Source organism: Aeromonas sp. S41-2, from assembly GCF_027705845.1.
GTDB classification, from domain to species: Bacteria; Pseudomonadota; Gammaproteobacteria; order Enterobacterales; family Aeromonadaceae; genus Aeromonas; species Aeromonas hydrophila.
The window spans coordinates 57,672-172,248 of sequence record NZ_JAPDCG010000008.1 but is presented as its reverse complement, the minus strand read 5'-3'; the positions used below and the strand labels follow the sequence as shown (position 1 = coordinate 172,248).

103 protein-coding genes, 5 tRNA genes, 1 other RNA gene, 2 pseudogenes and 1 riboswitch (1 of these 112 running past the window's edge) are annotated in these 114,577 nt (G+C 58.7%); of the genes and pseudogenes, 73 read left to right on the top strand and 38 right to left on the bottom strand.

Annotated features, from left to right (window positions below):
• Positions 1–1,037, bottom strand: partial view of a CHASE domain-containing protein gene (locus OKC44_RS17805; RefSeq protein ID WP_201950592.1) — the 5' portion only. Its footprint begins 928 nt before the window's first position; only the first 1,037 of its 1,965 coding nucleotides appear in the window; the start codon lies at positions 1,035–1,037; the stop codon falls past the left edge of the window.
• Between the two features lie 240 nt (positions 1,038–1,277).
• On the opposite strand from OKC44_RS17805, the pseudogene OKC44_RS17800 reads away from it, so the two are divergent.
• The 4 genes and pseudogenes from OKC44_RS17800 to OKC44_RS17785 all read left to right on the top strand — a co-directional run.
• Positions 1,278–1,538, top strand: a pseudogene (locus OKC44_RS17800) (transposase); the annotation flags it as partial.
• Positions 1,539–1,771: 233 nt separating this feature from the next.
• A protein-coding gene (locus tag OKC44_RS17795) for an IS3-like element ISAeme20 family transposase (RefSeq protein WP_085943968.1) occupies positions 1,772–2,940 on the top strand; the annotation gives its coding sequence in 2 pieces (ribosomal slippage) (positions 1,772–2,027 and positions 2,027–2,940; 1,170 coding nt in all).
• Positions 2,941–2,972: 32 nt separating this feature from the next.
• A protein-coding gene (locus tag OKC44_RS17790) for an IS3-like element ISAs9 family transposase (RefSeq protein ID WP_270814395.1) occupies positions 2,973–4,459 on the top strand; the annotation gives its coding sequence in 2 pieces (ribosomal slippage) (positions 2,973–3,384 and positions 3,384–4,459; 1,488 coding nt in all).
• Positions 4,460–4,536: 77 nt separating this feature from the next.
• Positions 4,537–5,094: pseudogene (locus OKC44_RS17785) on the top strand (IS5 family transposase); the annotation flags it as partial.
• 167 nt (positions 5,095–5,261) lie between these two features.
• Here the strand turns inward: OKC44_RS17785 and OKC44_RS17780 are convergent.
• The 11 genes from OKC44_RS17780 to mepA form a co-directional block, all read right to left on the bottom strand.
• Entirely contained in the window at positions 5,262–5,909 is a 648-nt protein-coding gene (locus OKC44_RS17780; RefSeq protein ID WP_139444232.1) for a hypothetical protein, read from the bottom strand.
• Between the two features lie 928 nt (positions 5,910–6,837).
• The gene (locus tag OKC44_RS17775) at positions 6,838–7,830 is read right to left on the bottom strand and encodes an AAA family ATPase (RefSeq protein WP_270814392.1); all 993 of its coding nucleotides are present in this window, start codon (positions 7,828–7,830) and stop codon (positions 6,838–6,840) included.
• Between the two features lie 220 nt (positions 7,831–8,050).
• The gene (locus OKC44_RS17770; protein ID WP_016351021.1) at positions 8,051–8,308 is read right to left on the bottom strand and encodes a hypothetical protein; all 258 of its coding nucleotides are present in this window, start codon (positions 8,306–8,308) and stop codon (positions 8,051–8,053) included.
• Positions 8,309–8,845: 537 nt separating this feature from the next.
• The gene (locus OKC44_RS17765; protein WP_042057300.1) at positions 8,846–9,808 is read right to left on the bottom strand and encodes a site-specific integrase; all 963 of its coding nucleotides are present in this window, start codon (positions 9,806–9,808) and stop codon (positions 8,846–8,848) included.
• A 137-nt stretch (positions 9,809–9,945) separates the two neighbouring features.
• Complete coding sequence (locus OKC44_RS17760; protein WP_270814389.1) at positions 9,946–11,142, bottom strand: tyrosine-type recombinase/integrase; 1,197 nt, start codon at positions 11,140–11,142, stop codon at positions 9,946–9,948.
• A gap of 712 nt (positions 11,143–11,854) precedes the next feature.
• The gene (locus OKC44_RS17755; RefSeq protein WP_270814387.1) at positions 11,855–13,162 is read right to left on the bottom strand and encodes a tyrosine-type recombinase/integrase; all 1,308 of its coding nucleotides are present in this window, start codon (positions 13,160–13,162) and stop codon (positions 11,855–11,857) included.
• A gap of 83 nt (positions 13,163–13,245) precedes the next feature.
• Positions 13,246–13,333, bottom strand: a tRNA-Ser gene (locus OKC44_RS17750).
• A gap of 145 nt (positions 13,334–13,478) precedes the next feature.
• Entirely contained in the window at positions 13,479–14,096 is a 618-nt protein-coding gene (locus OKC44_RS17745; RefSeq protein ID WP_042064353.1) for a TPM domain-containing protein, read from the bottom strand.
• A 20-nt stretch (positions 14,097–14,116) separates the two neighbouring features.
• The gene (locus OKC44_RS17740; protein ID WP_085735188.1) at positions 14,117–14,851 is read right to left on the bottom strand and encodes a TPM domain-containing protein; all 735 of its coding nucleotides are present in this window, start codon (positions 14,849–14,851) and stop codon (positions 14,117–14,119) included.
• The gene (locus OKC44_RS17735; RefSeq protein WP_065477938.1) at positions 14,848–15,453 is read right to left on the bottom strand and encodes a LemA family protein; all 606 of its coding nucleotides are present in this window, start codon (positions 15,451–15,453) and stop codon (positions 14,848–14,850) included. Before OKC44_RS17735 ends, OKC44_RS17740 begins: the two co-directional genes overlap by 4 nt.
• 42 nt (positions 15,454–15,495) lie before the next feature.
• Positions 15,496–16,260 (bottom strand): penicillin-insensitive murein endopeptidase, encoded by a 765-nt coding sequence (mepA, locus tag OKC44_RS17730; RefSeq protein ID WP_270814385.1) that lies wholly within the window; start codon positions 16,258–16,260, stop codon positions 15,496–15,498.
• Positions 16,261–16,435: 175 nt separating this feature from the next.
• Here mepA and OKC44_RS17725 point away from each other — a divergent pair, with 175 nt between their 5' ends.
• Positions 16,436–16,978, top strand: coding sequence for a hypothetical protein (locus tag OKC44_RS17725; RefSeq protein WP_270814383.1), 543 nt, complete (start codon positions 16,436–16,438; stop codon positions 16,976–16,978).
• 219 nt (positions 16,979–17,197) lie between these two features.
• Positions 17,198–17,476 (top strand): RNA recognition motif domain-containing protein, encoded by a 279-nt coding sequence (locus OKC44_RS17720; RefSeq protein WP_026080382.1) that lies wholly within the window; start codon positions 17,198–17,200, stop codon positions 17,474–17,476.
• Positions 17,477–17,547: 71 nt separating this feature from the next.
• Here the strand turns inward: OKC44_RS17720 and OKC44_RS17715 are convergent, their stop codons facing one another.
• The gene (locus OKC44_RS17715) at positions 17,548–18,447 is read right to left on the bottom strand and encodes an aldo/keto reductase (protein WP_270814381.1); all 900 of its coding nucleotides are present in this window, start codon (positions 18,445–18,447) and stop codon (positions 17,548–17,550) included.
• A 114-nt stretch (positions 18,448–18,561) separates the two neighbouring features.
• Here OKC44_RS17715 and OKC44_RS17710 point away from each other — a divergent pair, with 114 nt between their 5' ends.
• From OKC44_RS17710 to ltaE, 3 genes are all read left to right on the top strand, one after another.
• A complete protein-coding gene (locus OKC44_RS17710; RefSeq protein WP_039214920.1) occupies positions 18,562–18,969 on the top strand; it encodes a helix-turn-helix domain-containing protein in 408 nt (135 codons plus the stop codon).
• Positions 18,970–19,050: 81 nt separating this feature from the next.
• A complete protein-coding gene (locus OKC44_RS17705; protein WP_270814379.1) occupies positions 19,051–19,752 on the top strand; it encodes an SDR family oxidoreductase in 702 nt (233 codons plus the stop codon).
• 90 nt (positions 19,753–19,842) lie between these two features.
• The gene (gene ltaE / locus OKC44_RS17700) at positions 19,843–20,862 is read left to right on the top strand and encodes a low-specificity L-threonine aldolase (protein WP_270814377.1); all 1,020 of its coding nucleotides are present in this window, start codon (positions 19,843–19,845) and stop codon (positions 20,860–20,862) included.
• A 60-nt stretch (positions 20,863–20,922) separates the two neighbouring features.
• Here ltaE and OKC44_RS17695 read toward each other — a convergent pair whose 3' ends face one another.
• The 4 genes from OKC44_RS17695 to OKC44_RS17680 all read right to left on the bottom strand — a co-directional run bounded on the left by OKC44_RS17695 (position 20,923) and on the right by OKC44_RS17680 (position 24,165).
• On the bottom strand, positions 20,923–21,354 hold the full coding sequence (locus OKC44_RS17695; protein ID WP_005346525.1) for a PAS domain-containing protein: 432 nt from the start codon (positions 21,352–21,354) through the stop codon (positions 20,923–20,925).
• An 8-nt stretch (positions 21,355–21,362) separates the two neighbouring features.
• On the bottom strand, positions 21,363–22,397 hold the full coding sequence (locus OKC44_RS17690) for a response regulator (protein ID WP_139389880.1): 1,035 nt from the start codon (positions 22,395–22,397) through the stop codon (positions 21,363–21,365).
• A 54-nt stretch (positions 22,398–22,451) separates the two neighbouring features.
• The gene (locus tag OKC44_RS17685) at positions 22,452–23,390 is read right to left on the bottom strand and encodes a LysR family transcriptional regulator (RefSeq protein ID WP_270814374.1); all 939 of its coding nucleotides are present in this window, start codon (positions 23,388–23,390) and stop codon (positions 22,452–22,454) included.
• A gap of 73 nt (positions 23,391–23,463) precedes the next feature.
• Positions 23,464–24,165: a DUF2982 domain-containing protein gene (locus OKC44_RS17680; protein ID WP_041218153.1), complete on the bottom strand. Its 702-nt coding sequence runs from the start codon at positions 24,163–24,165 to the stop codon at positions 23,464–23,466.
• A 166-nt stretch (positions 24,166–24,331) separates the two neighbouring features.
• Between OKC44_RS17680 and OKC44_RS17675 the strand changes: the two genes are divergently transcribed.
• From OKC44_RS17675 to OKC44_RS17660, 4 genes are all read left to right on the top strand, one after another.
• On the top strand, positions 24,332–26,269 hold the full coding sequence (locus OKC44_RS17675; RefSeq protein WP_270814401.1) for a putative bifunctional diguanylate cyclase/phosphodiesterase: 1,938 nt from the start codon (positions 24,332–24,334) through the stop codon (positions 26,267–26,269).
• Between the two features lie 88 nt (positions 26,270–26,357).
• Entirely contained in the window at positions 26,358–27,083 is a 726-nt protein-coding gene (nfsA, locus tag OKC44_RS17670; RefSeq protein ID WP_270814372.1) for an oxygen-insensitive NADPH nitroreductase, read from the top strand.
• 188 nt (positions 27,084–27,271) lie between these two features.
• The gene (locus OKC44_RS17665) at positions 27,272–28,036 is read left to right on the top strand and encodes a DNA repair ATPase (RefSeq protein WP_011705685.1); all 765 of its coding nucleotides are present in this window, start codon (positions 27,272–27,274) and stop codon (positions 28,034–28,036) included.
• Positions 28,030–28,584: a VOC family protein gene (locus OKC44_RS17660; RefSeq protein WP_270814370.1), complete on the top strand. Its 555-nt coding sequence runs from the start codon at positions 28,030–28,032 to the stop codon at positions 28,582–28,584. The genes OKC44_RS17665 and OKC44_RS17660 overlap by 7 nt, the downstream gene beginning before the upstream one ends.
• A 46-nt stretch (positions 28,585–28,630) precedes the next feature.
• Here the strand turns inward: OKC44_RS17660 and OKC44_RS17655 are convergent, their stop codons facing one another.
• Positions 28,631–29,839, bottom strand: a complete 1,209-nt coding sequence (locus tag OKC44_RS17655; protein WP_270814368.1) for an MFS transporter — start codon at positions 29,837–29,839, stop codon at positions 28,631–28,633.
• 93 nt (positions 29,840–29,932) lie between these two features.
• Here OKC44_RS17655 and OKC44_RS17650 point away from each other — a divergent pair, with 93 nt between their 5' ends.
• Complete coding sequence (locus tag OKC44_RS17650) at positions 29,933–30,808, top strand: LysR family transcriptional regulator (protein WP_010634255.1); 876 nt, start codon at positions 29,933–29,935, stop codon at positions 30,806–30,808.
• Positions 30,809–30,881: 73 nt separating this feature from the next.
• Positions 30,882–31,856: an HTH-type transcriptional regulator CysB gene (gene cysB / locus OKC44_RS17645; protein WP_010634254.1), complete on the top strand. Its 975-nt coding sequence runs from the start codon at positions 30,882–30,884 to the stop codon at positions 31,854–31,856.
• A 77-nt stretch (positions 31,857–31,933) separates the two neighbouring features.
• Here the strand turns inward: cysB and ribA are convergent, their stop codons facing one another.
• Positions 31,934–32,527, bottom strand: coding sequence for a GTP cyclohydrolase II (gene ribA, locus OKC44_RS17640; RefSeq protein ID WP_010634253.1), 594 nt, complete (start codon positions 32,525–32,527; stop codon positions 31,934–31,936).
• 249 nt (positions 32,528–32,776) lie between these two features.
• Here ribA and cmk point away from each other — a divergent pair, with 249 nt between their 5' ends.
• From cmk to pyrF, 6 genes are all read left to right on the top strand, one after another.
• Positions 32,777–33,469: a (d)CMP kinase gene (cmk, locus tag OKC44_RS17635; RefSeq protein WP_044799811.1), complete on the top strand. Its 693-nt coding sequence runs from the start codon at positions 32,777–32,779 to the stop codon at positions 33,467–33,469.
• A 93-nt stretch (positions 33,470–33,562) separates the two neighbouring features.
• Positions 33,563–35,233: a 30S ribosomal protein S1 gene (gene rpsA / locus OKC44_RS17630; protein WP_011705690.1), complete on the top strand. Its 1,671-nt coding sequence runs from the start codon at positions 33,563–33,565 to the stop codon at positions 35,231–35,233.
• Between the two features lie 95 nt (positions 35,234–35,328).
• A complete protein-coding gene (gene ihfB, locus OKC44_RS17625) occupies positions 35,329–35,613 on the top strand; it encodes an integration host factor subunit beta (RefSeq protein WP_011705691.1) in 285 nt (94 codons plus the stop codon).
• A gap of 156 nt (positions 35,614–35,769) precedes the next feature.
• Complete coding sequence (locus OKC44_RS17620) at positions 35,770–36,054, top strand: LapA family protein (RefSeq protein ID WP_011705692.1); 285 nt, start codon at positions 35,770–35,772, stop codon at positions 36,052–36,054.
• A gap of 9 nt (positions 36,055–36,063) precedes the next feature.
• Complete coding sequence (lapB, locus tag OKC44_RS17615) at positions 36,064–37,230, top strand: lipopolysaccharide assembly protein LapB (RefSeq protein ID WP_016350438.1); 1,167 nt, start codon at positions 36,064–36,066, stop codon at positions 37,228–37,230.
• A 101-nt stretch (positions 37,231–37,331) separates the two neighbouring features.
• A complete protein-coding gene (pyrF, locus tag OKC44_RS17610) occupies positions 37,332–38,033 on the top strand; it encodes an orotidine-5'-phosphate decarboxylase (RefSeq protein WP_011705694.1) in 702 nt (233 codons plus the stop codon).
• Between the two features lie 47 nt (positions 38,034–38,080).
• On the opposite strand, the gene rrtA is transcribed toward pyrF, so the two are convergent.
• Positions 38,081–38,659 carry a rhombosortase gene (rrtA, locus tag OKC44_RS17605; RefSeq protein ID WP_230599436.1) on the bottom strand — a complete coding sequence of 193 codons (579 nt, stop codon included), beginning with the start codon at positions 38,657–38,659 and terminating at the stop codon, positions 38,081–38,083.
• Between rrtA and OKC44_RS17600 the strand changes: the two genes are divergently transcribed.
• From OKC44_RS17600 to OKC44_RS17580, 5 genes are all read left to right on the top strand, one after another.
• The gene (locus OKC44_RS17600; RefSeq protein WP_206819803.1) at positions 38,589–39,275 is read left to right on the top strand and encodes a tRNA-uridine aminocarboxypropyltransferase; all 687 of its coding nucleotides are present in this window, start codon (positions 38,589–38,591) and stop codon (positions 39,273–39,275) included. The two genes, rrtA and OKC44_RS17600, sit on opposite strands and share 71 nt — an antisense overlap.
• A gap of 22 nt (positions 39,276–39,297) precedes the next feature.
• Positions 39,298–40,005, top strand: coding sequence for a 7-cyano-7-deazaguanine synthase QueC (gene queC, locus OKC44_RS17595; RefSeq protein ID WP_039214933.1), 708 nt, complete (start codon positions 39,298–39,300; stop codon positions 40,003–40,005).
• A 61-nt stretch (positions 40,006–40,066) separates the two neighbouring features.
• Positions 40,067–40,738 (top strand): 7-carboxy-7-deazaguanine synthase QueE, encoded by a 672-nt coding sequence (gene queE / locus OKC44_RS17590; protein ID WP_193758706.1) that lies wholly within the window; start codon positions 40,067–40,069, stop codon positions 40,736–40,738.
• A gap of 1 nt (position 40,739) precedes the next feature.
• Complete coding sequence (locus OKC44_RS17585; RefSeq protein ID WP_005299948.1) at positions 40,740–40,970, top strand: DUF3820 family protein; 231 nt, start codon at positions 40,740–40,742, stop codon at positions 40,968–40,970.
• Positions 40,967–41,530 carry a cob(I)yrinic acid a,c-diamide adenosyltransferase gene (locus tag OKC44_RS17580; protein WP_011705700.1) on the top strand — a complete coding sequence of 188 codons (564 nt, stop codon included), beginning with the start codon at positions 40,967–40,969 and terminating at the stop codon, positions 41,528–41,530. Before OKC44_RS17585 ends, OKC44_RS17580 begins: the two co-directional genes overlap by 4 nt.
• Positions 41,531–41,596: 66 nt before the next feature.
• Here OKC44_RS17580 and OKC44_RS17575 read toward each other — a convergent pair whose 3' ends face one another.
• Positions 41,597–42,001 (bottom strand): H-NS family histone-like protein, encoded by a 405-nt coding sequence (locus OKC44_RS17575; protein WP_227289707.1) that lies wholly within the window; start codon positions 41,999–42,001, stop codon positions 41,597–41,599.
• Between the two features lie 321 nt (positions 42,002–42,322).
• A riboswitch (Lysine riboswitch) is annotated at positions 42,323–42,494 on the top strand.
• 86 nt (positions 42,495–42,580) lie between these two features.
• Between OKC44_RS17575 and OKC44_RS17570 the strand changes: the two genes are divergently transcribed.
• Positions 42,581–44,161, top strand: a complete 1,581-nt coding sequence (locus OKC44_RS17570; RefSeq protein ID WP_011705702.1) for a Na+/H+ antiporter NhaC family protein — start codon at positions 42,581–42,583, stop codon at positions 44,159–44,161.
• An 86-nt stretch (positions 44,162–44,247) separates the two neighbouring features.
• On the top strand, positions 44,248–44,829 hold the full coding sequence (locus OKC44_RS17565; protein WP_011705703.1) for a thymidine kinase: 582 nt from the start codon (positions 44,248–44,250) through the stop codon (positions 44,827–44,829).
• 68 nt (positions 44,830–44,897) lie between these two features.
• Here OKC44_RS17565 and OKC44_RS17560 read toward each other — a convergent pair whose 3' ends face one another.
• Positions 44,898–46,235 (bottom strand): flavohemoglobin expression-modulating QEGLA motif protein, encoded by a 1,338-nt coding sequence (locus tag OKC44_RS17560; protein ID WP_270814361.1) that lies wholly within the window; start codon positions 46,233–46,235, stop codon positions 44,898–44,900.
• 158 nt (positions 46,236–46,393) lie between these two features.
• On the opposite strand from OKC44_RS17560, the gene OKC44_RS17555 reads away from it, so the two are divergent.
• From OKC44_RS17555 to OKC44_RS17420, 28 genes are all read left to right on the top strand, one after another.
• Entirely contained in the window at positions 46,394–46,849 is a 456-nt protein-coding gene (locus OKC44_RS17555; RefSeq protein WP_029301206.1) for a YbjN domain-containing protein, read from the top strand.
• A gap of 146 nt (positions 46,850–46,995) precedes the next feature.
• Positions 46,996–47,083, top strand: a tRNA-Ser gene (locus tag OKC44_RS17550).
• A gap of 54 nt (positions 47,084–47,137) precedes the next feature.
• Positions 47,138–47,266: non-coding RNA, RtT sRNA (locus tag OKC44_RS17545), on the top strand.
• Between the two features lie 567 nt (positions 47,267–47,833).
• Positions 47,834–48,352, top strand: a complete 519-nt coding sequence (hcp1, locus tag OKC44_RS17540) for a type VI secretion system effector Hcp1 (protein ID WP_010634822.1) — start codon at positions 47,834–47,836, stop codon at positions 48,350–48,352.
• A 277-nt stretch (positions 48,353–48,629) separates the two neighbouring features.
• A complete protein-coding gene (gene vgrG / locus OKC44_RS17535; protein WP_270814359.1) occupies positions 48,630–50,861 on the top strand; it encodes a type VI secretion system effector VgrG in 2,232 nt (743 codons plus the stop codon).
• Between the two features lies 1 nt (position 50,862).
• The gene (locus OKC44_RS17530) at positions 50,863–52,182 is read left to right on the top strand and encodes a type VI secretion system polymorphic nuclease effector (protein WP_270814358.1); all 1,320 of its coding nucleotides are present in this window, start codon (positions 50,863–50,865) and stop codon (positions 52,180–52,182) included.
• 9 nt (positions 52,183–52,191) lie between these two features.
• Positions 52,192–53,181, top strand: coding sequence for a type VI secretion system immunity protein (locus OKC44_RS17525; RefSeq protein ID WP_118881414.1), 990 nt, complete (start codon positions 52,192–52,194; stop codon positions 53,179–53,181).
• 285 nt (positions 53,182–53,466) lie between these two features.
• The gene (locus OKC44_RS17520; protein WP_270814354.1) at positions 53,467–53,850 is read left to right on the top strand and encodes a DUF6630 family protein; all 384 of its coding nucleotides are present in this window, start codon (positions 53,467–53,469) and stop codon (positions 53,848–53,850) included.
• A 135-nt stretch (positions 53,851–53,985) separates the two neighbouring features.
• Positions 53,986–55,359, top strand: coding sequence for a tetratricopeptide repeat protein (locus OKC44_RS17515; protein WP_270814352.1), 1,374 nt, complete (start codon positions 53,986–53,988; stop codon positions 55,357–55,359).
• A 672-nt stretch (positions 55,360–56,031) separates the two neighbouring features.
• Positions 56,032–56,535 (top strand): type VI secretion system contractile sheath small subunit, encoded by a 504-nt coding sequence (gene tssB, locus OKC44_RS17510; protein WP_219311009.1) that lies wholly within the window; start codon positions 56,032–56,034, stop codon positions 56,533–56,535.
• 38 nt (positions 56,536–56,573) lie between these two features.
• Positions 56,574–58,052, top strand: a complete 1,479-nt coding sequence (gene tssC, locus OKC44_RS17505; protein ID WP_043163044.1) for a type VI secretion system contractile sheath large subunit — start codon at positions 56,574–56,576, stop codon at positions 58,050–58,052.
• Between the two features lie 6 nt (positions 58,053–58,058).
• On the top strand, positions 58,059–58,490 hold the full coding sequence (gene tssE / locus OKC44_RS17500; protein WP_011705714.1) for a type VI secretion system baseplate subunit TssE: 432 nt from the start codon (positions 58,059–58,061) through the stop codon (positions 58,488–58,490).
• Positions 58,491–58,493: 3 nt separating this feature from the next.
• A complete protein-coding gene (gene tssF / locus OKC44_RS17495) occupies positions 58,494–60,260 on the top strand; it encodes a type VI secretion system baseplate subunit TssF (RefSeq protein WP_270814346.1) in 1,767 nt (588 codons plus the stop codon).
• The gene (gene tssG / locus OKC44_RS17490; RefSeq protein WP_029303268.1) at positions 60,224–61,222 is read left to right on the top strand and encodes a type VI secretion system baseplate subunit TssG; all 999 of its coding nucleotides are present in this window, start codon (positions 60,224–60,226) and stop codon (positions 61,220–61,222) included. Before tssF ends, tssG begins: the two co-directional genes overlap by 37 nt.
• 56 nt (positions 61,223–61,278) lie before the next feature.
• Positions 61,279–62,529, top strand: coding sequence for a type VI secretion system-associated FHA domain protein TagH (gene tagH / locus OKC44_RS17485; protein ID WP_270814345.1), 1,251 nt, complete (start codon positions 61,279–61,281; stop codon positions 62,527–62,529).
• Positions 62,529–63,044 carry a type VI secretion system lipoprotein TssJ gene (tssJ, locus tag OKC44_RS17480; protein ID WP_041210858.1) on the top strand — a complete coding sequence of 172 codons (516 nt, stop codon included), beginning with the start codon at positions 62,529–62,531 and terminating at the stop codon, positions 63,042–63,044. Before tagH ends, tssJ begins: the two co-directional genes overlap by 1 nt.
• 2 nt (positions 63,045–63,046) lie before the next feature.
• Positions 63,047–64,381, top strand: a complete 1,335-nt coding sequence (tssK, locus tag OKC44_RS17475) for a type VI secretion system baseplate subunit TssK (RefSeq protein WP_029301183.1) — start codon at positions 63,047–63,049, stop codon at positions 64,379–64,381.
• 22 nt (positions 64,382–64,403) lie between these two features.
• Entirely contained in the window at positions 64,404–65,183 is a 780-nt protein-coding gene (gene icmH, locus OKC44_RS17470) for a type IVB secretion system protein IcmH/DotU (protein ID WP_010634228.1), read from the top strand.
• A 20-nt stretch (positions 65,184–65,203) separates the two neighbouring features.
• Positions 65,204–67,846, top strand: a complete 2,643-nt coding sequence (gene tssH, locus OKC44_RS17465) for a type VI secretion system ATPase TssH (RefSeq protein WP_270814341.1) — start codon at positions 65,204–65,206, stop codon at positions 67,844–67,846.
• A gap of 2 nt (positions 67,847–67,848) precedes the next feature.
• Positions 67,849–69,387: a sigma-54-dependent transcriptional regulator VasH gene (gene vasH / locus OKC44_RS17460; RefSeq protein WP_223952080.1), complete on the top strand. Its 1,539-nt coding sequence runs from the start codon at positions 67,849–67,851 to the stop codon at positions 69,385–69,387.
• Entirely contained in the window at positions 69,387–69,992 is a 606-nt protein-coding gene (vasI, locus tag OKC44_RS17455; RefSeq protein ID WP_270814336.1) for a type VI secretion system-associated protein VasI, read from the top strand. Before vasH ends, vasI begins: the two co-directional genes overlap by 1 nt.
• Before the next feature lie 8 nt (positions 69,993–70,000).
• Positions 70,001–71,446, top strand: a complete 1,446-nt coding sequence (gene tssA / locus OKC44_RS17450; protein ID WP_270814334.1) for a type VI secretion system protein TssA — start codon at positions 70,001–70,003, stop codon at positions 71,444–71,446.
• A 41-nt stretch (positions 71,447–71,487) separates the two neighbouring features.
• Positions 71,488–74,973 (top strand): type VI secretion system membrane subunit TssM, encoded by a 3,486-nt coding sequence (gene tssM, locus OKC44_RS17445; RefSeq protein WP_270814332.1) that lies wholly within the window; start codon positions 71,488–71,490, stop codon positions 74,971–74,973.
• Positions 74,974–75,019: 46 nt separating this feature from the next.
• Positions 75,020–76,450 (top strand): VasL domain-containing protein, encoded by a 1,431-nt coding sequence (locus OKC44_RS17440; RefSeq protein ID WP_270814331.1) that lies wholly within the window; start codon positions 75,020–75,022, stop codon positions 76,448–76,450.
• A 257-nt stretch (positions 76,451–76,707) separates the two neighbouring features.
• A complete protein-coding gene (locus tag OKC44_RS17435; RefSeq protein WP_270814329.1) occupies positions 76,708–76,995 on the top strand; it encodes a type VI secretion system PAAR protein in 288 nt (95 codons plus the stop codon).
• Positions 76,996–77,005: 10 nt separating this feature from the next.
• Positions 77,006–79,051: a type VI secretion system Vgr family protein gene (gene tssI / locus OKC44_RS17430; protein WP_270814327.1), complete on the top strand. Its 2,046-nt coding sequence runs from the start codon at positions 77,006–77,008 to the stop codon at positions 79,049–79,051.
• 34 nt (positions 79,052–79,085) lie between these two features.
• On the top strand, positions 79,086–81,773 hold the full coding sequence (locus tag OKC44_RS17425) for a glycoside hydrolase family 19 protein (protein ID WP_270814325.1): 2,688 nt from the start codon (positions 79,086–79,088) through the stop codon (positions 81,771–81,773).
• A 14-nt stretch (positions 81,774–81,787) separates the two neighbouring features.
• On the top strand, positions 81,788–82,516 hold the full coding sequence (locus tag OKC44_RS17420; protein ID WP_270814324.1) for a hypothetical protein: 729 nt from the start codon (positions 81,788–81,790) through the stop codon (positions 82,514–82,516).
• Between the two features lie 763 nt (positions 82,517–83,279).
• Here the strand turns inward: OKC44_RS17420 and OKC44_RS17415 are convergent.
• The 3 genes from OKC44_RS17415 to OKC44_RS17405 form a co-directional block, all read right to left on the bottom strand.
• Positions 83,280–83,355: transfer RNA gene (locus OKC44_RS17415), tRNA-His, on the bottom strand.
• Positions 83,356–83,404: 49 nt separating this feature from the next.
• Positions 83,405–83,481: transfer RNA gene (locus OKC44_RS17410), tRNA-Arg, on the bottom strand.
• A 36-nt stretch (positions 83,482–83,517) separates the two neighbouring features.
• Positions 83,518–83,594 (bottom strand) — tRNA-Pro (locus OKC44_RS17405).
• A gap of 203 nt (positions 83,595–83,797) precedes the next feature.
• On the opposite strand from OKC44_RS17405, the gene folD reads away from it, so the two are divergent.
• Positions 83,798–84,661, top strand: coding sequence for a bifunctional methylenetetrahydrofolate dehydrogenase/methenyltetrahydrofolate cyclohydrolase FolD (gene folD / locus OKC44_RS17400; RefSeq protein ID WP_270814322.1), 864 nt, complete (start codon positions 83,798–83,800; stop codon positions 84,659–84,661).
• A gap of 107 nt (positions 84,662–84,768) precedes the next feature.
• Here the strand turns inward: folD and cspD are convergent, their stop codons facing one another.
• Entirely contained in the window at positions 84,769–84,987 is a 219-nt protein-coding gene (gene cspD / locus OKC44_RS17395; RefSeq protein ID WP_005300025.1) for a cold shock-like protein CspD, read from the bottom strand.
• Positions 84,988–85,215: 228 nt separating this feature from the next.
• Between cspD and clpS the strand changes: the two genes are divergently transcribed.
• Together clpS and clpA are read left to right on the top strand one after the other, a co-directional pair.
• Positions 85,216–85,533: an ATP-dependent Clp protease adapter ClpS gene (gene clpS, locus OKC44_RS17390; RefSeq protein WP_005300028.1), complete on the top strand. Its 318-nt coding sequence runs from the start codon at positions 85,216–85,218 to the stop codon at positions 85,531–85,533.
• A gap of 59 nt (positions 85,534–85,592) precedes the next feature.
• Positions 85,593–87,842, top strand: a complete 2,250-nt coding sequence (gene clpA / locus OKC44_RS17385; protein WP_203092604.1) for an ATP-dependent Clp protease ATP-binding subunit ClpA — start codon at positions 85,593–85,595, stop codon at positions 87,840–87,842.
• A 69-nt stretch (positions 87,843–87,911) separates the two neighbouring features.
• Here clpA and infA read toward each other — a convergent pair whose 3' ends face one another.
• From infA to aat, 3 genes are all read right to left on the bottom strand, one after another.
• The gene (infA, locus tag OKC44_RS17380; protein WP_005300033.1) at positions 87,912–88,130 is read right to left on the bottom strand and encodes a translation initiation factor IF-1; all 219 of its coding nucleotides are present in this window, start codon (positions 88,128–88,130) and stop codon (positions 87,912–87,914) included.
• A gap of 69 nt (positions 88,131–88,199) precedes the next feature.
• Positions 88,200–88,916, bottom strand: coding sequence for an arginyltransferase (locus OKC44_RS17375; RefSeq protein ID WP_270814319.1), 717 nt, complete (start codon positions 88,914–88,916; stop codon positions 88,200–88,202).
• Positions 88,913–89,620 (bottom strand): leucyl/phenylalanyl-tRNA--protein transferase, encoded by a 708-nt coding sequence (gene aat / locus OKC44_RS17370; protein WP_270814317.1) that lies wholly within the window; start codon positions 89,618–89,620, stop codon positions 88,913–88,915. The genes OKC44_RS17375 and aat overlap by 4 nt, the downstream gene beginning before the upstream one ends.
• 19 nt (positions 89,621–89,639) lie before the next feature.
• Between aat and OKC44_RS17365 the strand changes: the two genes are divergently transcribed.
• Positions 89,640–90,110, top strand: coding sequence for a glycine zipper 2TM domain-containing protein (locus tag OKC44_RS17365; protein WP_270814314.1), 471 nt, complete (start codon positions 89,640–89,642; stop codon positions 90,108–90,110).
• A 110-nt stretch (positions 90,111–90,220) separates the two neighbouring features.
• On the opposite strand, the gene OKC44_RS17360 is transcribed toward OKC44_RS17365, so the two are convergent.
• From OKC44_RS17360 to OKC44_RS17350, 3 genes are all read right to left on the bottom strand, one after another.
• The gene (locus OKC44_RS17360; RefSeq protein ID WP_011705738.1) at positions 90,221–91,468 is read right to left on the bottom strand and encodes a response regulator; all 1,248 of its coding nucleotides are present in this window, start codon (positions 91,466–91,468) and stop codon (positions 90,221–90,223) included.
• Between the two features lie 57 nt (positions 91,469–91,525).
• The gene (gene trxB / locus OKC44_RS17355; RefSeq protein ID WP_017409663.1) at positions 91,526–92,476 is read right to left on the bottom strand and encodes a thioredoxin-disulfide reductase; all 951 of its coding nucleotides are present in this window, start codon (positions 92,474–92,476) and stop codon (positions 91,526–91,528) included.
• A gap of 513 nt (positions 92,477–92,989) precedes the next feature.
• Positions 92,990–93,220: an alanine dehydrogenase gene (locus OKC44_RS17350; RefSeq protein ID WP_077095948.1), complete on the bottom strand. Its 231-nt coding sequence runs from the start codon at positions 93,218–93,220 to the stop codon at positions 92,990–92,992.
• 149 nt (positions 93,221–93,369) lie between these two features.
• Here OKC44_RS17350 and lrp point away from each other — a divergent pair, with 149 nt between their 5' ends.
• The 8 genes from lrp to miaE all read left to right on the top strand — a co-directional run bounded on the left by lrp (position 93,370) and on the right by miaE (position 103,556).
• The gene (gene lrp, locus OKC44_RS17345) at positions 93,370–93,861 is read left to right on the top strand and encodes a leucine-responsive transcriptional regulator Lrp (protein ID WP_005300047.1); all 492 of its coding nucleotides are present in this window, start codon (positions 93,370–93,372) and stop codon (positions 93,859–93,861) included.
• Between the two features lie 201 nt (positions 93,862–94,062).
• A complete protein-coding gene (locus OKC44_RS17340; RefSeq protein WP_201354157.1) occupies positions 94,063–96,585 on the top strand; it encodes a DNA translocase FtsK in 2,523 nt (840 codons plus the stop codon).
• 77 nt (positions 96,586–96,662) lie between these two features.
• Positions 96,663–97,271 carry an outer membrane lipoprotein chaperone LolA gene (gene lolA / locus OKC44_RS17335; RefSeq protein ID WP_042066569.1) on the top strand — a complete coding sequence of 203 codons (609 nt, stop codon included), beginning with the start codon at positions 96,663–96,665 and terminating at the stop codon, positions 97,269–97,271.
• A gap of 152 nt (positions 97,272–97,423) precedes the next feature.
• Positions 97,424–98,761 carry a replication-associated recombination protein A gene (locus OKC44_RS17330; RefSeq protein ID WP_270814309.1) on the top strand — a complete coding sequence of 446 codons (1,338 nt, stop codon included), beginning with the start codon at positions 97,424–97,426 and terminating at the stop codon, positions 98,759–98,761.
• 339 nt (positions 98,762–99,100) lie between these two features.
• Complete coding sequence (gene serS / locus OKC44_RS17325) at positions 99,101–100,396, top strand: serine--tRNA ligase (protein ID WP_011705744.1); 1,296 nt, start codon at positions 99,101–99,103, stop codon at positions 100,394–100,396.
• Positions 100,397–100,582: 186 nt separating this feature from the next.
• Positions 100,583–101,071 carry a CvpA family protein gene (locus tag OKC44_RS17320; protein WP_011705745.1) on the top strand — a complete coding sequence of 163 codons (489 nt, stop codon included), beginning with the start codon at positions 100,583–100,585 and terminating at the stop codon, positions 101,069–101,071.
• Positions 101,072–101,092: 21 nt separating this feature from the next.
• On the top strand, positions 101,093–102,613 hold the full coding sequence (gene purF, locus OKC44_RS17315; RefSeq protein WP_049048612.1) for an amidophosphoribosyltransferase: 1,521 nt from the start codon (positions 101,093–101,095) through the stop codon (positions 102,611–102,613).
• 184 nt (positions 102,614–102,797) lie between these two features.
• On the top strand, positions 102,798–103,556 hold the full coding sequence (gene miaE / locus OKC44_RS17310; protein ID WP_017409658.1) for a tRNA isopentenyl-2-thiomethyl-A-37 hydroxylase MiaE: 759 nt from the start codon (positions 102,798–102,800) through the stop codon (positions 103,554–103,556).
• A 154-nt stretch (positions 103,557–103,710) separates the two neighbouring features.
• Here the strand turns inward: miaE and OKC44_RS17305 are convergent, their stop codons facing one another.
• The 6 genes from OKC44_RS17305 to pspF all read right to left on the bottom strand — a co-directional run bounded on the left by OKC44_RS17305 (position 103,711) and on the right by pspF (position 110,161).
• Positions 103,711–104,496 carry a peptide ABC transporter ATP-binding protein gene (locus OKC44_RS17305; protein ID WP_011705748.1) on the bottom strand — a complete coding sequence of 262 codons (786 nt, stop codon included), beginning with the start codon at positions 104,494–104,496 and terminating at the stop codon, positions 103,711–103,713.
• A gap of 55 nt (positions 104,497–104,551) precedes the next feature.
• The gene (locus OKC44_RS17300; RefSeq protein ID WP_005300065.1) at positions 104,552–105,550 is read right to left on the bottom strand and encodes a peptide ABC transporter ATP-binding protein; all 999 of its coding nucleotides are present in this window, start codon (positions 105,548–105,550) and stop codon (positions 104,552–104,554) included.
• Complete coding sequence (locus OKC44_RS17295; RefSeq protein ID WP_011705750.1) at positions 105,550–106,443, bottom strand: ABC transporter permease subunit; 894 nt, start codon at positions 106,441–106,443, stop codon at positions 105,550–105,552. Before OKC44_RS17295 ends, OKC44_RS17300 begins: the two co-directional genes overlap by 1 nt.
• Positions 106,444–106,478: 35 nt before the next feature.
• A complete protein-coding gene (locus tag OKC44_RS17290) occupies positions 106,479–107,438 on the bottom strand; it encodes an ABC transporter permease (RefSeq protein ID WP_011705751.1) in 960 nt (319 codons plus the stop codon).
• A gap of 2 nt (positions 107,439–107,440) precedes the next feature.
• Entirely contained in the window at positions 107,441–109,036 is a 1,596-nt protein-coding gene (gene sapA / locus OKC44_RS17285) for an ABC transporter substrate-binding protein SapA (protein WP_162517119.1), read from the bottom strand.
• A 90-nt stretch (positions 109,037–109,126) separates the two neighbouring features.
• Positions 109,127–110,161 carry a phage shock protein operon transcriptional activator gene (gene pspF, locus OKC44_RS17280; RefSeq protein ID WP_168754881.1) on the bottom strand — a complete coding sequence of 345 codons (1,035 nt, stop codon included), beginning with the start codon at positions 110,159–110,161 and terminating at the stop codon, positions 109,127–109,129.
• Between the two features lie 196 nt (positions 110,162–110,357).
• Between pspF and pspA the strand changes: the two genes are divergently transcribed.
• The 5 genes from pspA (at position 110,358) to OKC44_RS17255 (ending at position 114,427) form a co-directional block, all read left to right on the top strand.
• On the top strand, positions 110,358–111,038 hold the full coding sequence (gene pspA / locus OKC44_RS17275; RefSeq protein ID WP_270814306.1) for a phage shock protein PspA: 681 nt from the start codon (positions 110,358–110,360) through the stop codon (positions 111,036–111,038).
• Between the two features lie 3 nt (positions 111,039–111,041).
• The gene (gene pspB / locus OKC44_RS17270; RefSeq protein ID WP_005300084.1) at positions 111,042–111,278 is read left to right on the top strand and encodes an envelope stress response membrane protein PspB; all 237 of its coding nucleotides are present in this window, start codon (positions 111,042–111,044) and stop codon (positions 111,276–111,278) included.
• A 106-nt stretch (positions 111,279–111,384) separates the two neighbouring features.
• Entirely contained in the window at positions 111,385–111,789 is a 405-nt protein-coding gene (gene pspC, locus OKC44_RS17265) for an envelope stress response membrane protein PspC (protein WP_162516610.1), read from the top strand.
• 133 nt (positions 111,790–111,922) lie between these two features.
• Entirely contained in the window at positions 111,923–113,329 is a 1,407-nt protein-coding gene (locus OKC44_RS17260) for a YcjX family protein (protein WP_166464449.1), read from the top strand.
• Between the two features lie 66 nt (positions 113,330–113,395).
• Complete coding sequence (locus OKC44_RS17255; RefSeq protein WP_044799828.1) at positions 113,396–114,427, top strand: YcjF family protein; 1,032 nt, start codon at positions 113,396–113,398, stop codon at positions 114,425–114,427.
• Positions 114,428–114,577: the final 150 nt, after the last annotated feature.

The following is a 114,577-nucleotide window of genomic DNA, read 5'->3' as shown; positions in this document are numbered from 1 at the left end:
GCGCGGGCCGCCGCTTCTGCCCGGGACCGACCCGACACCAGCAAAAACATCAGCCCAGCCAGCATGGCACTGAGCAAGACACCGGTTACCGCGATCACGATCGGTAGCCCTCTGTCCACCCGTTGCAGAAGGCTCGTGCTGCCATGCACGCGAACGGTCCAGGTTTGTCCCATCATGCGCAGCCGATGCACCGATTCAAACCCTGGACGGATATCGGTACGCCCTGAACTGCCAAAGTGAGTTCGTGTCGCTTCAACCATCTCTTCGCCGTCGAAGATGTCGATGATCAGGTCACGCTCCTGCTCTCCGAGGAGACCATGCAGGAAGTCTGTCATGCGAAACGGTGCATAGACCCAGCCGCGCAGTTGTTCCCGGCGCTCTGCTACGGTTGCCGCTGGCTGGTCAGTAGCGTAGATCGCCTGGTAGATCAGGAACCCCGACTGCTCCTGAACCCCCGTTTCCTGCTGGAGACGCACACGCCCCGAAAGCGCGATGGCACCCGTATCTACCGAGCGCTGCATGGCCTCGCGCCGCACGGGTTCTGAATACATGTCGAAGCCGAAGGCACGCAGGTTGCGTCCCGAAAACGGCTCCAGATACACGATCGAGGAATACAGGTCTCGTTGGCCTGCTGGTTGCACCGTGTAAGAGGGAAAGCCTTCGGCGCGGACCTGATCGATGTGGGTTTGCAGATCGGCAGGCCGGATGGCCCTGGCGAAGCCCACGCCTTGGATGCCAGGCAGGTACTGGTCCAGAGCCTGGCGATCGGAATACCTTCGGAAATCTTCACGTCCGACATCATCATGCACATCAAAGAACCCGGCCGTGCCCCGCAGGACCTGCTGGTAGGTGGCCATGCGGTTCTCGATGCGCTCAGCAGCCTCCCGGGCGCGGAAGTCGAAGTAGACCTGTTGTCGTTGATAGACGGACTCGACGATGAGTTGGTAAAGCACTACGGTGGAGCACAGGCCGATCAAAAAAACCACAAGAGGGATTAGCCTCGGCGACAGTCGGCTTGGTTTGCCAGAGGGGATCATTCGCTATGCCTTCTTGTTGATTTCCCAAAGCTTAAAATTAAACGCTACCATAAACAGCAACAACAGCAACAACAGCAACTCTCCGAAACTCTTTCCTGATTTCTTCTTCTTCCTTGCGAGCTTGGATCTTGGCTTCACGCTCGGGCGTGCTCATTCCTTCGTAGCTGACTCCTGTAGTGGTCTAATCATCCCGGACACCGTTTTAGGTGGTACAGTCGCCACCATGACTTGAGGTGTTCAATGACAAGATTACGTCGCTCATTTACTGCTGAATTCAAACTCGAAGCCGCATCCCTGGTGCTCGACCAGGGATACTCTGTCCCCGAAGCCAGCCGTTCACTGGATGTCGGTGAAACCATACTTCGCCGATGGGTTCAGCAGCTTCAATCCGAACGAACCGGCACCACCCCTATCGGCAAAGCGCTGACCCCGGAGCAGCAGAAAATCCAGGAGCTGGAAGCCCGCATCAACCGGCTCGAGCGCGAAAAGGACATTCTAAAAAACCGCCTCCCCGGCACTCCGTGGCCCATGGAATTAGAAACACGTCCACTACACTGACCTCACCGAACAGTGGTCGTCTGCTTTTTGGAGGCTGAGTCCCCGTCAAAAAACCTGACCCAGGGGAAGCTGCGGACCCGTGAGTGGTGGCACCTTGGTGACCCCGTTTAGGAATGAGGTATCCTGATTTTCACAGACAGTCCCGATTGTTACGATGAGACAATCGGGGGTATTGAATGAAATCGAGAGAACACTATTCACCAGAGTTTCGGGCAGAGGCGGTTCGACTGGTGTTGGAGCAAGGCCTTGGCCAAGCTGAAGCCGCCAGAAGGTTGGGTATTGCCAAAGGCACACTGAGCAACTGGGTGGTCGCAGCCAAAGGAGGAAAGGATACATCGGCCATTCCCGGAGCGCGTTCTGTCGCCGAGCTGGAGGCTGAAGTGGCCCGGCTACGCAAAGCTCTCGCACAAGCCAACATGGAGCGCGACATCATAAAAAAGGCCGCCGCGTACTTTGCTCAGGAGTCACTGCCAAGTACGCGTGGATAGCCAACCAACAGGACATCTATCCCATTTCCGTTATCTGTCGTGTGCTGGAGGTCTCTCGTGCGGGCTTCTACCACTGGCGCCAGCGTCCACCGTCACAGCGCCAACAAGAAGATGAACGACTCAAGGTCGCCATTCGGGCTGCTCACAGCAAGACGCGCCAGACCTATGGCGCATCGCGTTTACAAGCTGAGTTGGCCGCCGAAGGATTTTACGCTGGGCGGGACCGGATTGGGCGATTGCGCCGTGAAATGGGGTTGTCTTGCAAACAAAAGCGCAAATTCAAGGCGACAACCCATTCTGCTCATTCCCTGCCCGTGGCGGAGAATCTCCTTGGTCAGGTCTTTGCGCCGACGAAGCCCAACGAAGTCTGGACCGGTGATATCACCTATATTGCCACCGACGAAGGCTGGCTTTATCTGGCTGGTCTCAAGGATGTGTTTACCTGTGAGATAGTGGGTTATGCGATGGGAGAGCGAATGACCACCGGGTTGGTCAGTCAGGCGCTGTTTCGGGCTGTGCAGCAGAAGAGGCCACCCGTTGGGCTTATTCATCACACAGACCGGGGCAGTCAGTACTGTGCCAAGGCTTACCGGGCTCTCCAGGTACAATTTGGCATGCAGACCTCCATGTCACGCAAGGGGAACTGCTTCGACAATGCCCCGATAGAAAGCTTCTGGGGGTCTCTTAAAAATGAACTGGTTCACCACCATAGATTCGAGACGAGAGCGGAGGCCAAGGCAGCGATTCAGGAATACATAGAGATTTTTTACAACCGCCAGCGTCGGCATTCACGACTTGGCAATGTCAGCCCGGCGGAGTTTAACAAGAGGTATTGGAGAACTGCTCAGGCTGCTTGATCCGGGACTGTCCGATCTTGTCAGGACACCTCATGCCACCCTATAACTGGAGCCTCAGACAGGTTGCTGATGATATTGGTGTTGGCATTGCAACTGTTCATGGCTGGCGAAAACAACTGGAACTAGAGGGGCTGATCATCCGAAAAATCGAACCCGACTCGGAGCATTCTACAGAGCAAATTTTTACGATCCTGCTTGAAACGGCCGCATTGTCTGAACATGAGTTGGCTGAGTATTGTCGGAAACATGGTCTGTACCCTGAGCATCTTGTGGCATGGAAGCAAAATTGCCTGGCGGCCAATCAGCCTAAGCATCGCCAATTGGTTGATGAACAGCGAGCTGTTCGTTCAGAGAAAGCCCGCATCCGAGCGCTTGAAAAAGAGCTACGTCGAAAAGACAAGGCTCTAGCCGAATTGGCTGCACTGCTGGTGCTTCAGGAAAAGTTATCAGCCCTCCGGGACAACGAAGAGGACGACTGACCTCTTACCCGGAGAGGCAACGGATAATTGCACTGATAGAGGAAGCTGTAGACCACGGGGCTCGCTATGCGCAGGCCTGCCGAGTTGCGGGTATCACACACAGGACTTTTCAGCGATGGTTCTGTGACGGCAGGCTAAAACCAGATGGAAGACCATTAGCCAGACGGCCAGTGCCAGCCAATAAGCTGACAGAACATGAGCGAACACGGGTACTACAGGTATGCTCTGAGGCTGAGTACGCGTCTTTACCTCCGTCGAGGATCGTCCCCATGCTTGCTGACAGGGGCATATACCTTGCGTCGGAAGCAACATTCTATCGGCTCCTGAAGGCAGAAGATCAATTGCACCACAGAGCCGGTGGGAAACCCCGTGGTACTTATAGCCGTCCGACCAGCTATACAGCACATGGTCCGAACCAAGTCTGGTCTTGGGACATAACCCATTTGCCAGGAGAGGTTAAAGGGGAGCGGTATTATCTATACATGCTCATGGATGTATATAGCCGTAAAATTGTGGCAGCGGAAGTGAGGGAGGTTGAGCGCGGTGAATATGCCGCAGCCTTGTTACAGCGGGCCGTCATCATGGAAAACTGCCGGAATAGCGGATTAATTTTACACTCAGATAACGGGGCTCCGATGAAGAGCTTCACAATGCTGGCCAAAATGTATGAACTGGGTGTCTGCTCGTCATTCAGTAGACCCCGGGTCAGCAATGATAACCCCTACTCGGAGTCGCTGTTCCGAACACTGAAATATTGCCCTGCATGGCCTGCCGATGGCTTTAGCGATATAAGCAAAGCACGGGCATGGGTACACAGCTTCATACGCTGGTACAACACCCAACATCGTCATAGCGGGATTAAGTTTGTCACACCAGAACAAAGGCACCAGGGTTTGGATAAGCCCCTGCTTAAACAACGGGAAGCAGTCTATGAAGCCGCACGATGCCAGCATCCTGAACGCTGGTCTGGTAAAACAAGGAACTGGACACCAGTAAGTACGGTGGCGCTCAATCCGGAAAATGAACGCCGGGCAGCATAAAAAACGACAACTACCTTGAAAAACGCCGGGAATCAGCGTTCATTTTAAACCGGAATAGGTGTTCATTTTCGACCGGAATATGCACTGCCCCTTGCTCGACCAAGAACAAGCGTGGCGAGCGTGACGGCGAGATGCACCAGACCAAGAAGAAAGGCAATCAATGGTACTTCGGCATGAAGGCTCATATCGGTGTCGATGCCAAGAGTAGCCTGACGCACAGTCTGGAGACCACGGCAGCCAATGAGCATGACCTCAATCAAGTGGGAAATCTGCTCCATGGCGAGGAGGCATTTGTGTTCGCTGACGCAGCGATATCAGGGGTGCGGAAAATCGTGAAGAGCTGGCGGATGTAAGGGCACCAATGGGCGATTGCGATTGCGATGCGACCAGGCAGGCTCAAGGAGCTCAACAAGCATCCGCGAAAAAACCAGGCTGTGATTGCCTTTGAGAGGCTCAAATCCAGCATCCGCGCCAAAGTGGAGCACCCGTTTCGGATCATCAAACGTCAGTTTGGCTTTGTGAAGGCGCGGTTCAAGTGGCCGGGGCTGCGCAAGAACGACAACCAACTGGCGATGTTGTTTACGCTGGTGAATCTGTTTCGCGTGGACCAGATGATACGGGCATGGGGGGAATAGCTGTGCCCAAAAATCGAGATAAGCCTCGAAAATGAGGCTAAATGGCGCTTAATAGCCGAATACTTGCGGCAAAAAGTTAGGTTTTTGGAGTGATGGGCATTTCAAATGCGGACAAAGAGCTCGTGGTGAAAGTGCGATGCGATCCACTTGTTCGCACCTTCCCTAGACTAACTGCTCGCGACACAAATCCCGTTATCCCGCAGCATTCCATCCGAACACCGTGCGACAGTGGAGTGAAACGCATCGCTGAGGTCGTAAACCGGATCGTGGAGCAAATTGAACTCGGTCACTAACAGGCTGGGGTTCATATGAGGATGGCTTGGGATTGCACCCAGCAGGTGGTTACGCAGATGCTGGGTCATCTGGAAAAAATTTTTGCCCGATAACAGGGGGGTATCCAATCGAACCAGCTCAGTGAATGGCTGTGGATAGCTAGAGTCGATGATATAGCCGCTGACCTGATAGGTGTATGTTCGAGCCCTTAGTCGCCTCTGGCATCTATGCCCATCCTCTGGTTGCGTATAGCACTGCTCCCGGGGTGGCTGTGGGATAAACTCGAGATGCGGCAGATCGGGATGACCCAGTAAGATAAATTGGGTGATCAGGCAGTGTCCAACGTCGGCGCTGCCACTGCCAGCATTAAAACCAGCTTTGACGCTGTCACGTCGCAGTTGGTTGAAATGTTTAGCCAGCAAAATGGGTTGGTTATAGGATCTTTCATCGATAAATGGGAGTTCACATCCGGGCTCGGTGATATAGCCGTTTAGGTGGTAGATGAATGGGCCGATGAAAGGCTTTTTAGTTAAAATTATCATGATTAGTCCAGTGGGGGAAATCGGCAAACGGTTGCTGTGGTGATGATATAACAATCATCTTATTTGAATACTCTTGGAGCAGAACCCGATCACGAGCCCCACGAAAAATTAGTATAAATAGAGATATTGAAATTTTTAAATGTCTCCCGCCATTTCAAACTCCTATCGCATAGTTGATCCATCATGAGTCGCCATTGGTTTTCTAAGAATGTCACCACGGTAAACCGAGAGATCGCGATCTGTCAAGCCAGAAAACTGGATCATGCCATTGATTTTAAAGGAATTATTTATTGAAAAAATAATTGTACAAATTTTGCTCTTGGTTTTTTTTTGCTCATTCTGGGTGTTTGTTGCACAGTTATTGACCGGCAATCCCCCCCCGAAAAACTGGGGTGCTCATAAGAACAATTATCTCGTATCTTGAACGCACCAGTAACTTGGCCGACGGGTCTATCCTAACGAGATCAGAGTTGACCGTTAATACACTGAGATGAGTTCTTATTGACCGGCCTGCATTGCTAAACTCTGGATCGTATATTCACATAGAACGCAGTTCTATGTGGAATTTATGAAAGTAAAGACGGCTTTCCGATGAGATGCCTTTTTACAAATGGCGATAAGGAGGAGAGCGCACGGAAAAAGAGGCAGCATGAAGTTCAATCCCAGCCAATAAAATAAAAAAACCGTTTTTTGTTTTCATGAGAAAATTCCTTTTAGATTTGAAAACAAACGGGGAGGCTAGACTTTTTAAAATGAATGTTTGATGCTTTCATACCTACTTATTTTCGAGATGTCAACCGATGAGGATAAGAGTAGATTTATCCTCATCGAGCCGGGGGATTGTTAAGGGGGTGCAATATATCACATGCAATACTTATATATATGTAGTTCATTGCACCATTGCATCCAATTAATTGGCGGATGTGGATTAATCTGCTAAATGTTTGATAGCAATGCCATCTGTTAATACATATTCAGTCCGTTCAGATGTCGCCACCCTTGTCACCCAACCATTATCGACACATTTTTTTATGTAATTTTTTGCCTGCCGTTCTTTTACAGAGAAATACTGGCAAAACCTCTCGGTCAATGTGGTGGCAGAAATCACCGCTTGGCCTTCCAGCGCCTCCAGCAGCCCATCCATCAGCTTGTCGCGCTCCTCCCCGATGGCACTGACTAATGTCAGCCCAATACGATTAAGGAGTATTTCGTCAGGTGTTTCAACCGCCCTCGCACTGAACGTCAGGCTGTAGCGAGCCCCTTGCCCCTCTCGCGTCCCCAGTGAGATGACGCCATCGGCCTCACCATGAATCGAAGAAGCTCCTCGCATGCTCATTACGCCAGCGTTAACCCCACCTGCATTAGGAGACACCTTTCTCGCGTGATGGACGATGATATGTGCAGCTGAGCCGCTGATTTTTCGAATGGCTCGCATCACCTGACCCATTTCGCCATTGTTGTTTTCCTCTGCATTATGCATCCGAGCGAGGACATCCCAGATGATCAAATCCGGTTGAATGTCGTTGACAATATCTATTATTGCCTGTGATGCCATAGGATCTAATACATCAGTCGATTTATAATCGCCGCACCGCAAGAATGTTTTAATGTTTTTTGCATCTCCCAAGTTGGTCTGTTCCGACATGGTGTAGTACCGCTGCCAAAACAATCTGTCATTGACCTCAAAATCCATATACAATACGAGCGCTGGCCTTTTAATTTCCCAATTTAAAAATACACTACCGCTGGCTACAGCCAAGCCCAACTGCGTTGCAAGCATCGATTTACCCGTTTTGGGCGAGCCATTAATAATCCACTGTTCGCCTTTTTCAATCAGATTATCCACCACCCAATTAGGGCGTTGCTGGCTGGAAATTAATCCAGCAGCAGGACTGAAATTATAATGTTTTTCATTATTCATAAACATACCTATATTATTGTGGTGACTTAGTACTATGTTGATATGTCTCATCGTTTACATATATGCATAAGCTAATCATGCGTATATGTATAATTAACTACCCCGTGTTGTTGCAGATACAGTGTTTTTATGTCTGATATTGCGCTATCAGTATGAAGGGCATGGATAATCAGGTATAAAAATGCCACCAACAATGGTGGCATTGGTCGTCTGTCCTCGATCAGCAAATGAGCCCGAGCGCCCGAAGGCGTTGGAGCGCCCGATCCTGTGCATCGTTCGAATAATCGGCTTCCAGAGTGATCCGAGCAAGGCGCTCAACCAGCCGCCTGCCACTTTCATCGAGCCTCACAGACACATCGAGCAATGACACTGTGTATTGAGTGTTACATGCCGATGCCAACGCAGCAGCCAGCACCCTGCTAGATCCGGTGCGCGGGTGTTCTGAAATGATTGCCAAAATTTCGTTTAGAATTTTCATCTATTTCCTCTATGTTGTTAAACAATATGGTGCCTTTTCGGCTGTCATAAATTCTGCTGGTTAGATACTGGTTGTGATGTAAACGCCCTCGATTGATCAGCACCAAGCGATGTTATGGCTGCGTTTTGTGTAATAACAAATAATCATCTAAACATTTTTTATGTCTGGTATTTCGCCATCAATATGGATGACCGTCACCGATATATAGGCATCAAGGTAGTTCCTCCTCGTGCCTCGTCAGACTCCACCTTGACCCCTATATTCGGCTCCTTTGTCATGCCATATTAATCGCTTCATACCCTCCATAAAAATGGGTTCTCCACCCCACTCCGGTCGCTGCGCAACCTACGGGGGTTCCGGGTTCGCTACTCTCACCACACCCACATTCTTACGTTCGTAAGAATGTTTTACCCCGCGTTCTTACGCTGTGTTGGCTCTGCGTTCTTACGGTTGCGACGAAGGCGTTCTTACGGTTGCGCCCCAGGGGGATTTGCCATGCAGTGATAGCAGCAAGGCTGTCCCCCTGTAGCCGCTCCCTTATCGGGATAAGTCGTCATCGGCATCGCGATGCCGATTGATGAATGCCGCCATGCCTCTCGGCGTTGTTGGGGCAGTTGAATCTGCGCTCGGCGAAGGCTCAGCCACTGTTGTGGGTGTAGCTACCTGGCGATGAGTTTTGTTATCCACAGAAAGCTCGGCGTGCGTTGTCCTGATATGGCTCAGGTCAGCATCCGCTGGGCAAGTGGGTAACACGTTACCATTAGCGGATTTACGATTGCCGTATTTGTCCACAGAAGACGTTGCCTGATGACCCATGATGTAGGCAATGCGCTGCCGGTCGAGCCCAGACGCTTTGAGCTCAGAGCCCATCTGATGGCGCCAGCTGTAAAAGGTCGGCAGCGATTTTCGCGCCGGCCAGAGGTTTTTGCCCGCCGCACGCAGCTTGTCCTGCAATGAGCCAATTTTTGCTTTCTTTGCCTCGGTCACCATGAGTTGCAATTTCTCTGGCGAAAGCGTGTCAAACTGTAAGACCCTATCTGCACCACGTTTGCCATCATGGCTTTTTTTGGCTCCGATAACGGTGAGCCGATTACCCTGCGCAGTTATGGTGGCTAGTTCAGCAGGTCTTATCCCCGCGCGCATAAACAACAATATGGCCGCCAACATAGCGCTGTCATTACGCGCCTTAAAATACTGAATCAGTGCAACGAGATCATCATTATCGACCTTTTTAACTCTTTTTTGTTTTGCCTTAACCGGTATATCTGGCCTACTCAGGGCCTGAATTCGCTCGGCCGCGTCGGGAAAATTCAACAATTGTTGATGATATACCAGTGCACAGCGCAGTTTTCGCCAATAGCCAGGACTGCATTTTGAAGCGCGAGCCAACAATTCATCCGCAATGTTTTTTGCTGTGATATTAAGGCCCTTTTCCTTTAGGATTTCATAATGATTTTTTGCCAGTCTTTCATATTCCTTTTCCGTTGCCTGTGTAGCCATTCGGTCATCTCCCAGAGCGCTTGAATAACGCCTTCTTTAGATAGTGGGCAGGATTTCCCCACCCACGACGTGGATCCCTTTATTAAAGGTGCGATTTAGTTTTAAATTAATGCTGAATGCGTGATGTAGACAGTGATTTACTGCGCCACAGAAATTCGCTGCATTAAAACACTCATCAATCTCTGCATGACAGCAGGAGTTGCCAGTAATGCGTCGACATCGAATTCGCTTTCTGTGTTTTTATCTTCAGTTTTTTGATTACAGCTCGGCACAGTAACTTGAGCCTGCTGACCAGCCATACAGGCATTAAATACCGTGTCAGCCCTACCCCTATAATCAGGGGCGTCCTCCATCAACCACTTGCCATAATGGCGTACCACCATTTCTGTACCGGTGTGCCCCATCTGACGGGCTATCCACTCGATGCTGATCCCCGCCGAGAGCAGTTGGCTTGCATAGGTGTGCCGAAATTGAGATGGCCCCCGATAACGCACCCCAGCAGCCTGACAGAACGGCCTGAAAAACCGCTCACGGAACTCATCAACCGAGGCATAACTGCGCCTTTTGGCGTTGTAGTAAGCCAGCAGGGTGCGTTGTTCACTCATCTGAGTGCGATTATCCGACCTCGTGACCGTAATCTTCTTAGCCTTACGATGCTCCGCTAGCCTCATCAAGGTTTTGAGAGATCCAACAGCCTGTTCTGACAGCTCTATCGTGCGAATAGATCCCCTGGTTTTGGGCGTTTTGTACTGCCCATCAACCAACGCAAGGTCAACCAATAAGGTCTTCTTGTCGAGATTGACCGCCTCCGCACTGACCGCCATTAACTCACTGATGCGCAGACCCGTAGAGATACCGAGTTGGATGAGTGACACCTCCAGCAAATGGGTGCTTTTCAGGGCAAGAAATGCCTTAATTTCGTATTGATAAAATGGATCGGGTTCGTCCACCTCAAATTTGCATTTTTTAATGCCATCCATTGGACTGGTATGAATAACACCATCGCTGACAGCTCGGGCAAACACTTGTCTCAATATATCCAAATATTGGTTAATGGTATTTCCTTTATATTTTTTGTTGCAAAATTTCACTACGAGCAGTTCAATGTCACTCGCACGATATGACGTCAGCGGTTTATCACCAATCCATTTTATCAACTGTTCTGCTTTACGCTTCGAAATGTCATAGGTTGTCTGCGCATACTGGTATTTTTTGATTTCCAGGTGCTGACGAATGGCTGACGCCAGTGAATGCTCATCAACAATGACTGAACGCACAGTGTTGTGTTTAGTTTTTTGTTTTTGAACGGTCCTTTTATTGGTTTGTTTGTTCATAATTACCCTCATTACAGTTATAAATACTCCTTCAATTACAAAAACAGCAATAGCAAAACGTGATGCTCACGCATCGATACCGAGAGGGTAATAGTGCACCTAAAAACAGCGATATAAATTACTCTGTGACGCTATAAACAGATAAGTTTCACCTCAAAATCCTGTTAATTTGTCAAATGCCAAGTATACATTAGCGATAGCTGATGTCATTTAATCGATATAATCAAATGTTCCCGTCAGATTTTTACTCAACATTGCATCAAGCAAATACCATGTGTTATTCACTTCACCCGAATTTGGGTAATAACAACCCGTTCAGCGTATCGAAGATAGCTGTGATATTGGCGGTATTTTTTAAATCTGAAGGGGTGATAACCCTTGTTTGAACGAGATAAACGTGTCGGTGTGTTCTACGCCATATTCATTTCGTTTCGATCCTTCGTGTTTACTGTCGTTGTTATGTCCTTGTTAGCAGCTTTATCAGCATACTACAACGATTGAGGACCACTCGTCAATGAAAATAACCCACAAAGAAAAAGAAATGTCAACATATTTTTATTAGGTTTTTTAAATATTTTCCAATGTGCTTAAAATCATTATAAATCATGAAGATAGGGCCATACCCGCCCCATTAAACCGCCGAGAAATGCTCTCATATTGGTTTTTTCATGGGGGGGAGACAGCCCTGTTACCCAAAAAATATGCGTCATCTTTACGGTGATTTTCCCCCTGACAGCAGGTGGTGGGGTATCAGGTCGGTAGGAAGGGATTGGATTTTCTCATTCAGCAGCCTAATGTTCACACGTTTGCCATAGCGGCCAAACGTCAGGCCGTTTTTACTGTGTCCCGCAAGTTCGGCTACAACATGCTCAGCGACATCCGCCTGCTGTAACTCATCGATGAAGGTATGCCGCAGCCCGTAAAGCGTGGGACGGCCCTGACCTACGATGCCAGCCTCATTGAGGTGGCGTTGGAAGCGACAGGTGATGTTATGCGCCCAGTCGTCGTCTTTGCCTGATGGTTGGTCATCGAACAAAAATACCTTCCCTTGACTGCGACGACTCTCCACATAGTCCAGGAATTGATGTCCGATCAACGCACTGTGCAGTGGCACGGTACGGTACGCATTGATGGTTTTGAGCTGCTGATCCGCCTCTCCCGCATCGACCATCAAACACCAAATCCCCTCAACCTGTTTGATGTTCTGAGTTTTGAGCTGGCAGGCCTCGGAAGGCCGCAACCCTGCGTATAGGCACAGCAGGGGCACCCACCAGTCCTGAATTTTCAACTTTCTGCCTTTCTGGGATTGTTTGCTGCGCAGGCTGGCAAACAGTTGGGCCAGTTGAGGGCAATGCCAGCGCACTCGCTCTTCATCCGCCCGTTTGCTCGGTCTTTTACCTGCCGTCAGCCCATCGAAAGGGTTACGACTGCAATAGTCCAGTGCCACGCACCAACGGAAGAACTGTTTCAGGGCTGCCAGATAATCGGTCTTAGTTTTGAAACTGATGTCGCTCTTGCGCAGCAAGATGTTGCGGTACTCCTGCGCCAAGGTTGGGGTCACCTGATCGGCTTTGACCCCTTTGGCCCAGGTGACGAAGGCGTTGATCCGAAGTTGGAGCTGGCCCACGGATTTATGTTGGATCCCCTCACTCGATTTGGCGTCGAGAAACTGTGTCAACGCCTGGGTAAGGGCAATCCCCTTGGCGGGGCAAGTCGAGGACTCGATGGGGGAAGCAATGGATTGGGAGGGCGTAAGAGATGCAGCAAATCCCGCAGCTTTGAAAGCGTCTAGATCGGCGCGGATCCAGCGATAGAAACTGCGGGGTGTAGTATCGGCAGGGGTAGCCGCGATTAGTGCACGAGTACGAGCTGCCACTGCTAGGTTGCGGTCTACGGCGAGCTGCCTATCTTTGGTGCAAAGGGAAGTACGGATAGCGAAGGGCAAGCCACGGTCACGTAATGACTTAGGCAGCGGGAGACGAGTGTAGTAGGTGCCGGAGGCATTTTTACTCAGATACATGATTGTTCCACCCAGTTGATCCAGGAAAAAAATCACGTAAGTCTAGAAATGAAAAAACCCGTTGAAATTCAACGGGTTATATTTGGCGGTGAGGGAGGGATTCGAACCCTCGATACGTTGCCGTATACACACTTTCCAGGCGTGCTCCTTCAGCCACTCGGACACCTCACCAAATTTTTGCTCACAGCGCCGTTGCGCTGGAACGGGGCGTAATTTAGGGGAAAGGGCTGCCTGGGTCAACCACTTTTCCCCTTATTTTTCATAATCTTTATCGAACGCCTATCCCTTGAACAGAATGCCGGTTTTTTAAACCCGCTCAGGGCTTGGGGAGGATGATCAGGCTGTCCGGCAGCTCGTTCTGGTCGCGGGTGGCGGGGAAGGCGTCGGTCAGAATGGCGCTGGTCCGCTCGATGCACTCGAGGAAACCCTGCTCCACCTCCTTGTTGCGTACCCGGCGGGTGAAGTCATCGATGATCTCCTGCCACTGACCGTTGTCGATGTGCTGGGCGATGCCGTCATCCACCAGGATCTCCACGTAGTGCTCGGCCACCGAGACGAAGATCAGCACACCCAGCCTGTCCCGGGTACGATGCAACCCCTGTTCGACGAACTGCAGGCGTGCCATCAGGGCGGCCCTGTGCTGGCGAACCTGTTTGGGGATCAGGTACATCTTGATGGGGGTCCAGTGGAACAGGATGCTCAGCACCAGCCAGACCGACCACTGCACCAGCAGGATCTCGTACCAGCCGAGCCAAAAACCGAGCTCGAATACCAGCAGCGGGGTGAGCATGGCCAGCAGCGCCGCCCACAGGGTGGGGATGTAGCGATAGCCGTCGCTGGCGGGGGCCAGAACGGTCACCAGCTCGGCATCGGTTGCCTGCTCCGCCTGTTTGACCCTGGCCTGCAGCGTGTGAAAGAACTGTTTCGAAATCATGTGTCGTCTCTTAATCCCTGTTACCAACCACCGGAGGCGCCGCCGCCGCCGAAACTGCCGCCCCCTCCACTGAAACCGCCGCCGCCACCACCAAAACCGCCACCGGAGCGACCGGCACCGAAGCCACCGGCGAGGTAAGCGGCGCGGCGCCGGCCACCTCTGCCGCCACCACCACCGCCACGCAGGTTGTGCAGCACGATCATCACTATCACCATCAGGATGAACAGCCAGGGCCCGCCCAGCTTATCCTTGCTGGCGTTGTCCACCGGTTTGTACTCGCCCGCCAGCGCCTGCATGATCGCCTGGCTGCCGGCAACCACCCCGGCCACCATGTCGCCGCGCTTGAACGCGGGCAGGATCCGGGTCTGGATGATGTTGGCGGCGATGGCATCGGGCAGGGCGCCTTCCAACCCGTAGCCCACCTCGATGCGCACCTTGCGCTCATCCTGGGCGATCAGCAGCAGCACCCCGTTGTCCTTGCCCTTCTGGCCGATGCCCCAATGACGGCCGAGCTGATAGCCGTACTCCTCGATGGTGTCGCCCGCCAGCGTGTCGATGGAGACCACCACCAGCTGGATGCCGCTGCGCTTCTCGAATGCCGCCAGCTGCTGGGTGAGCTGGTGGGCCTGCTTGCGGGACATCAGGTTGGCCTCGTCCACCACTCGTCCGCTCAAGGCGGGGAAAGTGGGGGCGGCGGACACCACCGCCGTCCACAGCAGCAGGCAGGACAACAGGGCGCGGATCACGCGCTTCATTGGAAACTGACCTTGGGCGCCTCATCGGCACCTGGCTTGGCGCTGAACGTGGGTTTGGCCTCCAGGTCCGAGTAGAGCAGCTTGGACCAGATGACGCCGGGGAAGGTGCGGATCTCGGTATTGAACTGACGTACCGCTTCTATGTAGTCGCGCCGGGCCACCGAAATACGATTTTCGGTGCCTTCCAGCTGGGCCTGCAGGGTCAGGAACTGCTGATCCGCTTTCAGGTCCGGATAGCGCTCGACCACCACCATCAGCCGGGAGAGGGCGCCGGAGAGCTGGTTCTGGGCCGCTTCAAACTCCTTGAGCTGGGCGGGATCACTGACCTGCAGGCTGCCCACCCGGGCTCTGGCATCGGTCACCGCCTTGAGGGTCTCCTGCTCGTGGCTGGCGTAGCCCTTGACGGTGGCCACCAGATTGGGGACCAGATCGGCGCGGCGCTGATACTGGTTCTCGACCTGGCCCCAGCTCGCCTTGACCTGCTCATCCAGGGTCGGAATATTGTTCATGCCGCAACCGGTCAGGCCCAGCAGCAGGGTCATAACCAACAGGGACTGGGTTGCCCTCTGCCAGAGTGAAGTGGCCATCTTGTTGTTCTCCATTGACATTTTTTGCAGATAACGGCTCACCATACCAGCTTGTGGTCAACCGCCACAACGGGCGGGCAGTCTGGGTTTGTGGTAAGCCATCGAAACCTTGGGCAGTTGCGGCTTGTCTTTGAGCCAGGAAACCAGCTCGGCGCCGCAGCCGTTGCCGGGCGGGATCGGCGCCTGAGGCTGGCAATCCGGGCTGCCGGCCGGGCAGCGTAGACGCACATGAAAGTGGCTGAAGTGGCCGACCCAGGGGCGCAACTTGCCGACCCAGGGTTCATCGGGTGCCCGTTTGCATACCTCGGCCTTGAGCACCGGGTTGATGAAGATGCGGGCGACCTCAGGCTTGCTGGCTGCCAGGCGCAGCAGGTTTAGCTGCTGGGGGCCGAAGCGCCCGGGCAGTAACCGGTAGCTGGGCTCATCGATCAGCGCCCACTCCTTGGGGGCATCCTGCTCCCATGTTGAGATGGGCTGGTTGGCCATACGAAACCAGATGTCGGCGTCGAGGCCGGTCTGGTGGCTGCGGTGACCGGAGGTGAAGGGGCCACCGTGGGCCATGGCGAGATCGGCGATATAGAGGTCCGGCATGCCGGCCATGCGGGTCTGGTTGGCCAGGGTGGTCAGGTAGGCGATGAGCTCGGGGTGGCCGTAGTAGCGCAGTCGCTTGGTGCGGATCACCTGATAGCCGGGGCCGGTCAGCGGCAGTGCTACTCCATTTTTGAGGCAGCCGGCGGAGTAGCCGCCAATCGCTTCAGCCTGGCGGGGATGAGGTTCGGCAAGAAAGGCACTGGCCATGAAGAGCAGGGTGGTGGCAAGCATGAGACTCCCGACAAGCATGCGAATGGGCTCAGATGAAGAGAATGATACCAAGAGTCCGGTGAGGCCGTCACCCGATGAGCGAGCCCGGTTGCATCCCGGTGTCGGGCTCGCGCACAATGCGCGACAAAATTGGTGCATCCAGGGCGTGTGAACGCACAGGCAAGAGGAGAAGAGAATGAAGGTCAGTGAGCTGGTGAACAAAGAGGGACTGGTCTGGCTGATGCCCCCTGCTCGCCGTTTCTATCCGGTGATGGTTGTGCTGTTGCTGGCGAGCCTTTTCACCGTGCTGGCCGCCGTTGGCTTGGGTTATCCGCAAATGGGCTTGCTGCCTTGGGTGGGGCTGGTGTTTGGCGGCATAGTGCTGCTGATGATGATACTGCCTCGCAGCTGGCAGCGCTGGCGGCTGGCGGAACTGGCCTGGGACGAGACGCACCTTTACCTGCTCAATGGCAGCAGCGATCGGGCACAGGCCCTGCCAAGATCGGTACTGGTCGGGGTCGAGCGGGATCGCAAGGTGGGCCACGATGGTCAGTGGCTGGCCTTCAGCCTGGATCTGGCGCTAAACGATGAACAGCTGGCGGCCGCCACCGCGCTGATGGGGCTGAGTCGGGAAGGCACCCATGTCGTGGCAGCCGGCACCTATCGCTTTGGCTTTAAGCGCGCCTGGCATGGTCGACGCACGCTGCAGGGGCTGCTGGATGCCCTGCTCCCCATATGAGCTGACTATTTTCTCGACAATCTTCCCCAAAGCTCAGATACTGCCAGTGACTCGAATTGATCTTGCCCGTTCTGTTCATCCAAGAGATCAATGACTTGAGTGAACCGTACGGGGGAGTGCCCAGGCATGATGCCCTGGCAGGTCCGGCATGGGGGTTGTGCCCTTACCTTTGTGTTGGTGATTGGATAGAGAAGGCACCTTGAATCGAGAGTGGATGGCATGAAGATTTACGTAGGTAATCTGTCGTACCGGATGACGGCCGACGAACTGACAACCGTGTTCAGCCAATTTGGGCAGGTAGACAAGGTCGATATCATCATCGATCGCGATACCGGTCAGTCCAAGGGGTTTGGCTTCATTGAAATGCCTGTCAATGGCGAGGCTGAAAAGGCCATCGCCGGTTTGCATGGCACCGAAATCGGTGGCCGTACCATCACAGTCAACCAGGCCAAGCCGAAGACAGATGCACCACGTGGTCGCCCCCAGCGTCATCGCTGAGCTGCCTCGATAACGCAAAACGGCATGGGTTTCCCCCATGCCGTTTTTGTTTCTGGAATTTGCCGGATGAATCAGGGTACGTCGTAACCGAGCGCCGCCTTGCGAATGCGAAACCACTGCTGGCGATTGAGGACAATGGATTCAGCGGCCACGGCGGCGGCGATGCGCTCCCGCTTGCCGGAGCCTATCAGCGGCAGCGGCTGGCTTGGCAGCATCATGACCCAGGCGTAGACCACTTGTTCGATCTGTTTGGCGCCCACTTCCTGGCGGATCTGCTCGAGCTCGGCGCGCAGCGGGGCATATTCGGGAGCCTGGAACAGGCGCCCGCCACCAAGGCAGGACCAGGCCATCGGCTTGATGCGCAGTTGCTGGCATTGGTCCAGGGTGCCGTCCAGGGTGGTGCTCTGGTTGAGCGGCGAGATCTCCAGCTGATTGGTCACCAGCGGGAAGGGCAGGCGCGACTGCAGCAGCTCGAACTGGCGAGGGGTGAAGTTGGAGACCCCGGCATGCTTGATCTTGCCTGCCTGCTTGAGGGTGATGAAGGCATCGGCCACCTCGTCGGCATCCATCAGGGGATCCGGGCGGTGGATCAGCAGCAGATCCAGGTGGTCGGTGGCGAGCTTTTGCAAGGAGGCCTCGGCACTGGCGATGATGTGCGCCTTGCCGGTGTTGTAGTGATTCAGCGCGTGTTCCGGCTTGGCGGTGAGGGCGATGCCACACTTGCTGACGATCTCCATCCGGCTGCGCAGAGAGGGTTCAAGGCGCAGGGCGTTGCCGAAGGCCTCTTCGCACTGGTAGCCACCGTAGATATCGGCGTGATCGATGGTGGTGACCCCCAGATCCAGGTGGTACTTCATCAGATCCAGCAGGGCGCTCGGGGAGAGTTGCCACTCCATCAGACGCCAGTAACCCATGATGAGGCGAGAGAAGGTCGGACCCTGTGGATGCAGGGGGAGGCGGGATACGGACATGGTGGCTCCTTGGCGGATAAGGGAAAAAAGCTGCCAGCATCTTGGTCTCTTCTGGCTGGCAAGGCAATAATGCGGCTTTTGTTAATTCGAACTTTGGTTCTGAAGGGGAAGGAAATGGACGGTTTTGCCGAGCGCTTGCACAGCCTGATCGGGACGGGCAGCATCAGTGCCTTTGCCCGCAAGGTGGGGCTGAGTGAGGCCCTGATCCGTAAATATCTGAAAGGGGCCGAACCCGGCCTTGGCAAGGCCAACCAGATTGCCATGGCCGCCAACTGCTCGCTGGAGTGGCTCGCCACCGGCTGCGGCTACCTTTATCGGCAGGCGGAGGTGGTGGACAGAGAAGCGCTGAGCGCCGCCGGCACCTTGTTGCAGGAACAGTTGCCGCAGCAGCGTCTGCCTGCAGAAGACGAGCTGGTTACCCTGCTCGCCTACTACCAGTTCTTGCGCAGTCACAAGCAGGCTGACGGATTTCTGGATCTGGCGCGGGCACGCGAGTTTGGCAAACACCTGCATGAGGCGTGAGCCTGAATGGGGATGGCCGGGCAACGGCCGGGGATTATTCTGATACCCTCTAAAGCAGATAAGGGCAGCAGGGAGAGGGAGATGGGCTATCTGATCTTGGGCAGCGGCGGATTGGGCACGGCGCTGGCACATGAGCTATCCGCCCGTGGCGAGGAGTTGGTGCTGGCCGGCAGGCAGCTGCCCAAGGGGGTGGATCCCGCCTGCTATTTCCCGTTGCAGGAGGTGGATGTGCTCTCCTTCGATGCCCTGTTCACCCTCTATGACACGGCGCCGTTGCCGAGCGTGGTTATCAACACCATCGGTCTGTTGCACGACATCAACTTCATGCCGGAGCGGCGGGTGGAGGAGGTCAAACCCAGGTGGCTGTGCGACAGCCTGCTGGCCAACGCCTGGCCGCAGCTGGCTCTGGCCGCCTGCCTGAGCCGCCGGATGACGCCGGATGCCCGCCTCTGGCTTTGCTCTCTCTCCGATCTGGCCGGCAGTCTTGGCGCCAACGAGACGGGCAGCCGTTACAGCTACCGGATGAGCAAGGCGGCCCTCAACATGGGGGCAAGAACGCTGGCCCACGAATGGGGGGAGCGCTTCCCCGCCGCCGGGGTTGTTACCGTGCATCCGGGGCTGATGGCCACCCCCATGAATCAACCCTTCCTCGACGAGCTGGCGGCCGAGACCTTGCAGGATCCGGCGCTGGTGGCGCCGCGTCTGCTTGATCTCATCAACCAATTGTCGCCGGCCCAGTCCGGCGGCTTCCTCGACCTGCAGGGCCAGCCGCTGCCCTGGTAACCCGTCACCGGCTTCACATTCCGGAAACGGCCCGCTTGCCAAGCCAGCTCCTGCTGGCTAACGTCATCCTCCTGCTTCAGGAGGGATGTCATGCGCTATATCGATTTACGAAGTGATACGGTCACCCAGCCCACGGATGCCATGCGTCAGAGCATGCTGCATGCCGAGGTGGGGGATGATGTCTACGGGGAAGATCCCGGCGTCAATGCACTGGAGGCCCGCGGGGCCGAGCTGCTTGGCAAGGAGGCCGCGCTGTTTGTCCCCTCGGGCACCATGTCCAATCTACTGGCGGTGATGAGCCACTGTCAGCGGGGGGAGGGCGCCATCGTCGGTCAGGCGGCCCACATCTATCGCTATGAGGCGCAGGGGAGCGCCGTGCTGGGATCGGTCGCGCTGCAGGCGGTGCCCATGCAGGCCGACGGTTCGCTGGCAGTGGCCGATGTCGCCGCGGCGATCGCCCCTGATGATGCCCATTTTGTGCAGACCCGGCTGGTCTGCCTTGAAAACACCCATAACGGCAAGGTGCTGCCTCTTGACTACCTGCAGGCGATGCGCAAATTCGTCGACGAACGCGGGTTGCAACTGCATCTGGATGGTGCCCGTTTGTTCAACGCCGCCGTGGCGAGCGGTCATGGGGTAGACGAGCTGGCCGCCCCCTTTGACAGCATCTCCATCTGCCTCTCCAAGGGGCTAGGAGCACCGGTAGGGTCGCTGTTGGTGGGCTCTCGCCCCTTCATCGACCGCGCCAGACGGCTGCGCAAGATGTTGGGTGGTGGCATGCGCCAGGCGGGGATCCTGGCTCAGGCCGGTCTGTTTGCCCTTGATCAGCATGTGGCCCGGTTGGCAGACGATCACCGCCGTGCCAGACGGCTGGCCGAAGGGTTGGCCGCATTGCCCGGCATCGGGCTGGATCTCGCGCTGGTGCAGACCAACATGGTATTTCTGCGGCTGGTGAAAGGGGAGGCCGAGGCGCTGCTCGCGTTCATGAAGGAGCGGGGGATCCTCTTCTCCGGTTATGGCGAGATGCGGCTGGTGACCCATCTGCAGATCACCGATGACGACATCGACGAGGTGATCGATGCCTTCACCGAGTACCTTGCCGCACGTTAAGGTTCACTCAATAAAACAGGGCGCCAAGGCGCCCTGTTTTATTGTTGAGAAGAAAGCGGGTCACGCCTGGCGCTGGCCGCTCATCAGCATGGCCTCGTCGGTGGCGTCGTAGATCATTACCGCGATGTGAGTCACCTGACCGCCAAAATCGGCCAGCGGCACCAGCGTCAGGTTCTGGAACATGTGGGGGGCTGAGCCGGTGATCGGGCGGTAGTTGGAAAAACGCAGCAGATAGGGTTTCTGCTCCCAGGTGCTGAAGGCGCGGTTGTTGAGCTTGAACACCATGTTGGCCTTGCGCTCGAACCAGGCCCGATCCACATCGGGGAAGAGTTCGAACAGCACGCCATCGCGCACCTCGCCGGCCAATCGGCCGCTGTGGCTCTCCATGAAGCCGTTCCACACTTGCACCTTGTACTCCTTGTCGAGCACCACCAGCCCCACGTCCAGGTTCTGGACTATGTTCATCAGCCAATGAAATTCACGGATTTCCATGGTCACTCCTAGAGCATGTGCATGATTTTGTTGTTCATGGTGGCGATGGAATCTTCGGTAAACAGCAGCAGCAGATCGCACTGCACCGCGTAATCCTGGACCCGGTAGTTGATCTCGATGGCCAGGGTGCGGCGCCAGCGACTCTTGTTGGTGTTGATGAGCTCGTTGATGGGCCTGTGCTGGCCGAGTACCACAGGATGGCCCTGACTGAAGGGGGTATCGAGCTGGCTGGCATAACCGCGCAAAAAGGCACCGATCAGCACGTTGGCGGTATCCATCAAGAGCTCCAGCTCGGCGTTGCGATCGAGCACGCCCTGATGGTTCATCAGCCGGGCCAGATCCTTGAAGCTGGAGTCGTGGAATAGAATCAGCGCCTCGCCGGCGATACCGGCGCCGATGAAGCCCTGACAGACGGCGGAGAGGGTATCCGAGTCGGCGGCGGCAGAGAGGGCCATGTGCAGCTCGGACACTTCCAGCACGTTGACGTTGGGAATGGGCAGCACCACGAAGGCGTTGAGCAGGCGGGCCAGCAGGTCGGCGGCCTGGCCCATGGAGACGTTGGCGAGCTCCTGATAGACGTCGCGCACCTCGGGACTGATCTTGATGCCGGTATCTAGGCTGCCGACATCACTGACACTCTGGCCGGCGGGCCGGGTGTCATTTGCAGTGGCGGCGCCTTTGGCCTGCCACAGATCATGCTGTTTCAGCAGGGCGCTGAGGGTTTCCGGTGCGGCGGGTTTCTTGATGAAATCCAGCGCTCCCAGCCCCATCACCCGCTGATAGGCTTCCGGCTGGATATCGCCGGAGACAACGAAGACCTTGTTGCGCAGCCCCTCCCGCTGCAGGGTCTCCAGCACGCCGTAGCCATCCATTTCCGGCATGGTCAGGTCGAGGAAGATCAGATCCCCATGACCCATCAGCACCTGCTCTATCCCTTCCAGCCCGTTAGCGGCGTAATGCAGCGTCACGTCCCAGTCGGCGGGAAGGGCGCGGGCCAGCTGTTTACGGGCGAATCCTGAGTCATCACATATCAATACATTCATAGTGTTAGGCTGGCCTGGTCAACGAGGATTGCTATAAGTGTGGCCCGCCAACGGTCAGATGCAATGGGACAGGCTGGTCGCCGGTGAAAATTGATTGTCCCATTGGCGATTCCGGTAGCGCGCTGAATATTTTTCAACAAATTCAGCGAACATCTTAACACGCAGCGGGGCAAACTGAGGCTGGCAGCGCAACATATAGAAGGGCCGGTTGCCGGTTTTCCAGTCGGGCAGCACCGCGACCAACTGCTCATCCTGCAGGAAGGGATGCACGTAGTGCAGCGGGGCATTGACGATCCCCAGGTGGCGCCTGGCTGCCCGGACGGCAGCCTGGGTCTGGTTGACGGTCAGTTTGGCGGAGCGCTTGATCTGTACCGTCTGCTCGTCCCGATCGGTCAACTGCCAGTGCTGGTGTGGCCAGCAGTAGATCAGCGCGTGATCTTCCAGCTGGGCGGGATGCGCCGGTGTGCCCATCTTCTCCAGATAGAGCGGGGAGGCAAACAGGCCGTATTCGATGTGGCCAAGGCAGAGTGCGTTGGGCAAGGATTGCGGCAGCTCGCCGTTGAAGAACACCAGATCCCGGTCGTTGTCGAACAGATGCTGGTGGTCGTTGGTCTGGGTAATGTCGAACTGCACCTCGGGGTAGTGCAGGCCAAAGTCCGCCAGCATGTCGACCAGGATGGTGTTGGAGAGGGCGATGGGGGCCGCCAGACGGATCACCCCGTTGATGTCGGCCTCTTTGCCCTGGATCTCGCCGGTGGCCTGCTCGATCGCGGCCAACGGGGTGCACAGGCGCTCGTAGTAGCGCAGCCCTTCGTCGGTGAGGCGGAGTTTGCGGGTGGATCTGTGTAGCAAGGAGCAGCCAAGCTGCTCTTCCAGCTGAGAAATACGTCGACTGATGGTGCCGGTTGGCATGCCCAGTGCGGCTGCCGCGTGGGAGAAGCCTCCCTCTTGCACCACCTTGACGAACAGATAGAACTCTTCGATGTACTTCATAAGCGGTGTTCTGGGTGTAACAAGCCAGTGACCTTAAGAAGAGGCGCCCGCCTTGGCAAGCTCAATCCGGCGTTTAATTGATCTGGATTAGATTCGACTCCCGCTGGTACTGGTGCAACAGCCGGACAAATTCGACCGGATCCCGGTCAAGGCTGTTGTCCGGCACCAGCAGATCGTAGCCGAGCAGCTCGCGCAGCCGGGTCATGCGGTTGGCCAGCATGGCGATCACCCCCTCATAGCGCTGGCCGGAGGGAGAGCGAAAATGGCTCTCTTCCAGCAATCCCTCGCCCTGAAAAGCACAAGCACAACCCCCGCTGCTGCAGGCCGGTTGTTCGCTACGCAGGGCCTGCAGCAAGACGCTGCGTTGCTCGGTCAGCAGGCGCACTGCCAATCTGGGTGTGATCAATGTCAAAAAATCGTCGTAATCTTTTATTTTCAAACCGATATAGGGCAGGGGGACCAGATCCCAGCCCAGATGAATGCGCGGCTGGTCTATTCGCTGAATATTTCTCCATTTCAGGATCCAACCGCCGTATTTATGGTGATATTGCAGACAATCGTGACAGAGCGAGAGACTGAAGTGAGGCTCAATCAGCTTCAATGAGCCGATAAATATCATCATCAGACCCGCCAGCAGGCCGGAGACGAGGGGGATTAGTGGTTGTTCACCGAATAAAAAAAGTATAAAAATCATAGCAATGGTTACTATGATGCCCAACAATACCAACGTGAGTCCGTTTTTTCTGACCATGGGTTTCACATGTAGCGTTTTCATATGAAGTCAGCCCTTTGCGCATGCTTGTTTCACATTATGGGCTGGATCCGATTTTGTACCAGCACCGGGTGCCCGGGAGGGCCCTCCGTCGCTGGGTTTCCCTGTGATCACACATCATGAATCACCATATTAGATGAATACGCTAGACGAACGGTTATTGAACGGGATGGATGTGCTGCATACCCCAATCTGGGTTTATGACATCCGGCATCACCACATCTATTGGGCCAATCGCGCCGCCTTGAGCGTGTGGGAAGCGAGCTCGCTGGGCGAGCTGCAATCGCGCGATTTCTCGGCCGACATGGCACAGGCCATCGATCTGCTGTTGCAGCGCTACCTCGGGGATTTCCAGCAGGGGCGCAGCTACAGCGAGTGGTGGACGCTTTCCCCCAAGGGCGTGAAAAAGCAGATCTACCTGCGCCTCTCCGGCATCCAGCTGGCGGGTCGGCTGATGATGATGACCGAGGCGGTGATCGACGCCGATACCCTCTATCAGGAGTCCTCGCTCGCCACCGGCGATACCCTGGCCTGTCTGTTTGACAATCAGGGCCAGCTGGAGAGCGGCAACCACCATTTCGACATGTGTTTCGGCAACCAGATCCGCTACCTCTCCCAGCTCTTCTCCGGCAATGACGAGGCTTTCTATCAGAAGCTCTCCCGCCTCGATGAAGTGGTGGCCGAGGGGGAGTGCCGCACCCTCAAGGGGATGCGCTGGTTTCAGTACCAGTTTCGCCACATTCAGCAGGGGGCGCAGATCCTGCTCACCATGCGCGACATCACCGACCGCAAGCTGGAAGAGCTGGAGCACCGCCACCTGGCCTGGCACGACTCGCTGACCGGCCTTCTCAACCGCTATGGCTTGATGAAATCGCTGGAGGCCTATTGCGGGCTGGGCGGGCGTTTTGCGCTGGTGTTCATGGACTTGGACAACTTCAAGCTGGTCAACGACAACTACGGCCACAAAGCCGGTGATCGGCTGCTGGAGCGGGTTGCCGGTCGGCTCAAGCAGATTTGCCCGCGCGATGTGGAGCTGGCCCGGCTCGGTGGGGACGAATTCACCGCCCTGGTACCGCTCAGCCACTCGAGCGATCGGGCGCAGGAGGTGGCCGACCTCATGCTCTCCCAGATGACCAAGCCGTTGCAGTTGAGCGGCGTGCCCGAGGTGACCATCGGCGGCAGCATCGGCATCGCCATCTATCCGGACGATGCGGACGACGGCGACAACCTCATCACCCGCGCCGACATGGCCATGTATCAGGCCAAGCAGATGGGCCGGCTGCGCTGGCAGCGCTTCACCCCCAGCATGCAGCAGACTCTGCATCGCAAGCTGACCCTGAAGCAGTTCTTGGCCAAGGCCATCGGGCGGGGGGAGCTGAGCCTCTGCTACCAGCCTCAGGTGGATGTGGCACAGGGCAAGCTGCTCGGCTACGAGGCGCTGCTGCGCTGGCACAATCCCGTGCTGGGCCAGGTCTCGCCGGTGGAGTTCATCCCGCTGGCGGAAGAGATGGGGCTGATCCGCGAGATAGGCAGCTGGGTGTTGTCGACGGCGCTGGCCCAGATGGCTCACTGGCAACGGGAGTGGCGGGTGAACGTGCCGGTGTCGGTCAATCTCTCCGGCTTCCAGCTCTCTTCCGCCCTGCCTGAACTGGTGGCCCAGCAGCTCAAGGAGTTCGGGGTGGCGGCCAGCCTGCTGACGCTGGAGCTGACTGAGACGGTATTGATGCTGGACATGAAGGGGTGCATCGAGATCCTCGACGCCCTGAGTGCCCAGGGGATCAAGATTGCCATCGACGACTTCGGTACCGGCTACTCGTCGCTGGCCTATCTCAACCGGCTGCCCATTGACACCATCAAGCTGGATCGCTCCTTCGTGGTGGGCCTCAACCTGCCGGTGATCCGCGCTACCGTCGCCATGGCCACCAGCCTGGGTCTCGGCATCATGGCCGAAGGAGTGGAGGACGAGCATGAGCTCGCCGCCCTGCGCACCCAGGGCTGCCACGTGTTTCAGGGGTTCCTGTTCAGCAAGCCGATGACGGTGGCGCAGGTGGAAGAGAGCCGTTTCATGGTCAGCTGCAAGGCTGGCTGCTATCCGCTGGCAGGCTAGCGCATTACTCTGTGGCGGTGTTAATGCGAGGGGCCTTAGGCCCCTCGCTGTTTTTGGGTAGAGTGTGGGCTTCGTCTCTGGAGGCAACATGAACCCGACTCTCGACCTTATTCTCGCCCATCGCTCCATTCGTCAATTCACCGCCGAGCCCATCACCGACATTCAGCTCGACCAGATCCTGAGCGCGGCCCAGGCCGCTTCCAGCTCCAGCTTCCTGCAGGCCAACAGCATCATTCGGGTGACTGACAAGGCGCTGCGCAGCCGCCTGGCCGAGCTGGCGGGGCATCAGGCCTACGTGGCCCAGGCCGCCGAGTTCCTGCTCTTTTGCGCCGACTACCATCGCCACTGCGAAGTGGTGCCGGATGCCCAGACCGGCTTTGTGGAGCAGCTGCTGATCGGTGCCATCGACGGCGCCCTGATGGCCCAGAATGCTTTGCTGGCAGCCCAGTCCATGGGACTTGGCGGCGTCTATATCGGCGGGATCCGCAACAATCCGACCGCCGTGAGCGAGGCGGTGGGCTTGCCACATCAGGTGATCCCGCTGTTCGGCCTCTGCCTCGGCCACCCCGCTCAGGCGCCCGAACAGAAACCCCGCTTGCCTCGGGCTCTGGTGGTGCATGAAAACCGCTATCAGACCGAACTGGATCGCGAACTGCTTGCCGGCTACGACCAGCAGATCGAGGCTTACTACCAGTCCCGCAGCAGCAACAACAAGCAGCAGAGCTGGAGCGGCCAGATCCGGGGCATCCTGGGCAAGGAGGCGCGCCCCTTCATGCAGGATTTCCTGCGATCCAGGGGGTTCAACCTCAAGTAATGGGCCCGATGGGCGATACTAAGGGGTAATGGCGGTATCGCCAGCGCCGCGTGATCCTGGCTTTCCCTTGTGCTCCTGCCCGTCTGGGCACAACAAATCGGGGGCAAGCTCCGCGCTGCGGACTACCTTAACTAGGTAAGCTGTTGTAGGATCACGCAATTGGATTGGGACAGGAGTTTGGACTTCCTATGATTTTAACCCTGGTATTGCTGTCTATTGGCGCACTCCTGTTTCTGGTTATCGCCTATAACGTGGTGCAGCAATATAAGCAGAAGGCTGAGGCCGACAAGCGTCATGCCATCGCCCGCCACAAGTCGGTGGTGGATGAAACCGAAGAGATGCTGCTCAACGTCAACCTGGTGCCCTTCTCCAAGAACATAGTGTTGCTGCTGCAGCACCGGATCCTCGATGCCTATCGCGCCATCGCCCTGGTGATGCCGAGCGGCCAGCTCAAGCAGCGCATTGCCGACGTGCAGACCCAGATCAAGAACGTGCAGGAGAACTACAGCAGCCAGGATGAGGGGCACTTCAAGACCCCGGAGTCGGATCGCCAGGCCATCCAGATGCTGCAGCTGGTCAAGAAGATGCGGGCCGTGCTGCGGGTTGAACACAACAAGGGCAAGATCGATCCGCAGGGCTTTGCCCAGGAGGATCGCCGCCTCGAGCTGATGCAGCTCAAGATCAACATCGCCAACCTGGTGAAACGGGCCATGGATGCCCAGATCCAGGGGCAGTTCGGCACCTGCCGGCAGCTCTACACCAAGGGGCTTTCGGCCCTGGCCAGCGTCACCGACAAGGATCCCTACCTGATGGCCCGCGAAGAGGACATGCGGCAAGGCCTGGCCGGACTCGATGCCCACTTGCAGGAGCACAGCGAGAAAGAGCTGCAAAGCATCAAGGACAAAGAGGCGGACGAGCTGGACGTCCTGTTCCAACCCAAGAAGAAATGGTGATTATGTCGCACTCACTCGATACCACACTGGGGCCGATGGCCCCATTTGTTTGCCAGCTGTTGACCGAGCTGGAAGCCCTCGCCATCCATCCCGCTGCCATCGAGGTCGACCACCTCTGCTACCGGGCCGCCACCCTGTCGGAGTACCAGGCCCTGAAGGCTCTATTGGCAAGCCATGGTGACCTGCTGGTGGAGGGGATGATTGGCGGACGGCCCATCGCCACCTACCGCTTGTATCAACCGGTGCCTCACGCCCACGGCATCGTGCCCTGCATCGAGCTGGCGGCGCCCAAACCGGGTCGCAGCCACCAGGCAGGACTGGAACATATCGAACTGGTGGTACCTTCGCTGGACGCCTTGCTGGCAGCCCATCCCGAGGTGCCCTTCAAAACCGGCAACCTGCGCGATGAGCGCAATCCTGACGTGGCGGTGATGCTGACCTCGGGGCAGATCAAATTTCATCTGCGCACCTTGGCCGAGGTGATTGAAGAAGAGCTGATGAGCGGCGCCGTGGTGCCGGTGCCTGCCGGCTACTACGACCAGGCTTGATGAAACGTGGCCGCTTGACCGGCCTCGTCTCATATCAGAGATAGCATCAGGGATGGCAGATGCGGGGGCGGGCAGGGCGCCCCTTCAAGTGGCCGAGCCAGAGGCTCAACCCTGCCGTGATGACCAGTACCAGCTCGATGCCGAGCACCAATCCCCCGAGTCCCCCTTGCTCCCAGAAGGGGTGCAGATAGAGCCCCCCCAGACTGGCCCCCAGATAGTAACCCACCAGATAGAGCGACGAGGCGAGCGCCCGATTGTGCTCCACGTGCTGGCCGACCCAGGCGCTGGCGCAGGCGTGGGCCAGGAAAAAGCCGAAGCTCGAGATGAGCAGGCCCGACAGGATGGCGCCGAGCGAGCCGCCCAGCAGCAGGGCGCTGCCGAGCGCCATCAGGGCTATGCCGACCAGCAGCAGGCGCTGCGCCCCCCAGCGGTGTGCGCAGCGGCCGCTGAGGGAGGAGGCCACCGTCCCCGACAGATAGGTCAGAAACAGCATGCCGAGCCACTGGGTCGGCAAGGAGAAGGGGGGGCTGGCCAGCAGGAAGGTGAGGTAGCTGTATTGGTTCAGAAACACCATGAAGTTGAGGCCGCCGATGAGGTAGGCTCCCACCAGCAGCGGGTTGCCGAGGTGGCTGATGATGGCCTGGCGAAACTGGCCCGGCTTGGCGATGACGGGCACGAAACGGGTCTGGGCCGGCAGCAGCCAGATGACGAGAGGCAGCAGCGCCAGGCTGATGAGGCCGATGCCGAGAAAGGTGTGCTGCCAGTCGCCAAACCAGCCGGCCAGTAGACCGCCGACCACCCGGCCGGCGATGCCCCCCAGCGAGTTGGCGGCGATGTAGACCCCGACGGCAGAGAGCAGGGCCCGCTTGCTGAACTCTTCCCCCATGTAGGCGATGGCGGTGGCGGGGAGCCCCGCCAGCAGGACCCCCTGCAGGATCCGCAGCAGCAGCAGCTGTTCAAACTGACTGACCAGGCTGATGAGCAGGGAGAGCAGGATGGCACCGGCCAGACTCCACAGCATGATCCGGCGCCGGCCGAAGCGATCCGCCAGCCGGGCGCAGACGAGCAGCGAGACGGCGAGCCCAGCGGTGCAGCCGGCTAGGGTCCAGCCGGCCGACAGCGAGCTGACGGAGAACACCTCGGCCAGCAGCGGCAGCAGCGGGTGGGTTTGATAGAGATTGAGAAACACCAGGAAGGAGCCCAGGCTGAGGGCCAGGGTGGCGCGGATCCATTCACGACTACCGACTTCGATCATATGCAATTGTCCTGACAGCTTTGTTGCAGGTTAGTGCGCGCCAGAACATAAATATAATATATTTAAGTTATCCATTTGATAAACCAAATTGATATGGACCTGAAACAGCTCACCTATCTGCTGGCGGTGCGGGATGCCGGCTCCTTTACCAAGGCGGCCAACGGGTTGCACGTGGCGCAGCCCGCCATCAGCATGGCCATCGCCAAGCTGGAGCAGCAGCTCGAGCTGCGCTTGTTCGACCGCCAGGATCGCAACGTGCGGCTCACCCCGGAAGGGGAGGTGCTCTGTCGCCATGCCGAGCGCCTGCTGCGCCAGATGCATCAGGCCGAGGCCGAGATGGCCGAGCTCAAGGGGCTGGAGCGCGGAGAGGTGCGCATCGGCATTCCCTACATGATGGGCTCCTATTACTTTCCGCCGATCCTGATGGCCTTCAAGCATCGCTACCCCGGCCTCAAGATCCGGGTGGAGGAGGCGGGCACCCGCGAGCTGTTGAGCCGCATGGTGGACGGCTCGCTGGATCTTGCCATCCTCATCACCAGCGATCTGCCGCCGGCGCTGGAGGGGGCCCAGCTGCTGCGTGAAGAGATGTTGATGGTGGTGGGGGAGGAGCATCCGCTGCGCCAGGCCCGGAGCGTGTCGCTGAGCGAGTTCTTCAGCCAGGAGCTGGCGATGTTTCGCCGCGGCTTCTATCACCGCGAGCACATGGAAGCGCTGGCCCAGGGGCTGGGCTGCGAGCCCGACATCGCCTTTGAGAGCAACCTCATCCCGCTGCTCAAGGCGGTGGTGAAGCAGGGTTTTGCGGTGACCACCTTCTTGCGGATGGCGCTGGACGAAGAGCCTGCCCTGACCGGGATCCCGTTTGCCCCCCCGATCTTTCTCGATCTGTGCGTGGCGTGGCGGCGAGGGGATCCGCTCTCCATGGCCAACCGCGCCTTGAGGGATTTTTTGCTGGCGCAGGCACAGCCATAAATGGCCAAGAAGGAAGGGCTATCAGGCAAAAGTTTGTTAGTATTAGTTCAAGTCGCCTTTAGAGCCTAACATCATGAAACTCCAACAATTGCGTTATATCGTTGAGGTTGCCAACCACAGACTGAACGTGTCGGCAACGGCAGAGAGCCTCTACACCTCTCAGCCAGGGATCAGCAAACAGGTGCGCATGCTGGAAGATGAGCTGGGGATCCAGATTTTCGAGCGCAGCGGCAAACATCTGACCCAGATCACCCCGGCTGGCCGGGACGTGATCAAGATTGCCAACGAGATCCTGGGCAAGGTGGAGAGCATCAAGTCGGTGGCGAGCCAGCACACTCACCCCGAGCAGGGCACGCTCCACATTGCGACCACCCACACCCAGGCCCGTTATGCGCTGCCCGACGTGATCAAGGGCTTCATCAAGCGCTTTCCCAAAGTCTCCCTGCACATGCACCAGGGCACGCCGACCCAGATCAGCGAAGCCGTGGTCAAGGGGCAGGCCGACTTTGCCATCGCCACCGAGGCGTTGCACCTGTACGAAGATCTCATCATGTTGCCCTGCTACCACTGGAACCGCAGCGTGATCGTGCCCAAGGGCCACCCGCTGACCCAGGTCGGCAAGCTCTCCATCGCCGACATCGCCCGCTTCCCGCTGGTGACCTATGTGTTCGGCTTTACCGGCCGCTCCGAACTCGACACCGCCTTCAACCGGGCCGGTTTTGAGCCCAACATCGTCTTCACCGCCACCGATGCGGACGTGATCAAGACTTATGTCCGGTTGGGGGTGGGGATCGGCGTGATGGCGACCATGGCGCTGGATCCCCAGGTCGATACCGATCTGGTGGCGCTCGATGCCAGCCACCTGTTTGCCCACAGCACCACCAAGATCGGCTTTCGCAAGGGCTCTTTCCTGCGTACCTACATGTATGACTTCATGACCCGTTTTGCCCCGCATCTGACCCGGGACGTAGTGGAGCGGGCTATCGCGCTGCGCTCTAGCGACGACGTGGATGCCATGTTTGCCGATATCGAGCTGCCCATCCGCTAGCGCCGCGGCGATCTAGAGCAACAAAAAACGCCTCCCGATGGGAGGCGTTTTTCATGGCGACGAGTGGCGAGGTGGGATCACTTCTTGAACATGTGATCCAGCTTGTTGGCCTTGGTCGAGAGGTAGAACTCGTTGTGGGGATTGCGCCCTTCCTGCAGGGGGACCCGCTCCGCCACCGGAATGCCGAAGGATTCCATCGCCTTCATCTTGCGCGGGTTGTTGGTCATCAACTTGAGGGATTTCACCTCCAGCTGCTTGAGCATGTCGGCGCAGATGGTGTAGTCGCGCATGTCGGCGGCAAAGCCGAGTGCCACGTTGGCCTCGACGGTGTCGGCGCCCTGATCCTGCAGATGATAGGCCCGGATCTTGTTGAGCAGGCCGATGCCGCGCCCTTCCTGACGCACGTACAGCAAGACGCCGCGGCCTGCCTTGGCGATGTTTTCCAATGCAGCCTGCAGCTGGAAGCCGCAGTCGCAACGCAGACTGAACAGGGCATCGCCGGTCAGGCACTCGGAGTGAATGCGACCCAGCACCGGCTCATCGCCCGTGATATCGCCCATCACCAGTGCGGCGTGATCCTTGCCGGTGCCGGTTTCCTGAAAGCCTACCAGCGTGAAAGTGCCCCAGGGGGTCGGCAACTTGGATTTGGCCACGAGGGTAACGCTGCTCATAGGTTGCTCCTTACTACAGCTGCTTAAAAAAGGGCGGCCAGTTTAGCGCGCCTTGTGCGGAACAACCATAAGAACAAAACCTTGCACAACTTAATGGTTTGCCTGGCGGTACACAAAGAGGACAGTTGCGACTGGTTTTGCGCAAATGTGTGCCACGACGACTGCCAGGCTCGGCACATTTGGGTATAATCGGCGCCCATTACCCCATCCCTCCCGGGATGTGTGCAACAAGTGTGCAGGAGAGACGTTATGCCGCAGATGGCCCCCGTGATGACAATTGATGGCCCGAGTGGTGCAGGCAAGGGCACCCTGTGTCAGTTGCTGGCTGAAAAACTGGGTTGGCACCTGCTCGATTCCGGCGCCATCTATCGGGTGCTGGCCCTGGCCGCCCTGCATCACGATGTAGAGCTCGATGCCGAAGCTGCGCTGGTTCCCCTGGCTGCCAATCTGGACGTGCAGTTCCAGGTCGATGCCGAGCAGGTGAAAGTCGTGCTGGAAGGGGAGGATGTCTCCCGTACCATCCGTACCGAGGAAGTGGGCAATGCCGCCAGTAAAATCGCCGCCTTCCCGCGGGTGCGTGAAGCCCTGCTGCGTCGTCAGCGAGCATTTCGCCAAGCCCCCGGCCTCATCGCCGATGGTCGTGACATGGGCACCGTGGTTTTCCCGGAGGCCGAGGTGAAGATTTTCCTCGACGCCAGCGCCGAAGAACGGGCTGCTCGCCGCTATAAGCAGTTGCAAGATAAGGGCTTTGATGTTAACTTTGAGCGTCTTTTAACCGAGATTCGGGAACGTGACGATCGCGACAGAAATCGCGCCGTTGCCCCCCTTAAACCGGCAGAAGATGCTCTCGTGGTGGATTCAACCGCCATGTCCATAGACGAAGTGCTGGTAACGGTACTTGCCTATGCAGAGCAACAACTTGGTGATGTCAGTGCAAACTGATGTCAGTCGTCTGCACCATGGATGGCGCAGATAATTTAAAACAACCCCGCTTGTGCCGGATTGCAAGTGGATGTTTCATTTGTGACATAAACAATGATCGAATCTTTTGCTCAACTCTTTGAAGAGTCCCTGAACGCCGTTGAAACCCGTCAAGGTTCCATCGTCAAGGGTACTGTCGTTGCTATCGAAAATGGTTTCGTACTGGTTGACGCCGGTCTGAAATCCGAGTCCGCTATCCCGGCTGAAGAATTCAAGAACGCCATGGGCGAGCTGGAAATCAACGTAGGCGACTCCGTTGACGTGGCTCTGGACTCTATCGAAGATGGTTTCGGCGAAACCAAGCTGTCCCGCGAAAAAGCCAAGCGCCATGAAGCCTGGCTGCAGCTTGAAAAAGCTTACGAAGAGCAAGCTACCGTTATCGGTATCATCAACGGCAAGGTCAAGGGTGGTTTCACCGTTGAACTGAACGGCATCCGTGCCTTCCTGCCGGGTTCTCTGGTTGACGTGCGTCCGATCCGTGACACCGCTCACCTGGAAAACAAAGAACTCGAGTTCAAAGTCATCAAGCTGGACCAGAAGCGCAACAACGTTGTTGTTTCCCGTCGTGCCGTGATCGAGACCGAGAACACCTCCGAGCGTGAAAGCCTGCTGGCTAACCTGCAAGAAGGTCAAGAAGTTAAGGGTATCGTCAAGAACCTGACCGACTACGGTGCATTCGTAGATCTGGGCGGTGTTGACGGCCTGCTGCACATCACCGATATGGCGTGGAAGCGCGTTAAGCATCCTTCCGAAATCGTCAACGTTGGCGACGAGATCGCAGTCAAGGTTCTGAAGTTCGACCGCGAGCGTACCCGTGTATCCCTGGGTCTGAAGCAGCTGGGCGAAGATCCCTGGGTTGCTATCGCCAAGCGTTACCCGGAGACCACCCGTCTGTCTGGCCGCGTGACCAACCTGACCGACTACGGCTGCTTCGTTGAAATCGAAGAAGGCGTGGAAGGCCTGGTACACGTATCCGAGATGGATTGGACCAACAAGAACATCCACCCGTCCAAGGTTGTTAACGTTGGCGACGTGGTTGACGTGATGGTTCTGGACATCGACGAAGAGCGTCGTCGTATCTCCCTGGGTCTGAAGCAGTGCAAATCCAACCCGTGGCAGCTGTTTGCCGAAACTCACGCCAAGGGCGACCGTGTTTCCGGCAAGATCAAGTCCATCACTGACTTCGGTATCTTCATCGGTCTGGATGGCGGCATCGACGGCCTGGTTCACCTGTCTGACATCTCCTGGAACAACCAGGGCGAAGAAGCCGTGCGTGAATTCAAGAAGGGCGACGAGATCGAAGCCGTTGTTCTGCAAGTGGACCCGGAGCGCGAGCGCATCTCCCTGGGCGTCAAGCAGATCGAAGAAGACCCGTTCAATAAGTACCTGTCTGACAACAAGAAAGGTGCTATTGTGAAGGGTAAGGTTACCGAGGTTGATGCCAAGGGTGCCGTGATCGAACTGGCTGACGGCGTAGAAGGCTACCTGCGTGCCTCCGACGCTGCTCGTGACCGCGTAGAAGACGCCACTCTGGTGCTGTCTGTTGGTGACGAAGTTGAAGCCAAGTTCATGGGCGTTGATCGCAAGAACCGCACTGTAAGCCTGTCTGTCCGCGCTAAGGACGAGGCTGATGAGCGTGTTGCTATCGACAGCCTGAACCAACAAGAAGAAGTTGTGTTCAGCAATGCCATGGCTGAAGCGTTCAAAGCCGCCAAGGGTGAATAATCCTTGATGCAAGAAAAGGGCGGCGTGTCACGCCGCCCTTTTTTATCATTGGCGTAATGAATATTGCATGTGATCGGGGAAGGAGATTTAACGTTATGACCAAATCAGATCTCATCGAACAATTGGCTGCCAGCCGCATGCATATGCCGGCCAAGGATGTCGAAGCTGCCATCAAGGAGATCCTTGAGCAGATGGCATCGACTTTGCAAAACGGCGACCGGATTGAAATCCGCGGATTTGGAAGTTTTTCACTGCACTATCGTGCCCCCCGCGTGGGCCGCAACCCCAAAACCGGGGACAAGGTTGAATTGACCGGGAAATATGTTCCCCATTTCAAACCTGGCAAAGAGTTACGCGAGCGAGTGAACATCGCTGAATAATGCAGAAAATGGCATACTTGGGTATGCCTTTTTTGTTTTTATGGTTTGCCTTGTGGCAATTGTCCGGTTTCTCCAAGTCTTTTCCCATTCGCTCTAGAGTCTGCCGGTGATTTTAAGGATAATCAGCCTTTCATTAGATACTGACAGGGAGCTCCTATGAAGCGTATCTTGGCCCTCATTCCACTGGTGCTGGTGTTTATTCTAACCCTGGCCGTCGGTTCGCAAAATGGCCAGCTGGTGCAGTTCAACTATCTGATTGCCCAGGGCGAGTTTTCACTCTCCATGTTGCTGGGATTCTTTTTTGGTGGTGGCTTCCTGCTGGGCTGGCTGGTATTCGGTCTCTTGTTCCTGCGTCTGAAGATGCAGAATCGCACCCTCAATCGCACCATGCGCCGTCAATCCCGCGAGTTGGAGCTGGCTCGGTCGGCTGCCAAGGAATAATGTCCCTCGATGCTTGAACTGCTTTTCCTGCTGTTGCCCATTGCTGCCGGCTACGGCTGGTACATGGGGCGCAGGAGTGTTCGCCAGGACACCCAGAAACAGAGTAACCAGTTTTCCCGCCAGTACGTGGCGGGCCTCAATTATTTGTTGTCCGATGAGTCAGACAAGGCGGTGGATCTCTTTATCCAGCTGCTGGAAGTGGACAGCGAAACCATCGAAACTCACCTCTCCCTCGGCAACCTGTTTCGCCAGCGTGGCGAGGTGGATCGCGCCATCAAGATCCACCAGAACCTGGTGACCCGCCAGCTGACCCGGGAACAGCGCCAGCTGGCATTGCAGGAGCTGGCGCGTGACTTTCTTGCTGCCGGCCTGCTGGACAGGGCCGAGGCGCTCTGGAACGAGCTGTGCGATGACAGCGACTATGAAGAGACGGCGCTGGCCCAGCTGTTGATCATTCATCAGCAACTGCGGGATTGGGACAAGGCCATCGACGTGGCGGTACGGCTGCAGAAGTTTCAGGGCAAGAAGCTGGCCGAGCCCATTTCCCATTTTTACTGCGAGCAGGCAGAGAGCGCCTTGCGTGAAGGGGACAAACCCGCCGGGCTTGCCAAGCTCAAGCGGGCGCTCAGCGTCAACCCCGCCTGTGCCCGTGCCAGCCTGCGTCTGGCGGAACTGGCCATGGCGGCAGGGGAGTACGAGCAGGCCAGCAAGGATCTCTTGCGGGTGTTCGAGCAGGATATCGACTTTGCCTCCGAAGCCATTCCCTCCCTCAATGAGTGCTATCAGCGGCTGGGTCGTGCCCACGATCTCATTCCCCTGCTGGAGCAGGCGGTGGAGGATCATGCCGGCGTCAGCGTGACGCTGGCACTGGCCAAGCTGGTGGAGGAGCGTGACGGCCTGAGTCAGGCCCGTGCGCTGGTGCTGCGCCAATTGCGCCGGCATCCCTCCATGAAGGGCTTTTATCAGCTGGTAGGTTTCCAGCTGGCAAGCGCTGAGGAGGGCCCCGCCAAGGAGAGTCTTGAGCTCTTGCAGCAGCTGGTTGGCGAGCAGATCAAGATCAAATCCACCCACAAGTGCCGGCAGTGCGGTTTTGCTACCCACTCCCTGTTCTGGCAGTGTCCCTCCTGCCGCCAGTGGGGGTCCATCAAGCCGATCCGCGGCCTGGACGGGGAGTAAGAGCCACCACAAGATCATGAGCCAGGCCCCTGCGGCCTGGTGTTTTCAGGTCGAGCCGGGGCCAAGCTCCGGGCGGCGAATAACCATCGATAGGAAGTGAGATGCTAGATCCCAAAGTACTGGTTGCGCTGGATTATCAGCACGAGGCCGATGCCTTCGCCTTCATTGAACGTATCTCCCCGGCCCAGTGCCGTCTCAAGGTAGGCAAGGAGATGTTTACCCTGTTTGGCCCCCAGTTCGTGCGTCAGCTGGTTGCCAAGGGATTTGATGTCTTTCTGGATCTGAAGTTTCACGACATTCCCAACACCGTTGCCAAGGCGGTAGCCGCCAGTGCCGAGCTCGGCGTCTGGATGGTGAACGTGCACGCCAGCGGTGGCGAGCGGATGATGCGGGCCGCCAAGGAGGCGCTGCTGCCTTATGGCGACAAGGCGCCGCTGCTTATCGGGGTGACCGTGCTGACCAGCATGGAGCAGGCCGATATGGCGCCGCTGGGGCTCACTGTCGGCCCGGCCGAGCAGGTGATCCGGCTGGCCAAATTGACCAAGGAGGCGGGGCTCGATGGGGTGGTCTGCTCCGCCGAAGAGGCGCGTGAATTGAAGGCGCTGCTCGGCGCCGACTTCAAGCTGGTGACGCCGGGGATCCGTCCTGCTGGCTCGGCAGCCGGTGATCAACGCCGGGTCATGACACCGCTGGCGGCGGTGGAGGCGGGGGCCGACTATCTGGTGATTGGCCGCCCCATCACCCAGGCGGCCGATCCTGCCGCCATGCTGGCAGGCATCAATGCAGAGCTGGCAAATCGATAATGGACAGGATGCCGGCCCGATGGGGCCGGCATTGCATCAGGGGCGGCTCACTCCTTGGGAGCAGGCTCGCGCAGAGTGATCGGGAGCAGGCCGAGCAACAGGCCGGCGCCCGAGCCAATCAGATGTGATTCAATGTGTACCCTGGCGCCGATGAGGGCGGACACCGGGCTCTCTCCTGCACTGTAGAAGTCCACCCCGAGCTTGATCGCCACCCCTGCCAGCATCAACCAGCCGGAGTAGCGGCGATAGCGGATATCCTGCAGCGCGCCCCAGACGAACAGGCCGTGCAGCGCGCCCGACAATCCCATGTACCACTGGGTCTGCGGACACCACCACCAGATACCGAGCCCGACGGCGGCGCCGAGCAGCAACAGCAGCAGCGGCAGACGACAACCGGTCAGGTATTCGCGAAACAGGCTGTAAAGTACCCACAACCCGCTCAGATTGAGCAGCAGGTGCCACAGATTGGTGTGGGCCACATTGCCTGTTATGATGCGCCACCCTTCACCCTGGGCTATCAGGGTGCGATCGAAGGAGAGCTGGTGATTCGGCACGATGAAAAAGAGCAGCAAACTGGCGAGTGAAAGCGTGATGACCCAGAGCAATCCTGATTTTTCTGACAACATGAAACAGTCCGACGACAACAAGAGCCGCTACTGTACACGTTGCACCAGAGCCCTCAAAGCCTGTCTGTGTGATTATATTCGGCAGGTGCCACATCTCGCCCCTCTTCATATTTTGCAGCATCCGAGCGAAGTCGGGCATCCCAAGGGAACCGCCATCCTGCTGGCCGCCTCGCTGGCGCAGGCCCGCCTGCATGTGGGCGAACAGGTGGCCGACGTTCCCGAGCTGGCGGCCTTGCTGGCCGATCCCACGCTACAGTGTTATCTGCTGTGGCCGGATGATGAAGCCATCTCGCTTGCCAGGGTGCGGGAGAGGGAGGCGGCCGAGCCGGCTCGTCGGGTCTGTTTTTTGCTGCTTGATGGCACCTGGCGCAAGGCCTACCGGATGCTGCACAGCAACCCTGAGTTGCAGCAGCTGCCGCGGATAAAGCTGGATGCCGTCGCGGGGCAATATTCCATTCGCAAGAAGCCGTTTCCAGAGGCGCTGTCGACCCTGGAAGCGGGCTACCATCTGTTGTCGCAGTGGGAGAGGGCGCCCGATCGCTTCGCCCCGCTGATGACCCTTTTTACCCATTTGAACCGGCAGTGGCACGATTTTGCCCAGGGCCGGCGCAGTTGAACTGCCCAGAGGAGAGTAATTCGTGAAAAAAGCCGTCGTGGTATTCAGTGGTGGTCAAGACAGCACCACCTGCTTGGTCCAGGCCTTGTCCCGTTATGACGAGGTGCACGCCATCACCTTCGATTACGGCCAGCGTCATCGGGAAGAGATCGAGACGGCGCGCCGTCTGGCCAGTGGGCTCGGCATCGCCGCCCACAAGGTGATGGACGTGACCATGCTGGGCGAGCTGGCCATCTCGGCCCTGACCCGGGACGAGATCCCGGTGAGCTTCGAGTTGCAGGACAACGGCCTGCCCAATACCTTCGTACCGGGCCGCAACATCCTGTTCCTCACCCTGGCCGCCATCTACGCCTACCAGGTGGGCGCCGAGGCTGTGATCACCGGGGTGTGCGAGACCGATTTCTCCGGTTACCCCGATTGCCGTGACGAGTTCGTCAAGGCGCTCAATCAGGCCGTCTCCTTGGGGCTGGATCGCGCCATTCGCTTCGAGACCCCGCTGATGTGGCTCGACAAGGCCGAGACCTGGGCACTGGCGGATCACTACGGCCACCTCGACACCGTGCGCCAGCAGACGCTCACCTGCTACAACGGCATTGCCGGCGACGGTTGCGGTGCCTGTCCTGCCTGCGATCTGCGCAGCCGCGGCCTGCAGCAGTACCTGGCCGACAAGGCGGGCGTGACGACGCGCTTGCACCAAAAAACCGGGCTGGGCGAGAAAAGCGGATGCTGAACCTGCGTCTCGGCCATGCTTGGGGTATAATCCGCGACTTTTGCAACCAGCCGTGACCAAGATGCACTACCCAATCAACGAGATATTCCAGACCATCCAGGGGGAGGGGGTCTTCACCGGCCTGCCCGCCATCTTCGTTCGCCTGCAGGGCTGCCCGGTGGGATGCCCCTGGTGCGATACCCGCCATACCTGGGTGGTCGATCCTGCTCGTGAAGTGGGGGTACAGGCGGTACTCGACTGTTCCAACGAATCCGATGGCTGGAGCAAGATGAGCACGGCGCAGATCCTGGCCAGCTTCCAGCAGCTTGGTTATCAGGCGCGCCACGTGGTGATCACGGGTGGGGAACCCTGCCTCTATGATCTGCAGGATCTCTCTGCCGCCCTGATTGAGGCGGGTTATCAGGTGCAGATCGAAACCAGCGGTACCAGCGAGATCCAGACCCATGAGCAGACCTGGGTCACCGTATCCCCCAAGATCAATATGAAGGGAGGGTTGCCGGTGTTGGTGTCGGCCCTTGAGCGGGCCAACGAGATCAAGCATCCGGTGGCCACCGAACGCCATGTGGAGGAGCTCGATGCGCTGCTGGCCACCGCCCGCTTGCGTGAAAACGTGGTGATCGCGCTGCAACCCATCAGCCAGAAACCCAGGGCCACTCAATTGGCGATGGCAACCTGCATTGCCCGCAATTGGCGGCTCTCCATCCAGACCCATAAATATCTGGATATCGATTGAGATGGAGTGGTTGTCCGACGAGCGGGTATTGTTGTCCCTGGCCAACAAGATGCCTTACGGCAAATATCGGGGACGTCGCATCATCGATATTCCGGAGCCTTATCTGGTGTGGCTGGCCCGCACCGGTTTTCCCGCCGGTTCACTGGGTCAAACGCTGGCGCTGGCCTATGAAATCAAGCTCAACGGGCTGGAATCCATGATTGTTCCCATTATTAACAGGATGTCGGTATGAGGATATATACGAGGCAGGGCGACAAGGGCATGACTCGCCTGGCCGATGGGCTGCAACTGGCCAAAGACGATATGCGGGTAGAAACCTATGGTTATATTGATGAATTAAATTCTCATATAGGTCTTCTTATTGCCGAGGTGCCTGCGGCCGAAACCGGATTATTGGCTGACTTGTTATTATTGCAACAGGAATTGTTCGATCTGGGGGGGGAGCTGGCATTTTCCAGCGCCGCTCAGGAAGCTGCCATCTGGCAGGTGAATAATGAGTGGACCTTGCGGCTGGAACAGCAGATCGATGCCTACAGCGCCAATTTACCTGTGCTGCGCAATTTTATTTTGCCCAGTGGTTCCCGTGCGGCGGCACAAGCCCATGTGGTGCGAACCCTCACCCGGCGCTGCGAGCGTCTGCTGCTGACCCTGAGCCGCAGTGAGCAGCTCAATCCGGCCATTCTGCCCTACATGAACCGGCTGAGTGACTGGTTCTTCACCATTGCCCGCTACTTGCTGGCCTGTACGGCGACCCCAGAAGTGCTCTGGGTCAAGGCGGCGGAGCGGGGCTGATAGCCAGACTACAGACAATAAAAAACCTCGCGATGCGAGGTTTTTTATTGCGCCAATGCGGCTTTATCAGATGGCAAATTCTTCGACGGATTTACCTTCGGCAACGGCCTTGGCAATCACGGAAGGCATGCGGCCCTGGCCGGTCCAGGTTTTTTCCACGCCGTTGTCCATATAACGGTATTTGGCCGGGCGGGGGGCACGTTTGCCCTTGCTGGCCTTGACGGGCTCAACGGCCACAGTACCAACCAATTCGGCCGGATCGATGCCGGCGGCTTTCAGCATTTCGGCATATTCGTTAATTTTACGCAGATGTTCTTCGCGAGCCTGACGCTCGGCGGCTTCATCCTGCTGGCGCTCGCTAACAATAGCGGAAAGCTTTTCCAGACCTTCTTCCAATTGTTCCAGTGTCAGCTCACGGCAAGCGGCACGCAGGCTACGGACATTCAGCAGGACTTTCAAAAATTCGTTCATAGTGTTCACCACGCGAGCAAAAGAGTGAATTAAATAGATATAGTAATTTTGGCTAATTTATACGGCCATTTATGATCAAGTCAAGTCAGCTGAATTAATAAATTCATAGTGGAAATTAAGTGATCTATTTTGGATTCAGGCCCGATTCAGCAATATTGGCAATGTACATACTCGACTGGGTTCTTGATAGATGAAAATAGCGACAAAATCATAATATTTGCACCATTTGACTACCACTATGCCATTTTAAGCCACGCCATTTGGTGATTTAATCAAAAAACTTGCTATAACGTGTCGGCACGATAAAATGTGCCTCGAATACCTTTAAGTAGAGGCGCGCTGCCTATGACTACTTGTGCGGAGGGTGATGCCTGTGATGCACGAGGAAAGGAGTCAGCGCCGAAGTGGCCAGGCCATCATACCGGGCTGCTGGTTCTGCATCTAATAGGTGCAGGACTGCCATAGTCATCCACTATGGAGCGCTACCTGAAGGGGCTGAGGAGTATTACCTCCCCATGGGTTTTGTTTCTTTATCCTCTCGGTAGATCTCCACCTGCTGTCTTTAGGTGCAAAGAGATCATGGACATCATTCACTACGCCGACTCCGGTTGGTCAATCATTCCGCCCCTGCTGGCCGTCGCCCTGGCAATCCTGACCCGCCGCGTCCTGCTGTCGCTGGGGGTGGGCATAGTCACTGGCAGTCTGCTGCTGAACCAGTTTTCTCCCCTCGATTCCCTGCATTACATGTTGAACACCGTGCTCAAGATCTTCTGGGTCGACGGGGCACTCAACCGTGACAACATCAACATGTTGCTGTTCATGCTGCTGCTTGGCGGCCTCATCAGCCTGATGAGCGTTTCCGGTGCGACCCGAGCCTTCGCCGAGTGGGCCGCCAAGCGCGCCAAGACCCGCAAGGGGGCCAAGACGCTGACCGGCATGATGGTATTTGCCTTCTTCATCGATGACTTCTTCCACAGCCTGTCGGTGGGGGCCATCTGCCGTCCGGTGACCGACCGCTTCCAGATCTCCCGTGCCAAGCTGGCCTACTTGCTGGACTCCACCGCCGCACCGGTCTGCGTGCTGATGCCCATCTCCTCCTGGGGTGCGTATATCATCGCCCTGGTCGGCGGCATCATGGCGGCTCACGGCATCACCGGGCAGAGCCCCATCTCCGCCTTCGTCGAGATGATCCCGATGAACCTCTATGCGGTGTTCACCCTGATCATGGTGCTGGTGGTGATCGCGTTCCAGCTCGACATCGGCCCGATGCGTCAGCACGAGCAGTGGGCGCTGGAAGGCAAGCTGTGGGATGAGTCCAAGGGCCGCCCCATCGGCCTGGACATGGAGAGCCCGGAGGAGAGCAACGGCGGCATGATCGACATGGTACTGCCGATCCTGACCCTGACCGCGGCCACTGTCTACTTCATGATTGACTCCGGCGCCGCCGTGCTGGCTGCCAATGGCGAGCCGTTCAGCGTGCTCGGCTCGTTCGAGAATACCAACGTCGGCTCTTCCCTGGTGTATGGCGCCCTGTGCAGCCTGGTGGTCTCCATCGGTCTGGCCATGCGTCTCAAGCTCGGCGCCAAGAACTGGATCAAGGCTGCGCCGCAAGGGGTCATGGCCATGTTGCCGGCCATCAACATCCTGCTGTTTGCCTGGACCATCGGCGCCGTGGTGCGTGACGTAGAGACCGGCAAGTACCTGGCATCGCTTGCCAACGGCAACCTGCCCATCGAAGTGCTGCCTGCCGTGGTCTTTATCCTCTCCTGCGCCATGGCGTTTGCCACCGGCACCAGCTGGGGCACCTTCGGCATCATGCTGCCCCTGGCCGGCGACATGGCGGCGGCCAGTGACATCACGCTGATGCTGCCGATGCTGGCCGCCGTGCTGGCCGGTTCCGTGTTCGGTGATCACAGCTCGCCCATCTCCAGCACCAGTATCCTGTCTGCCACCGGTGCCGGCTGCCACCACATCGACCACGTGATGACCCAGCTGCCCTATGCCCTGGCCATCGCCTTCGGCGCTGCTCTCGGTTATCTGGTGATGGGGCTGATGCACTCGGTGCTGGCAGGCTTCAGTGTCAGTGCGCTCTGGTTCGTCATCTTCTCCAGCTACCATTTGCGCAAGGCAAGGTCCCAAGCGGACCTGGCCATCGCATAAAAAGAACAAGGGGCCGCCAGGCCCCTTGGTTTTGTTGGGGGCTTTGGTTAGCATGCGCCCCATAAATTCAGTTTCGGAACAGTACCATGGCTTCACTGCACTACAAGTTTGCCACCATGAATTCAGGCAAATCGACCCAGCTCATTCAGGCGCACTTCAATTATCTGGAGCGGGGCATGCATCCCTTGGCCATGACACCCGCCATCGACGACCGCTTCGGGGTCGGGGTGATCAGTGCCCGGGTGGGGTTGGAGCTGAGAGTCGAGGTGTTCAGCGATAGCTGCGATCTGTTCGAGATGGTGAAAGCCCGCCATGCCGAGCGGCACATCGACGTGTTCATCGTCGATGAAGCCCAGTTCCTGACCAAGGAGCAGGTCTATCAGCTGGCCCGCATCGTCGACGAGCAGGACATTCCGGTGATCGCCTACGGCCTCAAGACCGATTTTCGCGGCGAGCTGTTTCCCGGCTCCTACCACCTGCTCTGCCTGGCCGACAAGTTCGAGGAGCTGAAAAGCATCTGCTGGTGCGGCAACAAGGCGCACATGAACTCCCGGGTCAATGAAGCCGGCCAGGTGATGCGCGATGGTGAGCAGGTGGAGATCGGCGGCAATGATCGTTATGTCTCCCTGTGCCGCAAACACTATCTGGAAGGACGGGCCTTCAAATAGCCCCCTCTTCATCGCGATGAGTAGATAGAAAAAGGCGCCAATCTGGCGCCTTTTTTGTTGCTGGCGGTTCAGTCAATCTCGATGTCGACGGGGGCTATGATGGGATCGGCCACCGGCAGGCGGTGGAACAGCTGGCGAAAATGCTGCTGCACCCGGCCGATATCCACCAGCGACATGCCGGAGGCGAAGCCGAACCAGACGTAGAGACCGGTGAGATCGCGAAACATGGGTGGCAGATAACGGGGCGCACTGATGAGCCCCTCTAGGTAGTGCTGGTAGAGCACCGGGATGTCGTCCAGGGTCACCTTGCCGACAAACAGCATGGGCAGGATCTCGGGCACCCCCTCCAGCACGGCGCTGCGGATGAAGTTGACCGTCTCCACATAGCCCTTCACATAGGAGAGATCCTTGGTGAAGCAGGCGCCCCCCTCGACCATGCCGCCGCGAAAGACTCGCTGGGTGATCTTGTAGGCGTCGTGTTCGCTGGTGCCCTGGCCGACGAAGTGCTGGAACACCTCGATGAAGTCGGCGCCGCGCTCCGCCATGTCGATGGCCATCACCCGATCCGAGATGCGCTTGGCCCGGTCCGGGAACGAGCTGAAGGTGAGGGTCTCTATCAGCACCGCCAACCCCTCCTGACAGGCCGTGATGCGCGGCGAGCCGGCACTGAGCCAGGTGGCATAGGGTTGCTGACGTCCGTTGAGGGTGGTGCCCACGTGCACCCAGCCCTCGTGGACCTCCAGCACTTGCAGATCCAGCTCGGAGAAGCGGGCGTGGGAGTTGAGCTTGATGTAATCGCCGCCGGCCGCCGCGTCCGAGACGATGCCATCGCTCAGCTTGACCTGCACGGTGCCGTCACTGAAATAGCTCGACAGCTTGCCCTGCAACTTGGCCACCGCCGCTTCCCCCTCGAACTCTTTGGGATAGGGGCGGACCAGGTGGCGGGCACCAGGCAGGGAGAAGATATCGCACAGCCTCGCGCCCAGCTCCTTGAGGGTCTTGCGATCGCCGCGCAGGTGATCGCCAGCCGAACCGTACAGCAGCTTGCTGTAGCGCAGAAAATCCGGTTGGCCGCGTTGGCGCAGCATCTCGATGACCACCATGTATTGATCCACCGTCTCTTGCAGGATGCGGCCAAGCTCGTCCTGGGGGCCGAGCCGGAGGCGGATCCTGTCCCGCAGCTCCTTGAGCTCCAGATACTTGTTGCGAGGATCGAAGCCGAGGGGGAGGCCATCATAGAAGGCTTTGTCGACGGCTGGCAGCGTACGTCCTCCACTGGCCAGAAAGTCGGCCTGCAGGTGACGGGGCCACTTGATGGCATCCAGAATGCGGATGGGCTTTTGCAGGATCAAGAGTTCATCCGAGAGGGATTTCAGATGCAGGCGGTACTTTTCTTGGATGGTCATTTAGCCCCCTGTGGGGCGAGTGTGGCGCTGGAATGGGCTGAGTATATGCAGGCGGCTTGCCAAAAAGAAGCGAGGCATGTGCTTATCCGGCCAGTGCGCTTTTGGTTGCCGGAAAATTGGTTTAGACTGCGCCCCTTGATCCCAATTGTGTCGTGGAAATGATGAATATCCCCAGCTCCGAAATGATAATGCGTTGGTTGCAGCAGGCTCGTATCGAGCACTACGTCTGTGATCAGTGCCACGGTATCCATATTGTCTCTCTGCAGTCCGTCGAAGGCATTCAGGAGAGCCGGATCTTCGTCGAAGAGGAAGGGCTGCTGTTTTCATCCGAGCTGGAGGTGCGTCCCTCCGCCTTGCTGCCGCTGGTGGCCGAACTGGGTCGTCTCAATATGCAGTACCCGTCGCTCAAGGTGTTCCTCGACATCATCGATGACAACCTGCCGCGTCTGGTGGTGGGCCACACCGTCTTCACCAAGGCCGGTCTTTCGGTCGAGCAGTTCCTGCTGTTCGTTGAGAGCACCATCGCCACCACGCATGAAGTGGTCTCAGAATGCGAGCGGTTGGGCTTCCTGAATCTGCCGGAAATCCAGGTTGCGCCGGAGTCTGTGCACTGATTTGTGCGTTAAATGTGCGAACGGTTCGCCTGATGCAAAAAGCCGTTGACGCCGGCGGGGCTTTCCCCTAAATTACGCCCCGTTCCAGCGCAACGGCGCAGCGAACACAGTGCTGGCTGAGCACGTTAAACAACAGACCAAAATTTGGTGAGGTGTCCGAGTGGCTGAAGGAGCACGCCTGGAAAGTGTGTATACGGCAACGTATCGAGGGTTCGAATCCCTCCCTCACCGCCAAATTAAAAAAACCGACCTAATGGTCGGTTTTTTGCTTCTGGAAGCACAGCAAATCTGATGACCACAGAGGGAGGGTGAGAACCCTCACCGGGTTCGAGCAGAGCTGCTTGCTGCGATAAATGGCCGCAGGCCGCCCCGAAGGGGTGAGCAATGCACTGGCGAATCATCCTTCCCTCATCGTCAAACAAAGTAAAGGGCCTGTCTTGCGACAGGCCCTTTACTTTATCCGCTGAAGGCGGCCGGGTTCTGGCCCAGGCTCGACCTGTGGGTAGGGTAGCCCGGCTGGGCGTTATGCAAGGAAGTTTGCCAAGCTGCCCCATCTTGTTGAGCAGTGCGTTCACCACGTCGCCTATCTTCTTCTTTATTACTCTGGCGCCAAGATAGCTGCTTTCGAAGACCTCTTGGCGCGCTTCTTTCTGTTTCTCTCTGCCAATGGTGAGAGTCTTTGGTCGCCCACGCTTTGATTGGCCAAGTGCCTCTCTTCAGTAAGTGAGCGCCGGGCAATAGGTGAGGGGTAGAGATAAGCTCTGCTCTGCGCAATGGATTGCCATTTATTCAGTGATTGGTGCTGCTTGTGCAAGAGCGGGTAGTTTTATATGCCAACTACGCAACTTGTTGCGCCGTATGGCGGCTGTGCAAGTGAGGGGGCGTTTTAATTATTTGTTTTTTAACAAATAATTAGTTTGGCATGGTCACTGCTAACGGATTCGGTCGAGTGTCATTACCGTTCAACCAATCAGGAGCATACCCATGCCAACTCCATGTTATATCAGCATCGAAGGTAAAACCCAGGGCAACATCACCGCCGGTGCCTTCACCTCTGACTCCGTCGGCAACATCTTCGTGCAAGGCCACGAAGACGAGATGCTGGTACAAGAGTTCCAGCACGTTGTCACCGTACCGACCGATCCGCAATCCGGTCAGCCTGCTGGTCAGCGTGTCCACAAACCGTTCAAGTTCACCGTTGCGCTGAACAAAGCTGTGCCGCTGATGTACAACTCCCTGGCCTCCGGCGAAATGCTGCCGAAAGTGACCCTGAAGTGGTACCGCACCTCCGTAGAGGGCAAGCAGGAGCACTTCTTCTCTACCGTGCTGACCGATGCCACCATCGTTGACATCGACTGCCAGATGCCCCACTGCCAGGATCCGGCAAAGTCTGACTTCACCCAGCTGATCCAGGTCTCTCTGGCCTACCGCAAAATCGATTGGGAACACACCGTTGCCGGCACTTCCGGTGCGGACGACTGGCGTGCGCCGATCGAGGCGTAACTTGCCCATCAGGGGCACTGCTTGCGGTGCCCCTTGTTTTCTTAACGCTTAGCCCGTTGCTTTCAACCGAGTCTGCTTGTTTCCCCCTCATTTTTCTTATGTCCGTTTGCCTGGTGTGAGCGGGTACAAGAAAAAATCCGGGTTTACGTCTTGCCGCACGCCGTCAAGGGCGTGCGGTAGCCATGGTGTCAGAAAAACCGGGGCGATGGCGGATCTCTCACCCGGCTTGCAGTGCCCCGCCTGATGGGGCTACACGACATCTCAGAGGCGCTCAGCGATGGCAGACAGCACAGGATTACAATTTACCGTCAAGGTGGGGGCCCTGCCCGAGAGCACCTTCGTGGTGGCCGAGTTTGCGCTGGATGAAGCGCTCAACCGGCCGTTCAACCTGCGCCTGGAGCTGGCAAGCAGCCAACCCGACATCGACTTTGGTGCCGTGCTGGACCAGCCGTGCGAGCTGCTGGTGTGGTACAACGGCGAGCTTCAGCGCCGGGTCTGCGGGGTGGTGAGTGACTTCGCGCAGGGTGACAGCGGCTTTCGCAGGACCCGCTATCAGCTGCTGGTGCAGCCGGCGCTGTGGCGGCTCTCTTTGCGCCAGAACTCCCGCATCTTTCAGGCGCAAAAGCCCGATGAAATCCTCTCCATCCTGTTGCAAGAGCACGGCATCACCGATTATGCCTTTGCCCTCAAGAACGAGCATGCCCAGCGGGAGTACTGCGTTCAGTACCGGGAAACCGACCTCGATTTTGTGAACAGGCTCGCCGCCGAAGAGGGGATGTTCTACTTCCACGAGTTTGAAGCGGGCAAGCATCGCATCGTGTTTGCTGACGATGCAGCCGCCCTGACCGCTGGCCCCGAGCTCTTCTTCAACCTCGGCAACCGTTCCCTCGAGCAAGGCCCCTATGTGCGCCAGTTCCACTACCGGGAGGCGGTACGCCCGTCGGATGTGGAGCTCAAGGACTACAGCTTCAAGACCCCGGCTTATGGCCTTTCCCACAAGAAGGTGGGGGCGGAGCTGACTCACCAGCGCGACACCTACCAGCACTTCGATTTCCCGGGCCGCTACAAAGAGGACCCGACCGGCAAGGCCTTTGCCCAGCACCGGCTGGATGCGCTGCGCAACGATGCGGTGGCGTGCCAGGCTAAGTCCAACTGCGCGGCCTTGCTGCCGGGTCAGCACTTTTCACTCACCGAACATCCCAACGGCAGCCTCAACACCGACTGGCAAGTCGTCCATATCCGCCACACCGGTGAGCAACCGCAGGCGCTGGAAGAGGAGGGTGGGAGCGGCCCGACCGTCTACCACAACGAATTTGGGGTGGTGAAAGCGAGCTCCACCTGGCGGGCACGCATCGGCAGCCCGGAAGCCCTTCACAAGCCGATGGTGGATGGCCCGCAAATCGCCATGGTGGTGGGGCCCGAGGGGGAGGAGATTTACTGCGACGAACATGGCCGGGTCAAACTGCAGTTCCCGTGGGATAGATATGGCAGCTCCAACGACCAGAGCTCCTGCTGGGTGCGAGTCTCGCAAGGCTGGGCCGGCGGCCAGTATGGCATGATGGCCATCCCGCGTATCGGCCACGAGGTCATCGTGAGCTTTCTGGAAGGGGACCCGGACCAGCCCATTGTCACCGGTCGCACCTATCACGCCACCAACCGGCCGCCATATGAGCTGCCAGCCAACAAGACCCGCACCGTGCTGCGCACCGAAACCCACCAGGGTGAAGGGTTCAACGAGCTGCGCTTTGAAGACCAGGCGGGGCAGGAAGAGATTTACATCCACGGCCAGAAAGACCTGAACGTGCTCATCGAAAATGATGCCGCCTGGCATATCAAGCATGACGAGCATCGGGATATCGACAATGAGCGGGTGACCCGTGTCAGGAAGGTGCCGGGTGAGGAGGGGACCCCGCCCAGTCTTGGCAACGATCATCTGACCGTTGAAGGAGAGAAGCGGGACCATATCAAGGCTGACTACTCACTGACCGTGGATACCTCCATGCATCAAAAACTCGGTCAGAGCTGGCTCACCCAGGCGGGGCAGGAAGTGCACGTCAAAGCCGGTGCCAAGGTGGTACTGGAAGCGGGTTCTGAGATTACCGTCAAGGTTGGCGGCTGCTTCATCAAGGTTGATGGTGGCGGCGTCACCCTGGTCGGCCCCACCATCAAGATGAACTCGGGTGGCAATGCAGGCTCTGGATCCGGTTGGGCTGGCAAGGTACCCAAGAGCATGGAGGGTATGCTGGACAGCTCTCACACACGCTGGATGAAGTTTTATCACCTCGACTCCGAGCTGATGCCGCTGGCGGGCACCCCCTACAAGGCCGTGCTGAGCGATGGTTCGGTGCGGGAAGGCACGCTGGATGGTGAGGGCATGGCGCTGCTCGAGGATGTGCCTGCTGGCACCGCCTCAGTGACCTATGACCTGCAGGACACTTTTGCCGATCTGCCCCGTGAATCCATCTCGGCCCTCACCGGCCATCTCGACAGTCTGAGCGACGAGGGCTGATATGTTCGGTAACGATCTGTTTGAACAGCTCTATGACCACCTGGATCAGGCGGTGTCTGGTGGCGCGGCCTATGTCAAACAAAGTGCAGAGGCGGTAAAAAAGGGGGTTGCTTCCAGCCTGCAGTGGATTTGGGAGGCCCTGCAGGGGGATTTCAACCCCAATCAAAGTGCAGGACAAATCGCTGCCAATGCGGTACTGGGCCTCATTCCCGTGGTCGATCAGGTGCTGGATTGCCGCGATCTGATTGCCAATGCCCGGGATATTTCCCGTGATCCCAAGCAGCCGGATAAGTGGGTTTTTCTGAGCTTTACCCTGATAGGTCTGATCCCGTCGCTGGGCTCAGCCCTCAAGGGGGTGTTGAAGATCATCTTCCTGTTTGTCCGCAAGGCGGGTGGGGATGCCAGCAAGGCGATCAGACCCGCAATGGCGCCCGTGCTGACGTTTCTCAGTGATCCCAAGGTCAAGAAAGTGCTGGGTATCTCGCGCCTCGACAAGGTGCTGAAAGGATTTGCCGGCCAGATCCGTGGGCTGAGAGGACAGATTGCCGTCAGCGTGCTGCTGGGTTATCTGAATGATGCAGTCAAGTCACTGACCAGTTTGATCGGCAAGATCAAGGGATTGGCTCCTGCTTCAGTCAGGATCTGGCTTGAGCAATCCCAGCGTTTGGTGTTGCAGATGCAGTCACAGGCGGGTCAGATGCTGCCTGTCGCCATGGGGCCCGTGCTCAAATCCCTCGATGAGATAGCCGCGGGATTGGAGAAAGAGGCGGTCAAGCATGCCCCTGGTTACAAGGCCGTGCCCGGTGGTACCGTTATCCACCCGCTGCCGGACGATGTGGTCAAAGTGAACCTCAAGATCCTGAGCCGCTCGAAGAAAGGGATTTATGGTGAGATCATCAGCGACAACTGGATGGCAAATCACAAGTTCGAGAACCTGTTGCCAGAACATCGCCGGGTACGTAGCCTGAATGACAAGCCCAGAGGGCGGGGCATCGATGGTATCTACAAGAATACCAATCCTCCGCCTCCCTACGTGGTGACCGAGACCAAGTTTCGGACGGCAGGGGGGGAGTATATCGACGGGGATGGCACCAAGAGCACCCAGTTGTTGTCGATGACCAAGGGGTCGGGCAAGCAGATGAGCGGCCAGTGGATAGACAAGCGATTGCCCGATGAGATCACGGACAAGAAAATATTAAAAGATCTTAAAAATGAAGGTTATGAGGCTTGGCTAATGATTGTCGATGAATCTGGTAAAGTGATACAGATAACCAAGCTGGATAAGTCAGCCAATGCTGTAGGTACGATTTCGATCAAGTAGGAGCAGTGAATGAGTTCGTTTATTGAGCAGCGTCGAGATCCACTATTATCTGAGCCGTTTTTTTTAGAGCAGATAGAGGATTATAAAGAGTCATCATATTTTGACCAAAGTTGGTGGGCTAAAATAAACGATCCCTTACATGAACGCTGGAGTGATCCACATCGACGTCCTACCCGCTCCATGGCCAGCGAAAGTATGTTCATGGACAACTTGGAACATGCAATTCTTCTTTATTCTGGTGGCGTATCCCACGAAGAGATCAATGCATGCCTCTCGATAGTAACAAAAGAACTGCTGCGCCATAAAAAAGAGTTTCCAGATGAACAGTTTTATTACTGGGAGCAAGATGCCTATCAATATCTGCTCTGGATGTTCGCATTAAGCATCCTCTATGGCCAGGATGAGATGTTGCCCGAGTTGGTGCGTTATATCAGTAAGAATCCGGAAGGGGACGACGACCCGCTGTGGAGCGTACTGTTGGCCCGCTTGGGTTATCCTGGCTTCCCTCGAGGCCCAGAATCCTATATTCCAGAGGTGTATCGTCCGCTATTTGATGCCATCAAGGGAGATGGTGTTAATCCCACCAAGGTTGAGCGTCAGGCAAGCATCAAGCAATATCTCAAAGGATGGTACAAGGGGTGTAAAGAGTGCTATTGGCACGACAGGCACAAGGCAAAGCATGCCATCTACTTTGGCTATTGGGCTTTTGAAGCGGCGCTGGTCACCCTGCTTTATGAGCTGGATGACAGCAGCTATCGGGACATGCGCTATTACCCCAAGGATCTGGTGGATTATGCCAGAGCCAATGGTATTGCAGAGAAATGGCAGGCATTGCGAGTAGCCCAACATCCTATTGCCATGCCGGGTTCCGTGGTGGAGCAGGATGGCAACTGGCGCTGCAACCTGACCGATGAGCAGTGGCAGCTTCGCAAAGGGCAGCGCTTACCTTCCCAAACCCATGTCAACAAGGATGACATGTTGTTCTGGGTGCAGGAGTAGTCCGCAGTGTATCGATCATGCATTGTCTGCGTGATCGATACATCGCGAACCGAGCACCGTTTTGGTGCTGCCGTGGTATTGCTTGGCCCCTTTGGCTCTGTATGAAAAAATCGAGAAAGAAAGGTGAAGGCGATAAAAAAACTATTTCTGCTCCTCTCTGTCATTATCTTGTCACCCCTGTTGATTCCCATGGTCTATGTCGAAAGACGAAGAAAGAAATGGCTTCTATCAATTTTACTATCCCCTCTGCCTGAAGAGATCAGAGCCGGCAGATTGAACGCGCTGATGAATACCCATACCGATGAGCTACAGGGCGGCATTGTGTCAACACTTGTTGAATTCAACTCTGATGAACATTGGGTGTGTCTTAATATTGACTGGCGAGACGTCGAGGAAGTTGAGTTGCAGGGTAACGCATTGGCGGATATTCACGGTATCAAGGAACATTTTATTTGCTCCGAACCGGGTGAGGATACATCGGTTTGGCACATGTTGGTGCTTTATGACTTATGGCTGCAAGCGCGAGGATATGAAGTCGTGCTTTGGGATATAGATGCAGATCAATATACAGGATTTATTTGTCGAACGGATGTTCTCGATAAACTGTTAAACGAGGGGCGCAAGCTGGGTTTGGCTATGGTCAAGCTGGACCATGTGAACGAGCAATAAGATTATTGGGCACCATGGGAATGTCCAGAATAAGGTCTGTTTAAAAGTTGATAAGCAATAGAAAGTCTATCTGGTTGTAAGCAAGCATTATGTACACAGCCACCCTTCCATCTTCATTATTTGCAGATACAAACGATGACATACCGCACATTATGTTTGGTACTGGCGAGCCATTGGCTAGCCGCTTGTTCCACTACGACACCTCAGACTGAATCCGACCTCTTTCAAGCCGCTCAGCAGGGCCAGGGCAAGGCGCAATATGAGCTGGCCAATCGTTTGGCGGCCAAGCCGGATTATCCCGAGGCGATGCGCTGGATGAAACAGGCGGCCGAGCAGGCGGGCCCCCTGGCGGCAGATGCTGACATGCGGGGCAAAGCTGCACTGCAGGTGGGGAACTGGTATCAGGCTGGTCTGGGGGAGCCCAAGAGCCCCAAGCAGGCCAGTGGTTGGTGGCAGCGCTCGGCCAAGTTGGGGAATCCGGATGCCAGTTATCGGCTGGGGATGGAGTGTCGGCAACAGCACAAGGGCAAGCTGGCCAATGAGTGTCTCGACTGGTTCGAGCAGGCGGCCAAGCGCGATCATGCGAGTGCCCAGTTGATACTTGGACAATGGTATGCAGGTCAGGCGGGATCCGATGAGGAAGCCGTCAAATGGCTGGAGAAAGCCGCCGAACAAGGCAATCGCGACGCGCAATATCAGTTGGGATTGCGCTACGAGCAGGGGCAGGGGGTAAGCAAACGCAGCGATGTGGCGCAGCGCTGGTTTGAGAAGGCTGCTGCCCAGCAGCAACCGGATGCCTTGCTGATCCTGGCACGCAAAGCTGCACCTGAGGAGGCGTTCAGTTTCTATCAGCGGGCTGCCAATGCAGGGTCTGCGCCAGCTCAACTGTGGCTGGGGCAGGCTTATCTGGCAGGAGAAAAGGTCGTTCAGGGTCTTGCCTTGGGTCGTTATTGGCTGGAGCTGGCTGCTGGCAATGGTTCTCATGAAGCCGAATATCAGTTGAGCCTGCAACAGAGCGATGCTGCGGCGCGAGAGCATTGGTTGACGCGTGCCGCAGAAGGGGGATTGAGCCAGGCTCAGCTTGCATTGGCGCAATGGCAGCAAGAACGGGGGGACCTTGTGACCGCTCGTCAGAATTTTGCACTGGCTGCAGCACAGGGTGACGTCGATGCCCGTTATGCCTATGGCGAGATGCTTCGGTTGGGATTGGGCGGCAAGGAAGATTATGTGCAGGCGCTCAAACAGTATCGATTGGCTGCCAATGCCCAGCACAGAATCGCCCAATATCGCATGGGGATCATGCGTGAACAGGGGCTGGGAGCACCACGCAATAGAGTGCATGCTTATGCATGGTATTTGTTGGCGGCAACAGATGGTAATCAAGCGTCTGTCAACGCCCGTGATGAACTGGAAAAAGGCATGACGGAAAAAGAGAAAAGTGTTGGACAAAAATTGGCGCAGCATTGGTATTTACAACAAAAGAATCAGCTGGAATTGTTGCCTGGTTAAGTAGAGGAATTGCCTTTCAATCTAGGAACTCATCTTTTCAATGATCTCATTACGATGGCAATGCATTGTTTTCTTGGTTTTTCAATGAGTTCTGGCTAGCTGATGAAAGCTGCTTATCATGTCCTTTCATGTAATGGAATCCTATTGTGTGCTGTCGCGGCATAGTTTGACGCATGGATGGCATTATATTTTCGACAGTAAGTGACGTATTGAGTCGTTAATGATGAAAAATAACTTTTTTAATTGTTGAAAAGTGAAATTATTTTCTGATATTTGATGTGGGTAATATGCCACAAATGTTTGTTTAGATTTGTGTATTTAGGTAACCCTATGTTTTTGTTGTGTTTTTTGTTTTTGTTTTGCTTGTTTTATTAATGTCTTATTGACGGGTTATTGCCTGTGAATATACCATCTGCCGCAAATGGCGCCTTAAGCCAATATGACCTCTAACAAAGAGTAGAGGCACATCGGGTTGTATAAATACAAACGTGAATATTATGTTTTTGATTATTAGAGCTTTGCTCTATTCATATCAAAAGCATACCTGTTGGCCTGTGGACTTTCCTTGCGATATCCACCCATATCGTCAACTGTCATTTTTGACAGTTGTTGGTTAATCCATCGGCTATAAGCTTTTGGGTCTCTGTAGATCCATAACTTGGTATTTAGAGCATGGGAAAAAATATCGATGGCGCTACCGTTGCGCCCAAAGAACGTATCAATATCAAATATGTACCGGCGACCGGTGGGCAGCAGGGAGAAGTTGAACTTCCGTTGACCATGATGGTAGTCGGCAATATGAAGGGCCGTACCGAAGACACCCCGATCGAGGAGCGTCATACCGTCTCCATCGACAAGAATAATTTTTCGTCCGTCATGAAAGAATCCGCACTGGAACTGAAGTTTTCCGTTCCCAATCGTCTGGAAGAGAACAGCCAGGATGCGTTGCCGGTTTCGATCAATATCCAGTCTCTGGAAGACTTCACCCCTGACCGCGTGGCCCAGCAAATACCTGAGCTGCGCAAGCTGCTGGAGCTGCGCGAAGCGCTGGTTGCCCTGAAGGGGCCGCTGGGGAATATTCCTGCCTTCCGCAATCGTTTGCAGGATCTGCTGTCCAGTGATGACGCTCGTGAGCAGCTGCTCAAAGAGCTGGATTTGATTAAGCCTGCCGAGTGATCGCCGGGTTGGATTGACTGAACGAGAAGGGAACAAACATGTCTTTGGTCGAAGAACAGGTTCAAGCGGGGGCGAGTGCTGCCTCCTCGTCCTTGCTGGACGAAATCATGGCGCAGGCCCGCATTACCCCGGTGGATGAGGGCTACAGCGTCGCCAAGCAGGGCGTTGCAGCCCTGATCGCCAACATTCTGGACAGCGGCACCACCAGCGATCCGGTCAACAAGGCGCTGGTGGACAGCATGATTGTCGAGCTCGACAAGAAGCTCAGCAAGCAGATGGACGTCATCCTGCACGCCAAGGAGCTGCAGGAGATGGAATCCTCCTGGCGCTCCCTGAAGCTCTTGGTGGATCGCACCGATTTTCGCGAGAACATCAAGATCCAGGTGCTGCATGCCACCAAGGAAGAGCTGCTGGAAGATTTCGAGTTCTCGCCCGAAATCACCCAGTCCGGCCTCTACAAGCATGTCTATTCCAGCGGTTATGGTCAGTTTGGTGGCCAGCCGGTGGGGGCTGTGATCGGTGATTACGCCTTCACCCACAGCGCACCCGACATCAAGCTGATGCAATACGTCAGTGCGGTGGGGGCCATGGCCCATGCGCCTTTCATCTCCTCTGTGGCGCCATCCTTCTTCGGTGTCGACAGCTTTACCGATCTGTCCTCCATCAAGGATCTGAAATCGGTATTCGAAGGGCCGGCCTACACCAAGTGGCGCGCCTTGCGTGAATCAGAGGATGCCCGTTATCTGGGACTGACCGCACCGCGCTTCCTGGCGCGTCTGCCCTACGACCCGACCGAAAACCCCATCAAGGGCTTCAACTATCAGGAAGACATCAGCTCGGACCACGATCACTACCTGTGGGGCAACACCGCCTACCTGATGGGCACTTCCCTGACCGACAGCTTCGCCAAGTATCGCTGGTGCCCGAACATCATAGGCCCGCAGAGCGGTGGCGCCATCCACGACCTGCCGGTGCACGTCTATGAGGCCATGGGTCAGCTGCAGGCGAAGATCCCGACCGAGGTGCTGATCACCGACCGTCGCGAGTACGAGCTGTCGGAAGAGGGCTTCATCACCCTGACCATGCGCAAGGACAGCGACAATGCCGCCTTCTTCTCCGCCAACTCGGTACAAAAACCCAAGGTGTTCCCGAACACCAAGGAAGGCCGGGAGGCTGAGACCAACTACAAGCTGGGTACCCAGCTGCCCTACATGTTCATCATCAACCGCCTGGCGCACTACATCAAAGTGCTGCAGCGCGAGCAGATCGGCTCCTGGAAGGAGCGTCAGGATCTGGAGCGTGAGCTGAACAGCTGGATCCGGCAGTTCGTGGCCGACCAGGAAAACCCGCCGGCAGAGGTCCGCAGCCGCCGTCCGCTGCGCGCTGCGCAGATCAAGGTGCTGGATGTGGAAGGGGAGCCGGGCTGGTATCAGGTCGCCATGGCGGTGCGTCCGCACTTCAAGTACATGGGGGCGAGCTTCGAGCTCTCTCTGGTAGGTCGTCTGGACAAGGAATAAGGCCCGATGCCGCATCTCTCTTCCTGGGATAGAGGAAATGCGGCCAGCCTGTTTGATCGCATCCGGGGGGAGGGGCTTGGCTCCTCTCCCCGCTCGGAGTCTGAAGAACTGATCGCATCTGTCAAACGGCAGCTCGAGCAGGTTCTCAACACCCGCCCCGGCAATTGCCGCAGTGCACCCGATCTGGGGGTCATTGATCTCAATGACGCCACTCAGGGCAGTGCGGATATCAAGGGGCGGATCCGGGAGGCGATCCGGCAATGCATCCGTCGTTATGAACCGCGGATCGTGCATGTGGATGTACGTTCACCCGACTATCAGGCGAGTCCGCTTGAGATGTCGTTTCAGGTGACGGCCCACGTGCGGCTGGAGCATATCGAGCAAGTTACCTCGTTCAACGTCCATATGGACAGTCACCGTCACTACCGCATGGTCTGATCAATGTCGCTGGAACATTACTTCAGGGATGAACTGGCATTTTTGCGCCTGCAAGGGCGCGAATTTGCCGATGCCTATCCCGAGCTCACCCGCTTTCTGTCGGAGCAGAATACCGATCCGGACGTGGAGCGCCTGCTGGAGGGGTTCGCCTTCCTCACGGGCAACCTGCGCGCCAAGATTGAGGATGAGTTTCCCGAGCTGACCCACGGTCTGCTCAACATGCTCTGGCCCAACTACCTGCGTCCCGTGCCCAGCATGACCATCATGCAGTTTTCGGTCATTCCGGGCGCCATCGCCCAGCCGGCGCTGGTCAGGCAAGGCTGCCAGCTCGACAGTCTGCCCCTGGACGAGGTGACCTGTCATTTCCAGACCTGTCACGATACCTGGGTCTATCCGGCCGATATCCGTCATATCGCCGCCCAGAGCGGCAACGATCTCTCCACCATCTCGCTGGACATCGCCCTGCATGCTCCTCTGCCGCTCAGCGAGCTGCAGCTGGACAAGCTGCGCTTCTTCCTCGGTGGTGACAGCTACACCGCCTATGAGCTCTACTTCTGGCTCTCAAACCAGCTCTCCCATATCGAGCTGGAGATAGACGGCAAGCGCTTTCGCCAGGAGGCCAAGGCCCTCAAGTCGGTCGGCTTCGAGCGCGATGACGCGCTCTTGCCCTATCCGAACAACGTCTATTCCGGCTACCGGATCCTGCAGGAGTACTTCTGCTTCCCGGAAAGCTTCCTCTTCTTCGAGCTCTCCGGTGGCGAGTGGCCCAAACAGCCGTTGCCGGTGAGCGAATTCAAGGTGCACTTCTGCTTCGACCGGCCATTGCCGGCGGAGCTCAAGATCCGTCCCGACTCCTTCATGCTCAACTGCGTGCCGGCCATCAACCTGTTCCAGCACGACAGCGAGCCGGTCAACCTCAATGGCCGTCAGGCGGAGTATCCCCTCAAGGCAAGTTATCGTCATGCCGACAGCTTCGAGATCTTCTCGGTGGATCAGGTGGAGGGCTGGGTCGAGGGGAACCTCGGCCGCTCGCGCGGCACGCCGCGCATCTATCAGCCGTTCGAGAGCTTCCAGCACCAGATCGAGCGGGCCAAACAGCGGCTGGCGCTCTACTACCGGGTGCGGGTCAAGGAGGCGGTGAGCGGGGATGGTTTCGAGCACAGCCTCTCGTTCGTGCGCGGGGATGAAACCACCACGGTCGAACTGGATGAATCCATCTCGGTGACGCTCACCTGTACCAACCGCTCTCGCGCCGCCCGTCTCAAGGTGGGCAGCATCTGTGTGCCGACCGGCAGCTCGCCCTCGTTTGCCACCTTCCGCAACCTGATCCGGCCGACCCGGCCGCTGCGCCCGGCGCTGGACGGCAGTCTGCACTGGACGCTGATTTCCAACCTGTCGCTCAACTATGTCTCCCTGCTGCGGCGCGATGCCCTGGTGCAGGTGCTGCGCACCTACGATTTTCCGGCGCTGCACGACAAGCAGGCCGAGCAGGCCTCGCGCAAGCGGCTGGCGGGGATCGAGGAGATCGAGACCAAGCCGGTGGATCGGCTGGTGCGCGGCATGCCGGTGCGGGGGCTCAAGTCGGTGCTCTCTATCCGCCAGTCCGCCTTTGGCAGCGAAGGGGAGCTTTATCTGTTCAGTACCGTGCTGGCCCACTTCTTCTCGCTCTATGCCAGCGTCAACGCCTTCCACCTGCTTGAGGTGGTCAATCTCGACAACAAGGAGCGCTACCAATGGCCAGTCCAGATCGGTCAGCACTCCCTGATGTAAACGCCGCTCGAGAGGCACCCCGCTTCAACTTCTTCCAGCTGGTTGAGCTGCTCAATCGGCTGGATGGTGCCGATCAGGAGCGGGGGCTCGACTACCTGCCGGGGGACGAGAACATCCGCTTCAAGGCGACCGCCTCCTTGGGGTTCCCCACCAGCGACGTGCTGCAGATTGGCCGGGACGGGCAGGGGCGTCACGAGCTGGAGGTGGCCTTCCTCGGCCTGCACGGCAGCCAGTCGCCGATGCCTGGTTATTACCTCGATTCCCTGGCGTGGGAGTATGCCCAGGGGGAGCAGAAGCTCGGCCTGTTTCTGGACTTCTTCCACCACCGTCTGCTGACCCTGCTGCACCGGATCTGGCGCAAGTATCGCTACCACGTGCGGTTTCAGGACAACGGCGAGGATGGTTTCTCCCGTCTGATGTTTGCCTTGGTGGGGCTCGGCAACGAGGCGGTCTGCCAGAGCCTGCCGGTCAACCGGGCCAAGATGCTCTCCTATGCAGGCATGCTGGCCAGCCCCAGCCGCTCCCCCGAGGTGGTGGCCGGTCTGGTGGCCCACTGCTTCGATCTGGCCGATGTGCAGGTGAGCGCCTGGCAGTGGCGCAAGGTGCCTATTCATCAGGATCAGCAAAATCGCCTCGGCGGCGCCTGCGCCACCCTGGGGAGTGATTTTGTCATCGGTGACAAGGTGAACGACTGTGCCGGCAAGTTCTTGTTGAAGATCAACAACCTGAGCTTTGGCCAGTTTCTCGGGTTTCTGCCGAACGGGGAGCACTTTCACGCCCTGGTGACCTTCGTCTCCTTCATCCTGCGCGATCAGCTTGCCTGGGATCTGCGCCTGGGGTTCGGTCAGGAGCAGGCGAGGGGGCTGAGGTTGGGGGAAGAGCAGAGTGCCCGTCTGGGGTGGAGTACCTTTCTCGGCCAGCCGCCGAGTGACCCGTTCGTGACCATCTGCGTGCAGGAATGAGTGCTGAAATCAGCAGCGCAGAAAATTTAACTACAGGAATCAGTGCAGGAGTAACTGTGGACGATTTTAACCAGCAACTTTCCCTGGTGGTGCTCAACAGCGAACAGCTCGACGGCAGCCAGCAGGTGCAGTACCGCTTTGACGAGATGGGGGGGACCCTGGGGGCCTCCGAGCAGGATGACTGGCAACTGCGCGACAGGCTGGGGGCCGTTATGCCCGCCCACGCCCGCATCGAGCTCAACGACGGTCGCTTCTGCCTGTGCGATCTGAGCGGCCAGACCTATATCAACGGTGCCACCTCGCCCATCGGGCGGGCCCGCAAGGTGCATCTGGAGCAGGGGGACGAGCTCGTGGTCGGCCCGTTCCGGTTGCGCGCCTATCTGGGGGCCATCACCCCCGAGCAGAGCCTGCAACAGGTGCTGGGCAATCGCCCCACCGAGCAGCTCGACGAGTGGCTGACCAGCGATGAGCCGGTCGTACCGGCTGACGATCCGCGCACCCTGGCGGCCGATCCCTTGCTGGCATTGCAGCAGGAGCGCAGGGCGCCCAATCCGTTGATGGATGGCTCGCTGGCGGACGGTCGCCTGCAGGCCTCACTGCGTTCACAACCGGATGTGGACGTCCCCCCTCTTGCCCCTTTTTCTGCTGTCGAGAACACCATGAACCAAGAATTTCTGGATATGCCCGCCATCGAGAACCATCCCGATTATCAGCTGTCGCTGGACGGCGTCGATCACGTGGCCCTGACCCCGCTGATGCGCGGCCTGGGTCAACCCTTGCAACTGCAGGACACCCAGCAGGCCCACGACATGCTCGAAGAGATGGGCAAGACGGTGCGAGCCATGGTGGAGGGGCTGCTGCAACTGCAAAACGAACAGGCCGCGCTGGCGGACAAACACCTGCGCCCGATTGAGGATAACCCGCTGCGCCTTGGCCTTGGTTATGACGAGACCCTGGCTGTGCTGTTTGCCGAGCAGAAGAGCCCGGTGCACCTGAGCGCACCGGCTGCGGTGGCCGAGAGCCTGCAAAACGTGCGCATTCACCACGTAGCAAACCAGCAGGCCATCAGTGCGGCGCTTGACAGCATCCTGCAGGCCTTCTCGCCGGAAGCCCTGCTCGGCCGGTTCGAGCAATACCGCCGCAGCGGCGCGCCGGGCATGGCTGATGAAGGGTGGGCCTGGAACATGTATCAGCACTACTACCGCGAGCTCACCTCTGCCCGCCAGCAGGGGTTCGACAAGCTGTTCCATCAGGTTTACGCCCAAGCGTATGACCAGGCCGTGCGTCAGCAACAGGGACTGATTTGATGATACGTGCGCTGATGCTGGGGGCGGCTCTGCTGACCCTCGCCGGTTGTACCACCATGGGCAAGATGGCTGACGTGGCCATGAACCCCGATATCCAGGTGGGGAGCAACAATGATCAGCCCTCTACCCTGGGGCTGAGTCTGGTCGCCGAGCCTGACGTCAACCCCAACGAGAGCGGGGAGGCAGCACCTATCGAGTTTCAGGTGGTGCTGCTGGCGGAAGATTCCAAGCTGCTCGCCACTGACTACGACCAGGTGACGGCGGATGTGGAGAAGGCCCTTGGCAAGAACTACCTCGATCATCAGGAGTACACCCTGCTACCCGGCCAGTTCAAATACCTGCCCCCCGTCAAGCTCGACGAGAAGACCCGTTACATCGGCGTGATTGCACGTTACGCCGACCCGGACAGCGCCGAGTGGCGCAAGGTCATCAAGATCAAGAGCAAGGGAATGGCCTATCAAATCCTGGTGCACCTGCGCCTGGATGAAGTGGAACTACAAAAAGAAGAAGAATAACCATGTCGAGTCGAAATCGGGTTATCTGGCGTGAAGGGCTCTTTATCAAGCCCCAGCACTTCCAGCAACAACAGAGACATTCGGATTACGCGCTGCACGCTCGCCTGAGCGCACTCAGCGACTACTTCTATGGCTTGCAGTCGCTCGCCATCAATGAGGATTATCTCGGCTTTGGCCGCATCGCGCTGGTGGGGGCCACCGGCATCCTGCCGGACGGTACCGTGTTCAACATCCCCAATGACGATGTGCTGCCGACCCCGCTGGAAGTCACCGACGCCTCGGTGGCCAACCAGAAGGTCTATCTGGCGCTGCCGCTCTCGGTGAGCGGTGTTAACGAGGTCAATCAGGGCGGCCAGGTGGCCACCCGGTTGCAGGCCCATCGCCACGATGTGCGCGACTTGCACAGCGAAGGGGGGGACGTGGTCTCCCTCGAAGTGGGGCGGGTCAGCCTGCGCCTGATGCTGGAGCGGGAGGATCGCAGTGCCTATGCGTCCCTGGCTATTGCCCGCATTCTGGACAAACGTCCGGACGGCGGTCTGGTGCTTGATCCCAACTTCATGCCCTGCAGCATCAGCGTATCCGCCATCCCGACTCTCAAGCGCTTCCTCGGCGAGTCGGCTGGCCTTGTGGCCGAGCGGGCTCGCAGCCTCTCCCAGCGCATCGCGGCGCCGGGTCAGCAGGGGGTTGCCGATGTGGCCGAGTTCATGATGCTGCAGCTACTCAACCGCGCCCAGCCCCAGCTCTCCCATCTGGCGCGCCTTGGCACCCTGCACCCCGAGCGGCTGCATGAAGCGCTGGTGCAGCTGTGCGGCGAGCTGATGACCTTTACCGACGAGTCCCGCCTGCCGCCCGAGTTCCCCGCCTATCGTCACGACGACCAGCAGGTGAGCTTCGAGCCGGTGATGCTGGCCCTGCGTCAGGCACTCAGTACCGTGCTGTCGCCGCGTGCCGTCTCCATCCAGCTGCGCAAGCACCAGTACGGCATCATGGTGGCCATGGTCAACGAGAGCGAGCTGATGACCAGCGCCGACTTCGTGCTGGCGGTGCGTGCCCGCATGCCGCAGGAGCAGCTGCGCAAGCAGTTGCTGCAGCAGACCAAGGTGGCCTCCAGCGACAAGATCCGCGAGCTCATCAGCCTGCAACTGCCCGGCATTCCGCTGCTGCCGCTGCCGGTGGCGCCGCGCCAGCTGCCCTATCACGCCGGTTACAGCTACTTCCAGCTCGACCGGCAGAGCCCGGCCTGGCAGATGCTGGCGGTGGGCAACACCCTTGCCTTCCACATCGCCGGCGACTTCCCCGAGCTCGACATGCAGCTCTGGGCCATTCGCAGCCAGTGATAGCACCAAGGAATAAGCAGAGATGACCACGGACATTATCAAGAACGAGCAACTCAGCGACCTGCTGTTCGATCATGCCGAGCAGCTGGACATGGATTCGGACTACTGGTTCCGCCTGCGTGGCCAGAGCATCAACCCGATGATCGATGCGGTGACCCCCTTGCTGGGGTTGGTGCAGCGGGTACGCCTGCTGTCGCGTTACGATCGGGTGCCCGAGCTCTACCAGCGGGTGGTGACCGAGATCCAGGCCATCGAACAGGAGCTGATGGCCCAGGGCTACGAGAACGGGGTGGTGCTGTCGTTTCGCTACATCCTCTGCACCTTCATCGATGAGGCCGTGATGGGCCGCGACTGGGGCAGTCAAAGCGAATGGTCCGAGCACTCCCTGCTGACCCGCTTTCACAACGAGACCTGGGGCGGCGAGAAGGTGTTCGTGCTGCTGGCCCGCCTGCAGGAAGACCCGGTGCGTTATCGCGACATTCTGGAGTTCATCTACCTCTGTCTGTGCCTCGGTTTCGAAGGGCGTTACAAGGTGATGAGCAAGGGACAAGGGGAGTTCGAGCGCATCGTGCGCCAGCTGCACAAGCAGTTGGCCCCCGAGGCCGGCGGCGAGGCGCCCAGCGTGTTTCACCTCGATCTGGGTCAGCAGGCCTCCCGCTATCAGCTGCGCAAGCAGGTATCCCTGCGCAGCCTGTTCATGGGCGGCGCACTGATCCTGGCGCTGATCTTTGGCCTCTATCACCACCAACTCAATAACCAGACCCAGGACGTGCTGCGTCAACTGGGCGAATTATTAAAATAAATACTTAAGGAGAGCACGCCTTGATTCGTATAGAGCTACCGGTACTGGTGGAAAGACTCAACCCCATCTGCCGTCACATGCTGGAAGAGGCTGCGGCCCTCTGCGTTAATCATCAGGGAGCCGAGATCCGCATCGAGCATTTGCTGCTCAAGATGCTGGAGACCCCGCTGAGCGATGTGCGCCAGATCCTGAAGGTGGCCGAGGTGGAGGTGGAAGAGCTCAAGACCCTGCTGCAACCGTCCGCTGCCGACAGCAGCTATGGCCAGGGTTACCCCTCCTTCTCGCCCATGTTGGTGGAGTGGCTGCAAGACAGCTGGTTGCTCGCCTCCGCCGAGCTGCAACATGCCCAGCTGCGCAGCGGCGTCATGCTGCTGGTGCTGCTGATGACCCCTCAGCGTTACCTGCCGGGCTCGGTGACCCGCCTGCTCGCCAAGGTCAATCGCGAGCTGCTGCGCCAGCAGTTCGACGAGTGGGTCAAGGAGTCTGCCGAGACGCAAGTGACCACCGCCCCCGGCGGCAAGACGGCCCAGGCAGCCCTGCCGGCCGATGCCAGCCTGCTGGCCCGCTTTACCGTCAACGTGACCGAGCAGGCCCGCCAGGGCAGCCTGGATCCCGTGCTCTGCCGGGATCACGAAATCGACCTGATGATCGACATCCTCTCCCGTCGTCGCAAGAACAACCCCATCGTGGTGGGGGAGGCCGGGGTCGGCAAGAGCGCCCTCATCGAGGGGCTGGCCCTGCGCATGGTGGCGGGTCAGGTGCCCGAGAAGCTGCGCGGGGTCGAGCTGATGACCCTGGATCTCGGCGCCATGCAGGCCGGCGCCTCGGTCAAGGGGGAGTTCGAGAAGCGCTTCAAGGGGGTGATGCAGGAGGTCAAGGACGCCGTGCAGCCGGTCATCCTGTTCATCGACGAGGCGCACACCCTGATCGGGGCCGGCAACCAGGCCGGCGGGCTGGATGTTTCCAACCTCATCAAGCCGGCACTGGCCCGGGGCGAGTTGCGCACCATCGCCGCCACCACCTGGGGCGAATACAAGAAATACGTGGAAAAAGACGCGGCCCTGTCGCGCCGCTTCCAGCTGGTGAAAGTCGGTGAGCCCGATGCCGACGAGGCCACCGTGATCCTGCGCGGCCTGCGCAGCATCTACGAGAAGGCCCACGGGGTGCTGATCGACGAGGAGGCGCTGCAGGCCGCCGCCCAGCTCTCCGCCCGCTACATCTCAGGTCGTCAGTTGCCGGACAAGGCAATCGACGTGCTCGATACCGCCTGTGCCCGGGTGGCCATCAACCTCACCACGCCGCCGCGCGCGGTCAGCCACCTGCAAAACGCGCTGCGCCAGCGCGAGCTGGAGATCCGCCAGCTGGAGCGCCAGAGCCTGATAGGTCTCGGTGACAACGCAGAGCGCCTGGCCGAGTTGCAGGCGGCCCAGCAGGCTTGCCGTGAAGAACTGGCCGAGCAGGAGGCCCGGTGGCAGCAGCAGCAGGGGCTGGTACACCAGATTGTCGAGCTGCGCGCAGCCCTGCTGGCCGATCAGCAGGATGAGCTGCTGGCTAGAGAGGCGCTGGATCTGGCCGATGCGCCGCTCGATCCGCAAGCTGCTGCCGAGCAGCTGGCCAGCCTCGAGCGTGAGCTGGCCGAGCTGCAGCAAGGAGAAGTGCTGGTCTCCGCTCATGTCGACAAGACCCAGATCGCCGCCGTCATCGCCGAGTGGACCGGGGTGCCCCTCAATCGCATCTCCCAGGGGGAGCTGGATGTGGTGACCCGTCTGCCGGAGTACCTCGGCGAGCTCATCAAGGGGCAGGATGTGGCGGTGGCTCACCTGCACAAGCATCTGCTCACCGCCCGCGCCGATTTGCGTCGTCCCGGCCGCCCGCTCGGTGCCTTCCTGCTGGTGGGGCCGAGCGGGGTCGGCAAGACCGAAACCGTGCTGCAGATTGCCGAGCTGATGTTCGGTGGTCGCCAGTATCTGACCACCATCAACATGTCCGAGTATCAGGAAAAGCACACCGTCTCGCGCCTGATCGGCTCGCCGCCCGGCTACGTCGGCTTCGGTGAGGGGGGCGTGTTGACCGAGGCCATTCGGCAGAAGCCTTACTCCGTGGTGCTGCTGGACGAGGTGGAGAAGGCCCACCCGGACGTGCTCAATCTCTTCTATCAGGCGTTCGACAAGGGCGAGCTGGCGGACGGGGAAGGGCGCATCATCGACTGCAAGAACGTGGTTTTCTTCCTCACTTCCAACCTCGGTTTCCAGACCATCGTCGATCATGCCGAGCAGCCCGACGTGCTGCTGGATGCCCTCTATCCGGAGCTCGCCGCCTTCTTCAAGCCGGCGCTGCTGGCGCGCATGGAGGTGATCCCCTATCTGCCGCTTGGCCACGACACGCTAGTGCAGATCGTGGGCGGCAAACTCAACCGGCTGGTCAAGCTGCTCAAGGAGCGCTTCGGCGCCGAGGTGGTGCTGGACGACGAGGTGGCGGAGGAGATCCTGCTGCGGGCCAATCGCAGCGAGAACGGTGCCCGCATGCTCGAGTCCGTCATCGACGGTGCCCTGCTGCCGCCGGTCTCCCTGCAGCTGCTGCAGCGCCTCTCGGCCGGTGAACCCATCAAGCGCGTCCACTTTTCCGTGGCCGATCACCAGTTTGTGGCCGAGGTGGGGGCTTGAGTATGGAGCAAGCCCTCGCATTTGCCCTGGCCCTCACCGCCCAGCGCGATGAGCCGCACCTGTGCCACTGGTGGAGCTCGACCGTCCATGCCAGCTTCCAGCCCAGGGGGCTGCTGCTCGGCATGCTGGATGTGAGTGGCCGCCAGCTGGAGTGCCAAGGCTGGGTCAGGGGGAAGGAAGTGGCGCTGGGGCTGGCGGTGGACGATTTTTCCCACCCGCTTGCCTATGTGCTGCACAAGGCCCAGTCCCGCACCTGGGACTCCCTCTACGGCGGTGCCCGTATCGAGCACGCCGGTTTTCGCGCACTGCTGGCCAACCTTGGCCAGCAGTGCGGGCTGCACGCGTATCCGCTGCTGGATGGCAACGGCAAGCCGTTTGCCGTGCTGGCCCTGATGGATGAAGGGGAGGTGCTGCGGGCCTGGGCCGATGGCCCCGAGCTGGCCCAGCTCTCCCAGGTCTTTTGCAACCAGCTCACCCTCATTCGCGATCTCGGTCGCAGTCGGCGGGATCAGGGGGTACTGCGCGACTCCCTGCGCCAGATGAAGGGGGAGGGGGAACGGCTGCGCCAGCACGAGAAGCTGCTCGGCGATCAGCTGGTCGGCCAGTCGGCGGTGATCCGCGGGCTGCGCGAGCAGATCAACCAGGCCGGCCAGCACAAGCTGACCGTGCTGATCCAGGGGGAGACCGGCAGCGGCAAGGAGGTGGTGGCACGGCTGGTGCACCAGTGCTCCGATCGCGCCAACAAGCCCTTTGTCGCCATCAACTGCGCCGCCATCCCGGAGAACCTCATCGAGAGCGAGCTGTTCGGTTACCAGAAGGGGGCCTTCTCCGGCGCCCTTGCCAACAAGACCGGGCTGGTGGCCCAGGCCAACGGCGGCACCCTGTTTCTGGACGAGGTGGGCGACATGCCCGCCGCCATGCAGGCCAAGCTGCTGCGGGTGCTGGAAACCCGCAGTTACCGGCCGCTCGGGGCCGAGCAGGAGTATCACTCCGATTTTCGCCTCATCGCCGCTACCCATCAGCCGCTGACCCGACATGTGGAGGAAGGGCAGTTTCGGGCCGACCTCTATCACCGCCTCTGTCAGTGCCTGCTGCTGATTGCCCCCCTGCGCGAACACATGGACGACGTGCCGCTGCTGTGCCAGCACTTCATGGCCCAGTTTGCCGCCCAGGATGGCAAGACCCTGGTGGGGCTGCAACGCAAGTTCTTGAAACAGCTGCAGACCTATGACTTCCCCGGCAACGTGCGCGAGCTGCGCAACCTGCTGGAGGTGGCCTGCGCCCATACCCGTCACGGGGAGGAGGTGGGGCTGGAGGCGCTGCCGCCGGAGCTGCGCGAGCGGGTCTGCGCCCTGCTGCCCTCTTCCATGGACGACTACAACCACATCCGCGATCTGCGCCGGGCCATGCAGCAGTACGAGGCCTCGGTCATCGAGGCCCGGCTGCGCCACTTCCAGGGCAATCGGATGCTGGTGGCCGAGAGCCTCAACATTCCCAAGCGCACCCTGGATCACAAGTGCCAGAAACTGGAGGTGAACTGATGAGCATCCTCGGCTTGTTACCGCTGCTGCTGGCCACCAGTGCGGCCGAGGTCCCGCTGGACATGGCGCGCTGGCAGGCCTGCCGGCAGGAGCCCTCGCCGCTGGTGCGGCTCGCCTGCTACGACGCCATCGGCAATGGCGCGGCCAGTGCCGCCGAAGGGGCCGCCCCCAAGTCGGCGGCCTGGCAGGCCATCTGGGCCCAGGAGCAGGCCCGCACGCCAGCGAGCGCGCCCTTCCTGCTGCAGAGCGACGCAGGCAGTGGCAGTGAAACCCTCACTCGCCCGGCACTGCGCGGGGCGACCCTGGCCATCGGCTGCGTCGACAGCATCACCCATATCCGGCTGCGGCTGGACAGCCCCTGGAGCGGCGAGAAAGTGCAGGTCGCGCTGGATGGTCAGCCGAGTGCCGGCTCCCAGAGCTGGTTTATCCGGGATCAGGGTCTGCTGCTGGAATATGGCCGTGGCCTGCCCGCCATCGAGGAGCTCAAGCGCTGGCAGGGCCATCGCGAGCTGCAGGTGCGGGCCGACAACGGTGCCCTCTTGCGGGTCGACCTGAGCGGCCTGAAAGAGGCGCTGGCACCGCTGCGTCAGCAGTGCCGCTGGTAGGAGGGGCGATGAGCTATCAACACCCCTGGTGTGCACGCCTGCTCACCAGCCTGCCGGATGAACAGATAAGAGGCGCCGTGCTGGCCGACGAGCCGCGCTGGGACTACGTGGAGACCGAGCTGGTCAAGCTGGGTTCCCTCGCTCACAGCCAGGTCGATCTCAATGCGGTGGCCGAGGCGTGCCTCGGGTTGCTGGAGAGCCGCACCAAGGACATGCGGGTGCTGGCCCAGTTGCTGCGCTGCCTGCAGCACCCTGCCAAGGCGACCCCGCTGGGGGCGGCGATCAGTCTGCTGGAGGCCTGGATCCAGGCTTACTGGCTGCAGGCCTGGCCCGGCAATGCCAGCCAGAAACAGCGGCTGATGGTGCAGATCGTCAAGCGCTTCGAAGGGGCCCTGCCGCACATCTGCGAGAGCGCTTCGGCGGCCGAACTGGCCCAGTTGCTGGCCCAGGCCGAGCAGCTGGAACGGGTCTGGCTGGCGCAGTGTCCCGACAAGGGGGAGCTGCTCGACCCGCTGGTGATGGGGCTGAAGCGGGCCCAGCGCCAGCAGGTGGCACAGGCCGAGGCCAATGCCGCCGGGCAGCCCCAGAGCAGCGGCGCGGCGGCTGCGGGCTCCCCGGCATCGGTGGCGTCGCCCGCCAGCGGTGCCGGCGCCATGGTCCTAAGCGGCGGTGGCGGCAGTGCCGGCGTCGACGTCGACAGTTCCAACGATCGTGCCTGGCGCCAGACCCAGCTCAAGATGGCGGAGCTCCTGATCGAGCGTCAGCCCGAGGCGACAGTGGGCTATCGACTGCGCCGTCACGCCGTCTGGGCCGGGATCACGGCGGTCCCCATGAGCGGGGCGGGCAATAAAACCCCGCTGGCGCCCATGTCGGCGGACATGGTGGATGAGTACCGCGCCGCCATGAACGCCCCTGATCAGGGGCTCTGGCAGCGCATCGAACAGAGCCTGACCCTGGCCCCTTACTGGTTCGAGGGGCACAGGCTCTCGGCCGAGGTGGCCCAGAAGCTCGGCTTTGGGGCGGTGGCCCAGGCGATCGCCGAGGAGCTCGGGACTTTTCTGCAGCGCCTGCCGGCCCTGCGGGAGCTCGCCTTCAGCGACGGCTCGCCGTTTCTCTCCCCCGAGTGCAGCCGCTGGCTGCAACCGGCCAAGGGGGGCAGTGCGGGCAGTGGCGAGGCGGGGCTGGCCGAGGAGGTCGCCCAGCGCCACGGCGAGCAGGGGATCGCGGCGGCGCTCGCCCTGCTTGATGAGCGGATTGCGCAGTTGAAAGAGCCAAGAGATCGCTTCCACGCCTTGCTGGTGCAGGCGGAGCTGTTGGCGCAGGAAGGCATGGAGGCGCTTGCGCGCCAGCACTATCAACACTTGTGGCAAGAGGCCGGTCGCCTCGGGTTGTCGCACTGGGAGCCCGGGCTGGTCAACCGCCTGGAGAGCCTGGCGGCGCCGTTGTCGAAATGAATGCCGAAATGAGTCATTGAGTCGGAGTTGGATCACATTTTATGTTCAAAACCATTTTTACTTTTCTGCGGCAACAGCTGCCGAAATTGAAACCCTCCTGGCCCCTGCTCGGTGCTGTGCTCTGGGTGCTGGCTCTCATCCTGGTGTGGTGGCTGGGCCCTCGTCTCGAGGTGCGCGGCGCCAAGCCGTTCGAGCCGCTGTGGGGGCGGGTGGTGTTCACCCTGCTCTGGCTCTGGTTGCTGCTGGGCGTGGTCTCCTGGCGGGTGTGGCGCAAGATGCAGCAGCTCAAGGCCGAGCGTCAGCACGAGGTGGTGCTGGAGCAGGATCCGGTCAAGGGGCTCATCGACAGGCAGGCGCTGTTCCTCGATCGCTGGCTGCAGGCGTTGAATACCCATCTGGGCAAGGGGGCGCTCTACGCCATGCCCTGGTATCTGGTACTGGGCCTGCCCGGCAGCGGCAAGAGCAGCCTCATTCACCGCGCCAACCCGGCCAACAAGCTCAACCCGAGACTCGATACCGAGCTGCGCGACGTGGCGCAGGATCAGCTGGTGGATTGCTGGCTGGGGGAACAGGCCGTGATGCTGGATCCCGCCGGGGTGCTGCTCTCCCAGAGCGAAGCCGAACTGGATCCGCAGGCCCGCAAGCATGAGCGGCTCTGGCTGCATCTGCTTGGCTGGCTCAATGAACACCGTCGTCGCCAGCCCCTCAACGGCCTGGTGCTGACCGTGGATCTGGCCTGGCTTTCCCACGCCAGCGTGGCCGAACGCAAGGCCTATGCCCAGCTGATGCGCTCGCGCCTGCAGGAGGTGTCGGCCACCATGAATACCCGGTTGCCGCTCTATGTCACCTTCACCAAGCTCGATCTGCTGCGCGGCTTTGACGTTATCTACCAGCAGCTCGACAAGGAGGCCCGGGAGGCCGTGCTGGGGGTGACCTTCAAGCCGGGCGCCGACTGGCAGCAGGATCTGGCCCTGTTTTGGGATCAGTGGGTGGACAACCTCAACCAGAATCTGCCCGAGCTGATGCTGAACCGGCTCGATGCCGCCCAGCGCAACGCGCTGTTCTCGTTCGTACGCCAGCTGGCGGGCCTCAAGGATTACGTGACCAGCCTGCTGGCCGAGACCCTGGCCATCGAGGAGAGCAAGCCACTCTTGGTACGCGGGGTTTATGTCAGCTCCGTCTATCAGCAAGGGGTACCGTTCGATGCGTTTGCCCAGGCGGCCTCCCGCCGCTACAACCTGCCAGAGCCCATCCACTCGGCCCTGCGCGGGGAGTCCAACACCTATTTCGTGCGCCAGCTCTTCTCCTCCATCATCTTCCCGGAGGCCCATCTGGCCGGTGAAAACCGGCTGCACACCCTCTATCGCCGGCGCCGCATGGCCATCGGTCTCAGCTGCCTGTCGCTCTTCTCGGCAGCCCTCATCGGTGGCTGGCACTACTTCTACCGGGTCAACGAGGAGGCGGGCCGCAACGTATTGACCAAGGCCCAGGCCTTCATGGAGACCAACGAGGTGGCCGATGCCCACGCCTTCGGGGTGAGCCAGCTGCCGCGCCTCAACCTTATTCGCGAGGCGACCCTCTCCTTTGGCAACTACCGCGAGCGGATGCCGCTGGTGGCCGACCTCGGCCTCTACCAGGGGGACGAGATCGGTCCTTATGTGGAAGGCTCCTACCTGCAACTGCTGAGCCTGCGCTTCCTGCCGGCCCAGATGCAGGGATTGCTGGTGGATCTCAACCAGGCGCCTGCCGGCAGCGAGGAGAAGCTCGCCATCCTGCGGGTGATGCGGATGCTGGACGATGCGTCCGGTCGCAACAAGGAGCTGGTGGCGCAGTACATGGCGAGCCGCTGGCAGAAGGCCTTCCCGGGGCAGGGGGCAGTGCAGGAGCAGCTGATGGGGCACCTGGACTATGCCCTTGACCACACCAACTGGTATGGCGCCAGGGCCGAGCGGGATCAGGCCGCCATCACCGCCTTCGTGCCGTTCAAGGAGCCGGTCTACGGTGCCCAGCGCGAGCTCGGCAAGCTGCCCATGTATCAGCGGGTCTACCAGAATCTGGTGGTGAAGGCGGGCGATGTATTGCCGCCGGATCTCAACGTGCGTGACGAGGTGGGCCCCACCTTCGACACCGTGTTTGCCCTGCGCAGCGACAACGCCGGCCAGGTGCCGCGGCTGCTCACCTGGCCCGGGTTCAACGACTTCTTCCTGAAACAAGACAAGGCGCTCATCGATCTCACCGCGATGGATGCCTGGGTGCTGGGCCAGCGCAAGCTGAGCCAGCTGAGCGAGGCCGATCGCAAGGAGATCACCCGTCAGGTCAACGACCGTTACGTCACCGATTACGTCAACCAGTGGCAAAAACTGCTGACCAATCTGGACGTGCAGACCCTGGAGAGCCCGGAGCAGGCGCTGGACGTGCTCGCTGCCATCACCGGCAACGATCAGCCGTTTCAGCGGGTGCTGGCTTCGCTGGATGACAACACCCGCATTCGCAAGATCTCCGACGTGGAAGGGGACCCGGCCCAGGCCATCAGCGCCCGCATCGGTCGTCCTTTCATGGCCACCAACGCGGCGCTCAGCGGTCGCGGCGAGCAGGGGCCGCTTATCTCCGAGGTCAACCAGAAGCTGGTGGAGCTGCAGCACTACCTGGAGCTCATCGTCAACGCCACCGAACCGGGCCAGTCCGCCTTGAAAGCGGTGCAGCTGCGCATGACCAACAAGTACGCCGATCCTGTGTTCGCCCTGCAGCAATATGCCCGCAGTCTGCCGGCCCCGCTCGATCGCTGGGTGGGTCAACTCTCCGAACAGAGCTCGCGGCTGGTGATCGACCTGGCCATGTCCTCCCTCAATCAGGAGTGGCAGGACAAGGTGCTAACCCCCTTCAACAGCCAGCTGGCTGGGCGTTATCCGTTTGACCCGAGCTCGAACAAGGATGTGCCCCTCTCGGAGATGGAGCGCTTCTTCGCACCCAACGGGACGCTGGACAGCTTCTATCAGGTCAACCTCAAGCCCATGGTGGAGAGCGGCCTGATGGAAGGGGAGTTCAGCTCGCCCATCCAAACCGAGCTGGTCAAACAGCTGGACCGTGCGGCCCGCATCCGCCAGATCTTCTTCAGTCAGCAGGGCAACCTGGAGGTGCAGTTTGCCCTCGAGCCCATCGAGCTCACCGCCAACAAGCGGCGCAGTGTGCTGAACCTGGACGGCCAACTGCTGGAATACGCCCATGGCCGTCGTACCAAGATCCCGTTGGTGTGGCCCAACACCATGCGCGACGGAGCCGAGAGCAAGATCACCCTGGTGCCGGCCGCCCGCGAGCGTTCACCGCGCAGTGAAGGCTTCGTCGGCCCCTGGGCCATGTTCCGCCTGATGGACAAGGGGGAGCTGACCCAGGTCAATGACGCCACCTTCGATGTGCGCTTCCCGGTGGATCAGGGGGCCATGACCTATCGCGTCTACACCGACAGCGCGCAAAACCCCTTCACCGGCGGCCTGTTCAGCCAGTTCAGACTGCCCGAATCCCTCTATTGATCGCGTCGGGGGCACGCTGTGCCCCCTTCCTGCGTTGGAAGTTCATATGTCACAGAATCAACAAGGTCAGCAGGCCCTGAAAGTGGGGCGCGACCCCAGGATGTTGCCGGAGTACGAGGCGCTGCGAGCCGAGATCAACAAGCTCAGCCACGCTTCGCGCCCCGAAGTGGACTGGCAGCGGATCCATCAGCTCGCCAGCCTTATCTTCGAAAAACACGGGGTGGATCTGCAGACCGCAATCTACTTCACCCTGGCCCGTTCGCGCCTGCAGGGGCTCAGCGGTTTTACCGAAGGGTGCGAGTTTCTCGCCAACCTCATCGTCACCCAGTGGGAGAGCTTCTGGCCGCCGGTCCATCAGGAGCGGGCCCGCATCGAGATGCTCGACTGGTTCATTGCCCGCATCAGCGACGTCATTCGCCAGTACCAGATCAGCCACGAGGACAAGCGGCTGATCTATCGCTGCGAGCGGGCGCTGCAGCTCATCAGCGAGAAGCTGCACAACGCGGATCTGAGCCGCATTCCCCGGGTCGAGAATCTGGTGCACTTCATCGAGGGGTATACCCACCTGTTCGATGAGACCGAGATCGTCATCGTCTCCGACGAGCCGGGCCTCAAGGAGGATCTGCAGATCCCGCCCATGGTGTTCTTCAAGTCCGACCTGGAGAGTGATCACGGCGGCACGGTTTCGGCATCGACCCCGCACCTGCCCCAGGGCAGCATTCTGGTGGGGCGCGAGAAGGGGCAGGTCAAGCCCACCGTGCTCAAGATTGAGCAGCATCGTCGGCAGCGTCCGGCCTGGTTCTGGTTTGGCTGCGGCCTGCTCAGCTGTGCCCTGCCGGTGATGGGCTGGCTCGGCTGGCAGCAACATCAGCAGGAGAAAACCGTGGCGGCCCAGCGTCTGGTGCAGCCGGCCGCCGAGCTGCCCCGAGCCCTCAGCTATGACGACATTCGCCAGGCCCGCATCGTGCTGGGGGAGCAGACCCTGCAGAACATGGAGAGTGATCTGGTGGCCCGCTACCAGAACCAGTTGACCCGACTCGAGCAGACGTCGCCGCTCTACTGGTATCGCTACGGCGAGGGGCTGCGCAACTCACTGCAGATGCTCTATCCCGACTCGCTGGCGGTCAAGGCGCTGGACAAGCAGTGGCAGGCGCAGCTTGGTGGCCTGCAGGGGGATGTCATCAGCGTACCCACCTACCTGGATGCCCGCGCCGGGGTGGATGCCCTGCTCGATCAGCTGCTGGAGCTGGAGCATCAGCGCAAGACGGTGACCATCTCCTACCTCAAATCCCAGCTCTACGAAGTACAGAAGAACCTGATGCAGAACATCCCGTTCAGTCTGCGTCTCGGTGAACTGGAGGCGAGAAAAGCCTCCCAGGAGCCCATCACGGCTGCCGAGCTCAAAAGCCTGGAAAATGATTTGAAAGCGCTCAATATCCGCCTCTATCAGCTGCAACAGGGCGCCTCCGGTAGCTGAACGTGCTGCTATGAGCAAGAAGTTGCGCAAAATGTAGTGAGTTTGACTGGCAAGGCAAGGTTTGCCGGGAAACTTGCCCTGTCTTGCGCAATGGATTGCAGCAGATTGGTCGGATGCAGCGAGATTGAATCGTAATTGACTGATTTTTAATGTGATTGTGGGCGGCTTAGCCATGGCATGGAGGCTGCTGGGCCGCCGTTCCAACTGTCTCTGCACCAGGCTGCGCTTGCACCATGGTTGCCCCACGGAGAATCCAGATGTGTCCTTCTATTGCATTGCTCGGTGACATCGGCACCGACCACGATGGTTTCCACCCATCCCCCGTGATTGCCGCCAGCCCCGATGTGTTCCTCGATGGCAAGCCGGTGGCCCGCCAGGGTGATCCGCTGGCCCCTCACAACAAACCCAACAATCCACCCCATCCGCGCAGCATCTCGGGCGGCGTCGGCTCTGTGCTGGTCAACGGCAAGCCCATCGCCGTGACCGGTACCGCCGTCGGCTGTGGCGGCGTGGTGATTGGCTCAGGCAGCGGACAGGCAGGTTAAGGAGCACTTCATGGCAGACAGCACAGGATTACAATTTACCGTCAAGGTGGGGGCCCTGCCCGAGAGCACCTTCGTGGTGGCCGAGTTTGCGCTGGATGAAGCACTCAACCGGCCGTTCAACCTGCGCCTGGAGCTGGCGAGTGCCCAGCCCGACATCGACTTTGGTGCCGTGCTGGACCAGCCGTGCGAGCTGATGGTGTGGTACAACGGTGAGCTGCAGCGCCGGGTGTGCGGGGTGGTCAGTGACTTCGCGCAGGGTGACAGCGGCTTTCGCCGCACCCGCTATCAGCTCATGGTGCAGCCGGCCCTGTGGCGGCTCTCTTTGCGCCAGAACTCCCGCATCTTCCAGGCGCAGAAGCCTGACGAAATCCTCTCAATCTTGTTGCAAGAGCACGGCATCACCGATTACGCCTTTGCCCTCAAGAACGAACATGCCAAGCGGGAATACTGCGTTCAGTATCGCGAGACCGACCTCGATTTTGTGAACCGCCTCGCCGCCGAAGCGGGGATGTTCTACTTCCACGAGTTTGAAGAGGGCAAGCACCGCATTGTGTTTGCCGACGACGCGGCGGCATTGACTCAAGGCCCCGAGCTCTTCTTCAACCTCGGCAACCGTTCTCTCGAGCAAGGCCCCTATGTGCGCCAGTTCCACTACCGGGAGGCGGTACGCCCGTCGGATGTGGAGCTCAAGGACTACAGCTTCAAGACCCCGGCTTATGGCCTTTCCCACAAGAAGGTGGGGGCGGAGCTCGAGCATCAACGGGATACCTACCAGCACTTCGATTTCCCGGGCCGCTACAAAGCGGACCCGAGCGGCAAGGCCTTTGCCCAACATCGGCTGGATGCGCTTCGCAATGACGCAGCGGCGGGCCAGGCTAAGTCCAACTGCGCGGCCTTGCTGCCGGGCCAGACGTTTTCACTCACCGAACACCCCAACGGCAGCCTCAACACCGACTGGCAAATTGTGCGCATCCAGCACACCGGCTTGCAGCCGCAGGCGCTGGAAGAGGAAGGGGGCAGCGGCCCCACCGTCTACCACAACGAATTCGGGGTGGTAAAAGCCAGCACCACCTGGCGGGCGCGCATCGGCAGCCCGGAGGCACCTCACAAGCCGATGGTGGATGGCCCGCAAATCGCCATGGTGGTGGGCCCCGAAGGGGAAGAGATTTACTGCGACGAACACGGCCGGGTCAAACTGCAATTCCCGTGGGACCGCTACGGCAGCTCCAACGACCAGAGCTCCTGCTGGGTGCGAGTATCCCAGGGCTGGGCCGGCGGCCAATATGGCATGATGGCCATCCCGCGCATCGGCCACGAGGTCATCGTCTCCTTTTTGGAAGGCGACCCCGACCAGCCCATTGTGACCGGTCGCACCTATCACGCCACCAACCGGCCGCCGTATGAGCTACCTGCCAACAAGACCCGCACCGTGCTGCGCACCGAAACCCATCAGGGGGAGGGTTTCAACGAACTGCGTTTCGAAGACCAGGCGGGGCAGGAAGAGATCTACATCCACGGTCAGAAAGACCTGAACGTGCTTATCGAAAATGATGCCGCCTGGCACATCAAGCACGACCAGCACACCGATATCGACAACGAGCGGGTGACCCGCATCAAGGCCAACGACCACCTGACGGTGGAGGGTGAAAAGCGCGACCAGATAAAAGCCGACTACTCGCTGACGGTGGATGCCAGCCTGCACCAGAAACTGGGGCAGTCCCTGCTGGTGGAAGCCGGTCAGGAAGTGCATATCAAGGTGGGCGACAAGCTGGTGCTGGAGGCGGGTTCTGAAATAACCCTCAAGGGGGGCGGCAGCTTTGTCAAAGTGGATCCTAGCGGCATCAAGCTGGTGGGCCCCGCCATCAAACTCAATGCCGGCGGCAGCGCAGGTTCTGGCTCTGGCTGGGCAGGTCAGCCTCCTATCATCCCCAAAGGCGTGGAAATGGTGAAAGCCCCTGAACTGGTTGAACTGGTTAAGGCTATTGCCACCGAGAAGGCGATGGAAGCGTTGCTCAAGGCGCTGGAGCCCGATAGCGATTATCAGCCCTCCGCTTGATGTTCGACGAACAATTTAGGATTGAATAACAAAGATGAAAATCGTCTATCCCATGCAACTGGCGGGTGAAAATGGCTCCAGCGAGATTGCATCCATCGATGAGTTTATCAAGAAGATCAATGGTCTCAAGAGCGGTACCTTCCCGATAGGCCGCAACCGTATCTGGCACGGTGGTATCCACTTCAGTCAAAGCGGAGGCTGGCACCCGAGCGGCGCTGTGCGCGCGATTGCTGATGGGGAGATCGTGGCCTACCGACTGGCGACCAAACCAGCCAAGGCGACCCGTAGCACCGAAGAGGGCAAGCCAGAGGGAAAGATTGACTTGTATACCTCCCCTTCGTTTTGTCTGGTACGTCATCGCTACGAAGCCGGTGAGCAGAACAAGAATCGTCTGACTTTCTACAGCCTCTACATGCACATCGCCTGTGAGAACAGCTACAACAGTTCCGAGGCTGCGCGAGTAATGGTCAAGGGGACAGGTGTGTCCACCTATAAACCGGTGGTCGAGGGACATCCTCCCAAGCTGACACGTCGGCTGTCTGGCGATAAACCTGTCTATGCGAAAAGGGGGGCCGAAGTGAAGTTGGTCGGCCAGGAAGTGAAGAACCTGTTTAACCACAACGATGAGCCCCATGATTACTATTTGGTGCACTACGTTGATGACCCGGACAGCCTGTTCCATATTGCAGCAAGCCAATTACAGCAGGAATTTCCACAAAAGCCGAAGTGGATGACACCACCAGAAGGCAAACCGGCTCGCCATAAGGTCCCTGGTAATACATGGCTACGTAAAACTGCTGACACCACAGTGGGTAGTATGGGGTTGCCTGCTGGCAGTGAGGTGGTGGTATCCACTGAGCCACCACAGATGGTGAACCTCAATGGCGGCACGACTGAGTTTCGTAAAGTACAGGTGTTCAAGGCGGGTAGTGGTACCGTCAAAGATAGCGCCAATCAGGTGATGACCAATGCCAGCAAAGGGGCCACCGGTTGGCTGGCAAAAAGCAAGATGGGGGCCGGACTGACCGCTGAACCTAGTATCCCTGTCGAATTCAAAGACGATGCGGTCGTTGACCGCAGCGCAAACCCGATACCGGTGCAGGCCGGAGAGATCATCGGTCATTGGGGTGAGCATGAGCTAGCCACTGCCGGAGCCAGCGGCTTCGAGAAGGATGCCGATAGCAAAGCAGTGCACTTTGAGATGTTTGTTGCGAAGAATGACAAACAGGCGCTTGAAGATTGCATCAATAACAAGGCACGGGTAACTGGTGGCCAGGGCTACCTGCTAGTAAAGAAAGAGGTCACTACCTATCGCCTTACCAACGATAGTCAACATGGTTTTCACGGTGTAGCGAATTTTGGGCCACAGGTCTTACCGTTAGCGGTGAAAGAGTCTGATATTGTCACTCACGGTGCCAACAACTTTGTGAAGGTGCGTGAACGGACTGCTGCGGACGGGGAGTTGGCTGGCGAGTTCGTATTACAGGGTAGTGATGTCGAAGTGGTCAGTCAGCACGACTGGCACAAGTTGGGTGTCAAGTTGGTCGATGGCAGTAGTGACCCCGACGGATTTTTAGATAAAGCTGATACCGAAGGTAAAGAAGGAGGCGAGTTTTTTAGCACTCTCTATGACAAGCTGGTGACAGACAAGGACAACGATGGCACCCTGAGCGGCAATGATATCAAGGCCGCGCTGGCCGATGAGGAATTGGCGGGCAAGTTGCGCATGTTGTTTATCAAGCACAAAAGCGAATGGGTAAAGCCAGGCCAGGAGTGGCCGCGCTTAAAACAGGAGTTGGCTGAGCAGCCGAAACTCTATGAATATGCCATGCAGGTACACAACAATATGGCGTGGATAGACGATGCCAACGCGATCTCGGTATTGGTTGATACCAAACCCTGGTTTATTCATCCGGCTGGGATGATGGGGCTTATCAAAGATAAATATACAGAGTGTGCATGCGATCGTGATATAACTATTGATGAGCTTGTCCAGATCGCACCAAAAATAGATAAGAAAAAGTTAGAAGTATATTTACCAGAGATAAATGATGGTTTCAGAAGTTTCAATATGTCCACGTGCAGAGAAAAAGCCCATTTTCTTGCTCAATGTTATCATGAGAGTGATGGTTTTATGCAAACGGTGGAATATGGTGGTGCACGCAAGGAATATTCACCTTGGTTTGGACGTGGGTTTATTCAGATCACTTGGCAGGAAATATATGCCAAATATGAGGGATATGCTGAGGAAGATTTTACATCAAGTGATACTGCTAGGGAGAAACTTGAAAAATTCCCTCACTGCATAAAATCGGCCTTCTGGTTTTACAATATATATAAGAATGTATCAAAGTATGCAAAACATGATGATTTTAATATGGTTGTTGCGCTTATTAATGGTGGGTTTAATGGCTATCTCGATAGATTGAGTAAACTCAATGATATTGTTTTCATATTAAGCGCGCAACACTTGTCATCAAAAATAAAGGATGGGGTGTTTCCATTTTTAAGTAGTGAAATATATAATTATCGTGTTTATTCATATAGTTGGGGGCGGTATCACGACCCGAATTTAATAGGTGTTAAAGGTACAAGTAAAAATAGTGTAGAAGCTTTAAATGCTTATCAGCGGGCCTTAACTCTATATAAGTCAAAGAATGATAAAAGGAACGTTGCTGCCATAGAAAAAAGAATCGCTTCTCTCCGTGATAAAATAAGGTAATGATAGGTGATGCAATGAAATATATCTTGTCTGTGTTTTTTTTGTTTTTGTTATCGAACAATGTAATTGCTGATGAAATAAAACCATCCCCCTTTACAGCTTTAAGCGTTAAACATAGTGACTATGCATTAGTATGCAGCAACACTGCTTTTTGTGAAAAAGGGGTGAAATTATGGAGGGTTAATGGCGATTTTGTTGGTTTGTATGTTACTACGCCAGGGCTTAGACTCACCCAAATGCGACTTGAAAATGGAAAGTATAGGGCTGTACATGAATGGGACTTTAGTAAAGTGGAGCAAAGGAATGAGTTGGGTGATGATGATTTGGCTTTTGATGGAGCTGAAATATTTCCGGCTTTATACCCAGTAAGTAAAACCAAAAATGCAATAGCATTAGTAACAAAATGGAGTTCTGCCTACTCTGGAGGCGGTAGAGTTGAGCACATGGCAGACTTTTTCATGCTTAACGACGATAATTCATATACTCCTGTTGTATCTGATATCCCATTTTACTCAAAAGAACAGATAAAATCGTGTTTTACAAAAAGTGATTATGATAAAAAATCACATTGCGAAGATGAAAGCTGGAGCATCCTATATATTAGAATCATGGATTTAGGTTCAGATTATTATTCATGGGATTTTATTACAAAATCATATAATTGGCCTGCGTTTGTTGATAAGTCAAAGATGGCAGTTAGCCAAACTGTGGAAAAAATAAAAATATTCGAGAGAGCGAAATAAATTATCATATGGGTTTTGTTGATGGTTAGTAGTATGTATAAATAGATGTGTAGAGTCTAAGGTCATATTTTGTATGGCCTTTTTAAATGAGTGTTAATAGGTGTTGATGGTGGTGTTGTTGGCAGACTACTCCCTTGGTAAGGAAATCGAAATTAGGTTCTTATACCTTTATCCTATGGTGTTGAAATTTCGGTATAATAAGAGGTATGAAAAATCTTGAAAGCTAATGATTAATATCTATTTCCGGTTGGTTTGTTAAACAGGCGAGTCATCGATGTATAACAAGGGGATGGTGGCCCAATCTCCCTTTCTAGTATTGGGACTTCAGTGGCGGTATGTGAAGACAAGATTAGACTGTGCAGTTCTACTTATCACCTGAAATTGTCCTCAAACCGGAGTCTTGTTTACGCATACTTTAGTATGCTCTTCTTTAGGTATCAAATTCAGAATTTTCTTGAATGTGTGGTAGGGGGGGGGTTATTATTCTGCTCTGATGTGGCCGTTGCTTGAGTAGCGTTCCAAATAACGCTCCAAGTCTTACTGTATCAATCCCCACCGATTCATGCCAAGTTGTTCTCCCTTTGATACCCACAAGGTCTGGTACGGGTTACTGGCAACCATCATCATCAATGCTGATGCCTTTTAGAGTGTCGCCTGTGCGACCCGTTGCGGGCATTTTTGCAGCAACGGTTAGGCATTGGGAGAGCGGTTTATGTCTACCGGATTCAAATCGATAAGAATGGATGTTTTCTGAAAGGGATAATGGGGTGGCTGATGGGGCTCGAACCCACGACAACCGGAATCACAATCCGGGACTCTACCAACTGAGCTACAGCCACCACTGAAGATATCCATCAATGCTTGCATCGGGGAGATGCATATCATCAATGGCGCGCCCTGCAGGATTCGAACCTGCGACCCACGGCTTAGAAGGCCGTTGCTCTATCCGACTGAGCTAAGGGCGCATTGCCTCGACAAGCCTGGCGGCATGTCGAAAAACCTGGTCGGTGATAAAGGATTCGAACCTTTGACCCTCTGGTCCCAAACCAGATGCGCTACCGGGCTGCGCTAATCACCGAAAATCTCGTCTCCAGCATAGCGACAGCGGCTGTACTGGGCAACGGGCCGGCATCATACCCAAGCGGGAAAGCCAGCGTCAACGAATTTTTCCACCAATGAATTCAAATGCCTACTTATTGCCCTTCATGCGAGAGCCGCTAACACCCGTGGCAAAAAAATGCGACAATGCGCGGCAGTTGAACACATGGTGAGTGAAGAACGATGTCTGCCAAAATCATTGATGGAAAACAGGTTGCGCAAACGATTCGCAATCAGGTCGCAGCGCAAGTCCAACAGCGGTTGGCACAAGGAAAACGGGCGCCGGGCTTGGCGGTGATCCTGGTCGGAATGGATCCTGCCTCGCAGGTCTATGTCGGCAGCAAACGGCGCGCCTGTGAAGAGGTGGGCTTTATCTCCCGCTCTTACGATCTGGATGCGACGGCGAGCCAGGAAGAGTTGCTGGCACTGATCGATAAGTTGAATGAAGACGCAGACGTTGACGGTATTCTGGTGCAGCTCCCCTTGCCGGCTCACTGCGATACGACTCAGGTATTGGAGCGTATTCGCCCCGACAAGGATGTGGATGGTTTCCATCCTTACAACGTGGGTCGGCTGGCACAGCGTATCCCGGCACTGCGCCCCTGTACACCCAAAGGTATCATGACCCTGATTGAAACGACCGGTGTTAAAACGCACGGTTTGCATGCGGTAGTAGTCGGGGCATCCAACATCGTCGGCCGGCCGATGACGCTGGAGCTGCTGCTTGCAGGTTGTACTACCACCACCTGTCACCGTTTCACCCAGGATCTGGAAGATCAGGTTCGCCGTGCCGACCTGCTGGTGGTGGCGGTTGGCAAACCCAACTTCATTCCGGGTGAGTGGGTCAAACCAGGGGCACTGGTGATCGACGTGGGCATCAATCGGCTGGCAGACGGCTCTCTGGTCGGTGACGTTGAGTTTGAGACCGCGCGCAATCATGCCTCTTTCATCACGCCTGTGCCGGGCGGAGTTGGCCCCATGACGGTTGCCAGCCTGATGGAAAATACCCTGAGCGCCTGTCAGGACTATCACGACAACGCGCAATGATTTCCTTGTAGTCTGCTCGGGGGAACGAATTTCTCCTGTAAATTGCAGCAATAAAAAAACCGGCAACCTTGCGGCTTGCCGGTTTTTTTATTTATCCAGTTCGACTCTTACATGTTCTGTGCTTCGTTTGGCACAATGACAGAGGCGTGATTGCCTTTCGGCCCCTGCTGCAGTTCAAAGTTGACTGCTTGACCTGCTTTCAACGTCTTGTAGCCTTCCATTTGTATCGTGGAGTAGTGGGCGAAGATATCTTCACCACCTCCTTCCGGACAGATAAACCCAAATCCTTTTGCGTTGTTAAACCACTTGACTGTTCCGGTTGCCATACATCTACATCCTTTTATTGATTACCTTGAAGTCGTTGAGTAACCTGCGCCAGCCCTTTATAACTAGTAACATAGCCCATAGCAGACGGGCGCCGATTAGCAAGTAACCAATCTAGTCTAACTTTTGAGCGAGTCAAGGAGTTGTTAACAACTGATGTGATCTGGTTAACAAGTCTATTGACAATCTTGTGTTAGGCGGTAGTAATCTAGAGGTACCAAAGCGCGATTATGAGCAAGCAGAAAGAACTCTTTGCTAATGAAGAGATTGCAGAAGCAGAGAAAACCAAGCTGCAACCGCCACCCATGTACAAGGTCGTCCTGAACAACGACGACTACACACCGATGGAGTTCGTGGTGGAGGTGCTGCAAAAGTTCTTTGGTATGGATTTGGACAAGGCCACTCAGGTGATGCTGAGCGTGCATTATAGTGGTAAGGGAGTCTGTGGCACGTTCACCGCCGAGATTGCCGAAACCAAAGTGGTCCAGGTCAACACCTATGCACGTAACAACGAACATCCACTGCTGTGTACCATGGAAAAGGCTTGAATCTGATGACTTGATGGCGATGACGACACCACATTGTTGCTGTACTAGGGGAGGTGCCTATGTTGAATAAAGATCTAGAAAAGACGCTGAACGAGGCTTTCAAACTAGCCCGTGACGAGCGCCACGAATTCATGACTGTCGAGCACCTGTTGTTAGCCCTGCTGGATAACAGCTCAGCCCATGAGGCGCTGAGTTCTTGTGGTGCTGACGTGGAGCTGATGCGCAAAGAGATCAGCGCATTCATCAGTCAAACAACCCCGCTTATTCCCCGTGATGATGAAGATCGTGAAACCCAGCCCACACTGGGCTTCCAGCGGGTGCTGCAACGCGCCGTGTTCCATGTTCAATCATCGGGCAATACGGAAGTCAGTGGTGCCAACGTGCTGGTTGCCATTTTCAGCGAGCAGGAGTCCCAGGCCGCTTACTTCCTGAAAAAGGCCGAGATCAGCCGGCTGGACGTGGTCAACTTCCTCTCCCATGGCGTGCGCAAAGACAGCAAGCCGGACAACAGCAACAATGCCGAGTCCGACGACGATGTGTCTGCCGCCCAGATAGAAAGCTTTGCCACCAACCTCAATCAGCTGGTGCTGGAAGGGCGTATCGATCCGCTTATCGGGCGGGATCAGGAGCTCAATCGTACCATCCAGGTGCTCTGCCGCCGTCGCAAGAACAATCCCTTGCTGGTTGGTGAAGCCGGGGTGGGCAAGACGGCCATCGCCGAAGGGCTGGCCTATCGTATCGTCAAGGGTGATGTGCCCGAGGTGATTGCGGGCAGCACCATTTATTCCCTGGACATGGGCTCGCTGCTGGCGGGGACCAAATATCGCGGTGATTTCGAGAAGCGCCTCAAGGTGCTGCTCAAGCAGATCGAGCGCCAGGAAGGGGCGATCCTGTTCATCGACGAGATCCACACCATCATAGGGGCTGGTGCTGCCTCCGGTGGTCAGCTGGATGCGGCCAATCTCATCAAGCCGCTGCTCTCCAATGGCTTGCTGCGCTGTGTCGGCTCCACCACCTATCAGGAATACTCCCAGATCTTTGAGAAGGACCGTGCTCTGGCGCGTCGCTTCCAGAAGATCGATATCGTCGAGCCCAGCGTGGATGACACCACCCGCATCCTGATGGGTCTCAAGAGCCGCTATGAGGCTCACCATGGGGTGCGCTATACCGTCAAGGCCATCCGCGCCGCGGTGGAGCTCTCTGCCAAGTACATCAATGACCGCCATCTGCCTGACAAGGCGATCGACGTGATCGACGAGGCCGGTGCCGGGCAACGGCTGCTGCCGGCGAGCAAGCGCAAGAAAGTGATCAATGTGCAGGAGATCGAAGCCATTGTGGCCAAGATTGCCCGCATCCCGGAGAAATCAGTCTCCTCTTCCGACAAGGAAGTGCTGAAGAATCTGGAGCGCAACCTCAAGATGGTGGTATTTGGCCAGGACAAGGCCATCGAGGTGCTGACCGATTCCATTCGCTTGTCACGCTCGGGCCTTGGTAATGAGCGTCGCCCGGTGGGTTGCTTCCTGTTTGCCGGCCCGACCGGGGTGGGCAAGACCGAGGTCACTCAGCAGTTGGGCAAGGCGCTTGGCGTCGAGGTGCTGCGCTTTGATATGTCGGAGTACATGGAACGCCACACCGTCTCCCGCCTGATCGGGGCACCTCCCGGCTATGTGGGCTTTGAGCAGGGTGGACTCCTGACCGACTCGGTGCTCAAGCATCCGCACTCAGTGGTGTTGCTGGACGAGATCGAAAAAGCGCACCCTGATGTGTTCAACCTGCTGTTGCAGGTGATGGACAACGGTACCCTGACCGACAACAACGGGCGCAAGGCGGATTTTCGCAACGTGATCCTGGTGATGACCACCAACGCCGGTGTGCAGGAGACCCAGCGCAAATCCATCGGCTTCCAGCAACAGGATATGAGCCACGATGCCATGGCGGTGATCAACAAGACGTTCAGCCCGGAGTTTCGCAACCGGCTCGATCACACCATCTGGTTCAACCATCTGGATATGCAGGTGATACATCAGGTGGTCGACAAGTTCATCGTCGAGTTGCAGGTACAACTGGATGCCAAGGGCGTGTCTCTTGAAGTGTCCGAGGGTGTCCGCCACTGGTTGGCCGAGAAGGGATATGACAGGGCCATGGGAGCGAGACCCATGGGGCGGGTCATCCAGGAACACCTCAAGAAACCCCTTGCCAATGAGATCCTGTTCGGATCCTTGGTCGATGGGGGGGTAGTGAAGGTTGAGTTGATAAATGACAGCCTCAGCTTTGACTATCAGGTCAATGTTGAAGCTGTTTCCCACTAAGCTTAACGCTGTTGAAAAACCACAAAAAACCCCAACCGAAAGGTTGGGGTTTTTTGCTGAATTCCTGGCTTAGCGAGAGCGGAAAACAATACGTCCCTTGGAGAGATCGTACGGAGTCAGAGCTACCGTTACTTTGTCCCCAGTCAGGATACGGATGTAGTTTTTGCGCATCTTGCCGGAAATATGAGCGATAACCACGTGACCATTCTCCAGTTCCACACGGAACATGGTATTGGGCAGGGTTTCGAGAATAGTGCCCTGCATCTCAATACTGTCTTCTTTAGCCATTGAATCCTCTTGATAAGCCACAACAAAAAATCCGCTGGATCATGCCGGATTTAAGGCTATGTGTAAAGTTTACTCGGGCTTGCTGTCGATATTTTTCCATTCCCCCTGTATCAATCGTTCATGAGGCAGATACTGGCGCTTGTAATTCATCTTGCGGCACTCCTCCACCAGATAGCCCAGATATAGCCAGCTGCGGCCAGTTCTTCTGGCCAGTTCCAACTGACTCAGAATGGCGAAGGTACCGAGGGAACGATCCGCATGGGCCGGGTCGAAAAAGGTGTACATGGCGCTGAGGGAATGGGGCAGCAGATCCGTGGTAGCGACCCCGATCAGCCGGTTATCCTTGCGCATTTCCAGATAAAGGGGCGGCATCCAGTCACAGTGCAGGAAGCCCTTGTACTGGGTACGGCTGGGGGGATACATGCTGCCGTCATGATGGCGTTCGCGAATGTAGCGGTCATAGAGCTGGTAGTACTCTGGCTTGTCGTCGTAGCTGAGCACCAGTTCGATATCCTGATTGAGCTGGCGGATCCGCTTCTGGCTGCGGCTCGGCACGAAGCGCTCGCTGTGGATGCGCAGAGACTGGCAGGCATTGCAGGCAGGGCAGTGGGGACGATAGATGTCGTTGCCGCTGCGCCGAAAGCCGGCCGTCAGCAGCCGTTCGTAGCCGCTGGCATTGAGCAGGCTGTGATCCATCAACACCAGCAATTGCTCCTGCTCATGACCCAGATAGCTGCATTGGTGCTTCGGGGTCAGTCCTACCTTGAGGATCACTTCTTCGGTCATAACAGAATGCTCCCCGTTTCCCAGCAATTGGCCGCCAGCGGTTGTCGGCTCAGTTGTGCCAGCGTCGTCAAAAATTGGCGTCTCGGCCACTCTTCTATTCCCAGGGTGGCCAAAAAATCGTTCTGCATCTGGCAATCGATCAAGGCACCATCATGGCGGGCGAAGTGTCGGCAGAGGGCTACCATGGCCAGTTTGGCGCCGTTGTCGATACGACTGAACATGGACTCGCCGCAGAACACCCGGCCGAGGGAGAGGCCATAGAGGCCGGCTTGCAACTGGCCCTCTTGCCAGATCTCGATGGAGTGGGCATGGCCAAGGTGGTGCAACTGTCGATAGGCGTCGATCATGGGTGTGCTAATCCAGGTTCCACTGGCACTGCGACGGGGCGCGGCGCAGGCCGCTATAACCTCATTAAAGGCGCGATCGATGGAAATATCGAATGAGGTACCACGGATAAATTTGCGCAGGGTGCGACCGATGTGCAGCTGTTCCGGCCGGATGACGCCTCTGGGATCCGGTGACCACCACAGCAGCGGCTGGTGGGGTTCATTCCACGGGAAGATCCCCTTGTGGTAAGCTGCCAGCAAGCGGGCAGGGGAGAGATCCCCTCCGATCGCCAGCAGGCCGTTGGGTTCCTCCAGGGCATGCTCGGGGTCGGGAAACCAGCACAGCTCATCATCCAATTGGGTAAGATAGCGAGACATAAGGTAACGAGGTTCATAGATGAAGGCCATTATCCTGATAGTATCCAGCTTGTTTTGCTTTGTCACTGCGCCCGCCTGGGCGCAAGTCTACGAGCGCAATACGGCAAGGCCCGTGAATCAGGTGGTGTTTGGCCAGGTCGAAACGGTGCGCAACATCACCCAGCGCCAAATTCTGGAGTCAGAACACTCCGGCTGGAAAACCCTGGGGGGCGCCGTCCTGGGCGGTCTGCTTGGCAACCAGTTTGGTGGCGGTCATGGCCGTGAAATCGCTACTGCGGTCGGCGCATTGGCGGGGGCGGCCGCGGCGCAGCAGTATCAATCGAGCGGCACCGTGGTGGAAAACAAGCTGGTAGAGCTGCTTATTCGCAACGAGCAAAACGGGCTGGTGAACGTCATTCAGGATTACGATCCGGCCATGGTGTTCATGAATGGCGACAAGGTGCGCATCCTCTATTTCGACGATGGCGTGCGGGTCGACAAAACCTATTGAAGCAGGCGCTGGCTCAGGCGGTCATCAAGGGGGGAGATGTGACCCGACACGCTGCCGGTTGGGCAAGCTGTCGGGCGGGTACTACACGGAGAACATCTGGCGAGGTAACGTCAGGCCGATGAGTCCTGCGACACTATCTTGTCACGGCCGGTGTTCTTTGCCTGATAGAGCAGGCGATCCGCCTCGCTCAGTGCCTCGTCCATGGAACCGCGCCCGACCTTGATCACCCCGAAACTGGCGCGAACAAACAGCGGCGTCTCTCTGGACAGGGGTTGCTGGCGCATCTGCTGGCGCAGCCCCTCCAACCGTTTGAGCAGCACCGGTACGGTGCAGTGGGGCACCATCAGGGCAAACTCCTCGCCACCAAAACGGGCGATCATGGCATCTGGGAAGAACTGGGTGAGCAGCCGGGTGAGGTGGCAGAGCAGCTGATCGCCGATGGCATGACCCCAGTGATCGTTGACTTGCTTGAAGTGATCCACATCGAGCACGCACAGCGCAAGCGGCGTCTCCTGACGCTGGTGTTCCTCGAACCATTTCTGTCCTTCATTGAACCAGTAGCGCCGGTTGTAGAGCCCGGTCAGGTAGTCGCGATTGGCCGACTCCTGGATGCTGTTGAACTGCTCCAGTGCTTCCAGATTGTGGCTGACCCGGCATTGCAGCTCTTCCGGTTCGAACGGTTGGTTGAGGAAGTCGTTGGCACCTTGCTTGAGGTAGCGGGCGGAGAGGCCGCGTTTGTCCGACACCGAGATGCCGATGATGGCGAGCTGCTGCTTGCTGTAACGCTCGCGCAGCATGCGCACCAGGCTGATCCCGTCAATTTCTGGCATGTAGTAGTCGACCAGCACCAGCCGAATGGCTGGGTTCTGTTCGAGCTGGGCCAGGGCCTCGCGGGCGTGGCTCGCCTCATGCACCTGCAGCAGCTGCTTGCGCAACTGGGCCATGGTGCGATGGCGTGAGGTGCGTGAATCATCGACCACCAGCACTTCGATGCGCTGGTTGAGGTAGAGGCGATGAACCAGGCTGACGGCGTACTGCAGGGAGTGGCGTGAATCCTTCATCACATAGTCCAGCACCCCTGCCTCCAGCCAGGCAGCGCGCTTCTCCTCACTGATATCGGCAGTGAGGATCACCACCGGCAAGCCCCGCTCGAGCAACACCTTGACCGCCTCCCCGCTGGGGGCATCCGGCAGGGTCAGATCCACCAGGGCGACCACGTACTCTTCTCCCCGACAATGTCGGGCACCCTCCAGGGTATCGAATGCATCGATCTCCAGCCCGGTTTGCTGGGCAATGGCCTGGATCAGCATCCGTCGAATGGTCAGACTGTCCTCGACTATCAATATTTTCTGTTTCATCCGGCTCCTTAAAGTAAAAAGGCATGCCTCGCGGCATGCCTTTTATATCCCTTGTGCTTATTGCGCGTCCAGATAGCGCTCGGCATCGAGGGCGGCCATACAGCCGGTGCCGGCCGAGGTGATAGCCTGGCGGTAGGTGTGGTCGGCCACGTCACCGGCGGCAAATACCCCTTCGATACTGGTCTGGGTGGCGAAGCCGTCGAGGCCGCCACGCACCTTCAGATAGCCGTTCTGCATATCCAGCTGGTCGGCGAAGATCTGGGTGTTGGGCTGGTGACCGATGGCGATGAAGACGCCCATCAGTGGCAGGTCGGTGGTGGTGTCGTTCTGGGTGTTGCGCAGACGCACGCCGGTCACCCCCATATCGTCGCCCAGCACTTCGTCCAGAGTCTGGTGGGTGTGCAGTACGATATTGCCGCTGGCCACCTTGTCGTGCAGACGCTTGATCAGGATCTTCTCGGCGCGGAACTCGTCGCGACGGTGAATGAGGTGCACCTTCTTGGCGATGTTGGCCAGATAGAGGGCCTCTTCCACGGCGGTGTTACCGCCGCCGACCACGGCTACTTCCTGATTGCGATAGAAGAAGCCGTCACAGGTGGCACAGGCGGAGACGCCGCGGCCCTTGAAGGCCTCTTCGGAAGGCAGGCCCAGATACTTGGCGGAGGCACCGGTGGCGATGATCAGCGCATCACAGGTGTATTCGCCGTTGTCGCCCTTGAGGCGGAACGGGCGCTGGGTCAGTTGCACTTCATTGATATGATCGAACAGGATGCGGGTGTCGAACTTCTCCGCATGCTCTTTCATGCGCTCCATCAGGGCCGGACCGGTCAGACCCTCGGGGTCACCGGGCCAGTTCTCCACTTCGGTGGTGGTAGTCAGCTGACCGCCTTGCTGCATGCCGGTGATGAGCAGCGGATTGAGGTTGGCACGGGCGGCATAGACGGCGGCAGTGTAACCCGCCGGGCCTGACCCTAAGATCAGCAGTTTGCTATGAGTGACTTGGCTCATGATGTGATTTCCGAGACGTGATGAGTTTGCGCGATTGTAGGTAATTCGTGATAAGGGGTCAAAGGCCAGTGAGTCGATTGCATCAATCGGCTGGCGGGGTGGGAGGAGGGTAAGAAAGGTCTGAAAAGATGCCCTGTCGCGGAAGGTTCCTCTGCCGGGCCCGGTGCGCCTTGTGAGGATCTAAATGGCTCTCTCTAGCTCTCTCGTCATGGTGATGTGAGAGGTGGCGCTTGGTATCCGCTGGCACTTGCCGGGCGTGGCGCGTATTTCTATTGATAAGGTGGGGAAGGGCGCTTGCAGCCGTGTTTGCCAGCGGGCGTTGCCCGCCCGGCTGATCCTGTCCGCTGGTGTGGCGGCGATCTAGACGCGATTGACAAGTTTTGGCGCAGTGGCCCTCGCTGCCGGCTGCTCTCCCGATGGGCACATTCATGATGGTGGCCTCTCGTTATCCTGCAGGGCGAATGCCAAATCATTGCCGGGCAGTTGCGACGAAGACGCAGGGAGGGGGAGTCGTTATGTTTTGAGTCTGATGGATACGCCGGCCGCGGTGAAAATTGCTGCAATGCAGGACAAAATAGCGACAGTGGCAGCGCGATAATCTGCACCACCTGAATCAATGCCGCTTCCTGCGCCGCTTTGGGCGAAAACAGTATGGTTTCGTGCTGTCAGTTCACGTACACTGGCCACAGCCATGCCTACGCGGTATTCATGGTTTTTTATTTCTTTAGGTACACCGATAATCATGCTATCCCTCGACTATCGATTGGTGGTTTATGTTGCAAGCTAGTTTGGCAACATTTGCGCCTTGCATATTCAGGTATTGACAGGATTTGTGACCATAATTATAAAATGACTGGTGATTCTTACCAAAAAATAGCCAAAGGATGGAATAAATGATGGAAGCTAAGAGTCGGCTAAAGGATTTGGACAGGATTGACCGCAACATTCTGAATGAGCTGCAAAAGGATGGCAGAATTTCGAACGTTGAGTTGTCCAAACGAGTTGGCCTGAGTCCTACACCGTGTCTGGAACGGGTTCGTCGCCTCGAGCGACAAGGGTATATCGAAGGGTATGCCGCCATTCTGAACCCTCATTATCTGGACGCGTCTCTGCTGGTATTCGTGGAAATTACCCTCAATCGCGGTGCCCCCGATGTGTTTGAACAGTTCAACAAGGCTGTTCAGGTGCTCGAGGAGATCCAGGAGTGCCATCTGGTCTCCGGCGATTTCGACTATCTGCTCAAGACCCGAGTCAGCGACATGTCGGCCTATCGCCGTCTGCTGGGGGAAACCCTGCTGCGTCTGCCCGGTGTCAACGACACTCGCACCTATGTGGTGATGGAAGAGGTCAAACAGAGCAGTCGTCTGGTGATCAGCACCCGTTGAGTCGGGTTATGCTGTGGCTTGCCAGCCTTGCGACAAGTCACGACATTCAGAAACGAGCGGCCGGTCCGCTCGTTTCTTCTTATCGAGTCGGTTGTGAATATGGCCGCCACGCCAGGCACTGGCTGACAACCGGTGGGCTTTTCAGGGATACTAGGCCCCCTTATCCCCCTGCATTACATGTTTTCAGAAAGGAGCCGGAGTTTGGCCGATAAAAAGCTGTTTACTCCTTTATCAGGTACACAACGGATCTTCGAAGCCGTCTTGATCGCCATCACTCTGATGGCTGCCTATCTCTTGCTTGCCCTGTTGTCCTACCACCCCGCCGATCCCGGTTGGTCCCAGACCTCCTGGCAAGGGGAGGTGAAAAACCTCGCCGGCAGCGCGGGGGCCTGGCTCGCCGACATCACCATGTTTACCTTCGGGGCGTTTTCCTATCTGGTTCCCCCCCTGGTCGTGCTGCTGGGCTGGAGCCTGTTCTGGCGTCCAAGCCGGCTGCTCGATGTGGACTACCTCACCCTGTCGGTGCGCATCGTCGGTTTCGTGCTGACCGTGCTCGGCATGTCCGCCATCGCCAGCATGAACTTCAATGATCTGCAGAATTTTTCCGCCGGCGGCCTGGTGGGGGACGTGATCTCCTCCGCCGTGGTGCCGCTGTTTGGCGGGGTCGGTGCCAACCTGATGCTGCTCTGCTTCGTGGCCACCGGCATCACCCTGTTCACCGGCTGGTCCTGGCTGACCATCGTCGAGCGGATCGGCGCCGCCTGCACCGGTTCGGTCAGCGCCGTTTACCATTTTCCCACCACCCTCGGCCGCTGGCTGACCGGTGGCTGGCGCCAGCCTCGCGTTGAGGGGCCGGATCCCTTGCTGGAAGGGGGCGTGGGTGCCATCGAACTCGATGACGAGGAAGATGAACCGCACTCCAGCTGGACCCGTCGTCCCAAGGAGAAGGCCGCTGCCAAGAGCCAGAAGGCCAAGTCTGATGAGTGGCTGCCCGAGCTTGACGAGGATACCTTCCAGTTCGACCCGCAGTTTGACGATGAAGATGACGAGCCGACTCCCGTGGCAAAGGCCAAGCGTGCCGCCACCAACGGTGCCCGTCGTCAGCCTGCCCTGGTGACGGCCGATGACGAGGACGATGATCTGGATCTGCCCTGGGCAGAAGGGGATGAAGAGGCGCCAGCGCCGGCGGCTCCCACGCCCGGCAAGCCCAAGCGCCGCCTGCAACCTGGGCTGCCCCCCTTGCCGAGCATCGAGTTGCTGGACCGTCCGCCTGCCAAGACCCAGATGATGAGCAAGGACGAGCTGGAGCGCATGGGCCGGCTGGTGGAGGCGAAACTGGCCGATTACAACGTGCAGGCTAAGGTGGTGGGCGTCTATCCGGGCCCCGTCATCACCCGTTTCGAACTGGATCTGGCGCCTGGCATGAAGGCGAGCAAGATCACCAACCTCTCCCGCGATCTGGCCCGCTCTCTGTCGGCCAGCAGCGTGCGGGTGGTGGAAGTGATCCCGGGCAAGACGTTCGTCGGGATCGAGCTGCCCAACCGGGTGCGTCAGACTGTCTACCTGCGCGAGACCCTCGACTGCGACGCCTTCCGCGACAGCCGCAACCCGCTCACCATGGGGTTGGGTCAGGACATCGCCGGCGAACCCGTGGTGGTGAACCTCGCCAAGATGCCCCACCTGCTGGTGGCCGGTACCACCGGCTCCGGTAAGTCGGTGGGGGTGAACACCATGATCATCTCCATGCTCTACAAGTCGACGCCGGACGATCTGCGCTTCATCATGATCGACCCCAAGATGCTGGAGCTGTCGGTCTACGAGGGGATCCCTCATCTGCTGACCGAGGTGGTGACCGACATGAAGGACGCCGCCAACGCCCTGCGCTGGTGCGTGGGCGAGATGGAGCGTCGCTATAAGCTGATGTCGGCGGTCGGGGTGCGCAACCTCAAGGGCTACAACGACAAGGTGCTGGCGGCCATCGAGGAGGGCGAACCCCTGCTGGATCCGCTGTGGCGTCCGGGCGACTCCATGGATCAGATGCCGCCTGAGCTGGAAAAACTGCCCCACATCGTGGTGGTGGTGGACGAGTTTGCCGACATGATGATGATCGTCGGCAAGAAGGTGGAGGAGCTGATCGCCCGTATCGCCCAGAAGGCGCGGGCGGCCGGTATTCACCTGATCCTCGCGACCCAGCGTCCGTCGGTGGATGTCATTACCGGTCTTATCAAGGCCAACATCCCGACCCGTATCTCGTTCCAGGTATCGAGCAAGATCGACTCCCGTACCATCATCGATCAGGGCGGCGCGGAATCCCTGCTCGGCATGGGCGACATGCTCTACATGCCGGCCGGTACCTCCAACCCGACCCGGGTGCACGGCGCCTTTGTCGATGACCACGAGGTGCACAAGGTGGTGGCGGACTGGAAACTGCGCGGCGAGCCGAACTACATCGAGGAGATCCTCTCCGGTGAATCCGGCGGCGAGGGCGGCAGCGGCGAATATGGCGGTGGTGACGACGAAGAGCTCGACCCCCTGTTCGACGAGGCGGTGGCCTTCGTGGTGGAGTCGCGCCGCGGCTCGACCTCCAGCGTGCAGCGCAAGTTCAAGATTGGTTACAACCGGGCGGCCCGTCTCATCGAGCAGATGGAAAACCAGGGCATCGTCAGCGCCCCGGGCGGCAATGGTCAGCGCGACGTGCTGGCCCCGCCACCGGTACGGGACTAAGCCTCACCCCTCTATCATCCTGGCCATGCCCCCTGCGGGCGTGGCCTTTTATCGAGATAGCCGTTATGAAAAGCATGATGAAAAAACAACTGTTGATGGGCACTGTGCTGCTGGTTGCCAGCAGCCAGGTGTGGGCCGATGCGGCCAGCGATCTCAAGCAGAAGCTGGCGGGGGTGAGCCTCTTCTCCGCCAAGTTTGCCCAGACCGTCTATGACAGCAAGGGCAAGGAGCTGCAGCGCGCCGGCGGTGATCTGCTGGTACAGCGCCCCAATCGCTTCAACTGGCACACCACCTCGCCGGACGAGAGCCTGATCGTGGCCGATGGCAAGGATGTCTGGGTCTATGATCCCTTCGTCGAGCAGGTGACCGCCCTCAAGATGAAGGATGCGGTGCTCAACACCCCCTTCGTGCTGATCGCCGGTAACGACAACAGCCTCTGGAAGAACTATGACGTGACCCAGGAAGGGGATGTTTACACCGTCACCAGTCGCAACCAGGACGAGCTGATCGCCTCCTTCCGCATCACCTTCGACAGGCAGAACAACATCAGCCGCTTTGACGTGAAAGAGGCCCAGGGCCAGTGGAGCGAGTTCACCCTGAGCAACTTCAACCGCAAGCCGGTGCTCAAGGGCAACGAATTTGTCTTCAAGACGCCTGCGGGGGTCGCGCTGGACGACCAGCGCTGATGAGCCGGCGGTCGCTGGATTTCTGGTCAGCCCGTCTGCCAATGGCGATGGGCGTGACGCTGGGGGGCAATACAGATGAGTAACCCCTTATTGGATGTCTGGTCTGGCCGTTTTTCCATGGCGGTATGCGTGATACTGAACGGTCAATACAGATGAGCAACTTGTCGCTGGATTTCTCGTCGGACTTTCGTCCATTGGCGGCCCGGATGCGGCCGCAAACCCTCGAGCAGTACATAGGTCAGCAACATATCCTGGGGCCTGACAAGCCCCTGCGCAAAGCGATCCTGGCCGGCCACTGCCACTCCATGATCCTGTGGGGGCCTCCCGGCACCGGCAAGACCACGCTGGCCGAGCTGATGGCGCATTACTGCCAGGCCGAGGTCGAGCGCCTCTCGGCGGTCACCTCCGGCATCAAGGAGATCCGGGCCGCCATCGACAAGGCCAAGGAGAACAGCTGGCGCGGGGTGCGTACCATCCTGTTCGTGGACGAGGTGCACCGTTTCAACAAGAGCCAGCAGGATGTGTTCCTGCCTCACATCGAAGATGGCACCATCACCTTCATCGGCGCCACCACCGAAAACCCCTCCTTCGAACTCAACAACGCGCTGCTCTCCCGGGCCCGGGTCTATCTGCTCAAGCGACTGGAGGAGGAGGACATCCTCACCCTGATCGATCAGGCGATGCTGGACGCTCGCGGGCTCAATGATCCGGCGCTGACCTTCGCCCCCGGGGTGAAGGAGGCGCTGGCCAAGGCAGTGGATGGAGACGGGCGCAAGTCCCTCAACTACCTGGAGCTGCTGGCCGACATGGCCGAGCCCGACGGCTGCGGCCACAAGCTGATCGATAGCACCCTGCTGGCCGCCGTGGTGGGGGAGCACGTGGCGCGCTTCGACAAGGGGGGGGATCACTTCTACGACCTCATCTCGGCGGTGCACAAATCCATTCGCGGCTCGGCGCCGGATGCGGCGCTCTACTGGTATGCCCGTATGGTGAGTGCCGGTTGCGATCCGCTCTATATTGCCCGCCGGCTGTTGGCCATCGCCTCCGAGGACGTGGGCAACGCGGATCCCCGTGCCATGCAGGTGGCGCTCTCGGCCTGGGACTGTTTCCACCGCATCGGACCGGCGGAAGGGGAGCGGGCCATCGCCCAGGCGATTGTCTACCTCGCCTGCGCGCCCAAGAGCAATGCGGTCTACACCGCCTGGAAGGCGGCGCTTCACGATGCCAAGAACCTGCCGGACTTCGAGGTGCCGCCGCACCTGCGCAACGCACCGACCAAGCTGATGAGCGAGCTGGGCTATGGCGCCGAGTACCGTTACGCCCACGACGAGCCAGGTGCCTATGCCGCCGGCGAGCAGTACTTCCCGCCCGAGCTGGCCGGCAAGCAGTACTATCAGCCCACTGATCGCGGTCTTGAGAAGCAGATTGGCCAGAAGCTCGACTATCTGCATGAACTGGATCGGCAGAGCCCGCGGCAACGGGACAAATAGTGATGCAATGGCGGCTGGTAGCGAGCCTCTCCCGGGTCTGTCTTGCCGGGTTGCGCGTTAATTGGTCAGCCGATTTGATCCAGGTCGTCATCCCCCGGAAAACAGGGCAAAACGGGCGCAATAGTCCCTGTTCGGGCGGGGGGGCGGTCTGATACACTGGCCCTCTGACCCCGCTTGTCTTGGCCTGGTGCCATCTTCTTGATTTCGAAGGCCTGCTCACCATAGGCCCGATTCTGAAAGACGACAGGGGTGCGCCAACCGATGTTAACTTCCGGATCTGTTTTCCAGCCCGTCATGATGACTCAGGCCCAGATCCCATTTTAAAAAAGTAGGTAAACCATGCTGGATCCCAAATATCTGCGCAGCGATATCGCCGAAGCTGCCGCTCGTCTGGCGACACGTGGCTACGTTCTGGACGTAGCGGCTGTCAATGCTCTGGAAGAGAAACGCAAGGATCTGCAGTCCCGTACCCAGGAGCTGCAGGCCGAGCGCAACGCCCGCTCCAAATCCATCGGTGAGGCTGCCCGTCGTGGCGAAGATGTTGCCCCGCTCAAGGCCGAGGTCACCAAGATCAACGAAGAGCTCGAGACCAGCAAGGTCGAGCTGGATGCCCTGCTGGCCGAGCTGAAGGTCATCGCAGATGCCATCCCCAACCTGCCGAGCGACACCACCCCGGTTGGTCGTGACGAGAACGACAACGTGGAAGTGCGCCGCTGGGGCACCCCGCGCGAGTTCAGCTTCCCGGTACGCGATCACATCGATCTGGGTGAAGCGGCCAAGGGCGTTGACTTCAAGAACGGCGTCAAGCTCTCCGGCTCCCGCTTCGTGGTGATGAAGGGCCAGATTGCCCGTCTGCACCGCGCCCTGGCCCAGTTCATGCTGGACCTGCATACCCTGCAGCACGGTTACACCGAGTGCTACGTGCCCTATCTGGTCAACCCGGACAGCCTGTACGGCACCGGCCAGCTGCCGAAGTTCTCCCAGGACCTGTTCAATACCGGCATCGACGGCGAAGGGGAAGAAGAGGGCAAGGTTCGCAAGTTCTCCCTGATCCCGACCTCCGAAGTGCCGCTCACCAACATGGCCCGCGACGAGATCTTTGACGAGCAGGAACTGCCCATCAAGATGACCGCCCACAGCCCCTGCTTCCGTTCCGAAGCCGGCTCCTACGGTCGTGACACCCGTGGCCTCATCCGCATGCACCAGTTCGACAAGGTCGAGATGGTCCAGCTGGTGCACCCGGAGAAATCCTGGGAAGCGCTGGAAGAGATGGCGGGTCACGCCGAGAAGGTGCTGCAGCTGCTGGAGCTGCCGTATCGCGTGATGGCGCTCTCCACTGGTGACATGGGCTTCTGCGCGGCCAAGACCTACGATCTGGAAGTGTGGCTGCCGGCCCAGAACACCTACCGCGAGATCTCCTCCGTCTCCAACTGCACCGACTTCCAGGCGCGCCGCATGCAGGCTCGTGTGCGCATCGATGGCAAGCCGCAGCTGCTGCACACCCTGAATGGCTCCGGCCTGGCAGTGGGTCGCACCCTGGTGGCGGTGATCGAGAACTACCAGCAGGAAGACGGCCGCATCGCCATTCCGGCGGCGCTGCAATCCTACATGGGCGGCCTGACCCACATCGGGTAAGCGCTCATTGCAGACGACAACGCCATGGCATGCCATGGCGTTGTGCATTCTGGCGTCGGTCAACCGTTTCAATGGGCCGTGAATGCGCTGGTTCGCCGCCTGTTTGAACCGTTAACACATTTTTATCAAGCATTGCGCAATCGTTTTTGTTAGACTGCGCCGCAATTTCGCAGGACATCTTTTTCTATGGTCTGGATTGATTACGCCATCATCGGCATCGTCGGTTTCTCTGCTCTCATCAGCCTGGTGCGCGGCTTCGTCAAGGAGGCCATGTCCCTTGTCACCTGGTTCGTCGCCTTCTTCATCGCCAGCCATTTCTATTCGGATCTCGCCATCTACTTCACCTCGTTCAGCGACCCGCTGGTGCGCAACGGCCTGGCCATCGCCGCCCTGTTCGTGGCGACCCTGATCCTCGGCAGCGTGGTGAACTACGTGGTGGGGCTGCTGGTGGACAAGACGGGGCTGTCCGGGACCGATCGGGTGCTTGGCATCTGTTTTGGCGCTATTCGCGGGGTACTGATCGTCAGTGCCCTGCTTTTTTTCATGGATACCTTCACCAACCTCTCCCAGAGCGACTGGTGGACGGCGTCCAAGCTGGTGCCCGAGTTCAAGCCGGTCATCCAGTGGTTTTTCGGGTTCATGCTGAACTCATCGAGTTTTCTTAAACAGGTATAGTGACTTCGAGGTAGCAAAGACATGTGTGGTATTGTCGGTATAGTTGGCACCACCCCCGTCAATCAGGCCCTCTACGACGCCTTGACGGTGTTGCAGCACAGGGGACAGGATGCCGCCGGGATCGTGACCATTGACAGTGGAAACTTCCGGCAACGCAAGGCCAACGGCCTGGTGAAGGACGTGTTTGAAGTGCGTCACATGCAGCGCTTGAAAGGGCATATCGGCATAGGACATGTCAGATATCCCACCGCAGGCAGCTCCAGTGCCGCTGAAGCCCAACCTTTTTACGTGAACTCCCCCTACGGCATGGTGCTGGCCCACAACGGCAACCTCACCAACGCCAAGGAGCTCAAGGAGCAGCAGTTCAAGGTGGCCCGTCGCCACATCAACACCACCTCGGACTCCGAGGTGCTGCTGAACGTGCTGGCGCACGAGCTGGATCGCTGTGACAAGATGGCGCTGCGCCCGGAAGACATCTTCTCGGCGGTGCGCAAGGTGCACCAGCAGATCCGCGGTGCCTATGCCGTGGTTTCCCTGGTGATCGGCCACGGTCTCATCGGTTTTCGCGACCCCAACGGCATTCGCCCGCTGATCCTCGGCCGCCGGGTCGACGAGCAGGGGCAGGTGGAGTACATGCTTGCCTCCGAGAGCGTGGCGCTTGACGCCATCGGTTTCGAGACGGTGCGCGACGTCGCGCCGGGGGAGGCCATCTACATCACCGAGCAGGGCCAGCTCTTCTCCGAGCAGTGTGCGGAGAACCCGCAGATGAGCTCCTGCATCTTCGAATACGTCTACTTCGCTCGCCCTGATTCGTGCATCGACAAGGTGTCGGTCTACGCCGCCCGCCTCAACATGGGTCGCAAGCTGGGCCAGAAGATTGCCCGCGAGTGGGAAGATCTCGACGTGGACGTGGTCATCCCCATCCCCGAGACCTCCTGCGACGTGGCGCTGGAGATCGCCCACACCCTGGACTTGCCGTACCGTCAGGGCTTCGTGAAGAACCGCTACATCGGCCGTACCTTCATCATGCCGGGCCAGACCCAGCGCAAGAAGTCGGTGCGCCGCAAGCTCAATGCCATCAGCTCCGAGTTCAAGGGCAAGAAGGTGTTGCTGGTGGATGATTCCATCGTGCGCGGGACCACTTCCGAGCAGATCATCCAGATGGCCCGTGAAGCGGGGGCAGCCAAGGTCTACTTCGCCTCGGCGGCGCCGGAAATTCGCTTCCCCAACGTCTACGGCATCGACATGCCCACCGCCAACGAGCTGATCGCCCACGGCCGGGAAGTGGAAGAGGTGTGCAAGCTGATTGGCGCCGACGGCCTCATCTTCCAGGATCTGGAAGATCTGGAAGCGGCGGTGCGGGAGATCAACCCCGAGCTGCGCCACTTCGAAACCTCGGTGTTCAACGGCCATTACGTCACCTCCGACGTGGATCAATCCTACCTCGACCACCTCAACGCCATGCGCAGCGATGACAACAAGGCGGTGCGCGAGTGGCAGGAAGGCACCAGCAACCTGGAAATTTTTAACGAAGGCAGTTAAACGTTTTCCACGCTGGGGTGTTGCAACGAGATGGGGGCCTTGGCCCCCATTGTTGTTTCCGCTCGCCGAAAAGGGCCCGCATCTGCTTGAAAAAGCAGCGTTTGTACCCGTAGCTATGGGCAGTGGCGGCGGGATCCGCTAGCATGGTCCGCCGCCGTATCAACCCGAACAGACGAGAATTCAGATGGATGACCTGCTAGCCCCTGTGCGCCAGTTTTTGCACTGCGAGACCCCGGATGCGTGGATCGAGATGGCGCGGGATCCCGCCTGGTTGCCGACCCTGCTCATCGATCACGCCAACTGCGAAAACAAGGCCGCGCTGACCGCCCACAGCCTGGTGCGCCGCTACTGCCTGCCCAAGGGCAAGCGTCATCTGCTGCCCAAGCTGGAGTTCTATCGGGAGCTGGATGCCATCCCGGAGAAGGCCGAGATCCTGGGCAAGCGCAGCATGGGGGAGTCTGATCGCACCGTGTTCGAGGAGCTGTCCCGCAATCCGCTGCTGTTTCCCATGGTGCGGCTCATTCAGGAGGAGCTGCATCACTTCGAGCAGGTGCTGGAGATCATGCAGGCCCGCGACATTCCCTATGGCCCGGTGACCGCCTCCCGCTATGCCCGCAACCTGATGCAGCATGTGCGCACCCACGAACCCGCCACCATCGTCGACAAGCTGATCATCGGCGCCTATATCGAGGCACGCTCCTGCGAGCGTTTTGCCAAGCTGGCACCCCATCTGGACGAGGAGCTGGGCCGTTTCTACGTCTCCTTGCTGCGCTCCGAGGCGCGCCACTACCAGGACTATCTGGCGCTGGCCGAGCAATATGCGGGGGAGGATATCAGTGAACGGGTGGCCTTCTTCGGCCAGGTGGAGGCGGAGCTGATCCGCTCGCCGGATCCGCAGTTCCGGTTCCATAGCGGTCTTCCTGTCAGATCTGACAGTTGTTGATGGGCAGGGCGCTGCCTACCATTGCAGCGTTCCTACTACGAGCGACGCATTCATTTTTGAGCGCAATTCCCGGCCTCTGAGCCGGGATTTTTTTGTCTCTTTTTCAGGCGCGATAACGGCGGGCAAGGGCCGGCGGCGAGCCGCCGGGCGCGGATCAGCGGCGGTATTCGTTGTTGTAGTTCTGGATAAGGCGCCGGGTCACCTCGTGCTGGGGATCGGCGAACACCTTGAGGGTCTTGCCGCGCTCCACCACCCGCCCTTCGTGCATCACCAGCACCTCGTCGCTGATGTGGCTCACCACCCCCAGATCGTTGGCCACCAGCACATAGCTCAGCCCCATGGTCTCCTGCATCTCCAGCAGCAGGTTGATGATCTGGGAGCGCACCGAGATATCCAGGGTAGAGAGCGCCTCGTCGGCCACCACGATCTTGGGGTTGAGGATCAGCGCCCGTGCCAGCGCCACCCGCTGCTGCTGACCGGCGGAGAGCATCTGCGGATAGAAGAGGGCGTGGTCCGCCAGCATGCCTACCATGCGCAGAGTCTGCACCACCTTGTCGCGGCGCTCCTCCTCGGTCATCTCGGTGTTGAGGCGCAGCGGCGTCTCCAGGATCTGGCCGACCCGGATCTTGCGGTTGAGGGAGGAGTTGGGGTCCTGGAAGATCATCCGCAGCAGCTTGCAGCGGGTCTGATAATCGCCGTGGATCATCGGCTGCCCCTCGATGGCGATCTCGCCACCGCTCGGCTCTATCATGCCCGCCAGAATGCGGGCCAGGGTGCTCTTGCCGGAGCCAGCCTCGCCGACGATGGCCAGGGTCTGGCCCACCTCGAGATCAAAGGAGAGCGGCTTGATGGCTTCCACCGCCCGGCGTCGAAACAGGCCGGTGCGGTTCTGATAGGTCTTGCACAGGCCCCTGACCTGCAACAGGGAGGGTTCGATCACTGTCCTGGCTCCTTGGTGAGAGGGCATGCTGCCACGCTCTGATACGGGATTGAATTCACTTTTTGGGCTCTTCCATGTTCAACGGGAAGTGGCAGCTGAACTGGTGCCCCTTGATCTTGCTCATCAGCGGGGTCTGCACGCATTGCTTCTGGGCGTAGGGGCAGCGGGGGCCGAGCCGGCAACCGATGGGCAGGTGCTGCAGCGGCGGAATGACGCCGGGCAGGGTTTCCAGGCGCGACTTGTGGCGCACCAGCTTGTCAAAGTCGGGGATCGACTTGAGCAGCGCATCGGTATAGGGGTGGTGCGGCGTCTCCAGGATCTGCTCCCGGGTGCCCACCTCCACCATCTGGCCGCAATACATCACGTTGATGGTGTCGGTCAGGTTGGCGATGGCGGCGATGTCGTTGCTGATGATGAGGATGGTGGTGTTGCCCAGCTTGTTCATCTTGTCCAGCAGCCGCAGGATCTGCGAATGGGTGGTGGACTCCATGGCGCTGGTGGGCTCGTCCGCCACCAGCAGGCGCGGCTGGTTGGCGATGGCCATGGCGATCATCACCTTCTGGCACATGCCGTCCGACAGCTCGTGAGGGTAGGCCCGCATCACCTTGCGGTGATCCTTGACGCCGACCCGGTGCAGCAAGGCGATGGCCTTCTTCTTGCGCCACTGGAAGCGCTGCCAGAACTGCCCTTCGAACGAGTCGGTCGGGATCGCCTCTTCCAGCTGGGTGCCGATCTCCTCGGAAGGATCGAGACAGCTGATGGGGTCCTGGAAGATCATGGCGATCTCGCGGCCCATGATGCGGCGCCGCTCGCGGGGCGCCATGGTCAGCAAGTCCATGTCGTTGAAGCGCATCCGGTCGGCGCGCACCGTCCAGTTGTCCTTCTGGATGCCGACGATCACCTTGGCCACCAGGCTCTTGCCGGAGCCGGATTCGCCCACCAGGCCGCGGATCTCCCCCTCGGCCAGGGTCAGGCTCACCTTGTCTACCGCCTTGACCTTGCCCTGCGGGGTGTCGATCTCGATGGTGAGGTTGCGTATATCGAGCAGAGGCATTAGTCGTTCCCCTCTTTGAGTGCTTCGCGAATGCCTTCACCTACTAGATTGGTGACCAGCACGCTGAACAGGATGGCCATGCCCGGCAGGGTCACGGTCCAGGGGGCGAGATAGATGAGATCGCTCGAGTCGGCCAGCATGGCGCCCCATTCCGGTTGTGGTGACTGGGCGCCGAGGCCGAGAAAGCCCACCGCCGAGATGTCGAGGATGGCTGCCGACAGGGTGCGGGTGGTCTGGGCCACCAGGGTCTCGACGATGTTCGGCAAAATGGCCAGCCGCATGATGCGCAAGGGGGGCGAGCCATCGAGCCGGCTAGCGATGATGTACTCCTTCTGCATCTCGGTGTGGACCGCGTTGTAGGTGGCCCGGATGAAGGGAGGGATCAGCGCCAGGGTGATGGCGATCAGGGTGTTGAACAGACCCGGCCCCAGAATGGCCACCATGATGATGGCCAGCAGCAGGGAGGGGATGGAGAGCAGGGTATCGAGCAGGTGGTGCAACACGCTCGACTTGAGCCCCTTGCTCATGCCGCCGAGGATGCCGATGGCGGTACCCGCCACCATGGCGATCACCACCACCAGCAGGGCGTTGCCAAAGGTGAACCTGGCACCCACCACCAGCCGGGAGAGGATGTCGCGCCCCAGATCGTCGGTACCGAGGAAATAATCGATGTTGCCGCTGTTGGCCCAGGAGGGAGCCAGCAGCAAGCGGGCGCTGTGCTGCTCGTCGATGCCGTAGGGCACCACCAGCGGGCCGAACAGGGTGATGAGCAGCAGGATCACGAAGCACCAGAGCCCTGCCATCGCCAGCGGATTGCGGCGATAGGAGGCCCAGGTCTGCTCCAGCGGCGAGAGGATCTTGAGCTCGGGGTAGAGGCTAGTCTTGTCTTGCATAGGATTCCTGGCTCCGGGTCATGCCATGAGCACGTTCAGTCTTGTTTTGCATAGAGTTCTTTGCGCCGCGCCGGGTAGATGATGGTGGTGAGCAGCTCGGTGCTGACGCTGATGAAGATGACGAAGCTGGCCACCACCAGGGTGGCACCGCGGATGGCGGCGTAGTCCTGCAAGGCGATGCTGTTGATGAGCCAGCGGCCGATGCCGTGCCACTCGAACACCACCTCGGTGATCATGGCGGAGGTGAGCACGCTGCCCAGTTGCAGGCCCAGCAGCGGCAGCACCGGCGGCAGGGCGTTCTTGAGGCCGTGACGCCAGACGATCTGGCGACGGGAGAGGCCGCGGCTGGCCGCCGCCTTGATGTAGTTCTGCTTCATCACGTCGATGAGGGAGCTGCGCACGTGGCGGATCACCTCGGTGGTGGGCACCACCGCCAGTACCAGCGAGGGCAGGATCAGGTGGCGCAGGGCGTCGTGCAGGGCGGCCTGGCGCCAGGGCTCGTGGCTCATCAGCACGTCGATGAGGGCGATGCCGGTGATGGAGGGCACGTCATAGAGCAGGCTGATCTGGCCGGAGGCGGGCAGCCAGCCCAGATCCAGCGAGAAGAACATCACTACCAGCAGCGCCAGCCAGAACACCGGCACCGCGTAGCCGATGAGGCCGGCGGTCATGATGGTGAGATCGAGTGGCTTGCCCTGGGAGAGGGCCGCCAGGGTGCCGAGCGGAATGCCCACCAGCAGCGAGATGGCGAAGGCTGCCACGCAGAGGATCAGGGTGGCGGGGAAGTAGTGACGGATCTCGTCCAGTACCGGCAGGCCGGAGACGCTGGAGAGGCCCAAATCTCCGTCCAGAATGCGGCGCAGGAAGTCGGGGTAGCCGCTCCAGAAGCTGGCCTGCTGGCCGATGAGGCGCACGTCCAGCAGGTAGGCGACAAAGGTCAGCGCCAGCAGGGTGATGAGCAGCAGATTGATGCGACGCAGGATATAGAGAAACATGCTTACTCCCGATAGGCCTGGTTGAAGACGGTGCCGCCAAAGGGCATCAGGGAGAGCCCCTCGATGTCGCTGCGGCTGACCTGGGTGCGCAGGGCATGGGCCAGCGGAATGAGCGGCATCTGCTCGTTGAGCAGGGTCTGGGCGTAGTAGTAGTTGCGCAGCCTGAATGCCAGCTGGGGCGTGGTCACCGCATCGTCCAGCAGCTGATCAAACGCCGGGCTGCACCAGCGGCTGTAGTTGTTGCCGCGCTCGACGGCGGCGCAGCTCAGCAGCTGGCGAAAGAAGTTGTCCGGGTCGGCGTTGTCGGCAATCCAGCCGCTGAGCAGGCTGTCGTACTGGCCCTGGGCGAGGCGGGCCTCGATGACCGGCCACTCCTGCTGCACGATTTTGAGCTTGATGCCGACCTTGGCCAGGTCGCTTCGCATCAGCTGGGCGGTTTTGAGGGCATCCGGGTTGTAGGCACGCGAGCCCGGCTGCACCAGCACTTGCATCTCGAACCCTTGCTCCAGTCCTGCCTCCTTGAGCAGCTGGCGCGCCCGCTTGAGGTCCGGCTGGCGCATCGGCAGGGAGGGGTTGTAACCCCAGGAGAGCGGCGGCAGCAGGCTGTTGGCGGGCTGGCCCGTCTCGAAATAGACCGCCTGCAGCAGGTTGTCGATGTTGATGGCACTGGCGATGGCCTGGCGCACCTGCACCTTGTTGAACGGTGCCTTGCGGGTATTGAGGGCGAGGAAGGCGACGTTCATGCCGGACTGCACCGTCAGGCTGAGGTCGGGATCCTGGTCGATCACCGACAGCTGGCTGGCGGAGGGGGTGCTCATCACGTCGCACTCGCCGGTCAGCAGCTTGGCCAGCCGCTTGGACGATTTGGGAGTGATGTCGTAGATGAGCTGCTCGATTTTGGCCTCGCCGCCCCAGTAACCGGGGTGGCGTAGGTAGCGCACATACTCGTTGTGGCGATACTCCTTGAAGCTGAACGGCCCGGTGCCCACCGGGCGGCTGTCGATGAGCCCCGGGGTGCCGGCCTTTTGCAACTGCCCGGCATACTCGGCGGAGAGTACGATGGCGTAGTCGCTGGCCAGGGTGGCGAGGAAGGAGGCATCCGGCCGGTTCAGCTCGAATACCACCTGATCCGTGCCCTTCTTGTAGACCCGCTTGATCAGCTGATCCAGCCCCAGGCTGTAGAAGTAGGGGTATTCGCCGCCGGAGACATCGTGATAGGGGTGCTGCTTGTCGAGCAGCCGCTGCCAGGTGAACACCACGTCGTCGGCGTTGAGGGGGCGCGAGGGGTTGAACCAGGGGGTGTGGTGAAAGGTGACGCCCTTGCGCAGGGTCAGGGTATAGAAGAGACCATCTTCGCTGGTGCTCCAGCGGGTGGCGAGCCCTCCCTCCAGCGCCAGGGTGTTGGGGTTCACCTCCAGCAGACGGTCGTAGAGCGGGCGCGAGCTGGCATCCAGGGTCACCCCGGAATTGGAGACCTGGGGATTGAAGGTCTGGGGCGAGCCTTCGGCACAATAGATGAGTCCCGTCCTGGACGCGTCGTCTTGTTTGTGACAACCGGTGAGCAGCACCAGCACTCCAAGCAGCAAGGGTTTGAGCATTCTCATTGTCGAACCATGTTTTTATACAAAGTTGCCGGCGACGGGGCCGGCAAGGGGTGGGTGCCGCTCTGGGGCAGGCTGCCCGGGTGATTAATCCGCATCGTTGTCACTGTCCAGCAGCTGGTATTTACGCAGCATGCCGCGGAACTGGTGATAGCTCAGGGCCAGCAGTTGAGCGGCTTTGCGCTGATTATACTGGGATTGCTGCAGTGCTTGCTTGAGTAAATTAATCTCGTAGCCCGCCACCGCCTGTTTGAGATCCAGCGGCAGGGCGGGGGAGTCCGGTGTCACCGCCGGCGTCTGTTCCAACTGGAGGGGGGCCGTGACCGCTGCCTGGGCCCGGGGGCGCCAGGGGGAATCGAACGGGTTGAGCACCAGCTCGGCCAGCGGCAACTGGGGGTTGCCCTGGCGGTAGATGCTGCGCTCCACCACGTTTTTCAGCTCCCGCACGTTGCCGGGCCAGGGGTAATCCAGCAGCAACTGGGTCGCCTTGCGCGAGAAACCGGCAAACAGCGGATAGCCGAGCTCCCGGGTCATGCCGTGGGCGAAGTGCTCCGCCAGCATCAGAATATCTTCGCGCCGCTCCCGCAGGGGGGGCAGGGTGATGACGTCGAAGGCGAGCCGGTCCAGCAGGTCGTGGCGAAACTGCCCCTTGTCGGCCAGCGCCGGCAGATCCTCGTTGGTGGCGCACACCAGTCGCACATCCACCTTGAGGGCCTTGGCGCCGCCCACCCGCTCGAACTCGCCGTACTCGATGACCCGCAGCAGTTTTTCCTGCACCCGCGCGCTGGTGGTGGCCAGTTCGTCAAGGAAGAGGGTGCCGCCGTCGGCCCGCTCGAAGCGGCCCTGGTGGCGTTTGGCGGCGCCGGTGAAAGAGCCCGCCTCGTGGCCGAACAGCTCGGTCTCCAGCAGACTCTCGCTCAAGGTGGCGCAGTTGACGGTGACAAAGCTTTGATCCCAGCGCGCCGAGAGATAATGTAAGCGGTGGGCGATGAGCTCCTTGCCGGTCCCCCGTTCGCCGATGATCAGCACGGGCTTGCGCAGCGGCGCCAGGCGGGAGGCCTGCTCAATGATCTCGAGAAATGCGTTGGATTCCCCCAACAGGCTTTCCGTGGCCGTGGTCATAGTCATCCCCGTGAATCGTTGAAAGCTGGTCAATCTTACCAAAAGTTGGTGATTCTAATCATTACTTGTGTGGTGTATCTTGAAACTCAACTTATCTGCCCCATATAAATCAACAAGTTAAATTCTGTTCCAGATTGGCACACAAGTTGCCATTGTCAATGGAGAAACAACGTATGCCAACCACAGGAGTACAATCATGAGTATTTTTTCCCGCCTGGCCGACATCATCAATTCCAACCTGACGGCCCTGCTCGACAAGGCAGAAGATCCCCAGAAGATGGTGCGCCTGATCATCCAGGAGATGGAGGACGAGCTGGTGAAGGAGCGCTCCAATCTGGCCCGCTTCCTCGCCAACCAGAAAGAGATCGGCCGCCAAGTCAGCCGCCATCAGGAGCGGGTTGCCGAGTGGCAGGGCAAGGCCGAGCTGGCCCTGAGCAAGGGACGGGAAGATCTGGCCCGCGCCGCCCTCATCGAGAAGAAAAAGCAGGCCGAGCTGGCCGACGGCCTCGAGCGTGAGCAGCAGGCGGTGGACAGCGGCATCGCCAAGCTGGGGGAGGAGATCCGTCAGCTGGAAGCCAAGCTGGAAGACGCCCGTGCCCGTCAGAAGGCGATGGCCATTCGCAGCGAAGCGGCCAGCAGCCGTCTCAACGTGCAGAGCCAGGTCGCCCGTGGCGACAGCCAGGCGGTGGTGAGCAAGTTCGAGCGCATCGAGCGTCGCATCGACGAGATGGAGGCCCGCGCCGATCTGGGACAATCCGACAAGGCGCTGGCCCAGCAGTTTGCCGAACTGGAAGCCGACGATCAGATCAGCAAAGAGCTCGAGGCCATGCGCCAGAAGCTGGGCCAGGGCGATACCACGCCGAAACAGGGGGAGTAACAGATGGAAGATCTGCTGGGTGTATTGATGGTTCCCATGGTGGTCTTCATGGTGGTGGTGGCCCCCATCTGGCTGGTGCTGCACTACCGCGCCAAGGGACGCATTGGCGCCGGTCTTGCCGATGGTGAGCGTGAACAGCTGCAGGGGCTGCTGGTGCGTGCCGAGAAGATGCAGGAGCGGGTGGGCGCGCTTGAATCGATTCTGGATGCCGAGGTTCCTGGTTGGAGAAACAAGGTATGACGGTTTTCAATGAGAGATGCCATGACCGTTGTGGAAAGCCGGAGCTGGTCGGCACCGTATTGGAGTCGATTCTGGATGCGGAAGTCCCGGGCTGGAGGAACAAGATATGAGCAGCATCAGTCGTGAAGGGCGCAACCTCTATCGTGACCCCCAGCGCGGCAAGATAGCCGGGGTCTGTGCCGGTCTGGCAGAGTACTTCGGGGTGGAGACCTGGATCGTGCGGCTGCTGGCCATCAGCGGCCTCATCTTCGCCGGCTTCATCACCTTCACCGCCTACGTGGCCGCCTGGTTTCTGCTCGACAAGAAGCCAGTCACCCTCTACGCCCAGGAGGATGCCGACTTTGCCGAGGTGCGGATGAAGGCGCGTAGCTGGCAGGCGGGCGTCACGCCCCATCAGGCCCTTGTCCGCATCGGCCAGGAGCTGGATGGGCTGGAGCCCAGATTGCAGCGCATCGAGAAGCTGGTGACCTCCAAGGAGTTCACCCTGCAGCGGGAGTTTCGCAACTTGTAACCCCGAGCGGCGCGATGGCCCCGCCGGCGCGGGCCGGCCTTTGATGGCGCGGGCACCGCGCCAGGGAGCCATGGCGTGGGGGTGGCAGTGGCCATCCCCTTCGCTCTGGATGGACGGGAGAACAGGACAAGCCTTGATACTCAATAAACTGGAACAGCAGTTCAATCGCCTGCAGCACAAGGCGAACGACGTGGTCAACCGGGTACGGGACCGCCACATCCGGCTGGCGGTCACCGGCCTCTCTCGCAGCGGCAAGACGGCCTTTATCACGGCGCTGGTCAACCAGCTGGAACACGCGGCCATCGACAGCCGCCTGCCCCTGTGGGATGCCCTGCGCCAGGGGCGCATCCTCGGTGCCCGCCGGGTACCTCAGCAAAATGCCCACATTCCCACCTTTGCCTACGAACGCGGCCTCGATGCCCTGTTTGGCGATCCGCCGGCCTGGCCCGAGCCGACCCGCGGGGTGGCCGAAGTACGCCTCGAAATTCGCTATCGCACCCGCCATCCGCTGCGCAAACACCTGGGGGAGATCTCCACCCTCTACGTGGATCTGGTGGACTACCCCGGGGAGTGGCTGCTCGACTTGCCGCTGCTTGAGATGAGCTACGAGCAGTGGAGCGAGCAGGTGCGCGAGCAGCTGCGCCGCCCCGAGCTGCAGGCCCTTGCCGCCAGCTGGCTGGCACCCGAGTGGCAGGCGGATCAGGGCTTCGAGGAGCGGCCGGTGGCACAGCTTGCCGAGCGCTACACCGACTACCTGCATGCCTGCAAACAAGAGTTGGGATTGCACCTGATCCAGCCCGGTCGCTTCGTGCTGCCGGGGGAGTATGCCGGCGCCCCCATGCTGCAGTTCGTGCCCTGGGTGTGGGCGATGCCTGTTGGCGAGCCCGCCGAAGGCACCCTCTACGCCACCCTCAAGCAGCGCTTCGAGCAGTACAAGCAGCACCTGGTGCAGGGTTTTTATGAGCAGCACTTTGCCGGTTTCGATCGCCAGATCGTGCTGGTGGATTGCCTGCAGCCCCTCAACGCCGGGGCGGCCAGCTTTGGCGACATGCAGCAGGCCATTGCCCGCATCATGGAGAGCTTTGCCTACGGCAAGAGCAACTGGTGGCGGCGGCTCTTCTCGCCGCGCATCGACAAGCTGCTGTTCGTGGCGAGCAAGGCCGATCACGTCACCCCGGAGCAGCACGGCCCCATGGTCTCCCTGCTGCAGCATCTGGTGCGCAGCGGCCGCGGCCAGGCCCGTTTTGAGGGGATTGCCACCGAGTGTCTGGCGCTGGCCGCCATCAAGGCGACCGAGGTGGGCAAGGGGGTGGCCGATGGCCGCGAGTTCCCCGCCATCCGTGGCACCAGCCTGAGCGGTGAGCCGCTGTTGCTGTTTCCGGGCGAGGTGCCGTCCCATATTCCGCCCGCCCAGTGGTGGAACAATCAGGGCTTTGATTTTCAGGCATTTCGCCCGCTGCCCATGAGCGCCCATCAGGCGCTGCCCCATATCCGGCTCGATGCGGCGCTGGAGTTTCTGCTCGGGGATCACCTCGAATAACCGGTGTGCGGCACGGGTTTGTTGCCTGCGCCGTACCGGGGAGACTGTTTTCAGGAGAACAAGGCGATGAACGATCAGATAAAAGAGCGGCCACCGCTGCAGGGCAAGGTGATCCTGGAGCCCGCGTTGACGGCAGCCGAGAAGGAGCGGGCGCCGGCGCCGGCCCAGCGGCTGGAGGAGGCGAGCTTCGAGCGCCTCGATGAGCTGGAAGAGCTCACCGAGGTGGAGAGTGCCCTCGTCATCAAGCCGCGTCGCCGTCATCGGCTGCTGGCCTGGGGGCTGGGGGCGGTCGGTTTGCTCTCCTTGGGCCAATATGGCGCCTTCCTTTACGCTCAATTTCTCACCACCCCGCTCTGGGGCGGCGCCTGGCTGGCGGCTTCGGCGCTGGTGGCGGCGGGCACCGCCGGCGTGGTGGGGCGCGAGTGGCTGCGGCTGCGCACCCTCAAGCGGCGCCAGGATGTGCGCTCGCGGGCCGAAGATCTGCTGGCCCATCAGGGGGTCGGCCAGGGGCAGGCGTTCTGCGAAGGGCTGGCCGAGCGTAGCGGTGACAAGGGTCGCGAAGGGTATCAGACCTGGCTGGCCCAGCTCGACGAGAGCCACAGCGATCGGGAAGTGCTGACCCTCTACAGTCAGCTGGTGCTCGGCGAGCGCGACAAGCTGGCGCAGGCGCGGGTGGCCAAATGGTCGGGGGAGGCCGCCGTACTGGTGGCGCTAAGCCCGCTCGCCACCGTCGACATGATGCTGATGCTGTGGCGCAACCTGCGGATGATTGAGGATATCGCCGATGTCTATGCCATCGAGCTTGGCTACTGGAGCCGCATTCGCCTGATCCGTCAGGTATTTCGCAACATGCTCTACGCCGGTGCCGCCGAGCTGGTGACCGAGGTGGGGATGGACTTGCTGGGCGCCGAGCTGACCGCCAAGCTCTCCGCCCGCGCGGCGCAAGGGGTAGGGGCCGGGCTGCTCACCGCTCGCCTCGGCCTGCGCACCATAGAGGCGTGTCGCCCGCTGCCCTGGTGCGCGGACGAGAAGCCCAGGCTCGGCGAGCTGCGCAAGCGGCTGATCGGTCAGCTGGCGGGCTACCTCAACAAGGGGTGAGCGGCCGGCCAGGGCTCGATTGTGGTTGTCACAAATTATTTACAATTATCCGCCGCAGCCGACCCTTGGGTCGGCTGCTTTTTTGAGGGGCAAACCGTTACAGTGATCCCATCGCGCAATGGCGCCTGACCGCCCGGATGGCGGGTCGCA

Bases quoted from the DNA above. Each gene is read 5' to 3' on its own strand.
- OKC44_RS17290 (WP_011705751.1), bottom strand. From the start codon at position 107,438: ATGTTTCTCTATATCCTGCGTCGCATCAATCTGCTGCTCATCACCCTG.
- mepA (WP_270814385.1), bottom strand. From the start codon at position 16,260: ATGCTTGCCACCACCCTGCTCTTCATGGCCAGTGCCTTTCTTGCCGAA.
- OKC44_RS17600 (WP_206819803.1), top strand. From the start codon at position 38,589: ATGAAAAAGAGCAGCAAACTGGCGAGTGAAAGCGTGATGACCCAGAGC.
- lolA (WP_042066569.1), top strand. From the start codon at position 96,663: ATGAAAAAACAACTGTTGATGGGCACTGTGCTGCTGGTTGCCAGCAGC.
- OKC44_RS17725 (WP_270814383.1), top strand. From the start codon at position 16,436: ATGAAGGTCAGTGAGCTGGTGAACAAAGAGGGACTGGTCTGGCTGATG.
- hcp1 (WP_010634822.1), top strand. From the start codon at position 47,834: ATGCCAACTCCATGTTATATCAGCATCGAAGGTAAAACCCAGGGCAAC.
- OKC44_RS17555 (WP_029301206.1), top strand. From the start codon at position 46,394: ATGATGAATATCCCCAGCTCCGAAATGATAATGCGTTGGTTGCAGCAG.
- tssG (WP_029303268.1), top strand. From the start codon at position 60,224: ATGGCCAGTCCAGATCGGTCAGCACTCCCTGATGTAAACGCCGCTCGA.
- OKC44_RS17675 (WP_270814401.1), top strand. From the start codon at position 24,332: ATGGATGTGCTGCATACCCCAATCTGGGTTTATGACATCCGGCATCAC.
- cysB (WP_010634254.1), top strand. From the start codon at position 30,882: ATGAAACTCCAACAATTGCGTTATATCGTTGAGGTTGCCAACCACAGA.
- OKC44_RS17685 (WP_270814374.1), bottom strand. From the start codon at position 23,390: ATGAAGTACATCGAAGAGTTCTATCTGTTCGTCAAGGTGGTGCAAGAG.
- OKC44_RS17715 (WP_270814381.1), bottom strand. From the start codon at position 18,447: ATGTCCGTATCCCGCCTCCCCCTGCATCCACAGGGTCCGACCTTCTCT.
- pspC (WP_162516610.1), top strand. From the start codon at position 111,385: ATGAGCAGCATCAGTCGTGAAGGGCGCAACCTCTATCGTGACCCCCAG.
- OKC44_RS17350 (WP_077095948.1), bottom strand. From the start codon at position 93,220: ATGATTATCGGTGTACCTAAAGAAATAAAAAACCATGAATACCGCGTA.
- tssF (WP_270814346.1), top strand. From the start codon at position 58,494: ATGTCGCTGGAACATTACTTCAGGGATGAACTGGCATTTTTGCGCCTG.
- serS (WP_011705744.1), top strand. From the start codon at position 99,101: ATGCTGGATCCCAAATATCTGCGCAGCGATATCGCCGAAGCTGCCGCT.
- tssI (WP_270814327.1), top strand. From the start codon at position 77,006: ATGGCAGACAGCACAGGATTACAATTTACCGTCAAGGTGGGGGCCCTG.
- OKC44_RS17585 (WP_005299948.1), top strand. From the start codon at position 40,740: ATGGAGTGGTTGTCCGACGAGCGGGTATTGTTGTCCCTGGCCAACAAG.
- OKC44_RS17520 (WP_270814354.1), top strand. From the start codon at position 53,467: ATGAATACCCATACCGATGAGCTACAGGGCGGCATTGTGTCAACACTT.
- OKC44_RS17565 (WP_011705703.1), top strand. From the start codon at position 44,248: ATGGCTTCACTGCACTACAAGTTTGCCACCATGAATTCAGGCAAATCG.
- purF (WP_049048612.1), top strand. From the start codon at position 101,093: ATGTGTGGTATTGTCGGTATAGTTGGCACCACCCCCGTCAATCAGGCC.
- OKC44_RS17695 (WP_005346525.1), bottom strand. From the start codon at position 21,354: ATGGAAATCCGTGAATTTCATTGGCTGATGAACATAGTCCAGAACCTG.
- rpsA (WP_011705690.1), top strand. From the start codon at position 33,563: ATGATCGAATCTTTTGCTCAACTCTTTGAAGAGTCCCTGAACGCCGTT.
- pyrF (WP_011705694.1), top strand. From the start codon at position 37,332: ATGCTAGATCCCAAAGTACTGGTTGCGCTGGATTATCAGCACGAGGCC.
- pspA (WP_270814306.1), top strand. From the start codon at position 110,358: ATGAGTATTTTTTCCCGCCTGGCCGACATCATCAATTCCAACCTGACG.
- cmk (WP_044799811.1), top strand. From the start codon at position 32,777: ATGCCGCAGATGGCCCCCGTGATGACAATTGATGGCCCGAGTGGTGCA.
- tssE (WP_011705714.1), top strand. From the start codon at position 58,059: ATGCCGCATCTCTCTTCCTGGGATAGAGGAAATGCGGCCAGCCTGTTT.
- OKC44_RS17770 (WP_016351021.1), bottom strand. From the start codon at position 8,308: ATGAAAATTCTAAACGAAATTTTGGCAATCATTTCAGAACACCCGCGC.
- folD (WP_270814322.1), top strand. From the start codon at position 83,798: ATGTCTGCCAAAATCATTGATGGAAAACAGGTTGCGCAAACGATTCGC.
- OKC44_RS17765 (WP_042057300.1), bottom strand. From the start codon at position 9,808: ATGGCTACACAGGCAACGGAAAAGGAATATGAAAGACTGGCAAAAAAT.
- OKC44_RS17530 (WP_270814358.1), top strand. From the start codon at position 50,863: ATGTTCGGTAACGATCTGTTTGAACAGCTCTATGACCACCTGGATCAG.
- tssB (WP_219311009.1), top strand. From the start codon at position 56,032: ATGGGAAAAAATATCGATGGCGCTACCGTTGCGCCCAAAGAACGTATC.
- OKC44_RS17365 (WP_270814314.1), top strand. From the start codon at position 89,640: ATGAAGGCCATTATCCTGATAGTATCCAGCTTGTTTTGCTTTGTCACT.
- OKC44_RS17255 (WP_044799828.1), top strand. From the start codon at position 113,396: ATGAACGATCAGATAAAAGAGCGGCCACCGCTGCAGGGCAAGGTGATC.
- OKC44_RS17660 (WP_270814370.1), top strand. From the start codon at position 28,030: ATGGTGATTATGTCGCACTCACTCGATACCACACTGGGGCCGATGGCC.
- lrp (WP_005300047.1), top strand. From the start codon at position 93,370: ATGATGGAAGCTAAGAGTCGGCTAAAGGATTTGGACAGGATTGACCGC.
- OKC44_RS17705 (WP_270814379.1), top strand. From the start codon at position 19,051: ATGGGCTATCTGATCTTGGGCAGCGGCGGATTGGGCACGGCGCTGGCA.
- icmH (WP_010634228.1), top strand. From the start codon at position 64,404: ATGACCACGGACATTATCAAGAACGAGCAACTCAGCGACCTGCTGTTC.
- tssK (WP_029301183.1), top strand. From the start codon at position 63,047: ATGTCGAGTCGAAATCGGGTTATCTGGCGTGAAGGGCTCTTTATCAAG.
- OKC44_RS17655 (WP_270814368.1), bottom strand. From the start codon at position 29,839: ATGATCGAAGTCGGTAGTCGTGAATGGATCCGCGCCACCCTGGCCCTC.
- OKC44_RS17300 (WP_005300065.1), bottom strand. From the start codon at position 105,550: ATGCCTCTGCTCGATATACGCAACCTCACCATCGAGATCGACACCCCG.
- OKC44_RS17435 (WP_270814329.1), top strand. From the start codon at position 76,708: ATGTGTCCTTCTATTGCATTGCTCGGTGACATCGGCACCGACCACGAT.
- ihfB (WP_011705691.1), top strand. From the start codon at position 35,329: ATGACCAAATCAGATCTCATCGAACAATTGGCTGCCAGCCGCATGCAT.
- OKC44_RS17680 (WP_041218153.1), bottom strand. From the start codon at position 24,165: ATGAAAACGCTACATGTGAAACCCATGGTCAGAAAAAACGGACTCACG.
- OKC44_RS17780 (WP_139444232.1), bottom strand. From the start codon at position 5,909: ATGATAATTTTAACTAAAAAGCCTTTCATCGGCCCATTCATCTACCAC.
- OKC44_RS17580 (WP_011705700.1), top strand. From the start codon at position 40,967: ATGAGGATATATACGAGGCAGGGCGACAAGGGCATGACTCGCCTGGCC.
- pspB (WP_005300084.1), top strand. From the start codon at position 111,042: ATGGAAGATCTGCTGGGTGTATTGATGGTTCCCATGGTGGTCTTCATG.
- OKC44_RS17710 (WP_039214920.1), top strand. From the start codon at position 18,562: ATGGACGGTTTTGCCGAGCGCTTGCACAGCCTGATCGGGACGGGCAGC.
- OKC44_RS17745 (WP_042064353.1), bottom strand. From the start codon at position 14,096: ATGATTTCGAAACAGTTCTTTCACACGCTGCAGGCCAGGGTCAAACAG.
- vasH (WP_223952080.1), top strand. From the start codon at position 67,849: ATGGAGCAAGCCCTCGCATTTGCCCTGGCCCTCACCGCCCAGCGCGAT.
- OKC44_RS17755 (WP_270814387.1), bottom strand. From the start codon at position 13,162: ATGTATCTGAGTAAAAATGCCTCCGGCACCTACTACACTCGTCTCCCG.
- ltaE (WP_270814377.1), top strand. From the start codon at position 19,843: ATGCGCTATATCGATTTACGAAGTGATACGGTCACCCAGCCCACGGAT.
- OKC44_RS17650 (WP_010634255.1), top strand. From the start codon at position 29,933: ATGGACCTGAAACAGCTCACCTATCTGCTGGCGGTGCGGGATGCCGGC.
- trxB (WP_017409663.1), bottom strand. From the start codon at position 92,476: ATGAGCCAAGTCACTCATAGCAAACTGCTGATCTTAGGGTCAGGCCCG.
- infA (WP_005300033.1), bottom strand. From the start codon at position 88,130: ATGGCTAAAGAAGACAGTATTGAGATGCAGGGCACTATTCTCGAAACC.
- OKC44_RS17720 (WP_026080382.1), top strand. From the start codon at position 17,198: ATGAAGATTTACGTAGGTAATCTGTCGTACCGGATGACGGCCGACGAA.
- OKC44_RS17425 (WP_270814325.1), top strand. From the start codon at position 79,086: ATGAAAATCGTCTATCCCATGCAACTGGCGGGTGAAAATGGCTCCAGC.
- OKC44_RS17330 (WP_270814309.1), top strand. From the start codon at position 97,424: ATGAGCAACTTGTCGCTGGATTTCTCGTCGGACTTTCGTCCATTGGCG.
- tssM (WP_270814332.1), top strand. From the start codon at position 71,488: ATGTTCAAAACCATTTTTACTTTTCTGCGGCAACAGCTGCCGAAATTG.
- OKC44_RS17570 (WP_011705702.1), top strand. From the start codon at position 42,581: ATGGACATCATTCACTACGCCGACTCCGGTTGGTCAATCATTCCGCCC.
- OKC44_RS17760 (WP_270814389.1), bottom strand. From the start codon at position 11,142: ATGAACAAACAAACCAATAAAAGGACCGTTCAAAAACAAAAAACTAAA.
- OKC44_RS17360 (WP_011705738.1), bottom strand. From the start codon at position 91,468: ATGAAACAGAAAATATTGATAGTCGAGGACAGTCTGACCATTCGACGG.
- lapB (WP_016350438.1), top strand. From the start codon at position 36,064: ATGCTTGAACTGCTTTTCCTGCTGTTGCCCATTGCTGCCGGCTACGGC.
- OKC44_RS17295 (WP_011705750.1), bottom strand. From the start codon at position 106,443: ATGCAAGACAAGACTAGCCTCTACCCCGAGCTCAAGATCCTCTCGCCG.
- OKC44_RS17620 (WP_011705692.1), top strand. From the start codon at position 35,770: ATGAAGCGTATCTTGGCCCTCATTCCACTGGTGCTGGTGTTTATTCTA.
- OKC44_RS17690 (WP_139389880.1), bottom strand. From the start codon at position 22,397: ATGAATGTATTGATATGTGATGACTCAGGATTCGCCCGTAAACAGCTG.
- clpS (WP_005300028.1), top strand. From the start codon at position 85,216: ATGAGCAAGCAGAAAGAACTCTTTGCTAATGAAGAGATTGCAGAAGCA.
- OKC44_RS17665 (WP_011705685.1), top strand. From the start codon at position 27,272: ATGATTTTAACCCTGGTATTGCTGTCTATTGGCGCACTCCTGTTTCTG.
- tssA (WP_270814334.1), top strand. From the start codon at position 70,001: ATGAGCTATCAACACCCCTGGTGTGCACGCCTGCTCACCAGCCTGCCG.
- sapA (WP_162517119.1), bottom strand. From the start codon at position 109,036: ATGCTCAAACCCTTGCTGCTTGGAGTGCTGGTGCTGCTCACCGGTTGT.
- OKC44_RS17440 (WP_270814331.1), top strand. From the start codon at position 75,020: ATGTCACAGAATCAACAAGGTCAGCAGGCCCTGAAAGTGGGGCGCGAC.
- tssC (WP_043163044.1), top strand. From the start codon at position 56,574: ATGTCTTTGGTCGAAGAACAGGTTCAAGCGGGGGCGAGTGCTGCCTCC.
- OKC44_RS17775 (WP_270814392.1), bottom strand. From the start codon at position 7,830: ATGAATAATGAAAAACATTATAATTTCAGTCCTGCTGCTGGATTAATT.
- OKC44_RS17515 (WP_270814352.1), top strand. From the start codon at position 53,986: ATGACATACCGCACATTATGTTTGGTACTGGCGAGCCATTGGCTAGCC.
- OKC44_RS17375 (WP_270814319.1), bottom strand. From the start codon at position 88,916: ATGACCGAAGAAGTGATCCTCAAGGTAGGACTGACCCCGAAGCACCAA.
- nfsA (WP_270814372.1), top strand. From the start codon at position 26,358: ATGAACCCGACTCTCGACCTTATTCTCGCCCATCGCTCCATTCGTCAA.
- ribA (WP_010634253.1), bottom strand. From the start codon at position 32,527: ATGAGCAGCGTTACCCTCGTGGCCAAATCCAAGTTGCCGACCCCCTGG.
- clpA (WP_203092604.1), top strand. From the start codon at position 85,593: ATGTTGAATAAAGATCTAGAAAAGACGCTGAACGAGGCTTTCAAACTA.
- rrtA (WP_230599436.1), bottom strand. From the start codon at position 38,659: ATGTTGTCAGAAAAATCAGGATTGCTCTGGGTCATCACGCTTTCACTC.
- vgrG (WP_270814359.1), top strand. From the start codon at position 48,630: ATGGCAGACAGCACAGGATTACAATTTACCGTCAAGGTGGGGGCCCTG.
- aat (WP_270814317.1), bottom strand. From the start codon at position 89,620: ATGTCTCGCTATCTTACCCAATTGGATGATGAGCTGTGCTGGTTTCCC.
- OKC44_RS17575 (WP_227289707.1), bottom strand. From the start codon at position 42,001: ATGAACGAATTTTTGAAAGTCCTGCTGAATGTCCGTAGCCTGCGTGCC.
- tssJ (WP_041210858.1), top strand. From the start codon at position 62,529: ATGATACGTGCGCTGATGCTGGGGGCGGCTCTGCTGACCCTCGCCGGT.
- OKC44_RS17740 (WP_085735188.1), bottom strand. From the start codon at position 14,851: ATGAAGCGCGTGATCCGCGCCCTGTTGTCCTGCCTGCTGCTGTGGACG.
- OKC44_RS17525 (WP_118881414.1), top strand. From the start codon at position 52,192: ATGAGTTCGTTTATTGAGCAGCGTCGAGATCCACTATTATCTGAGCCG.
- OKC44_RS17560 (WP_270814361.1), bottom strand. From the start codon at position 46,235: ATGACCATCCAAGAAAAGTACCGCCTGCATCTGAAATCCCTCTCGGAT.
- vasI (WP_270814336.1), top strand. From the start codon at position 69,387: ATGAGCATCCTCGGCTTGTTACCGCTGCTGCTGGCCACCAGTGCGGCC.
- pspF (WP_168754881.1), bottom strand. From the start codon at position 110,161: ATGACCACGGCCACGGAAAGCCTGTTGGGGGAATCCAACGCATTTCTC.
- queE (WP_193758706.1), top strand. From the start codon at position 40,067: ATGCACTACCCAATCAACGAGATATTCCAGACCATCCAGGGGGAGGGG.
- OKC44_RS17320 (WP_011705745.1), top strand. From the start codon at position 100,583: ATGGTCTGGATTGATTACGCCATCATCGGCATCGTCGGTTTCTCTGCT.
- miaE (WP_017409658.1), top strand. From the start codon at position 102,798: ATGGATGACCTGCTAGCCCCTGTGCGCCAGTTTTTGCACTGCGAGACC.
- OKC44_RS17735 (WP_065477938.1), bottom strand. From the start codon at position 15,453: ATGGAGAACAACAAGATGGCCACTTCACTCTGGCAGAGGGCAACCCAG.
- OKC44_RS17420 (WP_270814324.1), top strand. From the start codon at position 81,788: ATGAAATATATCTTGTCTGTGTTTTTTTTGTTTTTGTTATCGAACAAT.
- cspD (WP_005300025.1), bottom strand. From the start codon at position 84,987: ATGGCAACCGGAACAGTCAAGTGGTTTAACAACGCAAAAGGATTTGGG.